This window comes from Micromonospora gifhornensis, from assembly GCF_016863515.1.
Classification (GTDB): Bacteria; Actinomycetota; Actinomycetes; order Mycobacteriales; family Micromonosporaceae; genus Micromonospora; species Micromonospora gifhornensis.
The window spans coordinates 1-99260 of the sequence record NZ_BOPA01000024.1; the positions used below are offsets into that span (position 1 = coordinate 1).

86 protein-coding genes are annotated in these 99260 nt (G+C 69.4%); 51 read left to right on the forward strand and 35 right to left on the reverse strand.

Annotated elements, in window-relative coordinates; translation table 11 throughout:
* Positions 1-488: 488 nt before the first annotated feature.
* Positions 489-959, reverse strand: a complete 471-nt coding sequence (locus Vgi01_RS17670; protein WP_204291739.1) for a hypothetical protein — start codon at positions 957-959, stop codon at positions 489-491.
* 1284 nt (positions 960-2243) lie between these two features.
* Here Vgi01_RS17670 and Vgi01_RS17675 point away from each other — a divergent pair.
* The 3 genes from Vgi01_RS17675 to Vgi01_RS17685 all read left to right on the forward strand — a co-directional run bounded on the left by Vgi01_RS17675 (position 2244) and on the right by Vgi01_RS17685 (position 16263).
* Positions 2244-8852 carry an NIDO-like domain-containing protein gene (locus tag Vgi01_RS17675; RefSeq protein ID WP_239089028.1) on the forward strand — a complete coding sequence of 2203 codons (6609 nt, stop codon included), beginning with the start codon at positions 2244-2246 and terminating at the stop codon, positions 8850-8852.
* A 201-nt stretch (positions 8853-9053) separates the two neighbouring features.
* A complete protein-coding gene (locus Vgi01_RS17680; protein WP_204291740.1) occupies positions 9054-15173 on the forward strand; it encodes an RHS repeat-associated core domain-containing protein in 6120 nt (2039 codons plus the stop codon).
* A 406-nt stretch (positions 15174-15579) separates the two neighbouring features.
* Positions 15580-16263 (forward strand): hypothetical protein, encoded by a 684-nt coding sequence (locus Vgi01_RS17685; protein ID WP_204291741.1) that lies wholly within the window; start codon positions 15580-15582, stop codon positions 16261-16263.
* Positions 16264-16370: 107 nt separating this feature from the next.
* Here Vgi01_RS17685 and lepB read toward each other — a convergent pair whose 3' ends face one another.
* Positions 16371-17111, reverse strand: coding sequence for a signal peptidase I (gene lepB / locus Vgi01_RS17690; RefSeq protein WP_204291742.1), 741 nt, complete (start codon positions 17109-17111; stop codon positions 16371-16373).
* A complete protein-coding gene (locus Vgi01_RS17695) occupies positions 17108-17623 on the reverse strand; it encodes a SigE family RNA polymerase sigma factor (RefSeq protein WP_204291743.1) in 516 nt (171 codons plus the stop codon). The genes lepB and Vgi01_RS17695 overlap by 4 nt, the downstream gene beginning before the upstream one ends.
* 101 nt (positions 17624-17724) lie before the next feature.
* Here Vgi01_RS17695 and Vgi01_RS17700 point away from each other — a divergent pair, with 101 nt between their 5' ends.
* On the forward strand, positions 17725-18693 hold the full coding sequence (locus tag Vgi01_RS17700; RefSeq protein ID WP_204291744.1) for an aldo/keto reductase: 969 nt from the start codon (positions 17725-17727) through the stop codon (positions 18691-18693).
* A gap of 283 nt (positions 18694-18976) precedes the next feature.
* Here Vgi01_RS17700 and Vgi01_RS17705 read toward each other — a convergent pair whose 3' ends face one another.
* On the reverse strand, positions 18977-19432 hold the full coding sequence (locus tag Vgi01_RS17705) for a GNAT family N-acetyltransferase (RefSeq protein ID WP_126711672.1): 456 nt from the start codon (positions 19430-19432) through the stop codon (positions 18977-18979).
* An 87-nt stretch (positions 19433-19519) separates the two neighbouring features.
* Here Vgi01_RS17705 and Vgi01_RS17710 point away from each other — a divergent pair, with 87 nt between their 5' ends.
* The 3 genes from Vgi01_RS17710 to Vgi01_RS17720 all read left to right on the forward strand — a co-directional run bounded on the left by Vgi01_RS17710 (position 19520) and on the right by Vgi01_RS17720 (position 23733).
* The gene (locus Vgi01_RS17710) at positions 19520-20110 is read left to right on the forward strand and encodes a TetR/AcrR family transcriptional regulator (RefSeq protein WP_204291745.1); all 591 of its coding nucleotides are present in this window, start codon (positions 19520-19522) and stop codon (positions 20108-20110) included.
* Between the two features lie 156 nt (positions 20111-20266).
* Positions 20267-21778, forward strand: a complete 1512-nt coding sequence (locus Vgi01_RS17715; RefSeq protein WP_204291746.1) for a magnesium chelatase ATPase subunit I — start codon at positions 20267-20269, stop codon at positions 21776-21778.
* 2 nt (positions 21779-21780) lie between these two features.
* The gene (locus Vgi01_RS17720; RefSeq protein WP_204291747.1) at positions 21781-23733 is read left to right on the forward strand and encodes a vWA domain-containing protein; all 1953 of its coding nucleotides are present in this window, start codon (positions 21781-21783) and stop codon (positions 23731-23733) included.
* A gap of 40 nt (positions 23734-23773) precedes the next feature.
* On the opposite strand, the gene Vgi01_RS17725 is transcribed toward Vgi01_RS17720, so the two are convergent.
* Positions 23774-24748 carry a GlxA family transcriptional regulator gene (locus Vgi01_RS17725; protein WP_204291748.1) on the reverse strand — a complete coding sequence of 325 codons (975 nt, stop codon included), beginning with the start codon at positions 24746-24748 and terminating at the stop codon, positions 23774-23776.
* A 19-nt stretch (positions 24749-24767) separates the two neighbouring features.
* Here Vgi01_RS17725 and Vgi01_RS17730 point away from each other — a divergent pair, with 19 nt between their 5' ends.
* On the forward strand, positions 24768-26120 hold the full coding sequence (locus Vgi01_RS17730) for an MFS transporter (RefSeq protein WP_373306987.1): 1353 nt from the start codon (positions 24768-24770) through the stop codon (positions 26118-26120).
* Positions 26121-26130: 10 nt separating this feature from the next.
* On the opposite strand, the gene Vgi01_RS17735 is transcribed toward Vgi01_RS17730, so the two are convergent.
* The gene (locus tag Vgi01_RS17735; RefSeq protein ID WP_204291750.1) at positions 26131-26829 is read right to left on the reverse strand and encodes an RICIN domain-containing protein; all 699 of its coding nucleotides are present in this window, start codon (positions 26827-26829) and stop codon (positions 26131-26133) included.
* 57 nt (positions 26830-26886) lie between these two features.
* Complete coding sequence (locus Vgi01_RS17740) at positions 26887-27171, reverse strand: DUF427 domain-containing protein (RefSeq protein ID WP_043719772.1); 285 nt, start codon at positions 27169-27171, stop codon at positions 26887-26889.
* A 107-nt stretch (positions 27172-27278) separates the two neighbouring features.
* On the opposite strand from Vgi01_RS17740, the gene Vgi01_RS17745 reads away from it, so the two are divergent.
* From Vgi01_RS17745 to Vgi01_RS17785, 9 genes are all read left to right on the forward strand, one after another.
* Positions 27279-28661, forward strand: coding sequence for an FAD-binding oxidoreductase (locus tag Vgi01_RS17745; RefSeq protein ID WP_204291751.1), 1383 nt, complete (start codon positions 27279-27281; stop codon positions 28659-28661).
* Between the two features lie 156 nt (positions 28662-28817).
* Positions 28818-30161 carry a class I SAM-dependent methyltransferase gene (locus Vgi01_RS17750; RefSeq protein WP_204291752.1) on the forward strand — a complete coding sequence of 448 codons (1344 nt, stop codon included), beginning with the start codon at positions 28818-28820 and terminating at the stop codon, positions 30159-30161.
* A gap of 130 nt (positions 30162-30291) precedes the next feature.
* Positions 30292-30849 carry a winged helix-turn-helix domain-containing protein gene (locus Vgi01_RS17755; protein WP_204291753.1) on the forward strand — a complete coding sequence of 186 codons (558 nt, stop codon included), beginning with the start codon at positions 30292-30294 and terminating at the stop codon, positions 30847-30849.
* A complete protein-coding gene (locus Vgi01_RS17760; protein WP_204291754.1) occupies positions 30842-31681 on the forward strand; it encodes an SRPBCC family protein in 840 nt (279 codons plus the stop codon). Before Vgi01_RS17755 ends, Vgi01_RS17760 begins: the two co-directional genes overlap by 8 nt.
* 320 nt (positions 31682-32001) lie before the next feature.
* On the forward strand, positions 32002-33141 hold the full coding sequence (locus Vgi01_RS17765) for a hypothetical protein (RefSeq protein WP_204291755.1): 1140 nt from the start codon (positions 32002-32004) through the stop codon (positions 33139-33141).
* On the forward strand, positions 33138-34667 hold the full coding sequence (locus Vgi01_RS17770) for a hypothetical protein (RefSeq protein ID WP_204291756.1): 1530 nt from the start codon (positions 33138-33140) through the stop codon (positions 34665-34667). The genes Vgi01_RS17765 and Vgi01_RS17770 overlap by 4 nt, the downstream gene beginning before the upstream one ends.
* A gap of 214 nt (positions 34668-34881) precedes the next feature.
* Positions 34882-37206 (forward strand): putative bifunctional diguanylate cyclase/phosphodiesterase, encoded by a 2325-nt coding sequence (locus tag Vgi01_RS17775; RefSeq protein ID WP_204291757.1) that lies wholly within the window; start codon positions 34882-34884, stop codon positions 37204-37206.
* Between the two features lie 39 nt (positions 37207-37245).
* Entirely contained in the window at positions 37246-38004 is a 759-nt protein-coding gene (locus tag Vgi01_RS17780) for a MerR family transcriptional regulator (protein WP_204291758.1), read from the forward strand.
* Between the two features lie 93 nt (positions 38005-38097).
* On the forward strand, positions 38098-38382 hold the full coding sequence (locus Vgi01_RS17785; RefSeq protein WP_204291759.1) for a putative quinol monooxygenase: 285 nt from the start codon (positions 38098-38100) through the stop codon (positions 38380-38382).
* Positions 38383-38445: 63 nt separating this feature from the next.
* On the opposite strand, the gene Vgi01_RS17790 is transcribed toward Vgi01_RS17785, so the two are convergent.
* Positions 38446-38643 carry a hypothetical protein gene (locus Vgi01_RS17790; RefSeq protein WP_102657826.1) on the reverse strand — a complete coding sequence of 66 codons (198 nt, stop codon included), beginning with the start codon at positions 38641-38643 and terminating at the stop codon, positions 38446-38448.
* A gap of 299 nt (positions 38644-38942) precedes the next feature.
* Here Vgi01_RS17790 and Vgi01_RS17795 point away from each other — a divergent pair, with 299 nt between their 5' ends.
* The 3 genes from Vgi01_RS17795 (at position 38943) to Vgi01_RS17805 (ending at position 41945) form a co-directional block, all read left to right on the forward strand.
* Complete coding sequence (locus Vgi01_RS17795) at positions 38943-40100, forward strand: hypothetical protein (protein ID WP_204291760.1); 1158 nt, start codon at positions 38943-38945, stop codon at positions 40098-40100.
* Between the two features lie 79 nt (positions 40101-40179).
* Positions 40180-41454 (forward strand): RNA polymerase sigma factor, encoded by a 1275-nt coding sequence (locus Vgi01_RS17800; protein ID WP_204291761.1) that lies wholly within the window; start codon positions 40180-40182, stop codon positions 41452-41454.
* Positions 41455-41564: 110 nt separating this feature from the next.
* Positions 41565-41945 carry a YciI family protein gene (locus Vgi01_RS17805; RefSeq protein WP_102657823.1) on the forward strand — a complete coding sequence of 127 codons (381 nt, stop codon included), beginning with the start codon at positions 41565-41567 and terminating at the stop codon, positions 41943-41945.
* A gap of 84 nt (positions 41946-42029) precedes the next feature.
* On the opposite strand, the gene Vgi01_RS17810 is transcribed toward Vgi01_RS17805, so the two are convergent.
* Positions 42030-42473 (reverse strand): MarR family winged helix-turn-helix transcriptional regulator, encoded by a 444-nt coding sequence (locus Vgi01_RS17810; RefSeq protein ID WP_204291762.1) that lies wholly within the window; start codon positions 42471-42473, stop codon positions 42030-42032.
* A gap of 54 nt (positions 42474-42527) precedes the next feature.
* Here Vgi01_RS17810 and Vgi01_RS17815 point away from each other — a divergent pair, with 54 nt between their 5' ends.
* The gene (locus tag Vgi01_RS17815; RefSeq protein WP_204291763.1) at positions 42528-43751 is read left to right on the forward strand and encodes a multidrug effflux MFS transporter; all 1224 of its coding nucleotides are present in this window, start codon (positions 42528-42530) and stop codon (positions 43749-43751) included.
* Between the two features lie 45 nt (positions 43752-43796).
* On the opposite strand, the gene Vgi01_RS17820 is transcribed toward Vgi01_RS17815, so the two are convergent.
* The 5 genes from Vgi01_RS17820 to Vgi01_RS17840 form a co-directional block, all read right to left on the reverse strand.
* Positions 43797-44531 (reverse strand): DivIVA domain-containing protein, encoded by a 735-nt coding sequence (locus tag Vgi01_RS17820; protein ID WP_204291764.1) that lies wholly within the window; start codon positions 44529-44531, stop codon positions 43797-43799.
* 52 nt (positions 44532-44583) lie between these two features.
* Positions 44584-44937 carry a nitroreductase/quinone reductase family protein gene (locus Vgi01_RS17825; RefSeq protein ID WP_204291765.1) on the reverse strand — a complete coding sequence of 118 codons (354 nt, stop codon included), beginning with the start codon at positions 44935-44937 and terminating at the stop codon, positions 44584-44586.
* A 151-nt stretch (positions 44938-45088) separates the two neighbouring features.
* A complete protein-coding gene (locus tag Vgi01_RS17830) occupies positions 45089-47305 on the reverse strand; it encodes a choice-of-anchor J domain-containing protein (RefSeq protein WP_239089030.1) in 2217 nt (738 codons plus the stop codon).
* 230 nt (positions 47306-47535) lie between these two features.
* Positions 47536-48216 carry a lytic polysaccharide monooxygenase auxiliary activity family 9 protein gene (locus Vgi01_RS17835; RefSeq protein WP_013731785.1) on the reverse strand — a complete coding sequence of 227 codons (681 nt, stop codon included), beginning with the start codon at positions 48214-48216 and terminating at the stop codon, positions 47536-47538.
* 509 nt (positions 48217-48725) lie between these two features.
* Positions 48726-49181 carry a very short patch repair endonuclease gene (locus tag Vgi01_RS17840; RefSeq protein ID WP_204291766.1) on the reverse strand — a complete coding sequence of 152 codons (456 nt, stop codon included), beginning with the start codon at positions 49179-49181 and terminating at the stop codon, positions 48726-48728.
* A gap of 143 nt (positions 49182-49324) precedes the next feature.
* On the opposite strand from Vgi01_RS17840, the gene Vgi01_RS17845 reads away from it, so the two are divergent.
* The 5 genes from Vgi01_RS17845 (at position 49325) to Vgi01_RS17865 (ending at position 56360) form a co-directional block, all read left to right on the forward strand.
* Positions 49325-51886: a Z1 domain-containing protein gene (locus tag Vgi01_RS17845; protein WP_204291767.1), complete on the forward strand. Its 2562-nt coding sequence runs from the start codon at positions 49325-49327 to the stop codon at positions 51884-51886.
* Positions 51883-52869, forward strand: a complete 987-nt coding sequence (locus Vgi01_RS17850) for a PD-(D/E)XK motif protein (RefSeq protein ID WP_204291768.1) — start codon at positions 51883-51885, stop codon at positions 52867-52869. Before Vgi01_RS17845 ends, Vgi01_RS17850 begins: the two co-directional genes overlap by 4 nt.
* Positions 52866-54728 (forward strand): hypothetical protein, encoded by a 1863-nt coding sequence (locus tag Vgi01_RS17855; RefSeq protein WP_204291769.1) that lies wholly within the window; start codon positions 52866-52868, stop codon positions 54726-54728. Before Vgi01_RS17850 ends, Vgi01_RS17855 begins: the two co-directional genes overlap by 4 nt.
* Before the next feature lie 139 nt (positions 54729-54867).
* Positions 54868-55605 (forward strand): hypothetical protein, encoded by a 738-nt coding sequence (locus tag Vgi01_RS17860; protein ID WP_204291770.1) that lies wholly within the window; start codon positions 54868-54870, stop codon positions 55603-55605.
* 17 nt (positions 55606-55622) lie between these two features.
* Positions 55623-56360: a DUF6339 family protein gene (locus Vgi01_RS17865; RefSeq protein ID WP_505843646.1), complete on the forward strand. Its 738-nt coding sequence runs from the start codon at positions 55623-55625 to the stop codon at positions 56358-56360.
* Here Vgi01_RS17865 and Vgi01_RS17870 read toward each other — a convergent pair.
* Complete coding sequence (locus Vgi01_RS17870; protein ID WP_204291772.1) at positions 56330-57424, reverse strand: DNA cytosine methyltransferase; 1095 nt, start codon at positions 57422-57424, stop codon at positions 56330-56332. The two genes, Vgi01_RS17865 and Vgi01_RS17870, sit on opposite strands and share 31 nt — an antisense overlap.
* Before the next feature lie 1085 nt (positions 57425-58509).
* Here Vgi01_RS17870 and Vgi01_RS17880 point away from each other — a divergent pair.
* Positions 58510-59751 carry a superantigen-like protein SSL4 gene (locus Vgi01_RS17880; protein WP_204291773.1) on the forward strand — a complete coding sequence of 414 codons (1242 nt, stop codon included), beginning with the start codon at positions 58510-58512 and terminating at the stop codon, positions 59749-59751.
* Positions 59752-59774: 23 nt separating this feature from the next.
* Here Vgi01_RS17880 and Vgi01_RS17885 read toward each other — a convergent pair whose 3' ends face one another.
* Together Vgi01_RS17885 and Vgi01_RS17890 are read right to left on the reverse strand one after the other, a co-directional pair.
* Positions 59775-60263: a flavoprotein gene (locus Vgi01_RS17885; RefSeq protein WP_204291774.1), complete on the reverse strand. Its 489-nt coding sequence runs from the start codon at positions 60261-60263 to the stop codon at positions 59775-59777.
* Positions 60260-61507, reverse strand: a complete 1248-nt coding sequence (locus Vgi01_RS17890) for a helix-turn-helix transcriptional regulator (protein ID WP_204291775.1) — start codon at positions 61505-61507, stop codon at positions 60260-60262. The genes Vgi01_RS17885 and Vgi01_RS17890 overlap by 4 nt, the downstream gene beginning before the upstream one ends.
* Positions 61508-61737: 230 nt before the next feature.
* Here Vgi01_RS17890 and Vgi01_RS17895 point away from each other — a divergent pair, with 230 nt between their 5' ends.
* From Vgi01_RS17895 to Vgi01_RS17910, 4 genes are read left to right on the forward strand one after another with little or no spacing between them, the layout of a single operon-like run.
* Positions 61738-61992 (forward strand): hypothetical protein, encoded by a 255-nt coding sequence (locus tag Vgi01_RS17895; RefSeq protein ID WP_204291776.1) that lies wholly within the window; start codon positions 61738-61740, stop codon positions 61990-61992.
* On the forward strand, positions 61989-62243 hold the full coding sequence (locus tag Vgi01_RS17900; RefSeq protein WP_204291777.1) for a DivIVA domain-containing protein: 255 nt from the start codon (positions 61989-61991) through the stop codon (positions 62241-62243). Before Vgi01_RS17895 ends, Vgi01_RS17900 begins: the two co-directional genes overlap by 4 nt.
* Positions 62243-62494 (forward strand): hypothetical protein, encoded by a 252-nt coding sequence (locus Vgi01_RS17905; protein WP_204291778.1) that lies wholly within the window; start codon positions 62243-62245, stop codon positions 62492-62494. The genes Vgi01_RS17900 and Vgi01_RS17905 overlap by 1 nt, the downstream gene beginning before the upstream one ends.
* Positions 62495-62504: 10 nt before the next feature.
* On the forward strand, positions 62505-62894 hold the full coding sequence (locus Vgi01_RS17910) for a GIY-YIG nuclease family protein (RefSeq protein WP_204291779.1): 390 nt from the start codon (positions 62505-62507) through the stop codon (positions 62892-62894).
* A 120-nt stretch (positions 62895-63014) separates the two neighbouring features.
* On the opposite strand, the gene Vgi01_RS17915 is transcribed toward Vgi01_RS17910, so the two are convergent.
* The 3 genes from Vgi01_RS17915 to Vgi01_RS17925 all read right to left on the reverse strand — a co-directional run bounded on the left by Vgi01_RS17915 (position 63015) and on the right by Vgi01_RS17925 (position 65584).
* Positions 63015-63917, reverse strand: a complete 903-nt coding sequence (locus tag Vgi01_RS17915; protein ID WP_126711646.1) for a cellulose binding domain-containing protein — start codon at positions 63915-63917, stop codon at positions 63015-63017.
* 33 nt (positions 63918-63950) lie between these two features.
* Positions 63951-64607 carry a hypothetical protein gene (locus Vgi01_RS17920; RefSeq protein ID WP_204291780.1) on the reverse strand — a complete coding sequence of 219 codons (657 nt, stop codon included), beginning with the start codon at positions 64605-64607 and terminating at the stop codon, positions 63951-63953.
* Between the two features lie 74 nt (positions 64608-64681).
* The gene (locus Vgi01_RS17925) at positions 64682-65584 is read right to left on the reverse strand and encodes an alpha/beta hydrolase family protein (protein WP_204291781.1); all 903 of its coding nucleotides are present in this window, start codon (positions 65582-65584) and stop codon (positions 64682-64684) included.
* Positions 65585-65645: 61 nt separating this feature from the next.
* On the opposite strand from Vgi01_RS17925, the gene Vgi01_RS17930 reads away from it, so the two are divergent.
* Positions 65646-66257, forward strand: a complete 612-nt coding sequence (locus tag Vgi01_RS17930) for a TetR/AcrR family transcriptional regulator (RefSeq protein ID WP_239089032.1) — start codon at positions 65646-65648, stop codon at positions 66255-66257.
* Between the two features lie 58 nt (positions 66258-66315).
* Here Vgi01_RS17930 and Vgi01_RS17935 read toward each other — a convergent pair whose 3' ends face one another.
* Positions 66316-66636 (reverse strand): GYD domain-containing protein, encoded by a 321-nt coding sequence (locus tag Vgi01_RS17935; protein WP_204291783.1) that lies wholly within the window; start codon positions 66634-66636, stop codon positions 66316-66318.
* A 135-nt stretch (positions 66637-66771) separates the two neighbouring features.
* On the opposite strand from Vgi01_RS17935, the gene Vgi01_RS17940 reads away from it, so the two are divergent.
* Complete coding sequence (locus Vgi01_RS17940; protein WP_204291784.1) at positions 66772-68103, forward strand: AAA domain-containing protein; 1332 nt, start codon at positions 66772-66774, stop codon at positions 68101-68103.
* Between the two features lie 6 nt (positions 68104-68109).
* Here the strand turns inward: Vgi01_RS17940 and Vgi01_RS17945 are convergent, their stop codons facing one another.
* A complete protein-coding gene (locus Vgi01_RS17945) occupies positions 68110-68496 on the reverse strand; it encodes a hypothetical protein (protein ID WP_204291785.1) in 387 nt (128 codons plus the stop codon).
* 127 nt (positions 68497-68623) lie between these two features.
* On the reverse strand, positions 68624-69499 hold the full coding sequence (locus Vgi01_RS17950) for a hypothetical protein (RefSeq protein ID WP_204291786.1): 876 nt from the start codon (positions 69497-69499) through the stop codon (positions 68624-68626).
* A 238-nt stretch (positions 69500-69737) separates the two neighbouring features.
* On the opposite strand from Vgi01_RS17950, the gene Vgi01_RS17955 reads away from it, so the two are divergent.
* Positions 69738-72980: an ATP-binding protein gene (locus tag Vgi01_RS17955; protein WP_204291787.1), complete on the forward strand. Its 3243-nt coding sequence runs from the start codon at positions 69738-69740 to the stop codon at positions 72978-72980.
* Between the two features lie 36 nt (positions 72981-73016).
* On the opposite strand, the gene Vgi01_RS17960 is transcribed toward Vgi01_RS17955, so the two are convergent.
* The 3 genes from Vgi01_RS17960 to Vgi01_RS17970 form a co-directional block, all read right to left on the reverse strand.
* Positions 73017-73874, reverse strand: coding sequence for an ABC transporter permease (locus tag Vgi01_RS17960; protein ID WP_204291788.1), 858 nt, complete (start codon positions 73872-73874; stop codon positions 73017-73019).
* On the reverse strand, positions 73871-74884 hold the full coding sequence (locus Vgi01_RS17965) for an ATP-binding cassette domain-containing protein (protein ID WP_204291789.1): 1014 nt from the start codon (positions 74882-74884) through the stop codon (positions 73871-73873). Before Vgi01_RS17965 ends, Vgi01_RS17960 begins: the two co-directional genes overlap by 4 nt.
* Before the next feature lie 255 nt (positions 74885-75139).
* A complete protein-coding gene (locus Vgi01_RS17970; protein ID WP_204291790.1) occupies positions 75140-75979 on the reverse strand; it encodes an aldo/keto reductase in 840 nt (279 codons plus the stop codon).
* A gap of 147 nt (positions 75980-76126) precedes the next feature.
* On the opposite strand from Vgi01_RS17970, the gene Vgi01_RS17975 reads away from it, so the two are divergent.
* The 6 genes from Vgi01_RS17975 (at position 76127) to Vgi01_RS18000 (ending at position 81982) form a co-directional block, all read left to right on the forward strand.
* Positions 76127-77773 (forward strand): Ycf46 family AAA ATPase, encoded by a 1647-nt coding sequence (locus Vgi01_RS17975; protein ID WP_102657790.1) that lies wholly within the window; start codon positions 76127-76129, stop codon positions 77771-77773.
* Positions 77774-77801: 28 nt separating this feature from the next.
* Entirely contained in the window at positions 77802-78254 is a 453-nt protein-coding gene (locus Vgi01_RS17980) for a hypothetical protein (protein ID WP_013731818.1), read from the forward strand.
* Positions 78254-78466, forward strand: a complete 213-nt coding sequence (locus Vgi01_RS17985) for a DUF2997 domain-containing protein (RefSeq protein ID WP_204291791.1) — start codon at positions 78254-78256, stop codon at positions 78464-78466. Before Vgi01_RS17980 ends, Vgi01_RS17985 begins: the two co-directional genes overlap by 1 nt.
* Entirely contained in the window at positions 78450-79496 is a 1047-nt protein-coding gene (locus Vgi01_RS17990) for a ComEA family DNA-binding protein (protein ID WP_204291792.1), read from the forward strand. The genes Vgi01_RS17985 and Vgi01_RS17990 overlap by 17 nt, the downstream gene beginning before the upstream one ends.
* The gene (locus Vgi01_RS17995) at positions 79489-80139 is read left to right on the forward strand and encodes a 4Fe-4S single cluster domain-containing protein (RefSeq protein WP_204291793.1); all 651 of its coding nucleotides are present in this window, start codon (positions 79489-79491) and stop codon (positions 80137-80139) included. The genes Vgi01_RS17990 and Vgi01_RS17995 overlap by 8 nt, the downstream gene beginning before the upstream one ends.
* A 232-nt stretch (positions 80140-80371) precedes the next feature.
* A complete protein-coding gene (locus tag Vgi01_RS18000; protein WP_204291794.1) occupies positions 80372-81982 on the forward strand; it encodes a M28 family metallopeptidase in 1611 nt (536 codons plus the stop codon).
* Between the two features lie 95 nt (positions 81983-82077).
* Here Vgi01_RS18000 and Vgi01_RS18005 read toward each other — a convergent pair whose 3' ends face one another.
* Genes Vgi01_RS18005 through Vgi01_RS18015 form a run of 3 tightly spaced genes read right to left on the reverse strand, consistent with a single transcriptional unit; the run spans position 82078 to position 84529 of the window.
* Positions 82078-82779 (reverse strand): YqeB family protein, encoded by a 702-nt coding sequence (locus Vgi01_RS18005; protein ID WP_204291795.1) that lies wholly within the window; start codon positions 82777-82779, stop codon positions 82078-82080.
* A complete protein-coding gene (locus Vgi01_RS18010; RefSeq protein WP_204291796.1) occupies positions 82776-83561 on the reverse strand; it encodes an ABC transporter permease subunit in 786 nt (261 codons plus the stop codon). Before Vgi01_RS18010 ends, Vgi01_RS18005 begins: the two co-directional genes overlap by 4 nt.
* A complete protein-coding gene (locus Vgi01_RS18015) occupies positions 83558-84529 on the reverse strand; it encodes an ABC transporter ATP-binding protein (RefSeq protein WP_204291797.1) in 972 nt (323 codons plus the stop codon). The genes Vgi01_RS18010 and Vgi01_RS18015 overlap by 4 nt, the downstream gene beginning before the upstream one ends.
* Positions 84530-84662: 133 nt before the next feature.
* Here Vgi01_RS18015 and Vgi01_RS18020 point away from each other — a divergent pair, with 133 nt between their 5' ends.
* The 3 genes from Vgi01_RS18020 to Vgi01_RS18030 all read left to right on the forward strand — a co-directional run bounded on the left by Vgi01_RS18020 (position 84663) and on the right by Vgi01_RS18030 (position 87275).
* Positions 84663-85904: a sensor histidine kinase gene (locus tag Vgi01_RS18020; protein ID WP_102657783.1), complete on the forward strand. Its 1242-nt coding sequence runs from the start codon at positions 84663-84665 to the stop codon at positions 85902-85904.
* Positions 85880-86614 carry a response regulator gene (locus Vgi01_RS18025; protein WP_373306990.1) on the forward strand — a complete coding sequence of 245 codons (735 nt, stop codon included), beginning with the start codon at positions 85880-85882 and terminating at the stop codon, positions 86612-86614. Before Vgi01_RS18020 ends, Vgi01_RS18025 begins: the two co-directional genes overlap by 25 nt.
* A gap of 115 nt (positions 86615-86729) precedes the next feature.
* A complete protein-coding gene (locus Vgi01_RS18030; RefSeq protein WP_102657782.1) occupies positions 86730-87275 on the forward strand; it encodes a hypothetical protein in 546 nt (181 codons plus the stop codon).
* A gap of 84 nt (positions 87276-87359) precedes the next feature.
* Here the strand turns inward: Vgi01_RS18030 and Vgi01_RS18035 are convergent, their stop codons facing one another.
* Positions 87360-88148, reverse strand: a complete 789-nt coding sequence (locus Vgi01_RS18035) for a M15 family metallopeptidase (RefSeq protein WP_102657781.1) — start codon at positions 88146-88148, stop codon at positions 87360-87362.
* A 301-nt stretch (positions 88149-88449) separates the two neighbouring features.
* On the opposite strand from Vgi01_RS18035, the gene Vgi01_RS18040 reads away from it, so the two are divergent.
* Both Vgi01_RS18040 and Vgi01_RS18045 read left to right on the forward strand, forming a co-directional pair.
* Entirely contained in the window at positions 88450-89079 is a 630-nt protein-coding gene (locus tag Vgi01_RS18040) for a DUF6642 family protein (RefSeq protein WP_204291798.1), read from the forward strand.
* 67 nt (positions 89080-89146) lie between these two features.
* Positions 89147-89611: a PPOX class F420-dependent oxidoreductase gene (locus Vgi01_RS18045; RefSeq protein WP_043719790.1), complete on the forward strand. Its 465-nt coding sequence runs from the start codon at positions 89147-89149 to the stop codon at positions 89609-89611.
* A gap of 98 nt (positions 89612-89709) precedes the next feature.
* Here the strand turns inward: Vgi01_RS18045 and Vgi01_RS18050 are convergent, their stop codons facing one another.
* The 3 genes from Vgi01_RS18050 to Vgi01_RS18060 all read right to left on the reverse strand — a co-directional run bounded on the left by Vgi01_RS18050 (position 89710) and on the right by Vgi01_RS18060 (position 93242).
* On the reverse strand, positions 89710-91161 hold the full coding sequence (locus Vgi01_RS18050; RefSeq protein ID WP_239089033.1) for a M28 family peptidase: 1452 nt from the start codon (positions 91159-91161) through the stop codon (positions 89710-89712).
* Between the two features lie 106 nt (positions 91162-91267).
* Entirely contained in the window at positions 91268-91909 is a 642-nt protein-coding gene (locus tag Vgi01_RS18055; protein ID WP_013731834.1) for an NAD(P)-dependent oxidoreductase, read from the reverse strand.
* A 100-nt stretch (positions 91910-92009) separates the two neighbouring features.
* Entirely contained in the window at positions 92010-93242 is a 1233-nt protein-coding gene (locus Vgi01_RS18060; RefSeq protein ID WP_204291799.1) for a serine hydrolase domain-containing protein, read from the reverse strand.
* A 70-nt stretch (positions 93243-93312) separates the two neighbouring features.
* On the opposite strand from Vgi01_RS18060, the gene Vgi01_RS18065 reads away from it, so the two are divergent.
* The 5 genes from Vgi01_RS18065 (at position 93313) to Vgi01_RS18085 (ending at position 96402) form a co-directional block, all read left to right on the forward strand.
* Positions 93313-93909, forward strand: a complete 597-nt coding sequence (locus tag Vgi01_RS18065; protein ID WP_102657777.1) for a pentapeptide repeat-containing protein — start codon at positions 93313-93315, stop codon at positions 93907-93909.
* A gap of 118 nt (positions 93910-94027) precedes the next feature.
* A complete protein-coding gene (locus Vgi01_RS18070) occupies positions 94028-94894 on the forward strand; it encodes a hypothetical protein (RefSeq protein ID WP_204291800.1) in 867 nt (288 codons plus the stop codon).
* 74 nt (positions 94895-94968) lie between these two features.
* Positions 94969-95406, forward strand: coding sequence for a nitroreductase family deazaflavin-dependent oxidoreductase (locus Vgi01_RS18075; RefSeq protein WP_102657775.1), 438 nt, complete (start codon positions 94969-94971; stop codon positions 95404-95406).
* A gap of 99 nt (positions 95407-95505) precedes the next feature.
* On the forward strand, positions 95506-95820 hold the full coding sequence (locus tag Vgi01_RS18080) for a hypothetical protein (protein ID WP_013731839.1): 315 nt from the start codon (positions 95506-95508) through the stop codon (positions 95818-95820).
* Positions 95821-96120: 300 nt separating this feature from the next.
* Positions 96121-96402 carry an adhesin gene (locus Vgi01_RS18085; RefSeq protein WP_013731840.1) on the forward strand — a complete coding sequence of 94 codons (282 nt, stop codon included), beginning with the start codon at positions 96121-96123 and terminating at the stop codon, positions 96400-96402.
* A 9-nt stretch (positions 96403-96411) separates the two neighbouring features.
* Here the strand turns inward: Vgi01_RS18085 and Vgi01_RS18090 are convergent, their stop codons facing one another.
* A complete protein-coding gene (locus tag Vgi01_RS18090) occupies positions 96412-97476 on the reverse strand; it encodes a beta family protein (protein ID WP_239089034.1) in 1065 nt (354 codons plus the stop codon).
* 115 nt (positions 97477-97591) lie between these two features.
* Between Vgi01_RS18090 and Vgi01_RS18095 the strand changes: the two genes are divergently transcribed.
* Entirely contained in the window at positions 97592-98476 is an 885-nt protein-coding gene (locus tag Vgi01_RS18095) for a sulfotransferase domain-containing protein (protein ID WP_102657772.1), read from the forward strand.
* Positions 98477-98594: 118 nt separating this feature from the next.
* Here the strand turns inward: Vgi01_RS18095 and Vgi01_RS18100 are convergent, their stop codons facing one another.
* Entirely contained in the window at positions 98595-99131 is a 537-nt protein-coding gene (locus Vgi01_RS18100) for a PepSY domain-containing protein (RefSeq protein WP_204291802.1), read from the reverse strand.
* Between the last annotated feature and the right edge of the window lie 129 nt (positions 99132-99260).

The following is a 99260-nucleotide window of genomic DNA, read 5'->3' on the forward strand; positions in this document are numbered from 1 at the left end:
CCGACAGCGCTTCAGCGTGGACCGGATGGTCACCGACTACCTGTCCGTCTACGACCACCTCACCCGTCGACCGCACCGCTGAACCCGGCCACCGCATACGAATCCGTTCCGCCGGCCACACACGCTGGCCTGCGTGCGCCGTCACCGCGTGACGCCGCCCCTGCACCTCAGGAGGCGACCGACAACCGGGCACACACCGAGCAGGTCTCCACCCCAACGGTCACTCCTCAGCCTCCTGCACGTCGCAGTCGACGCGCAGCGCGTCGCAGGCACGCTGCCAGGTGCCGTCCATCGCCCAGCGCCGTTTGCGCTGGTACACCGTCTACGTCGGACCCTCACCCTCTCGCCGACTACACTCCGTCACTTCCGGGGTTGGTCGCGCTCATACCGAATCTGCGGCAGATCCGCGCATTCGCTGTAGGCAGCGTACGGTCGGCGTCGGGTTTGCTAGGTGATCGGGGCGCGGTGGAAGCGGGGGCGGCGGCAGGTCAGTCAGCGGTGTCGTTCATGACGAGACCGGCGTTCTGGAGCGCTTGTCGGCCGGCCCACCCGCCAGCCACTGGAAAGGCCGAACCGTCTCGCAGGGCGTCCTCAAGCGGGCTGGCCCATACGTGCTCGATGAGCAGGACGATGACGTTGGTGCCATCCGGGACGCTGACCCCGATATCAGGGATGGGGGTTCCCTGCACGAGAAACCCGGTGGAATCCGTCGTGTAAGTGTTGAGAACCCGGCTAGCTCCAGCCGACCTCAACATTTTCCGGATGAGTTCCCCGTCCCAATCGTTGATCTCTTCGATCGCATGTTCGGTGATGGTGCGATCCTTGCCCTTGTTGATGGCGTAAATATCAAGCAGTCTGACAGCGTCGCTCGATCGGAGCAGGTTGATTTCATTCACTATCTCCTTTGGCAGCTCCGCCTGCTTGTAACCGAGGGCGAGGACTTGCACGGCACCGATCACGATTAACCCCTTCACCTCTGACAGACGCCGTCGTCCGCCACAGCCGGCGAGTACCCATGCCCGCTGCCACCCAAACGCTCATCGCAGCAAACACCCGTTACACTGGCCAGCAACAAGATCGTGACGTCTACTCCATCGGTCGAACGCGACGCCAGGCCTGCTTCCACCGGCCGCATGGGTGCTCGAAAGAGCGCACGACGGGCCCGTCACACGCTTCCTGACATTCGCCGCCGAACCCGAGAGCGGTCCCATCGAAACCTCACAAACAAGCACGTCTACCGCCAGTGCCGGTGCGGGCTGATTCGACGGCGGGCAATGCCGCCCCGGCCGTATTCCGGGCGGCGGCCCGGACGGGGTGAGACGAAGCCTCCCACACTGAGCGTGGTCACGTCGGTGGTCACACAGCAAGATCAAAGAGCCGTGATGGCGCGATATTCAGTGACAGAAGGCGTCATTTGATCACGGAACGTTGTGCCTGCTCAGCGTAGGTTCCGGCATCCGGCGGTACGTCGTGACAGAATTGTTACCAGACTGGCAGTGTGGGGGTCAGGGGTTCGAGTCCCCTCGGCTCCACCTTGTATTTGTGCAGGAAAATCGGCACCAGTCATCGACTGGTGCCGATTTTCCGTGATCTCGTGGTCGCGGCCATGGTCACCCAGCGCCCGACACTGCACTCCGGTGACGGGCGTGAGCTGGGCGGGCTCGTGCTGGCAGGAGTCCCGTGATCACGTTCGGCGACTTCGAAGCTCAAATGCCCGATTTGTGGTCGCTGCGTGTGACGGCTATTTACACAGATCGTGTCCCCTCCTACAGTTAGCGCATCGATGTGCATGATCACGGGGGCTGGTATCTGCATGGGCGTGTCGCGGCGTGCGTGGACGGCGGAGTTAGCAGCAGAGGGTGACGTAAGGGCTGGCGGTTTGCGCCGTGTCGAGCATCATCGCCGCCGGCACCCCCGGCGGGCTCACCTGGCTTGCCGACGACTCCCAGCGCGCCCCAGAACATCGCCATCGGCGTTGTCTGCCGGATGCCGTCAGACTCCTACGGCGATCGGCGTGGCAACCATCTTGCCTGTCCCGGCCTCACGGGCTTCGTCAATGGCGATAACGAGTTCCTGGGCCTGACCCGCCTCGGCACCTGCCAGCGCGCCTCACCACCGGCTGGCTCACCTCCGCTGACCCCATCTAGGACCTGGCGCAGCCGTAGCAATAGCACGGCCACTCCTATCCCTGTGCCGACGTCAAGGGCACATCTCACCGCTCGAACGCAGACTCGGAGGCATCAATGTCGATCGCGCGGGGAATCCGTGGCCGGAACAATCGGCACAGGTACGTCTGGCGAGCCCGTACAGCCGGGCTGGCCGCGCTCGTGATGGTGGCCAGCTCGCTCGTGGCGACCTCTACCGCCAGTGCCGAGCCCGCAGCGCTGGCTGAACCAGCCTGCGTCGATGAGCAGCCGGACGCGCGCAGCGCCGAGTCGATGGTGACGATCTGTCAGAGTCGGGTGGAGATTCTCTCCGAACGAACCGAGGTGTCGCAGACCTTCCTGAACCCGGACGGGTCGCGGACCTTGGAGGAGAGTCTGGCGCCGGTGCGGGTGCGGCGCGGGTCATCGTGGGTGCCGGTGAACACCACGCTGAAGGCGACATCGCAGGGAGTTTCGCCGAAGGCGTCGGTGCTGCCGGTCTTCCTCTCCGCAGGTGGCGACGGACCGCTGGCGCGGGTCGTGGACGGGAGCCGGGAGTTGTCGGTGTCCTGGCCGGATCCGTTGCCTGCACCGGAGTTGTCGGGGGACACCGCGATCTACCGTGAGGTGCTGCCGGAAACGGATCTTCAGGTCACCGCCAGCGCGTTGGGGTTCTCCCATGTACTCGTGGTCCGGACGCCGAAGGCCGCGAAGAACTCCCGGCTGTCCGAACTCCGGTTCGGGATGTCGACCAAAGGGGTGACCGTCAAGGAAGGCGACGGAGGGACGCTCGTCGCACACGACGACCGGGGATCCGCCGTGTTCACGGCCCCGGCACCGTTGATGTGGGACTCCTCGGTCGACTCGGACCTACCCGGCGGTGAGCTGAGGCTGACCTCTCCGCCGGCTGGAGCTGCTCCGGCACGCCGGAAGGGCCAGGATCCGGCCACGGCCGCGGCGGACAAGGCCGCGGCGGACAAGGCCGCGAAGGCGAAATCGGCGGACGCGGCGGCGCGGGAGCCGGCCGAGGGCGCCCGGCGGGCCGTGATGCCGGTCAAGATCGGTCGGAACAGCCTGACGATCGTGCCGGACAAGGCGCTGCTGAACAGTCCGACGGCGACGTTCCCGATCTACATCGACCCCGCGTGGACGGGAAACATCTCCGGTAGCGCGTGGACGACGGTGTGGAGCAAGTACAAGACCAGTTCGTTCTGGAAGAACGCCAGCGCGCTGAACAACGGCTCCACCAACGGCTCGGCCGGCGCGGGCCGGACCGAGGACTGCGCGGGGTGCGGTGACCACATCATCCGGTCGTTCTTCCGGATGGACGTCTCCGGCGTCAAGGGCAAGATCATCCAGGCCGCCACCTTCCGGATCGAACAACGCCACTCCTGGACGTGCAGCCCGAAGTCGAACGCCAAGCTCTGGCTGACGGGTGACATCTCGTCGACCACGACGTGGAACAAACAGCCGACCTGGAACAGCAGTTACACCGCACAGACCGCCGCGAACCGCAAGAACGGCGCGGTCCACGGCTGCCTGGGCGTCGGCCCGATCGAGTTCAACGTCCTCTCGATGGTCAAGAAGGTGGCGGAGCAGGACAAGAAGTCGACCATGACCGTCGGGCTGCGGGCGGTCGACGAGAGCACCAAGAACCAGTGGAAGCGGTTCAACCACTCCTCGCCGAAACTGGCCATCACCTACAACACCAAGCCGGCCGCGCCGACGGACCGGAAGTCGGACGGTAAGGCCTGCGCGACCGGCTCCGCGCGGCCTTACGTGTTGACCCTGACGCCGACCCTCGCCGCCCGGCAATCGGACCCGGACACCGGTCAGCAGTCGCTGACCACCTGGTTCCACTGGTGGCCGCTCGGCGGCTCACGGAACGACACCGACCGCGTCTCGCAGGCCTCGGGTAACCCCTCCACGGTGTCGCGCGCCATCCCGGCCGGCAAGCTGGTCGACGGTGGTACGTATGTCTGGCAGTCGCGTACCCATGATGGGAGCCACTACAGCGACTGGTCGGGAACCTGTGAGTTCGTTGTCGACGCGACGCCCCCGGAAACCCCCGCCAACGTGACCTCCACCGACTACCCGACCGGGGCCACACCACGCGGCGGTGTCGGCCTCGAGGGCACCTTCGAGGTCACCGCTCCGACGCTGCGCCGTCACGAGGTCAAGGAGTACGCCTGGACGCTGGACTCCGGGACCTACCTGAACGCCGCCACGGTCCCTGCCCGTAGCGGAGACTACGGTGCGACCCTCAAGGTGAAGCCGGTCCGAGACGGGACGCAGACCTTGCGGGTGTGGTCCAAGGACCATGCCGGACGCTACTCGGCGACGCCCAGGACGTACACCTTCGTCGTGCGGGCCGGCGCCGGCCCGGCGGCGCACTGGACATTCGACGAGGCCAGCGGGAGCGCTGGCGACGTGACCGAGCACGGCAACGAGCTTTCCCTGGCCGCTGGCGCGTCGCGAACGGCCGGTCGGTCGGGGGTGGGCAGCGCGTTGTCGGTGAACGGCACGACGGGACACGGAGTGGTGACCGGGGCGATTGGCTACCCGCACCCGGACACGAACGTGTTGACACCGATGCGCACGGATTCCAGCTTCACCATCACGGCGCGGGTTCGGGTCGATTCGACGAGCGGGGTGACCGGCCAGCGGACCATTGTCTCGGCCAACGGGTCGCGGGTGTTCGCCTACACGCTGGGTTACTCGGGCCCGGACAACCGCTGGCGGTTCGCCATGGCCGGTGCTGACATGGACAATCCCGCGTTGTTCTCGGTGTTGTCCAACAGTGCCCCCACCGCGGGCAAGTGGACCCACCTGGCGGCGGTCTACGACGCATCGACGACAACGCTGCGGCTATACGTGAACGGCGTCGCGCAGACGGCGACCGCGACGTTGAGTGGTGGCTTCAACGCGGCCACAGATGTGACCGTCGGTAAGCGAAAGTGGAATGGCGGGGACGACGGATTCTTCGCCGGTGCAATCGACGACGTGCGAATCTACAACTTCGCGGAGAGCGCGACCAAAATCGCCGAACTGGCGGTCCCGCTGCCGGCGGTGATCGCATTCCCCGGCGGCACCGAGGCGAACACGGGTGGTCAGCTTTCCGTCACCTTCAACGCGGGCGGGGATACCAACGTCACGAAGTTCCGCTACAGCGTTGGCAGCACCGCGGTGGACACCGAGGTGTCCGCATCCGCACCCGGTGGCACGGCGACAGTGTCGATCAATGTGGGCAGCGTGGTTGGAGAGCGTTCCCTCTTCGTCGTGGCCGTCGACGACGGCAACCGGCGCAGCGGACTCGCTCAGGCGTACTTCGAGGTGACCGCGGCGACCAGCCTCAGCGGTTCGGTGCTGGACGACGCTGACTTCAGTCCGCTGGTCGGTGCGGTGGTGACGCTGGAGCCGGGCGAATACCAGACGACGAGCGACAACTCCGGGGCCTACGCCTTCACCGGAATGCCACCGGGCACGTACACGCTCACGGCCAATTACGGCGACCGATGTGGTCTGACCGCCAGCGCGACGATCACCATCACCGCTGGTTCGCCACGGTGGCGAGATCTCTACCTCGCGCCGTACACGGACGACTCGGGTTACACCTGCACTAGCCGGACGGCCACGTTCGCCACTGCCAACGAGACGGTGCTGCCGCTGACCGGCGACAATGCGGTGACCGAGGTGTCGCTGCCGTTCGCCTTCCCGTTCTACGGTCAGGCGTACCTGTCCGGGTGGGTGGACACCAACGGCTATCTCACCTTCATCGACCCCGGTGGGTCGCATCCGAAGACCAGTGGTACCTGGCCGCTGCCGGCAGCCCCGAACGCGCTGGTCGCCCCGTTCTGGGACGACCTGGTGGTGGACGGGTCGGCGAGTGTGCGAACGGCGAGCACCGGCAGCGGAGCGGACCAACGGTTCGTGGTCGAGTGGCGCAACGTGCACCGCAAGGGCAACACCGCCCAGCGTCTTTCGTTCGAGGTGGTCCTGGCGCCGGACGGCACGATCACCACGAACTACGACGGTCTCACGAGCGATCCTGTGCGAGGTGCCTTCGCGGCGGTCGGTATCGAGGCGCCGGATGGGGAGATCGGTCTGTCGTACTCGGTGGACGAGCCTGCGCTGGCCAGCGGGCAGGCGGTCACCTTCGTGCACCCGCAGGAGGACGGCACGCTGGAGTTGCATGACCTTTCCGGGGTGTTGCGCGACGAGAACGGCAACCCGGTGGTGGGTGCGACGGTGACGCTCGACCCGCGTGGGTTGTCGACGACAACCGGCCCGGGTGGGGCGTGGGGTTTCGAGGATCTGGTGGCGGACAGCTACACCGTCTCGGCCCAGGTCGGGGCCCGCTGCGGCCGTAGCGCCGAGGACCAGGTGGAGTTGGACGACAACCGCACGGTCGACCTCCAGTTGGGCCCGGACCACGGAACGATGGGGTACGCCTGCGTGATAGGCGCGTCGGGCTACGTGGCGGCGTCGAACGTGGTGGCGCTGACCGGCGACGACGCCTGGGCGAACCTGAACTTGCCGTTCCCGTTCAGCTATCACGGCCGGCCGTACTCGAAAGCATGGCTGCACACCAATGGTTTGATCAACTTTGGGGTCGAGCCGGGCAACGTGCAACAGATCTGGGTGAACCCGACGATGCCGACGGCGGCGATTCCGAACGGGGTCATCGCCCCCTTCTGGGACGACCTGAATGTGGACTCGTCGGCCAGCATCCGTACCGAGCTGCTGGGTTCCGCACCGAATCGGCGGTTCGTTGTGGAGTGGCGCAACGTGCTGATGCAGGGAGTCGCCGCGCCGAACAACCGGGTGACCTTCGAGTTGATGCTGCACGAGGACGGGCGGATCGGGTTCCACTACGGCACCCTGACCACCCCGATCCAGCAGGGTGCGGGAGCCACTGTCGGCTTGGAGAGCACGGAGCGGGCCGAGGTAGCCGCCCTGTACTCCTTCCAGACGGCAGTAGTGCCGAGCAACGGGTCGATCGTCTACAGCCCGAACACGTCGGGCACGGTCCGGGGTACGGTGACCACTGCGGTGACCAGTGAGCCGGTCGCCGGTCGGACGGTGACCCTGACGCCGTCAGGGGCGACCACCACCACCGCTGGGGACGGCAGTTACGAGTTCACCGGAGTGCCGATCGGTGAGCACGTCGTTGCCGCCGCGACCGGTGACGACCGCTGTGCCGGCCAGTACGCCCGGGAGGTGTTCAACTTCGCCGGTGGAACCACCAGCCGGATCGACCTCTCGGTGATGATCGATGGCGACGAGTTCGGCTATGGGTGCGAGACCCGGTCGCAGCCCTTCATCCCGGGCAATGTGACCGAGTCGTGGAGCGGCGACGACACGGTGTGGCAGAAGAACCCGCCATTCCCGATCAAGCTGTATGGCGAGTCGTACACCTCGGCCTGGATCAGCGCCAACGGTGTGATGAGCTTCCGGAACCCGGCTTTCCACGGTTGGATCTACGCCAACTCGACCCCGATCCCGTCGCCGCCGTCGGAGGGTCGACCCAACGCCGCCGTATACGTGCACTGGAACGACTGGATCGTGGACTCGGCGGCCCGGATCGCCACCGCGACCAGTGGCACCGCGCCGAACCGGCGGTGGGTGGTGGAGTGGCGCAACGTGCACCTCTACGGTGACACCTCGGCCCGGGCCTCCTTCTCGGCGGTCTTCGACGAGAACGGCGACGTCACGTTCACCTACGCCGACATCAACCCCGTCCACGCAGGTGAAAGAGGGTCGGCGGCCACGGTCGGCATCGAGAACGGCGCAGGCACCATCGCGTTCCAGTACTCACACAAGGAAGCTGTGCTCGCCACCGGTAAGGGCATCTTCTTCAAGCCCAACCCGCCGGGCAGCGGCGTTGTCAGTGGCACGGTGACCTGCCAGGGAACGCCGGTGGCCGGGGCTACCGTGGCAATGGCTGGCCGGAGCGCCACCACCAGCGCCGGCGGCGGGTACCAGTTCGACGATGTACCCGGCGGGACGTACGCGGTGATCGCCACGCTCGGTTCCGGCCCGTGTGTCGGGTCCGCGGTGACGCCGGTGACGGTCGGCACGAACACCACGAGCGCGGTGAACTTCGACCGCGGCGCCACACCGTCCGGCGCCCGCTACACGATCGCCGAACAACCGGTCAGCTTCGTGCCGGCCGACGGCACGGTGCTGCCGCTGACCGGTGATGACGCCTACACCCCGATCACCCTGCCGTTCCCGGTCACCCACTACGGCCAGACGTACACCACCGCATGGGTCGACACCAACGGCCTGCTCACGTTCGTCGAACCCGCAGCCTCGTCGCCGGACGCCTGGCCAATCCCGTCATCGGCGGAGTCACAACTGCCGAAGGCGGCGATCTACCCCATGTGGCACGACTGGATCGTCGACGCCGACGCCAGCGTCCGGACGGCCACCACCGGCAGCGGGCCGAACCGCCGATTCATCGTCGAGTGGCGCAACGTCCGCTCGTACGAGGATCCGACGACCAGGATCTCCTTCGAGGTGATCATGGACGAGGCGGGAGGCTACACCTTCGCCTACAGCGACAACGACGGCACCAACATCGAGCAGGGCGGTGCCTCGACGATCGGTATCGACAACGCAGACGGCACCAGCGCTCTGCGCTACACCTACCGGCAGCCCGTGCTCCACCCCGGAACCGGACTGCGAATCGAACGCCTTCCGTAGGCCCGTTAGTTGCCTGGGACCGGTCCGATCGGACCGGTCCCGGCGATCCCGTCCATCCGTCCCTGCCCCTGGCTAACCAACTCGGCCTCGGAGGTATCACCGGTGAAGGCAACCCCTCGGTTACATTCGCTGTCGAACTCGGCACGATGGCGGCGACGTCGCCGCTCGACCCTGTCCGGCGTCATCGCGACGGTCCTCGCCGTGACTCTGCTGCAAGCCCCGGCGTCAGCCCGGCCGGAGGACCGGTTGTCGGTCGAGCCCGAGGCTCGTCCTGTGCCGACGGTGCCGGTCACCGATGTGGCGACCACCGCGCCGGCACGAGCCACCGCGATGCGCAGCGCCAGTGCCAAACCGGCGCCGGTCTGGCCGTCGGCCGCGACGGCCGTGGCCGAACTGGACACCAGCGCCACGGTCGTCTCGGCGCGGGTCGGTGGCCTACCGGTCCGGGTCGAGCGAGCCGGGGACGGGTCGACCCCCGCGCAGCGGCTGCGCGCCCAGGGGCTGGACGCGCAGCGGGTGCGGGTGCAGACCTTGGACCGAAAGACCACTGAGCGGGCCGGAATCCGGGGTGTGCTGATGCGTGTCGGTCAGGCCGATACCGCTGCGGCCCGAGCCGACGCCGGGCCGGCCGACCTGCGGATGACAGTCGACTACTCGTCGTTTGCCACCGCCTACGGCGCCGACTGGGCTACCCGGCTGCGGTTGGTGACCCTGCCGGAGTGCGCGCTGACCACGCCGGAGCAGCAGCGCTGTGCCGGAACGCCGCTGAAGTCGCGGAACAACCCGGTTGCCCAGACGGTGTCGGCCCAACTACCGGTAGCGGCGGCAGGCACGCTGGTGGCGGTGGCAGCAGGCGCTTCCGGGCCGGCGGGTGACTACTCGGCGACCCCGTTGCAACCGTCGTCGACCTGGTCGGTCGGAGGCAACACCGGTTCCTTCAACTGGTCGTACCCGATGCGGGTGCCGCCGGCACCGGGCGGGCTGGAGCCCGATCTGGCGTTCGGCTACTCGTCCCAGTCGGTGGACGGCCGGCACGCGGCGTCGAACAACCAGCCGTCCTGGGTCGGCGAGGGGTTCGAGTTCTGGCCGGGCGGCTACATCGAGCGTCGGTACCGCTCGTGCGCCAAGGACACCGGAGGAAACAACACCACCAAGACGTACGACCTGTGCTGGGAAACCGACAACGCGACGCTGCACCTCGACGGTTTCTCTGGCGAACTGCTCTACAACTCGTCCGAGCAGAGGTGGCACCTGCGTACTGACGACGGGGCGCGGATCGTTCGGCACACGGGCGCGGCCAACGGCGACGAGAACGGCCAATTCTGGACGCTCACCACCACCGACGGCACGCAGTACCGGTTCGGCTCGAACCGGCTGCCCGGCTGGACCTCTGGTGACCCGGTGACGAACTCGGCGTGGAACGCGCCGGTGTTCGGCAACGACGTGAACGAGCCCTGCCGGGAGCCTGCGTTCGCCGATTCCTCCTGCGAGCGCACCTGGCGGTGGAACCTTGAACACGTCGTCAACCTGAACGGCGACTCGATGTCGTTCTGGTACACGAAGGAGACGAACAAGTACGGCCGGAACAAGACCGCGAGTGACGCGGTCAGCTACGACCGTGGTGGCTACCTGAAGCGGATCGATTACGGCACCAGGGTGACCGCCGGGCGTGATTCGGCGCTGGACAACGGTGCCAGCGCTCGGGTGGTCTTCACCGAGGCGGATCGGTGCCTGAGCAACTGCACCACCAAGGATGAGGTGCGGTGGCCGGACACCCCGTGGGACTCGGAGTGCACCGGCTCGACCTGCGTCGACAAGTTCAGCCCGACGTTCTGGTCCAGCAAGCGGTTGAGCGCGGTCACCACGCAGATTCGTAGCGGCAGTGGGTTCAGCAACGTCGAGCGATGGAGCCTGACCCACGGGTTCCCCGACCCGGGCGACGGCACCCGGGCTGGTCTCTGGCTGGAAAAGATCTCCCACGAGGGCCTGGTCGGCGGCAGCACCACGCTGCCCGACGTTGAACTCACCGGCATCCAGTTGGCGAACCGGGTCGACACCATCGACTTCGCCGCGGCGATGAACTGGTGGCGCGTCGCCCGGATCCGCAACGAGACCGGCGGAACGATCAACATCACCTACTCCGGGGAGGACTGCGTCGCCGGCAGCACCCCGACCGCGCAAACGAACACCAGACGGTGCTATCCGGTGCGGTGGACCCCGGAGGGTTACCAGTCGGCGGTGACCGACTGGTTCCACAAGTACGTCGTCACCACGATCTACGAGATCGACCACACCGGCGGGTCGCCGCCGTTCGGCAGCCCACGGAAGGCCTACTCGTACAGCTACCTCGACGGTGCCGCCTGGCGTTACACGGATGACGACGGGCTCGTCGACAAGGACGAGAAGACCTGGTCGGTGTTCCGTGGTTACGGGCGGGTCGGGGTGACCGTCGGTGACGCTGGTGAACAGAGCTACACCGAAACTCGCTACTTCCGGGGCATGCACGGCGATCGTGCAGGACCCTCCGGCGGCACGAAGAGCGCCAGCCTGGACGGCATCACCGATCAGGACTGGTTCGCCGGCATGGCCCGCGAGGTCACGGTCCGTAACGGACCGACTGGAGCGGTGGTCTCCCGCGAGGTCAGCGATCCCTGGGCGTCGGGCCCGACCGCCTCTCGGACGGCCAACGGTGACACGGTGACCGCCCGCTTCGTGCGGGTCGGGACCGCCCGCAGCTACGTCGCGCTCGACGGCGGTCGGGGCGAGCGGGTTACCCGGACCACCACCAGCTTTGACAGCCTGGGCATGCCAACGCAGGTGGATGACTTCGGTGTGGAGGGCACCACTGGCGACGAGCGGTGCACCAAAACCGATTACATCCGCCGCGACACCAAGTGGCTGATGGATCGGGTCCAGCGGACTCGGGACTTCGCGGTGTCCTGCTCGGCCAGCAACGGCACCCTGACAGAGGCCGATGTCATCGGAGAGACCCGACTCTCCTACGACGACGCGGCATACGGGACGCTACCGGCGAACAACAACGACGTTCGTGGTCTGCCGACTCGTACCGAGGTGATGGCGGCGTGGAATGCCGGTGCACCGAGCTTCGTCACCAAGGAACGGACCGCGTACGACAGCCACGGCCGACCCACGTCGAGCTGGGACGCGATGAACTTCCTGACCACCACCACCTACACGCCGGCGCTCGGTGGGCCGACCACCCAGGTGGTCGTCAAGAATCCGCGAAACCACGAGACCAGGACGACCCTCATTGCGGCGTGGGGATCTGAGAGCAGCATTCTCGACCCGAACGAGAAACGGACCGAGCTGGCGTACGACGCACTCGGCCGACTCACTTCGGTCTGGCTGCCCAACCGGAGCAGAGCCACTGAGTCGGCGAACATGACCTTCGGATATACGGTCCGCAACAACGCGCCCACCGCCGTACGTACCTCGAAGCTGAACGCCGAGGGCAACTACGTCAGCTCGTACGAACTGTTCGACGGTCTGTTGCGAACGCGGCAGACGCAGGCACCGTCTCCCGCGGGCGGTCGGTTGATCACCGAGACGTTCTACGACACCGCTGGGCGAAAGGTACGTGAGTACGACAAGTACCATGCCAGCGGTACCCCCGGCACGACGTTGGCCACCGCTGTGGACGGCGCGCACATCCACACCCAGAACCGTATCGAGTACGACGGTGCGGGCCGACCGACCGCGGTGATTTTCCAGCCGTACAACGCCGAGCGGTGGCGCACCTCCATCCAGTACGGAGGAGACCGGGAGGACGTGACACCGCCGACCGGCGGTACCGCGACCTCGACGATCACCGACGCCCGGGGCAACCGAGTGGAGCAGCGTCGGTACCACGGCGCGGCCCCGACCCCATGGACGAGTGGCTCCTGGGACACCACCACCTACACCTACAACCGCAAGAACCAGCTGACCGAGCTCACCGACGCTGCCGGCAACTCCTGGACCTACACCTTCGACATCCGAGGCAGGCAGATCCAGGTCGACGATCCGGACAGCGGAACCAGCACCTTCACCTACGACAACGCCGACCGGATGACCAGCAGCACCGATGGTCGGAACCGAAAGCTGGCCTACCGGTACGACCAACTCGGCCGGAAGATCGGGGTGTACGAGAACAGCACCAGCGGAGTGCTCCGGGCCGAGTGGCAGTACGACACGCTGGCCAAGGGCCTCCTGACCCGGAGTATCCGGGAGGTCGACGGTCTCGCCTACCAGGTCGAGTACCTCGGCTACACCGACTTCTACCGGGAGACCGGCGTCAAGTACGACATCCCGACCACCGAGCCGGGAATCGGCGGTGCGTACCTCTACGAGAAGACCTGGAACCTCGACGGCAGCCTGAGCGCCGTCACGCTGCCCAACACCAACAGTGACCTGCCGGCGGAGACCCTGCGCTACGGATACGACGCACTCGGCCAGCCCAAGACGCTCAGCCGAGTGTCGGGAAGCACGACCAGCAACTACGTGCCGGACACCGACTACAACGCGCTGGGGCAGGTCGAGAACATCGAACTGTTCACCGGCAGCGGTGCTCGGGTCTGGCAGGGATTCGACCGGGAACTGGAGACCGGACGGATCACCGACTTTGTGACCAGCCGCGACGCCATCAATCCGGACGTGCTGGCTGACCTGAAGTACAGCTACGACGACGCCGGGAACATCACCCGGATCGCGGATCAAGCGCCAGACCCCGTCGACGACACCCAGTGCTTCGCCTACGACCATCTGCGCCAGCTGACCCAGGCGTGGACGCCGGCCTCCGGCGACTGCGCCGCCCCCCGCTCGGTGAATGCCCTGGGCGGCCCGGCGCCGTACTGGCACTCCTGGACGATCAACGCCATCGGCAACCGGACCAGCCAGACCGTCCACACCGGCTCCGGTGACCAGGTCACCACCTACACCTATCCGAGTGCCGGCGCGGCACGCCCGCACGCCCTGACCGCCACCGCCGGGGCTCAAGTCGGTTCCTACACCTACGACAACTCGGGCAACACCCTGACCCGGCCCACCGCGACCGCCGGTACCCAGACCCTGACCTGGGACCATGAAGGCCGCTTGGAGTCGACCACCGATTCCACCGGCGTCACCAGCTACCTCTACGACGCCGACGGCAACCGGCTCATCCGCCGCGACCCCACCGGCACCACCCTCTACCTACCCGGCCAGGAGATCCGCCACAACACCACCACCAACCAGAGCTCCTGCACCCGCTACTACACACACGCCGGTAAAACGGTCGCCTCCCGCTCGGCCGCCGGCCTGACCTGGCTGGTCGAGGACCACCAGCGCACCGCGCAGGTGGCGGTGGACGCCGCCACCGGTACGGCCACCACCCGCAGGCAGACGCCTTACGGGACGGTCCGCGGCAGCGCGCCTGGATGGCCGAACGACAAGGGCTTCGTCGGCGGCACGGTGGAGAACACCGGACTCGTGTTCATCGGCGTCCGAGCGTACGACCCGACGACTGGCCGGTTCATCAGCATCGACCCGCTCCAGGACCACGATGACCCACTCCAGTGGCACGGCTACGCCTACGCCAACAACTCGCCGATCACCTTCAGTGACCCGGACGGCCTCAAGCCCCTCATCACCGACAGCGTCCAAGGCGACGAGAAGCACTACCGCGAGACCGGCGAGAAGGTCGTCTACCAGAATGGGAAGTGGACGTCGAACAAGCCCGTCTCGGGTAAGAGCGGCGGGGGTGGAAAGCCCGACATCTTCCGCTGTGACAAGCAGACCACCTGCCACATCCGTGGCCAAGACAAAGACACCAAGAACGTCGTCTACGAGTGCAACTCGCCAGGATCATGCATCATCGAAAACCGCGGACGCGGCAGTGGGGCGGTATACAACTGCAATGTGCCCGGTGCGTGCAAGGTTGACGCTGACTGTCGAAATGGCCAGAAATCGTGCTCCGTCGGAAACTCTGCTGTGGATGGCAAACTGGCGTGTCGCGTCAAGGACTCCTGCATTTACTACATCTGGAAGCATTCACCAGCAGCACCCGGCAAGGATGCGCAAGAGTTTCACGCCGTTAAGGATTTCTTTATGATGCCGGCGGCGTACGCTTCGTCGGGCACTGCGGGGGGAGCCGCAATTGGCTGCGCTGCCGGTTTGTTGGGTGCGGGAGTTGCGTGTCCGGTGCTGGCCGCAAAGGGTGCTCTGATCGGTGGCGTGATTGGTTTTGAGGTTGGGCTCTACTACTACTACGAAGCCTATTTCGAGTCGAAGAAGCCCAAGCCGATTTGGATGGTCCCCGAGCGTGTTGAGTTGGCGCGAGAATGAGCGTGCGGCAAGAAAGGGGGCCGATGCGAAGGTGTACACTCCTAAGATGAGGACATGGCGTCGCTTGGTGGTAGCGATTGCTAGTGGCGTGGCAGGAGGACTGCTGTTCGTGTGGCTTGTCCCCGACCGAGGTCACTCAGTGGCAACCTTCTTAGTCTGGTTGGTCGTCTGGACTCCCTCGTTCTACTGGTTCGGGCTCCGTCCAACTATGGGTAACGAGGGGCAGCCAAAGGTCAACCGCCCCGCGCCTCCCAGGGCAGAGGGGAGCGGTGACTCGCGAAAGCCACAGTCCTCGTGAAGGAAGTGACGTGGACCATCGGTTCACCGAAGAGCGCCTTCGTGAGCGATTCGAAGGCGATCATCGATGCGCCGCAGCGCTGGTAAACCACTGACCGCCCTGGCGGCCGTGGTGGGGCTCGTCCTCACCACGGCCTGCGGGCCGAGCGGCGAAACCTCCCCGACCGGCGGCCGGGAGCGGCCGGCCACCACGTCGACCGACCCGCACAGCACCGACCCGGCGGTAACCGGCGTGCAGCCACTCTATGATCTGAGCCCCGAACTCGAGGATCAGATCGGCACAGTGCTGATCGGTTCGGCCCTGGGTATCGACGGCGTTGCGGAGGTGCCGCTCCAGTCGCCATACATGGACGACCTCCTCTCCGGGGCGTGCGGTACCGAGCCGGGAAACGGCGTATACCTGAGTGCTTTCGGGCAGCGCCGTGAGTGGAAGGCGCCGCACGTTCGGATCCAGCAGTTCGCTGGCGGATGGGGGGTCAGCCCGGCGGCCGAGGCGGTTGCCCAGGTTCGTGGCCGGCTCGGGTGCGGCACCTACCAGGATCGAGAAGGGCTGCATCGGGTTCTCGGCGAGCGGGAGCTTTCCCCCCTGAGCGGGCTCGACGACCAGCTGATGTTCTGCGAGGTGATCAACGAGGAGGGGCCAGAGGGCCCGACCCACCTCTGCACCGTGCTGCTGGCTCGGGGTGAGATCGCCTCCAGGATCCAGACCCGGGCCGCCACCGCCGAGCGGGCCGAGCAGGTCGCCCGGGAACTGGCCGTTCCCGCAGCCAGGCGCCTCGCAGCGGTGTCGTGAGGTAGACAACCGTGATGGGTTCCGTGGCGTCCGCTGGTTGAGTCGACCAGCGGACGCCACTGAACGGGGGACCCGAGCCGCTGTGCCCACGCGGCGGCGCGCAGGCGTCAGTCAGGCTCGGAGACCTGTGCGGGCGGGATCGGCCCGGGCGGGTCGACATTGTCGCGATCGCCAGGTCCGTCGCGGTGTGGAGCGCCGGGGACAGGTCGGTCCTGGCCGTCGTTGCCGCGGATGCGTACCGCCACACCGGTGACCGCGTCGAGCGGTTCCGGCCCGACGGCTCGCGAGTCGTACGACACCGGGCGGTTGTCGCCGACCACGAACACCCGGCCCGGCGGTACGTCGACGGTGGGGAACGGATCGGTGGGGCCGGCGACGTACGGCTCGGTGAGCGCGGCACCGTTGACAAGTAGTGCCGGGCAGCGACCGTCGGGGCCGGCCGGGCAGCCGACCGTGTCGCCGGGGAGGCCGAGTACCCGCATCACTGCGTCGAAGTCCCGGCCGTTGTCGGACCGACGTAGCAGGACCACATCACCCCGGCTCGGGGAGAGGGTGCGGTCGAAGACGAGCCGGTCGCCGATGGTGACGGTGGGCGACATGGCATTACTCGGCTGGATCACGGTGAAATGGTCGGCCCGGCCGAGCAGCGTGGTCGCAGCCAGCGTGGTCAGTACGGCGAGCCCGCCGGCTGTGGCGATCGCGGTGCGCCGCAGCCGACGCCGCCGTCGGGCAAGGTTCAGCACCTGCCGGGCCAGCTCCGGCCGAGTGCTGATGGTGGCGGCCGCTGTGGCGGCCAATGCGCGCAGCTGCTCGGCGGTCTCGGCGTGCCGAGGGGGCAGGTCGGTCATTGGGCTGCCTTCTGAGTCGAGGGTGGGGCGGACCTCATCCGGGTCCGAATCTTGTCCAGGCCGCGGGCAAGGTTGCTCTTGACCGTGCCGACCGAGCAGCCGAGCAGATCGGCGGTCTCCGCCTCGCTGCGGCCTTCGAGTACCCGGAGCACCACCGTGATCCGCTGTCGGGGCGGCAGCGCGGCGAGTAGCTCGTCGAGGTGGGCCCGAGCGGCGATCCGGTCGGCATGATCGCCGGCCGGGCAGGGCTGTTGCTGGTCTGTCTCGGCCGGCACGGGCACCAGGTGGCGACGTCGGCCGCGGTCCCGGGCGAGGTTGACAAGTGTGGTTCGAACGTACGCCTCGGGTGTGGTGGGTCGGGGTGACCAGTGTCGGGTCAGTCGCAGCAGGGCGGTTTGCAGCGCGTCCTCGGCCTCGGCGTCGTCGGGCAGCAGCAGGCGGGCGAATCGGAGCAGCCGGTCGCCGTGGGCCTTGACGAAAGCGGTGAAGTCTCGCTCATCCGAGGGTGTCACGTCCCTGAAGACGAGATCGGCCGGCGCGGGGTTGCACGTGTCGTGGACCGGTACGGAATCATCGCGGGCGGATCGAAGGTCGGGACGGTACCGTTCCAGCCATGCGCTACGTGCGGCTCGACACGTCGAAACCCCTGTCCAAGATCGGCCTTGGTACCTGGCAGTTCGGGTCGCGGGAGTGGGGTTACGGCCCGGATTACGAGCGGTTGGCGGCGGACATCGTCCGGCGGGCCGTCGAGTTGGGTGTCACCGTCTTCGACACCGCCGAGGTGTACGGCTTCGGCCGTAGCGAGCGGATTCTCGGCGCGGCGCTGGCCGCCGATCGGGACAAGGTCACCATCGCGACCAAGATATTTCCGGTGTTGCCGGTGGCGTCCGTGGTGCAGCAGCGGGCGGTGGCCTCGGCGGCCCGGCTCGGGGTCACCAGCATCGACCTCTATCAGGTGCACCAGCCCAATCCGGTGGTCAGCGACCAGAGCACCATGCGGGGCATGCGGGCTCTTCAGGACGTCGGCCTGGTGGGCGAGGTGGGGGTCAGCAACTACAGCCTGCGCCGCTGGCAGGTCGCCGAGGCGGCACTGGGCCGTCGGGTGCTGAGCAACCAGGTCCGCTACAGCCTGCTCGACCGCAAGCCCGAGGAGGACCTCCTGCCGTACGCGGAGCAGGCCGGCCGTCTGGTCGTCGCGTACAGCCCACTGGCGCAGGGGTTCCTGTCCGGGCGGTACGACGCGAATCATCCCCCGGTCGGCGCGGTACGCCGGGCGAATCCGTACTTCCTGCCGGAGAACCTGGTCCGTGGCACGGCCCTGATCGAGACGCTGCGCCAGGTGGCCGCCGCGCACGACGCCACACCGAGCCAGATCGCCCTGGCGTACGTGTTGCGGCACCCGAACGTGGTGGCGATTCCGGGGGCATCCACGGTGGAGCAGTTGGAACGCAACGCCGCCGCTGCCCAGATCGACCTGACCGAGGACGAGTACGCCGCTCTGGTCAACGCGGCGCGGGCGTTCCGCCCGGTCACCGGGCTGGCCGCCGTACCGGGAATGGTGCGGGCCCGCGCCGGACGCTGATCCGGAGCGACCACCCCTACCTGCCCTTTGCTCTGCTTCAACCCACGCAACGGTTACTGTCCGCAAGCGCCGCCGTCCGCCTTCCGCAACTGCTGCCGGATATCGACCCTGCTCGGGCGCTATTGCGTGGGTTGAAGCAGAGCAAAGGGGGAGCAGGTTGGTAGGGGCGGCGCCGACGTGGATCGCGGAGAGTGACAATCCGCTGGTCGACGCGCCGCACACCGCCGCGGTGGTCTGCGAGCGGTGCGCAGGCGCCATCTCCCGGGGGTGCGGGGGCGGTCGGTCAGGGCAGGTCGCGGGCGTAGCAGACGGAGAGGGGCGCGCCCCGGTACGGGCCGAAGTTCTCGATGCGGTGGTAGCCCTCGCGTTCGTAGAAGCGCATCGCCTCGGGCTGGGCGGTGCCGGTCTCCAGCAGCAGGGTGCGTACGCCCGCCTCTCGGGCCTGGTGTTCCAGGGTGCGCAGGATGGCGACGGCGACGCCGGTGCCCCGGGCCGACGGGGTGACGTACATCCGTTTGATCTCGGCGGAGCCGGGGTCGAGCAGACGCAGCCCGCCGCAGCCGATGGCGGTGCCGTCGGCGTCGCGGGCGACGAGGAAGACGCTGACGCTCGCGGCGCTGGGTGGTTCCCCCGGCTCGTGGTTGTCGTTGCCGTAGCGGGCGTCGAGTTCGACGCGTTGCGCCTCGCGCAGCCGGGCCGCGTCGGCCGAGTCCCACGCTTCGTGGTCGATGGAGACCATGCGACGTTCCTTCCCGCCGTGATTCCGTAACGAGCGTTACCGTAACGTACGCTACGGACCGGATCCAGCGCCGGGGAAGAGGTACGGATGGCCAGACGACGTGACCTCGCCGACCAGCAGCAACGCCTGTCGGCGGCGACCTGGTCGGTGCTGGCCGAGCGGGGACTGCCCGGCCTGACCCTGCGGGCGGTCGCCGAGCGGGCCGGCTGCACCACAGGCATGGTGCTGCACACCTTCGCCGACAAGCAGGCCCTCCTGGTGCACGCCCGCGAACTGTTGCATCGGCGTACCGGCCAGCGGGCCGACGCGGCTCAGGCCGCCGCAGACACACCCCGGGCCGCGCTGCGGGCCGTACTGTGGCAGGCCGCGTCACCGACCGAGGAGAAACGGGAGGAGGCGCGGGTGTGGGTGGGGTTCCTCGCCGCCGCGCTGGCCGACCCGGTCCTGGCCGACCTGCACCGGTCGTACAACCGTCGGTTCGTCGACCGGGTCGCCGCCCTGGTCGCCGCGGTCCGTCCCGACCGACCGCCGGCGGACTGTCGCGCCACCGCGACCAGCCTGGTGGCGCTGGTCGAGGGGCTCAACGCGCTCGCGGCCGTCGACCCGGCCACCTACTCCGACCAGGCCCAGCGCAATGCCATCGACACCGCCCTCGCCCGCCTCGACACCCGCCCGTGACGGTCGACGTGCCTCAATGGACAGCGCTGATCAGGCCGGCTCCAGGTCACAGTCGAGTCGGTTCGCCTCGGCCAGGGCGATGGTGTGCGGATGAGCCTCACCGAGCACCCGCCGGAACAACGGCGAGTCGACGGCAGGCGCGCTAGCGTTGGGTGGGTGACCGCTCCGAATCCGGCAACTCCGGTCCCACCGCCCGATCTGCCCGGCACGCTCGGCGCGCTACGCGCCGCGGGATGCCGGTACCGCACAGTCAAGCAGGAGCTGCGCGACAACCTGCTGGCCCGGCTGCGAGACGGCGGGCCGCGGTTCGCCGGCATCGTCGGGTACGACGACACAGTGTTGCCCGAGGTGGAACGGGCGCTGCTCGCCGGGCACGACATGGTGCTGCTCGGTGAGCGTGGCCAGGGCAAGACCCGGCTGATCCGATCCCTGGTGGCCCTGCTGGACGAGTGGACCCCGGTGATCGCCGGGTCGGTGCTCAACGAGCATCCCCTGCACCCGATCACCCCGGCGTCCCGGGCGCTTGTCGCCGAGGTCGGCGACGACCTGCCGGTCGGCTGGCTGCACCGCTCGATGCGCTACGGCGAGAAGCTGGCCACCCCGGACACCAGTGTCGGTGACCTGATCGGCGACGTCGACCCGATCCGGCTTGCGCAGGGGAGGACCCTCGGCGACCCGGAGACGATCCACTTCGGCCTGGTGCCGCGTACCAACCGGGGCATCTTCGCCGTGAACGAGCTGCCCGACCTGGCCGAGCGGATCCAGGTGGCGCTGCTCAACGTGCTGGAGGAACGCGACATCCAGGTACGCGGCTACCAGCTGCGACTGCCGCTGGATCTGTTCCTGGTGGCCAGCGCCAACCCGGAGGACTACACCAACCGGGGGCGGATCATCACCCCGCTCAAGGACCGGTTCGGTGCCGAGATCCGTACCCACTATCCGGCCGACCTGGAGTTGGAGCTGGCGCTGATCCGGCAGGAGGCCGACCTGGTCGCCGAGGTGCCGGAGCACGTGCTGGAGGTGCTAGCCCGCTTCGCCCGCGCGGTGCGCGAGTCGCCGTCGGTGGATCCCCGCTCGGGGGTCTCCGCCCGGTTCGCGATCGCCGCCGCGGAGACGGTCGCCGCCGCCGCGCTGCGTCGCGCCGGCCTGCTCGCCGCCGCCGCCGCGCCGCCCGGCGACGACGAGGTGTTAACAGGGGGCCCTTCCTCTACCGGAGACGTTAATAAGGTGCCCTTCCTTGCACCGGAGGCGGTGGCGCGGGTGGGGGACGCGGTGTCGGTGACCTCCACGCTGCGCGGCAAGGTGGAATTCGAGAGCGGTGAAGAGGGCCGGGAGATCGAGATCCTCGGTCATCTGCTGCGTACCGCCACGGCCGAGACCTTCCGGGCCCGGTTGGCCGGGCTGGACCTGTCCGGATTCACCACGCTGGTCGAGGACGGCAAGGCGATAGAGACCGGCGAGCTGGTCCCGGCGACCGATCTGCTGCGTCAGGTGGGCACTGTACCCGGCCTGGCGAAGGTGCTCGACCGGCTCGGCGTCGGTGACGCGCCGAGCGCCGGACAGGCCGCCGCCGCGATCGAGTTCGTGCTGGAAGGGCTGCACCTGAGCCGTCGGCTGGGCAAGGACGTGACGGATTCGGGGCGCACCCGCTACGCCGGCCGGGACTGAGCATGGCCGGCAATCGGTTCCGGTACGGGCAGTGGCACGGCGGCCCCGACCCGCTGGCCCCGCCGTACGACGTGCAGGCCGCGGTGGACCAGGTCGGCCAGGAGGTGCTGGCCGGCGGCAGTCTGCGCCAGGCCCTACGCGACCTGCTGCGCCGGGGCCTGCAGGGGCGCGGCGGGCTGGACGATCTGACCGCCCGAGCCCGCCGACTGCGTCGGGAGGTGCTGCGCCGGGGCGAGCTGGACGGCGCGGTGACCCGGGCCCGCGCCCAGCTCGACCAGGCCCTCGCCGCCGAGCGCGACGAGTTGGCCGGTCGGCAGGACGAGGCGGCCCGGTTCGCCGAGACGGTGCTCAACAACCTGCCCCGCTCCACCGCCCAGGCGGTACGGGAACTCTCCGGCTACCAGTGGGCCAGCGACGAGGCCCGGCAGCTCTACCAGCGGATCCTCGACGGGCTGCGCGACGACGTGCTCGGCCAGCGGTTCGCCGGACTGCGCGAGTCGGCACAGTTGGCCGCCGACCCGGCCGTGCAGGAACGGCTCGCCGAGATGATGCAGGACCTGAACGCCCTGCTGGCCCGGCATGCTCGCGCCGAGGACACCACCGATGCGTTCGCCGAGTTCATGCGCCGGCACGGCGAGTTCTTCCCGGAACGACCGGGCAACGTCGACGAACTTATCGAGTTGCTGGCCCGCCGGTCGGCGGCCGGGCAGCGGCTGATGAATTCGCTGTCGGAGCGCCAGCGCGCCGAACTCGGCGAGCTGATGCGGCAGTCGCTGGGTGACCGGCTCGCCGGAGAACTGTCGGCGCTGGAGCAGAACCTGCGGTCGCTGCGACCCGACCTGCGGTGGGCGCGCGGCGAGCGGACACAGGGTGGCGAGCCCTTGAGCTACGGCGAGGCGACAGGTGTGCTCGACGAGGTGGCCGAGCTGGACGACCTGCTCGACCAGTTCGGTCAGGCACATCCCGGGGCCACGCTTGACGACATCGACGTGGATGCGGTCGCCCGGACCCTGGGCCGTGACGCTGCCGCCGCCGTACGCCAGTTGCGTGAACTGGAGCGCGAGCTGCGCCGCCAGGGCTGGGTGACCCGCGACGCCGAGGGGTTGACGTTGAGCCCGAAAGCGCTGCGCCGGCTCGGCGGCACCGCGCTGCGTCAGGTCTTCGCCGAACTGACTGCCGGCCCGCGCGGGCATCACGACCTGCGCACGGCGGGGGCGGCCGGTGAGGTCAGTGGGGCTTCCCGCCCCTGGGAGTACGGCGACGAGCAGCCGCTGGACGTGGTGCGTACGCTCACCCGGGCGGTCGCCCGGGCCGGACCGGGCGTGCCGGTGCCGCTCGCGGTGACGGACTTCGAGGTGGTCGAGACCGAGCGGCGGGCCTCGGCGGCGGTGGCGCTCTGCGTGGACCTGTCGTACTCGATGATCTCGCAGGGCCGGTGGGGCCCGATGAAGCAGACGGCGCTCGCGTTGGCCCACCTGATGGCGACCCGGTTCCCGCAGGACGCGTTGCAGATCATCGGATTCGGTCGGGAGGCCGCGCCGCTGCGTCAGCAGGAGTTGGCGGCCGTGGAACCGGACATGGCCCAGGGCACCAACCTGCAACACGCGTTGCGGCTGGCCGGCCGGCACCTGCGTCGTCATCCGGACGCCGAGCCGGTGGTGCTGGTGGTCACCGACGGGGAACCCACCGCCCACCTGGATGCCGAGGACGGGGAGGCGGTGTTCTGCTGGCCGCCACTGCGGGAGACGATCGAGGCGACCATCCGTGAGGTGGACCGGCTCGGCCGGTACGGGGCCACGCTGAACCTGTTCATGCTCGGTGACGACCCCGGGCTGCGCCGTTTCGTCGACGCGGTGGCCCGCCGCAGCGGCGGCCGGGTGTTCACCCCCGACACCGAGGACCTCGGCGAGTACGTGGTCAGCGACTACCTGCGGGCCCGTCGCGGTCGGCGCTAGCGTCGTTTGTTAAAAGGGGGCCCTTCCTCTACCGGAGGCGTTAACAAGGTGCCCTTCCTTTGAAGGTGCGGCGGTAGGCCGACGGCGCGACGCCGACGCGTTGGTGCAGTTGCTGGCGCAGGGCGGCGGCGGTGCCGAAGCCGCTGCGGCGGGCGACCTGGTCGATACTCAGATCGGTGCTCTCCAGCAGCAGCCGGGCATGGTCGGTGCGCTCCCGCAGCAGCCACTGCGCCGGGCTGAGCCCGGTCTCGGCCCGGAACCGTCGGGTGAACGTGCGTACGCTCATCCGCGCCTGCCCGGCGAGGTCCCGCAGGCTGACCGACTCGTGCAGCCGCTGGCGGGCCCACTGGCGGGCCCCGGCGGTGCTGGTGTCCGGTGCCTGCGGTACCGGGCGTTCGATGTACTGGGCCTGTCCACCGTCGCGCCACGGCGGCATCACGCACCGGCGGGCGGACTGGTTGGCGACCTGACTGCCGTGGTCGGTGCGAACCACGTGCAGGCACAGGTCGATTCCGGCGGCCACCCCGGCGGAGGTGAGCACCGGGCCGTCGGCGACGAACAGCACGTCGGGGTCCAGGTCGACCTTCGGGTACAGCTCACGGAACCGGTCGGTGTACGCCCAGTGGGTGGTGGCGCGGCGCTCATCGAGCAGGCCGGCGGCGGCCAGCACGAACGCGCCGGTGCAGATGGACATGACCCGAACACCCCGGTCGTACGCGGCGCGCAACGCCTCGATCACCTCGGGCTCGATCGCGTCGCGTCGCCGGGTCGCGTCACCGTTCACCCCGGGCACGATCACCGTGTCGGCACCCTCCAGCAGTTCCAGGCCGTGGTCGGGCAGCACCTGGAAACCGGCCGTACTGCGCACCGGCCGACCGCCCGGGGTGCACGTGTCGACGGTGTAGAAGTGCTGGTCGTCGGCGTTTCGCGCGGTCCGGAAGACCTGGGAGGGGGTGCCCAGGTCCAGCCCGACCACATGGTCGACGGCGAGGACGGCGATACGGTGCGGCGTCATGGCCCGATTATTGCGGAGGATGGCCTTTCGGCCACTCGTCCGTCCGGCCCGGTGGCCGCAGACTCTCCTGGTGAGTCGACCTGTCCGCCTGCACCCCGCCTGGATCGTCGCCGCCGTCGCCTTCGTCGCGCTTGTCGGTGCCGCCGGCTTCCGGGCCACCCCGTCGGTGCTGCTGCACCCGCTGCACGCCGAGTTCCGCTGGCCGCTGGCCACCATCTCCGCGGCCGTCTCGGTGAACCTGCTGCTCTACGGGCTGACCGCGCCCTTCGCCGCAGCGCTGATGGACCGCTTCGGCATCCGCCGGGTGGTGGCAGCCGCGCTGACGATGGTCGCCGCAGGCAGCGGACTGACCGTGTTCATGACCGCGAGCTGGCAGCTCATCGCCTGTTGGGGCGTACTGGTCGGGCTGGGCACCGGCTCGATGGCGCTGGCCTTCGTGGCCACCGTGACCGGGCGCTGGTTCGTGCACCGCCGGGGCCTGGTCACCGGCGTACTCACCGCCGGCGGGGCCGCCGGTCAACTGGTCTTCCTGCCGCTGCTGGCGATGCTGGTCGGGGCGTACGGCTGGCGCTCGGCGGCACTTGTCGTCGCCGGGGCGGCCCTGCTGGTCGTACCGCTGGTGTGGCGTCTGTTGCGGGAGTACCCGGCGGATCTCGGGCTGCCCCCGTACGGCGCGAGCGAGGTCGTCGAGCCGGTCAGGCCGGCCGGTGGTGCCGCCGCGCGGGCCCTCGGCGCGCTGACCCAGGCGGCCCGGACCCGACCGTTCTGGCTGTTGGCCGCGGGTTTCGCGATCTGCGGTGCGACCACAAACGGTCTGGTCGGGACGCACTTCATCCCGGCCGCCCACGACCACGGCATGCCGCAGACCACGGCGGCCGGGCTGTTGGCGCTCGTCGGTCTCTTCGACATCGTCGGCACGATCGCCTCGGGCTGGCTCACCGACCGGTACGACCCTCGGCTGCTGCTGGGCGCCTACTACGCGCTGCGCGGCGGTTCGCTGCTGGTGCTGCCCGGCCTGTTCGCGGCCACCACCGAACCGAGCATGCTGGTCTTCGTCATCTTCTACGGCCTGGACTGGGTGGCCACCGTTCCGCCGACCGTGGCGCTGTGCCGGGAGTACTTCGGCCTCTCCGGCGCGGTGGTCTTCGGCTGGGTCTTCGCCGCACACCAGTTCGGTGCGGCAGTGGCCGCCATCGGGGCGGGACTGGTCCGCGACGAACTCGGCACGTACACCCTCGCCTGGCACGTGGCGGGAGCCCTGTCGGTGGGCGCGGCGGTGCTGTCGCTGATGCTGCTGCGCCGACGCGGTGCCGTCCTGATGGAACCGGCCCCGGTCGCGGTGGCCCCCAAGGCGTGGAGCTACCGGGACTGACCGGGTCGCCTCATCGCAGCGTCCAGCGCTGGGCCGGGTTGCCGTTGCAGGGGGCCTGGGTGACGTCGTCACCGGCGGCGGTGCCGCCGCCATGGACCTGGGCGCACTTGCCACTGTGCACGGCCACCAGCAGGATCGCGCCGCCGTCGACCGGCTGGAGACGCCACTGCTGGTTGACCTCGCCGTGGCAGCCGTACTGCAACAGCCGGGCGCCGTCGTCGCCGCTGCCCCCCTCGACGTCGAGGCACTGGTTGTACGCGGCGTTGGTCAGCGTCACCGTGTCCGGACCGTACCGGCTGACGATCCACCGCTGCTCCGGACCGCCGGTGCACACGGCCAACTCGGCGATCGCCCGCTCACCGGCACCGTCGAGGCCGAGGCACAGGCCCGAGCCGACGCCGGCGAACACCTTCGGGCCGACGAGCGGGTCAGGGGCGGCGCTGGAGGTGGCCGACGGGGTCGGCTCGGGCGCCTGGGTGGTGGGCGGTGGCTGCTCCTCGGTCGGGCTCGGCTCGGTCGAGGGTGCGCTGCTCACGGCCATGTTCGCCGCCGGTGGCGGGTCACCGTCGTCGAGGGCGCCGGTGGCGAACACCACCCCGGCCAGGATGCCGATCAGCCCGATCGCCAGCGCCGTGCCCAGCAGTGGGTCGCGGAGCAACCCGCCTCGGCGGGTGCCGTAGACGGTGCCCGGTCCATCGGTTTCCGACATGCCGGCATCCTGGTGCACGCCGGCCGGTTCGGGCCAGTCGCCCCCGGCCCGGGTGACTCAGTCGACGACCTGGACGTCCTTCCAGAAGGCGACCCGGTCGCGGACCATCTCCGCCTCCGGGAACGGCTCCGGGTAGTACCAGACCGCGTCGGCGCTGGTCCGGCCCGCGTGTTCGAGGGTGTAGTAGGAGGCGGTGCCCTTCCACGGGCAGACGGTGTGGGTGTCGGAGTCGCGGATCAGGTCCTCGCGGAGGGCGGCCCGGGGGAAGTAGTGGTTGCCCTCCACCACCACGGTGTCGTTGCTCTCGGCGATCACCAGGTCGTTCCAAACGGCTTTCGGCATGACCCCAACGCTATGCCCGCCGGAGGCCGGGCGGTATCGCGGAGACGGAGTATCCGAAATGCCCCTCATGGACATCCCAGGACGGCGTCGGAGCGTACAGTGATCCCATGCACGCCGTCCGTGATCATGACCTGGCGGTGGCCCAGCTGCGGCGGTCGTACGAGGCGGTGCCTCCGGGCCAGCCGGTGCGGCTGGCCAAGCGCACGTCAAACCTGTTCCGCCCGCGCAACGCTCCCCGCACTCCCGGGCTGGACGTCAGCGGGCTCGACGGGGTGCTGGGTGTCGACCCGGTCGCCCGCACCGCCGAGGTGCAGGGCATGTGCACCTACGAACGGCTGGTCGACGCGACCCTCGCGCACGGGCTGATGCCGATGGTGGTGCCGCAGCTGCGCACCATCACCCTCGGCGGGGCGGTCACCGGGCTGGGCATCGAGTCGACCTCGTTCCGCAACGGCCTGCCGCACGAGTCGGTCATCGAGCTGGATGTGCTGACCGGTGCCGGCGAGGTGGTCAGCGCCCGGCGCGAGGGTGAGCACGCCGACCTGTTCGCGGCGTTCCCCAACTCGCTGGGCAGCCTCGGTTACGCCACCCGACTGCGCATCGAGCTGCAACCGGTGCGCCGTCACGTCGCGCTGCGCAACGTGCGGTTCACCGACCTGTCCGAGTTGACCGCCGCGATCGGCCAGATCACCGCCAGCCGCAGTTGGGACGGCGAGCCGGTCGACGCGTTGGACGGGGTGATGTTCAGCCCCGACGAGGCGTACCTGGTGCTGGGGACCTTCACCGACGACGTGCCGGCGGTCTCCGACTACACCGGCCAGGACATCTACTACCGCTCGCTGCGCCGACGTCAGCGCGACGCCCTGACCAGCTACGACTACCTGTGGCGGTGGGACACCGACTGGTTCTGGTGCTCGGCGGCGTTCGGGGTGCAGCATCCGGTGGTGCGGCGGCTGTGGCCGACGCGCTGGCGGCGCAGCGACGTCTACCACCGCATCGTGCGTCTGGAGCACCGGCACCAGGTGGCTGCCCGGATCGACCGCTGGCGCGGTCAGCCGCCCCGGGAGCGGGTCGTGCAGGACGTGGAGATTCCGCTGGAGCGTACGGCGGAATTCCTGCACTGGTTCGCCGACCGGGTGCGGATGAGCCCGGTGTGGTTGTGTCCGCTGCGGTTGCGTGAGCCGACGGGCGCCGGATCGGCCCGGTCCTGGCCGCTGTATCCGCTACGGCCGGCGCAGGACTACGTCAACATCGGGTTCTGGGGAACTGTGCCGATCGCCGAGGGCGCCGCCGACGGCGACGTCAACCGTGAGATCGAGCGCGCGGTGTCGGAGGTGGGCGGGCACAAGTCGCTCTACTCCGACGCGTACTACGACCGGGATTCGTTCGACCGGCTCTACGGCGGCGACACGTGGCGTGCCGTGCGGGACCGGTACGACCCGGAGCATCGCCTCACCGGACTGTACGAAAAGGCGGTAGCACGAGCATGAGCGAGCGGAGTGAGCGAATCATCGGGCTCAGCGCGGATGTGCCTCATGGTGGCGCGGAGCGAAGCGGAGTGCCGGCATGAGCGAGCGGAGTAAGCGAATCATCGGGCTCAGCGCGGATGTGCCTCATGGTGGCGCAGAGCGAAGCGGAGTGCCGGCATGAGCTTGACTGATCGAGAGCAGGGCGCGGCCGGGGCGTCCGCTACGCCGCCCCCGGGGTCCGGGCGGCGTGGGCCGACCGTGGCGGACGTCATCCGGGCGGTGACCGCAGGCCCCCTGCCGGTACGGGTCACCGGCTACGACGGCAGCGCCATCGGGCCGGCCGACTCCGGCATCACCCTGGCGATCCGCACCGAGCGAGGGCTGTCGTACCTGCTCACCGCCCCGGGCGATCTGGGCATGGCGCGGGCGTACGTCAGCGGGGATCTGGCCCTGGAGGGTGTGCACCCGGGTGACCCGTACGAAGCGTTGCGGGTGTTCAAGGACGAGCTGCGGGTGCGCCCACCGGCGCTGGCCGAGGGGCTGGCGCTGGTGCGCGGGCTGGGCTGGGAGCGGCTGCTGCCGCCGCCGGCCCCGCCGCAGGAGGCGCTGCCGCGCTGGAAGCGGGTGGTGGGCGGGTTGCGGCACTCGCGGACCCGCGACAGCAGCGCCATCTCCCACCACTACGACGTGTCGAACGCCTTCTACGAGAAGGTGCTCGGGCCGTCGATGACCTACACCTGCGCGGTGTACCGCAGTCCCGACGACACCCTGGAAGAGGCCCAGGCCAGCAAGTACGACCTGGTGGCGGGCAAGCTGGCGCTGCGTCCGGGGATGCGGCTGCTGGACGTGGGCTGCGGCTGGGGCGGCATGGTCCGGCACGCGGCCCGCGAGTACGGCGTGAAGGCGCTCGGGGTGACGCTGTCCCGGGCACAGGCGCAGTGGGCGCAGGCGGCGATCGAGCGTGAAGGGCTGACCGGGCTGGCCGAGGTGCGCCACATGGACTACCGGGACGCCCCGCACGAACAGTTCGACGCGGTCTCCTCGATCGGTCTGACCGAGCACATCGGGGTGCGCAACTATCCGGCGTACTTCGGGTTCCTCGCCGACCGGCTGCGGCCCGAAGGTCGCCTGCTCAACCACTGCATCACCCGGGCGGACAACCGGGCGCCGCACCGCTCCGGGGCGTTCATCGACAGGTACGTCTTCCCTGACGGTGAGCTGGCCGGGCCGGGTCGGGTGATCAGCGAGATCCACGACGTCGGCCTGGAGGTGCACCACGAGGAGAACCTGCGCCAGCACTACGCGCTGACGTTGGCTGCCTGGTGCCGCAACCTGGTGGAGCACTGGGACTTCTGCGTCGGCGAGGTGGGTTCCGGCACGGCCCGGGTCTGGGGGCTCTACATGGCCGGTTCGCGGTTGGCGTTCGAACGCAACGGCATCCAACTGCACCAGGTGGTGGCGACCCGCAACGGCCCCGACGGGGTGAACGGTTATCCGCTGCGCCCGGACTGGCTGGCCTGACCTCCTCTGGCCTCCTGACCCACTGACCTGCTGACCTGCTGATCGACAAAGGCCGCGCCGGAACTGCCCGGCGCGGCCTTTGTCGGATCGATTGACAAACAGATTTTGTACGTACAAGCTGGTTTTTGCGATGAGAGACGTCCTGTACCTGGAACAGATCGAGCAGGCCGAGGTCCTGCTCAAGCCGCAGCGCGTCGAGGTGCTGCGGCAGTTGGCCGAGCCGCGCACCTGCACCGAGGTGGCCGCCCGACTGGAGCAGACGCCGCAGCGCGTCTACTACCACGTCAAGCAACTGGTCGCGGCCGGGCTGGTCGAGCAGGTCGACCAGCGCAAGGTCCGAGGCATCACCGAGGGCATCTACCAGGCCGCCGCCCGGTCGTACTGGCTCTCACCCCGGGTGGTGGGACGGATCGGCCTGCGTCGCACCCGCGACGAGCTGAGCCTGGGTTACCTGCTGGACCTGATGGAGGAGGTCCAAGCCGATGTCGCCGCCCTCGACCGCAGCGCACCCGAGCTGCCCTCGATCGGCGTCTCCGGCGAGATCCGGGTGCCGGCCGAGCGCCGGCAGGAATTCCTGCACGACCTCCAGTCCGCGTTACAGGAGTTGTTCACCCGCTACGGCGGCACCGAAGGTGACGCCTTCAAGCTCGCCGTTGCCTGCTATCCGAAGGAGACCGACCGTGACTGAACCGATGAACATCGCCATACGCCTCGCCGCACCGATCGCGCGGGTGCGCCAGGCCCTGACCGATCCGGCCGAGCTGCGGATCTGGCTGGCCGAGCACGTTGAGGTCGACCTGCCGAAGCGGTACGAGTTCTGGGGTCGCTACACGCCCGAGGGGGACGCCCCACACCAGCGACTGCTGGACGTCGACGACGACCGGCTGCGCTTCGCCTGGTTACTCGACGGTGAGGAGACCACCACCGAGATCACATTGCGCCCGGACGGGCCGGACGCCACGGTGCTGCACCTGTCGCAGACCCACTTCGACTTCAACGACGTCATCAACGGCACCAGCATCCGGGGTGCGCTCCAGACCTACTGGGCACTGGCCACCGCCAACCTGAACGCCCACCTGGAAGGCAGCCCACTGCTGCCGAAGACGGACTTCACCAGCACCGATTTCCGCGTGGAAATGTTCATCAACGCCCCCGCCGACAAGGTCTGGGAGTCGCTCACCGACTCGGAGCAGGTCACCGCCTGGTTCGGCTACCCGATCGGCATCGAGCCCTGGGTCGGCGGCCGGTACGCCATGGGTGGCCTCGAAGCGGATCACGCCGCCAAGATCGTTGACTTGGAACCGGGTCGGCGGATGTCCGTCGACTGGGAAGGGCCCGGCGTGACGACCTGGGAACTGGCCGAGTCCGACGGGAAGACCAGGCTCACCTTCGTGCAGAGCGGCTTCGACGAGCAGAACCCGCCGTATGCCGCCTGGGCCGGCTTGGTCTCCGGCCTCGCCGAACTACGCCGCTTCCACGAGATCCCCAACTGGCAACCCATCTGGATCCCCACGAACTAACCCCACCCAGACCCACCCCACCCTCCCGTTCCCGCACCGCCCCTCCCTCACCCCGCCGCCCCACCCCGCCCCGCCCGTCTGCGCCCGCGATCTTGCACTTTCGGTCGGGGAATAAGGGGTGAAAGGTGCGGATCGGCGACCACAAGTGCAAGATCGCGGGTGCGGGTGCGGGTGCGGGTGCGGGTGCGGGTGCGGGTGCGGGTGCGGGTGCGGGTGCGGCAGGGCAGGGCAGGGCAGGGTGGGGCAGGGTGGGGTGGGGGTGGGGGTGGGGGGTGTTGGTGGGGTGGTGGGGGTGGGGGTGGGGGCTATGGTGGCGTGTCGTGACGAGTAGCGAGCAGCGGCTGGCGGAGATTCGGGGTGGGCTGCCGCCGCGGCGGCACAACGCGCGGACGATCGCGGCGTTGACCGGTAACCCGGGTTGCACACGCCGAGCCGTCCTGGACGGTGCGGGGGTGGACAAGCCGTCGCTGGCCGAGCGGGTCGGGTTTCCCGCCAGGTTCGGGCAGTCCCGATTCGCGATCACCCGGGGCAACACGTTCGAGGCGCAGGTGAAGGCGGACGGCGGTGCCGAACTGCTGCGCCTGGTTGCCGATCGGCTGGGTGTCCCGGTGCCGGCGGTGGCGAGCTGGACCGACCTGGGTGACGGGGACGAGTTGACCGGCCGGGTGGAACGCTCGGCCGCGCTGCTCACCGCCGCAGTCACGCCCCACGAGCCGACCGACCCCGGCCACGCGGGGAGTCCCCACGAGGTGGATCAGGGTGCGGCGTTGTTCGATCATCCGCTGCTCGGGTTGGAGGTTGCCGGGCGGCGGGTGCATCTGGAGCCGGATCTGGTGACCGCGCGGCTGGGCGGCCGGTTCCACGTGGTCGAGATCAAGTCGTTTCCGGTGGTCGATGGGCAGGCCGATGCGGCCAAGCTGGCCGCCGCGGCGGTCCAGTCGGCGGTGTACGTGTTGGCGCTGCGGGACCTGTTCGCCATGCGAGGACCCGATCCGGATCTGGTGTCGCACGAGGTGGTGCTGATCTGCCCGCGCGATTTCACCAACCGGCCGGTGGCTCACCTGCTGGACGTGCGGAAGCAGTTGCTGGTGGTACGCCGGCAACTGGACCGGATGGCGCAGCTCGACGAGCTGCTGGCCGGCGTACCTGCCGATTTCACCGCCGACCCGGCGGCGGAGCCGGCGACGTTGGTGGCGTCCCTGTCGCAGGTGCCGGCCCGCTACGCCCCGGACTGCCTGGCCAGCTGCGAGTTGGCGTACTTCTGTCGGCAGGAGGCGGGCGGGCACACGGCCGCGTTGGGTCGGCCGGTCCGTGAGGCGCTGGGCGGCATCGACAGTGTGGCCGAGGTGCTGGCGCTCGCCGACGGTGAGCCGGTCGCCGATCCGCAGCGGGCCGAGGCGGCGGCGCTGTTGCGTACCGCTGCCCGCCTGCGCGCCGAGGCCCTCAGCGGGGCGGCGTGAGTACGCTGCGGGCGCTGGCGGCAGCGCAGGCGGTGGCTGCCGGGGTGGCCCAACCGGTGGCCACCGTCCGGCACCTGCATCTGTCCCGGCGGCCGTTGGTGCTGGTGCCGTTGGCCATGGCGGGTGAGGCGAACGCGCCGTTGGCGGCGATGGTCGGCGCGGCACCGGGCGAGGCGCGGCTGCTGATCGTGCCGCAGCCACGTAACCGGGACCAGCGGTTCGCGTTCGTCGCCGAGCTGGCGGCCACCGTGCTGCCCTATGTGGACGCCCATCGTGGGGCGAACGAGGCGGTGCCGGTCGACCGGGGGCGGGACGTGCGGTACCGCTACCTCGATGCCCCGCAGCTGCTGGTGCCGAATCCGGCCGGGGTGACGTTCCTGCGGCTGTTGGGCCGGGCCACCCGGTTCCGGCGGATCGACGGCGATTATCCGGTGCCGCCGCAGGTGCCGTTGCTGGGCCGGTGGCTGACCTTCTTCGCCGAGCGGGCTGAGCATCCGGGCTCGTCGGCGTTGGTGGCGATGACGCAGGCGTTGAGTCTGCACTGGGCGACCGGGCAGAGCGCGGTGGAGGACCTGCATCTGCCGGCACTGCTCGGCTGGATCGCGCCGCCGGCCGGTCGCAGCGGCGCCGAGGCGGCGGCCTGGGCCGAGGACCCGCAGAGGTGTCCGCCGGCCGGCCCGGCGACCGACCCGAGCTTCGACAACGAGCGGCTCGCCCCGGCCATCGAGGCGTACGCTGCCGCCGAGGCGGACGAGGTGGCTCGGGGTGAGGCGTACGCGGAGCTGGAGAAGTTGCTGCGCGATCAGCTGACGCCCACCTGGGAGCTGATGTGGCGCGGCGTGGGGTTGTTGCGGGCGCTGCCGCCCGGCGCCCGGGTGGCCGGCCGCTGGGACGGTGACCGGGACGCCTTCACCGCGTACGCCGATCATGTCGACGCCGACGGTGCGCCCCAGCCGCGCCGCGACGGTGCGGTGGCCGCTGCCGCCCGGCTGCACCGGCTGGAGCGGGCCGCGGACCTGTACGCGGTGCAGCGCGCCTACGACGATCCGCTGGTGATGGCCGAGTACCGGCTGACCGGCGAGGCGTTCGTCGGCGAGGTGGTGCTGGCCGATGCGGCACGTATCGACGACAGTGGCCGGCGGCCGGTGCTGCGTCCACGGATCCAGCTGGTGACCACCGACCCGGTGCTGGTGCCGGTGGGCGCGGTTCTGTCCAGTCCGGCCCGGCCGGCGCAGAAGGCGCGGGTGGTCTTCGTGACGCCGGTGGCCGACGGCAAGACCGAGGTGGTGGTGGAGCTCTCCGGGGGGATGGGTCGGGGGCTGACCGCCGCACCGGGCAGCGTGCCCGAGGTGGGGGAGCGGCTGTGCTACACGACGCTCAGCGAGGCGTACGTGCCGGCGGGAAGCTTCCCGGCGGTCGAGGAGACCCCGTGGACCCACGGCGGTCCGCCCGCCGCCGGCGTGCCCGTCGATCCGTTGCCGGCCGGCGAAGGTGCGGCACCGGTGCCCGACGAGGAGTGGACCTAGACACTGGGTCGTGTGTTCGTCGCGCAGTGTGTCCTTTGTGGCCGGCTGGCCGGCTGCTGATGGATGTGGATGGCTTGGTCTGGCCGTCGGGTTGCGGACTCCGTCCGGCTGGATCTGGCGGTGCGGTCGATTGCGTGGCTAGTCTTTCCGGGTTTGCCGGGATCGGTCTTCGCCGTCGAGGGTGCGCGAACGAGAGAAAGCCAGAGCGATCGCTGTGTCGCGAAAGGACATCGAACAGGCCACCGTGCGGTCGGCCGGGCAGACCCGGGTCGGCCGGGCAGGTGTGTACGCCGCCAGCGCGGTAGTGGCCGTCGAGACCGTCTGGTTGGCCCTCGAACTGCCGCAGTCGGCCCTGGTCAGCGACCTCGGTGCGATCACCGTGGCGGGCTGGGCGGCGGTGGCCTGTGTGGGGGTGGCCCGCCGGCATCCCCGGCCCCTGCGCCGGTTCTGGCTCCTGCTCGCCACCACCATGCTGCTCGCCCTCGCCGGCCGTGCCCTGTGGACGTCGCAGCGGCTCGCGGGTCAGGAACTGCCGCACACCCTGCCGATCGGGTTGATCTTCACGGCGAGTCTGCTCACCGGGACCGGCGCGTTGCTGTGTGCGCTGACCGCGCCCCGCACCTCGCTGGGGCGCGCCCGGGCCGTGCTCGACGGGGTGATCGTCGCGCTGGCGTTGATGCCGATCGGCTGGCTGCTGCTGTTCCGTAACGTCGCGCTGGCGGACCTCAACGAGCCGCTGCGCTATGCCGGCCTGCTCTACCCGCTGCTCGACCTGATGCAGTTGACCGTCCTGATCCTGGTCATCGGGCCGGGCCGGCCGGTGTGGCGTCCGCTGGCGTTGCTCGGCGTGAGCCTGACCATTCGTGTGGTGGCCGACTCGATGTACGTGTCGATGGCGGCTGCCGGCACCTATCAGTCCGGCACCCTGATCGACGTGCTGTGGCCGCTGAGCTACCTGCTGATCGGCGTGGCGACCCGGCTCGCTCCACCGCAGCACTGTCAGCGCGGCGACGACGTCGCTGAGGTGCCGCTGCCGCCGTGGTGGCGGGTGGCGCTGCCGTACCTGCCGGTGGGCGGGGTGATCGCGGCGGCGCTGCTGGCCCGGGACGCCTCCGGGCACAGCCCGCTGCCGGTCTTCCTGGCGTTGCTGGGGTTGTTGGCGGCGCTGGCGTTGCGGCAGATCCTGGCGGCGAACGAGAACCTGCGCCTGGTGGCGCGGCTGCGGCACCTCGCCTACGTCGACCAGCTCACCGGGCTGCCGAACCGGCTGGCGTTCACCCGCCGGCTGCGCAGCGCCCTCGGCGGGGCCCAGCCGGTCGCCGTCCTGCTGCTCGACCTGGACGGCTTCAAACAGGTGAACGACCGGTTCGGGCACAGCACCGGCGACACCCTGCTGACCGGTCTGTCGCGGCGGATGCGTCGCGCGGTCGCCGACGACGGCATGATCGCCCGGATCGGTGGCGACGAGTTCGCCGTACTGGTCACCGGGCGTACCGCCGCGCCGGAGCGGCTGGCGGAGCGGCTGCTGGCGTCGCTGCACCCGTCGGTCGGCGAGGAGGTCGTCGGGGTTCACCCGTCGGCGAGCATCGGCATCGCCGAGTACGGACCACAACACGTCACCTACACGGATCTGCTGCGCGACGCCGACATCGCGATGTACGCGGCGAAGGCGGCCGGCAAGTCGGCGTACCGGCGCTGCACGCCGGCCCTGCGGGAGTCCGCGGTCGGCCGGGCGGAGTTGATCGCCGACCTGCGGCGGGCGGTCGACGAGCAGCAGTTGCACCTGGAGTTCCAGCCGATCGTGGACCTGTCCACCGGCACGGTACGCAGCGCCGAGGCGCTGGTGCGGTGGCGGCATCCCCGGCTGGGCATGCTCAGCCCGGCGCGCTTCCTGCCGCTGGCCGAGGAGACCGGGTTGATCCTGCCGATCGACAGGTGGGTGATCCACGAGGCGTGTCGGGCGGCGGCCACCTGGCAGGCCCAGGTCCCGTCGGCCACGGTCGCGGTGAACATCGCGGCGGCGCACCTGCAGCGGCCGGATCTGATCGCCACGGTCACCGAGGCCACCGCCGGGGCCGGGCTGGCGCCGCGTGCGCTGACCCTTGAGCTCACCGAGTCGGCGTTGATCGAGGGCAGCGACGCGGTGATCGACAGGCTGGGTCAACTCCGTGAGCTGGGCATCCGGATCGCCATCGACGACTTCGGCACCGGCTACTCCTCGCTGAGCTATCTGCACCGGATCCCGGCCACCGAGCTGAAGATCGACCGGTCGTTCGTGGCCCGGCTCTCCGAGGACACCCGGGCGTACGCGACGGTGGAGATGGTGACCCGGCTGGCCGGGGCGTACGGCCTGGGTGTGGTGGCCGAGGGGGTGGAGACCGAGCGGCAGCACGACGCGGTCGCCGCGATCGGCTGCGTGCAGGGGCAGGGCTACCGGTACGGGCGGCCCGCCGCCCTGGACGAGTTGCGTACCGTGCTGGCCGGCTCCGCGCCCGCGACGGTGTCCGATGTCGCAGAATCGGGCTTGACCCTCACGTAACGGCAGGCGGGACCGTGGTTTCCCGGAAGGGAGGGAACCATGGCGTACACCGTCGGCCAGGTGGCCAGGCTCGCCGGGGTGACCGTGCGGGCGCTGCACCACTACGACCAGATCGGGCTGCTGTCGCCCAGCGGGCGCACCGGCGCCGGCTACCGCCGCTACAGCGACGCGGACCTGGAGCGGCTGCAACTGGTCCGGTACTACCGCGAGCTGGGGTTCCCGCTGGAACAGATCGCCGAGATCCTCGACGACCCGGCCGGTGACCGGGATGCGCATCTGCGCCGCCAGCACGAACTGCTGACGGTACGGATCAAGCGGTTGCAGGAGATGGTCACGGCGATCGAGTTTGCGATGGAGGCGAACAAGTTGAACATCCCACTCACCCCGCAGGAGCGCTTCGAGGTGTTCGGTGACTTCGAGCCGGAGGCGTACGCCGAGGAGGCGGAGCAGCGCTGGGGTGGCACCGACGCGTACCGGGAGTCGAATCGGCGCGCGTCGAGCTACTCGAAGGACGACTGGCTGCGGATCAAGGGCGAGACCGAGGACTGGGGACAGCGGATCGTCGCGCTGATGGCCTCGGGTGCCCCGGCGGACGGGCCGGCGGCGATGGAGCTGGCCGAGGAGCACCGGCAGCACATCAGCCGGTGGTTCTACGAGTGCTCGTACGAGATCCACACCGGGCTGGCCGACATGTACCTGGCCGACGAGCGGTTCCTGGCCCACTACGAGGCGATGGCGCCGGGGCTGGGCCAGTACCTGCACGAGGCGATCCACGCCAACGCGATCACCCGGGCGTGACAGGCTCCGCGCGTCGGTGGTTCGACGGGCGGGAACTGTCGGTGCGGGGGAGTATGACTGACGGGGTCATGTCCTGATCTGCGGAGGTCATTCGTGTTGATAGTCGCCGGCACGCTCTATGCGGATCCGGCCGAGCGGGACGACTACCTGGCCACCTGCGCCGAGATCGTCCGGCAGGCCAGGTCGGCGCCCGGCTGTGTGGACTTCGCCATCAGCGCCGACCTGGTCGAGCCGGGCCGGATCAACGTCTACGAGCGGTGGGAGTCCGAGGAGCAGTTGTTGGACTTCCGCGGTTCCGGTCCCGAGCCGGAACAGCAGGTGGCTCTCGTCGGCGCCGAGGTGCACAAGTTCCGGATCAGCGCGGTCGAGTCCCCCTGACCCCGCCCCGGCGGTCGTACGCCGGTCGCGGTCGATCACCCCGATGCCTGCCGTACGACGACGCTACCGCGGGCGTCGGGCCAGGCGGGCCAGGAACGCGGCCACCGCCGCCGGTTCCCCGGCCAGTTCGCCGGGGCGGGCCGGCCCGCGCAGCGCACGCAGCGTGGCGGCGAGCCGTCCGACCCGGTTGAGGGCGACCGGGTCGCCGTCGAGGAGCAGGTCGGCGGTGTCCCGGTCGATCTGGCGGGTCGGGCTGCTCATCTCGTGGCCCCGTTCGTCATCATCCCGTCAGCCTCGATGTCGGTACCGTCAACTCGTCTGAATTGATTGGCGTCAGCGCTGCTGGATGCGTCACACCTGACCGTCGCTGACCGGTCCGGTGAGGTGGTGTCGGCACGCGGGACGGCCGCAGCAAAACCACCAACTCGTCCGCATTGGTCCACCGATCGGGTAGTTCGCCCGGTGTCGGCCGTGTCCATCGTGCCGCCTTGTGCCGTTAATCACTGTGACACCCCTCTGAATGGCCTGCGGTTGGTGGCATGCGCGGCGAAGGAGTCGGCGTGGCGAGGACTGATTCGACGGGTTCGACATGGCGGTACCGGTGGGCGCGCCGGCAGAACGAGCGCCGGCTGCGGCTGTTCCGCAGCGCCGAGGGGGCCTGGCGGCGACGCGACGACGAACTGCGCCGACTGCGTACGCTCGCCGAGCAGTGCCACGGCTCCGCCGCGGCCGGCGAGGGTCTGCTGCTCGAACTGGGCCCCGACGAGATCGTGCTCCGGGTGGTGCCGGCGGCCCAACTGGTGGACGTACGGCACACCGCCGTGCTGCCCGCCCCCGAGTTGACAGTCGGCGTGGAGCACGGCCGACTGCACCGTCGCCTACCCGACGGCGTGCGGGTCACCGACGCCGGCATGGCGGTGATCACCAACCGGCGGCTCGTGCTGCTCGGTGGACGCGGTCGACGGGACTGGGCGTACGGGCGGATCACCGGCCTGGCCCACGACCCGCGGGCGCCCGTCTCCCTGATCCAGGTGCTCGACCGGCGGCGTACCTCCGGGGTGCTGGTGCCCGCCGACGCGGCGGCCGAGTTCCGGTTCCTGCTCACCCTGGCCTTCGCCGACGCCATCGAGCAGCGTGACGCGGTCATCGCCCAACTCGACGAGCTGATCGCCGAGCACACCAGGGCGCGCCCGTCCCGGCCCGGCATCGCCACGCCGGCACAGGCCCGGCTGGTGGCGCTGCTGCCCGGCGGCCGGCGGACCGCGGTCGTCGCGGCTGCCCTGGCCGTACTGGTGCCGCTGGCGTTGGCGAACTCCGGCCCGTCGGATCCGACCGGCCGGGAGACGGCGGTCGCGGCCACCCCGGCACCGGTCGCCGCCACCGTCGCACCCAAGGCACCCCGCGCCACCGGCTCCCCGAAGGCATTGCGGGTCACCGGCCCGAAGACACCCCGCGCCAGCGGCTCGCCGACGGCGGATCGGAGCAGCCCGCAGCGACGGTGCGGCGCCCCGGCCAACCCGATGGGGTACGACTTCTGCTCCGGTGAGCGGATCCGTGAGCCCGACCCGCAGGTGTGCGAGCACTTCGACTGTGTGCCGGGGTTCTGGGAGGGGCGCGGCTACCTGGTGCAGTGCGCGAACGGCAAGATCAGCCTGGCCGGTGGCAGCCCGAGGGCGTGCGGACTGCACGGCGGCGTACGCCGCACGGTGTGGCACTGACGGCCTGACGTGACGCCGGGCGTGGCCCCCGCGGCGGGTGGTTGTTGCCCGGGGCGGACCGGTTTGGTCTGATGCGCCAATGGGAGTTGCCGAGGTCAACCGCAGCATCGACGCGGTGTGGCGGATCGAGTCCGGGCGGGTGATCGCCGCCCTGGCGGGGCTGGTACGCGACGTCTCCTGGGCCGAGGAACTGGCCCAGGACGCGCTGGTCGCCGCACTGGAGCAGTGGCCGCGTGACGGCGTACCGACAAATCCGGGGGCGTGGCTGACCGCGGTGGGCAAGCGGCGGGCCATCGACGGCCTGCGCCACCGGCAGGTACGCGACCGCAAGGTCGCCGAACTCGGCCGTGACCTCGGCGAGGAGGCGTTCACCCCGGATTTCGACGCGGCCTTCGAGGACACCATCGACGACGACCTGCTCCGGTTGATCTTCACTGCCTGCCATCCGGTGCTGACCCCGCAGGCCCGCGCCGCGCTGACCCTGCGGATGGTCGGCGGCCTGAAGACCGAGGAGATCGCCCGGGCGTTCCTGGTGCCGGAGTCCACCATGGCGCAGCGGATCACCCGGGCGAAGAAGACGCTCGCCGAGGCCGGGGTGCCGTTCGAGGTGCCCGGTGCGGCCGACCGCCCGCAGCGGCTGGCCAGCGTCCTGGAGGTCACCTACCTCATCTTCAACGAGGGGTACGCGGCGACGGCCGGGCAGGACTGGATGCGCCCGGCGCTCTGCGAGGACGCGCTGCGGCTGGCCCGGATGTTGCAGACGCTGATGCCGGACGAAGCCGAGGTGCACGGGTTGGCCGCGCTGCTGGAGATCCAGGCGTCCCGGACCGCGGCGCGCACCGACGCGGCCGGGGAACCGGTCCTGCTGTTGGAGCAGGATCGGCGGCGCTGGGACCACCTGCTGATCCGCCGAGGGTTGGCGGCGCTGGAGCGGGCGCGGACCAGCAGTGACCAGGCCGGCCCGTACACCCTCCAGGCGGAGATCGCGGCGTGTCACGCGCGGGCGCGTACCGCTGAGGAGACGGACTGGGCGCGGATCGCGGCCAGCTACACCGAGCTGGCACAGGTCGCGCCGTCGCCGGTGGTGGAGCTGAACCGGGCAGTGGCGGTCTCCTTCGCCGACGGGCCGGCCGCCGGCCTGGCGGTGGCCCGTCCGCTGGCCGACGAACCGGCGTTGGCCCGCTACCACCTGCTGCCCGCGGTGCTCGGCGACCTGCTGGCCAAGCTCGGCCGCTACGACGAGGCCGCCGCCGAGTTCACCCGCGCGGCCGAACTCACCGGCAACGCCCGGGAACAGGCGCTGCTGCGCGACCGGGCCGCCGACTGCGCCGCCGGGGTGCCGCCGAGGCGCTGAGAAAACCTTCTGGAAAAATCCCGCCGCGATGTCGAATCCCGGTCGGGTCGCCCGACGCGTCAGTGACAGCCGGTCTGACCGGCCGGCCCAACAGGAGAGGAACGACATCGATGCGTTTCATGGTCATGCACAAGCTCGACGACACCAGGCCCGAGCTGTGGCAGCCCGACGAGGCCTTCATCGCCCGGATGGGCGCCTTCATGGGCGAAGCGAACCAGGCGGGTGTGCTGCTCGCCGGTGAAGGACTGCGGCCGAGCAGTGTGGACGCCGGCCGGATCACCGTCACCGGGGGCAAGTCGACGGTGACCGACGGGCCGTTCGCCGAGACCAAGGAGCTGATCGCCGGGTTCGCGCTGTTGCAGGTCCGGGACAAGGCCGAGGCGATGCACTGGGCGCAGAAGTTCACCGACATCTTCATCGCCGCCGACATCGACGTCGAGGTCGACGTCCGCCGGGTCGCCGAGTGGGAGGACCTGACTCCGTCGGCCTGACCGCCGTGGGACCGGACCGGCTCGGCCGCGCGTCGGCCGGGCCGGTCCCGCTCGTCACCGGCCGCTCGGCCCTTTGTCGACGGGTCAGCGTTGCTGGGCGAGCTGGTCGGCCAGCCGGGACAGCGCCGGTGCGGCGGCGAGCAGCCGTTCCCGATCTGCGGCGTCCAACTGGGCCAGGGCGGCGGCGAGCAGTTCGCTGCGGTGCTGGCCGTAGGCGGCCGTCCGGTCCCGCGCCGCGGCGGTCAACTCCAACCGGACGGTACGCCGGTCACCCGGGTCCCGCTCCCGGCTCAGCAGGCCCGCCGAGGTCAGCTCACCGACCAGGGTGCTCACCGTGTTCGGTGCGGTGCCGAGGCGCTCGGCGGCCTCCCGGACGCTGATGCCGGGCTGTCGCTGCACCAGACGCAGCACCTCCACCTGAGCGTCGGGCAGGGCCACCCGACCCGTCCGTTGGCTGGCCGTACGCCGCAGCACCCGGTGCAGGTCACCCAGGGCCGCGCCGAGCTCGGCGAGGGTTTCCTCCGTCACAATGCGCCCCCGTCCGGATCAAATGCCTCTGTAGGCAGAGCTATCGTAGCCGCCATGCCGCAGACCGCCACGCCCCCGACCGCGCCGGACCGAGTCGCCGTACCGACCGGCCGGGCCGCCATCGGGCTGCTGGTGCTGCTCGGCTGCCTCACCGCGATCGGGCCGCTGTCGCTGGACACCTACCTGCCGGCGCTGCCCGACATGACCCGCGACCTGTCCGCCAGCCAGGCGCGCATCCAGCTCTCCCTGACCACCTGCCTGATCGGCGTGGCCGTCGGCCAACTCGTCACCGGTCCACTCAGCGACCGCTGGGGACGGCGTCGGCCGGTGATCGTCGGGTTGGCCGCGTACACCCTGTTGTCGCTGCTCTGCACGCTCGCGCCGTCGGCGGAGACCTTCGCCGCGGCCCGCTTCTTCCAGGGTTTCGCGGGCGGCATGGGCACGGTAGTCGCCCGCGCCATCGTGCGTGACCTCTACGCCGGTCGCGCCGCCGCGAAGTACTTCTCCCGACTCACCCTGATCTTCGGCCTCGCCCCGATGATCGCCCCCGCGTTCGGCAGCCTGCTGCTCAACTTCGGCGACTGGCGGGTCATCTTCGTCGCCCTCACCGTCATCGGTGCCCTGCTCGCGACCGTCGTCACCTGGCGGCTGCCCGAGACGTTGCCCGTCGCGCGGCGCAACACCGGCGGCCTGCTCTCGATCGCCCGCATCGCCCGCGTGCTGATCACCGACCGCATCTACCTCGGCTACACGCTGACCCAGGGCCTCGCCTTCGCCGGACTGCTCGGCTACCTCTCCGGCTCCTCGTTCGTCCTGCAGGACGTCTTCGGCCTCTCCGTCGGGATGTACAGCCTCATCTTCGGCGTCAACTCCCTGGCCTTCGTCGCCGTCGGCCAACTCAACGCCCGACTGCTCGACCGGCACGGCCCCCGCCAACTGTTGATCACCGCCCTCGGCCTCGGGCTGCTCGCCGCGCTCGGCCTGATCGCCGGGGCGCTGCTGGAGGCTCTGCCCCTGGTCATCGTCACGATGTTGGTGTTCCTCGGCTCGCTCGGCATGGTGATGCCCAACGGCACCGCCCTGGCCCTGGACCGACACGGTGCCCACGCGGGGACGGCCGCCGCACTGCTCGGCGGCATCCAGGCCGTGGTCGCCGCCGGCGCCGCGCCGTTGGTCGGCATCGGCGGGGAGGGCAGCGCCCTGCCGATGGCCCTGGTGATCGCCGGTGCGGCCGCCGGATCACTGCTGGTGGTGCTCACCCTGGCCCGCCGCCGCTGACTCCGCAGGCGCTGACTCCGCCGCCGCTTACTCCGCAGGTCAGGCTCAGCCGGCTCGCGGCCCCGGCTCGTCGGCCAGGTCGGCCGACAGGCGATCCAGATAGGCGTCGACCTCGGCGATGTCGTACCCGCGCAGACTGACGGCGAGGTCGGTGCGGGCCGAGTCGATCCGCGCCCGGACCGCGGAGCGTTGCGCCGGCACGCCTGAGGCGAACGCCTCCAGGCCCTGCCCGACCAACTCGTCGATCTGACGCCTGTCGTAGCCGCGCAGCGAGGTGGTGAACGACGGCGGCTCGGACGCCGGTCGGCGGTGCTGGCGACCATCGACGAACCGGCCACCGCCGAAGCGGATCAGGGCAGCCGTGACCTCGTCGACCGACTGCCGTACGGTGCCCAGATCGAGCAGGAGCAGGCCCTTGCGACCGTCGACGGGGCTGGGCTCGGTGAGCGGACGATCGAGGACACCGGCCGCCGGCACCAGCAGCAACCACGGTGCCGGGCCGGTGGCCGCCGGCCGGCACAGGACGATCGCGTCGATCTCGTGCCAGGCGAGCGTGCGGCGCAGCCCGGTGACCCGTACGTCCAGCCCGTCGGCGTCGATCCGGAACCGGAACGGCCGGACCACGGCGGTGACCAACCGCCACCCGTTGAACGCCACAAACAACACGCCGCCGACGACGGCGAGCAGGCTCGGCTCATCGGCCAGCACCAGTACCGACAAGCCGAAGAGGAACAACACGCCAGCCAGCAGCAGCGGAGCCCGCTTCTGTCTCACATCCATCGCAGGCCCCCGATCGCCGGCCACCGCCGGCCACCAGTATCCCTGCCCAGCCTCAGCCGAGGGGGACCTGCACCGCCACGTCGTGCTTGGGGTAGTAGGACTCGACCTGGTCGGGGCCGTACTTGTCGCGGAACATGGCCACGATGTTCTCCACCTGCCGGGTGTCGGTGATGGGGGTGGCGCTGGAACTCAACGAGGTGCCGTCGACCGCCAACTGCACCATCGGGGTCTGCTGGACGTTCTTGTACCACTGGGTGTCCGAGCCGGTCACCGGCATCAGGAAGACGTTGTCGTCGTCCTGCACGAACCACACCGGGCGGGCGATCTGCCGTCCGCTCCTGCGGCCGGTCACGGTCAGCTCGACCTCTTCTACGCCCGACAGTGCCTCACCTATCGCGTTGGTCATGGTGTCCTCCGGCAGCTTGCCCTGCGACGATGCCCTCGCCCGTCAGGGTAGGCAGCGCGCGAGGTGCGCGCCGCCGGTTCGGCCCCCGGTCCCCGCAAAGGAAACGCCCGGCACCGCTGGTCGCGGTACCGGGCGTTCCTCGTCGGGTGGATCAGCTCAGCGTGCCGCCGCCGGGCTGGACCACGTTGTTCACCGTCAGCTTGTACGGCGCGTACTGGGTGACCTGCTCGGTCGGCTCGTCGTACGCGACGATCGCGACCACCTTCGGGAAGGTCAGCAGGGCCAGCGTCGGCACCACACCGAGGGTGAAGCTCGACTTGCCGTTCACCTCGTACTGGTAAGCGATCTTGTTCTTCTCGTCGAGGCCGACGAACCGGACGTTCCAGTTCGCCACCGGCGTCGGGAAGACCTCCGACGGCGAGTCGAACGGAGCCAGGCTCGACCCGTCGCTGACCAGCGTGCCACCCACGGTGATGTCGTCGATCAGCAGGCCACCCTCGTTGACCCCGCCGTCGCTGACGTACCGGAAGCTGAGCAGGATCTGCTGACCGGCGTACGCCGACAGGTCGAACGAGTGCGGCTCGAACCCGCTCGTGGTGCCGTTGAGCGCCGGGCCCAGCGGACCACTCACCGTCTTGTCACCGGCGATCGGCGTGTACGACTTGCCGCCGTCGGTGGAGACGCTGACGTAGCCGTAGTCGTAGCCGACCTCGGCGCCGTACTTCGCGAGGAACGTCAGCGTCGGGTTGGCGGCCGGTACGGTCACCGGGGTGACGGCGGCGGCGTCGGTGCTGTTGCCGTTGCCGGACCAGATCACCGAGTTGCCCGGACGATCCGGGTCGTTGCTCACCGTCGTCCAGGCCAGCGGGATCGCCGGCAGCGACTTCGCGCCCTGGAACTTGATCGAGCGCAGGTCGCCCCGACCCAGCGGCTTGCCGTTCGCCTTGCGCAACTGGACGTAGTCGGCGCCGTTGGGAGCCGCTCCCGGAGTCGCGTACGAAGCCGGGTTGTCCAGGTTGACCGTGGCGTTCAGGCTGTCCGTGGTGACCCGCCGTTTGTCGACGCCGAGCATGATGCCCAGCTTCGAGTTGCCCACGACCCGGTCGACCAGGTTCATCGTCTGGTAGTCGTGCAGCACCTTGTACATGTCCTTGACGCCCTCGTCGGCGAGCGCCGCCTTCAGGCTGGCCAACCCCTGCAGGTCACCGTCCTGGTGCAGCCGGGAGATGAAGTCCAGGCCGTAGCGGTCGTAGAGGAAGAGCATCAACGAGTACGCGTTGCCGTAGTCGGCCAGCACCCCACTGCCGCTGCTGCCCTCGTTCCACAGGTTTATCGAGTTCTCAGGGCCACCACAGTCACGTGGGTTGGTGTTGTACGGCGTCTGGACCGTACCGAAGCCCTGGAAGCAGTAGATGTGGCTGTCCGTGCCGGGCTGGTCGATCCGGGCCCGGGCGTCCACATAGCCGGCGAGCGTCTGGGCGAAGTCCGCCAGTCCCTCGTTCAGCCACACCGACTCGAAGGGGTCGGCGTGGTAGTGCGCCAGGTGCTGCCACTCGTGGACGAAGACACCCTCGTAGAGGTTCGGCCGGGCCGGCCGGGAGGTGCACACGTCGTCCGTGGGCTCGTTCGGCGGGTTCTCGCCGGTGCGGTGCGCCCAGTCGAAGGCGTCCACCGTCATGATGTTGCGGTCGAGCAGCTCGTCGAAGAGCGAGAAGTGGAACCCGGCGATGTAGCTGGCGGCGGCCGGGAAGTCGTAGAAGTTGTCGTCCCGGACGTTGTCGACGAGGGTGACCGTACGGTTGCCGGCCCCGGTGAAGTCACCGGCCAGCTCCGCGTTGGTGCCGTCGCGCTCCGGCGGGGTGCTGAACGCCGCGATCGACTTCGGGTACATGTTCGTGTCGAACTCGCTGATCAGGCGGTCGACCTGGGCATCGGTGATCACCGTCGAGTTGGGGATCTGCTGACGGCAGTCGCCCTCCGGGAACTCGGTGTCGTTGGCTACCCACACCTCGATGTTGTCGCCCACCCCACGCAGGGTGTACGGCTTCAGGTAGATGACACCCTGGTAGTCGTCCAGGGCCAGCCAGTTGCGTACGGTCCCGACCGGCGGCGTCTCGGCCGCGGCCTGCGTCCGGCGCGACTGCGCCTTCGGCTGGTACTGGGTCGGCACCTCGACCTTCTTACCGTTGAAGGTGAAGTCCTTGCGGGTCAACTCGCGGATGTCACTGACGAGCCCGCCGGTGTCCGCGGCGCTGGGCGCCACCTGCGGGCCGGGAGCGGCCGACGCGGTCGCCGGTGCGGCGACGACATAGATAAACGGTAGGACAATGGCGCTTGCTGCTATCCCCGCAAAGCGGCGACGTGCCATGGAACCTCCTCATCGATGGAAGATCCGCCCAGGTCCTGTCACAGTCGACCAGGCATTAAGTGGATCTACGCACGCTGATTGAGCATCTCCGTGACCTCAACACATGCACATCGATCAGGCAAGAGGGCCCCGCCCGGGTCCGCCGGAATCGACTACCGCAGAAAACGCCGCCGGCCCAGGAGGCCAAGGTCCTGGGCCGGCGGCGCGCCGAATGTATCGGCATTCGTGGATCAGACGAAGTTCACGTCACTGCACCACATGTACGCCTGGTCGAGGTGCGATGCCTGCCAGATGACGAAGAGAATGTGGTGTCCGGTGTAGCCGGAGGTCGAGACGTTGAACGAGATGTTCTGCGCCGGTGCGTAGCGCCCGGTCTGCGTGATGAAGTCGAGGTTTCCCCACCCGAGTTGCTGGGTAGCGGGGTTGAATCCCTGCTTGCTCACGTAGACCCGGAAGTAGTCAGCACCGTGGCTCGCCTGGTCGTGCAGTTGGACGGTGAAGTTACGGCTGATGTTCGTGGTCTTCCACGCCCCGGGACGATTCAGGCTGTTGTTGCGGGACAGGGCGTTGCTGCACAACTGGCCGTCAGGAGTACGGGCCTGGAACTGCCCGCCGAGGCCGTCGCGCAACGCGCTCATCCAGTTCCACATGGTGTCCGGGTTGGCCTGGAACGCCTGCCAACACATCGGGTCCTGCTGCTGCATCTGCGGGCTCATGTGGTTGTTGCCCCAGGTCTTCCAACACTGGTACGCACGAGAGGCCGGGTTGACGATGGTGCCGTGGGCCTGGGCCGTACCGGCCCAGGGCAGCATCCCCACCACCAAGGCGAGCAGCAGGACGAGCGCTCGTGCGGGCCGGCGGGCAGCGGACCGGGATCGCTGGCCGGACTGTTCGGATTCGAGTGATCGCACTTGCATCCTCCGTTCTAGACATCCATGGACGTCGATGGGAGCGCTTCCGCTGAGTCTGCCACTCATAGCCCGATATGGCAACGATCGTCTATTGATGTTGGGCTGGCGAGGATTTGATCCGGCTAGTCGCCACGGTGCTGATCTGCCCTCATCTGCATGGGAAGCGTGAAGGTTGGGACGTATGCCACCTCCGACGCCATCGCTGGTGTCGGGTTCACGACGGTAGCCCGTATTGGCTCGCGGGAATGACCACCAGGCGGTCGATGACGGCGCGCTTGGACGCGGATCTTCCCGCGGGTAGGCCCCTGACCTGGCGTTGGCAGCTCCTTGCCCTCAAGCAATATCAACTCCCAAGCTTATTGACAACGCAACGAGGTTGGGTGGGATGGGCTGAACGGGGGACTCAGGAGGGTCCCGCTGGTAGAGCTCCTGCCGGTAGTGTCCGCCCAACGCCTTGTGGGGAGGTGAGAGTCAATGCGCTCTGGGCTGAAGCCGGAAGGACCGCTCCGTCAGATGGAACAACCAGCGGCGCGTGTCCTGCTACCCGTTGTTGGCGATGCGACTGATGCCGCAGTGGCGAGGGTCGAGGATACGCGCAAGGTTCGCACCACATCGATGATGCGGGCTACGGCTTGCTCTGCGGGCTCGTGCTCCCAGATTCGAAGCACGATCCAGCCCGTGGCCGCGAGCTGCCGGTTGGTTTCGCGGTCCCGCTCGCGGTTCCTGAGGATTTTGGCTTCCCACCACGCCGCATTGGCCTTTGGCCAGGTCGCATGCAGGGGACAGCCGTGCCAGAAGCAGCCATCGACGAACACCGCCAACTTGATACGGGTGAAGGCGATGTCGATGGTCCGTCGACGGCGGCCAGCGATTGGCAGCGATACCCGATACCTCAGTCCTGCGCGGTGCAGGGCACGGCGGATCGCCAGCTCTGGCTCCGTGTCCTTGCGACGCTGCCGTTGCATGCGGCTACTGACGCTAGTCGAACTGGCTGGGGGACGGTCGGGCACGCCCTCACGATAGAGGCGGCCACGAGGCAGCGATCGCCGGCCCCAACCGCTTCGCGCCTCCCCCTGGCTTCCGTCGAGATCTGGAAAGGTGGTAGACCTTGAGCCTGTACGCCGTCTTCGCGGACTGGGCCAGGCGATATGGTGTTGAGGCGGCCGTCCTGAGCTTCTCCGAATCCCTGCCAGGGGACGTCGTTGAGAAGTTCAGAGGTCAGTTCGAGGCGGACAAAGCGAAGGTGCAGGCGGGCGGACCGCCGATCATCACGGCCGGATCCGACGACTGGTACAGCGGCCCGGGTGACTCCGACCGCTATTGGCAGGCGCTGAAGGCACGGTTCGAGGCGGAGGGATGGCCGTCCGTCCGGATTGATTCCGTAGATCACTCGTCTAGCACTGTCGTTGCTCACACGCCGCGTCCCGACCGTCAGAAGTGGGACGCCAAGGGTCTAGTGGTCGGCTATGTGCAGAGTGGCAAGACGACAAACTTCACGGCCGTCGTGGCGAAACTGGCTGACGTGCAGTATCGGCTGGTCATCGTCCTCTCCGGCATTCATAACGGGCTGCGTCGACAGACACAGGTGCGCCTCGATCAATACCTGAAGGAGCTCAATCCCGATCGCTGGGTGACCCTGACGGAAGAGACACGAGACTTCGTGAAACCCTCCCATGACGCGTCAGCCGCTCTGAGCGCCGAGAAGACTGTCTTGGCGGTGGTTAAGAAGAATGCCGCTGTCCTGGGCAAGCTCATCAAGTGGTTGGACACCTCGAACGGGAGAAAGGCCCTCGAGTCTGCGGCGGTGTTGATCATTGATGACGAGGCCGATCAGGCCTCGGTGGCCACAGGGCGCATCAATCCGCTGATTCGTAGACTGCTGCGCCTCATGCCACGATGCACGTACGTCGGCTACACGGCGACACCTTTTGCGAACGTTTTTGTCGATCCTTCCCAGGATGATCTTTATCCCAAGTCCTTCATTCTCAACCTGCCGCGCCCGGAGGGATACTTCGGCCCAGAGAAGATCTTCGGGCGGAATGCTGTCGAAGGTGAGAGCGTCGACGAGCAAGGGCCGCCGGACGGCTACGACATGGTCCGTCTGGTAGACGAGGGCGACGTTCCTCTATTGCGCCCCGGGAGTAGGGAGCCGGCAGAAGGCTTCACCCCAACGATGATTGATGAGTTGGTTACCGCCGTTCGTTGGTTCTGGCTCGCCACAGCTGCACGCCGGGCCCGCGGTGATACGGGCCATAGCACCATGCTCATCCACACATCGGTCAAGATCGCAGTGCATGAGAGTTACCGAGCGCCCCTCGAGGCTCTCAGGCTGAAGTCCGTGGCTGATCTTGCGTCCGGTCGTCCAGGAGTCGCTGACGAGTGGCGGAACCTGTGGGAGAAGGAGTCGGCACGGGTTCCGGCCGAGGATTTCGGGCGGATACAGAACTTGTTCGACGACCTATTGCCGCACCTCGGCGACGTCGTTTCCTCGACCAGGGTTGTTCTTGACAACTATCGGAGTCAGGACCGGCTCGACTACTCCGATCCGTCCGTGGTGGCGATCGCTGTGGGCGGCAATACGCTTTCTCGGGGGTTGACCTTGGAGGGGCTTGTCGTCAGCTTCTTCGTGCGGGGCGCCACGGCGTACGACACTCTGCTTCAAATGGGTCGCTGGTTCGGTTATCGTATAGGTTTCGAGGATCTGCCCCGAATCTGGATGACGCCCAGTCTCAATGCAGCATTCCGGCATTTGGCAACAGTCGAGCACGAAATGCGAGACGACATCGACCGCTATCAGCGGGAAAATCTCACGCCAACCCAGGTGGCGGTGCGAATTCGCACCCATCCGGCGCTTCGAATAACAGCCAAGATGGGTGCCGCTCAGCCCGCCTTCATCTCGTATGCCGGACGCAGGCTCCAAACAAGGTACTTCCGTCATAGGGACACTGGCTGGCTCGAGAGTAACCGTAATGCTGCGGAAAGTTTCCTTCAAGATGCGGTCCGCCATGGAAATGTGGACGAAGACGTCGACGGGGCCCGGCTCATCCGAGATGTCCCGGTGTCGCTTGTTAAGGCCTTCCTCAAGCGTTACGGGGTGCACGAGGACTCGCCGGATTTGGACACGACTCTCATGGTCAGGTACATCGACCAACAGCTTACGAGTGACCCACCGAGTCTTGCCACATGGTCCGTCGCCGTCGTAATCGGTGAGGGCTCGGCAGAGAAACTGGGCGGCCTTGACATCAAATATTCGATCCGGTCCCGCTTGAACGACGGTCAGAGTGAGCGTGCCGACATCAAGACGCTGATGAGCAAGCAAGACCGAGCGCTCGACCTCGGTCTGACGCTTGCCGAGGCGCGGGCGCAGAGCGAGAGCGAGCTGGTTCAGCTGCGTAACAACCACCCGGTCTGCCGAGACCGTGGTCTTGTCGTCCTGTACTTAATCGATCCAATTAGCGAACCGGCAAAACAAACGAAAACTGAGGAGCAGGCTCATTCGTTGCGTATCCCGCTTCAGGCGTTGCAACCCGTGGTCGGAATGGGCATCACCTTCCCTGGAGACGTCCGGACGAAGAGCGTTCAGGCCACCCATGTCGCTGTGGACCTCACGGATGTCGAGAGTGAAAACGTCGATGAGGCGCTTGACGTGGATACCGAGGGGATGGCGTGAGGGAGTCCGAGCCGACCATGCTGGAGCGTGCGTGGGCGGTGCTGGTGCCGCCACGCGGCAAAGGGCTGACCTCCTTTCCTCTCGAGGTCCTGTCCGGAGAGGAGCCGTGCCGCGTTGCGCTCGATGCCGCTGGCGCCAGGCACCTTCTCGTGCCGGCGGGCCATCAAACCGAATCTGTCGACCCCAAGCCGGCGGTGCTCGGGCTGGCGATCCGCCAGCTCAGCTTCGGACGTGGCGCGATTACCTACGTCGACGTCTCATGCGCTGAGCCCGACCTGTTCCCTGAGTTCGACGGGGTTGTGACCGATGTCCTGGAGGCGGTATCGGATGCCCCGCGACCGGCATCGGCTGCCGTCGAAGCTGTTCTGCGTTGGCGCAGGCTCTTCCGGAGCTCACTCCTCCGAGGTATGTCCCGCCAGGCCAAGATCGGGCTGTTCGCCGAGCTGGTGATGCTCTCAGCCTTCGTCGAAGCAGACCGCGGGTTCCCAGTTCAGGCATGGCGGGGACCATTCAACGACCCACACGATTTCGAGGCGATCACTCGGTGTGTTGAGGTCAAGGCCCTGGGCGCCGCGGGTGACGGCATCATTGTCCACGGACTGGAGCAGCTGGACACACATGACGACCGCCCTCTGGATCTTGTTCTCATGAGAGTGCTGGAAGATCCTGATGGGTGCAGCGTGAGCGACCTCGTACACCGGCTACGCGGTGTTGTCGCGTCGCGATCCGACCTCCGGGCTCGTCTCTCTGCGGTGGGCTGGTCCGAACAGCCCGATCGACCCGACCTCGACATGTTCGTCGTCGACGAGGTGCTCCGGGTGGCCGTGGATGGAGAAACGCCTCGCATCGTACCGGCATCCCTCGCCCTGGGTGGGCTCCCAGATGGCATCGACAACCTGAGTTACCGGGTGGAACTCGGTGCGCTGCTTCCGCTCGCCGTCGGTGCCTCGCTCTCCGAGATCGCCGAGGAGTCGGTTCGATGAAGGCCCAATGGTGGTCGCAGCCATTTGCGCCGGAAGGGTCGGCCGCTGCAGAAGGCATCGTCAAGCAGTTGGGGAGACCGTCGCTCGATCCGCTCACCGTTCTAGTGCGAGAGGCGGCGCAGAACAGCTGGGACGCGCGCCTGCCGGATGGCGTAGTGGAATTCGGGGTTGACCTCCGCGTGCTGGGCGAAAAGGTAGGGGCCTGGCGGAACCTACTGCTGCCGGGACCACTCACGGAGTCGAACCTCAACCTTGACGAAGCTCTGAGGCCCGAAACCGTCGTGCTGGTGATCTCGGACCGAAACACGGTAGGCCTAGGCGGCCCTCTCCGTGCCGGGGAACGGGCGAGCGACGACGAGACACCGGACTTCGTGCAGTTTCTCCGGAACGTCGGGGAACCGAGCGACCACCAGTTCGGGGGTGGCACGTACGGTTTCGGCAAGGGGATCTTCTACCGACTCAGTCGAGTCGGGACTATTCTGGTGGACACAAATACGGCAGCAGGCGGCCCGGCTGGACGCCGGGTGATGGGCGCTGCTCTCGGCCACAGCTGGTACCACAAAGACCGACGTTTCACTGGCCGACACTGGTGGGGGCAGGTGGCGGCTGACGATGTACCAGATCCGCTCTTGACGGGAGAGGCCGACGCGGTGGCGGAGGCCCTGGGCCTACCGGGCTTCGCCGACGGCCGCACAGGGACCGACATCGTGGTTCTCGCAGCCGGGTTGGGGGCCGCTGGGTCGGAGCCGGACTCCCGCGAGAGGACGCCGGCCGAGGCCGCGACATTCATTACTTCGTCGATCCTGTGGAACTTGTGGCCGAAGATGATTCCGGACGAGCGTGGCCGCCAGATGCGCTTCGTGGTGGGAGTCGACGGCTCGTCGGTCGCGGTCCCGGCACCCGACACCGTCGACGACCTGGCACCCTTCGTCGAGGCGTTGCGCGATGTTCGCGCCGGTAGGGGAACTGGCTACTCGCGGACCGTCCCACCGAAGTACGCGGGCTCCTTTGCAATGGCAGTCGGGGCGGCCGCCGACAGCAGTCGTCGGCTGTCGGTCACAGCGGCACGGCCGTTCGAGGGACCCTCTCACCACGTCGCCCGGATGCGTATCGCTGAACTTGTGGTGGACTACATGCCGGGACCGGTGCACCCTGACGCGCGCCTTTCCTACGGCGCGGTGTTCAAGGCTTCCGAGGAGGCGGATGCGCTGTTCGCGCACGCCGAGCCGCCCACGCACGACGACTGGATCTCCAAAGGGCTGAGTGGTTCTGCTCGAGGCGTCGTGTTGGGGGCGCGCACGTTCGTGCAGAAGCAGCTGGACGAGAAACTCGGCCTCGGACCTCAGGCCGGCGGCTCGGGTGGCCTGGGTGAGCTCTCGGCACTGCTCGCAAGCATCGTGCCTGCTCGCCTCGATTTCGGCCACGAAAGCGAAGAATCCGACCGCGGAGGTAGCTCCAGCAGTGGCGAGGGCACGGGTCGTAGCGGAGGTTCGTTCGGCGGGGTGCCGTCTCGACCTGGGGGAAAAGCGCGCCTTACTGGTACCCCGTCTCTGCGAATCCATCAAGGAAACCCCTACCTCGTCGCACCGGTCAGGGTTCCTGCTGATTCGAGGGTGAGGGTGGTGTCGGCGGATGTAGAGGTGGTAGTAGAGGGCGGCGGTCGCGAGAGCGAGCCGCCTCTGGGTGCCGTCGTGCCGCAGGTCATGCAATGGCAGTCCGCCAACGGAGATGTCGTCGTACAGGGAAGGAGCATCCAGGTGCCGCCGGGTGAGGACTCGGACTGGTATGTGTATGCCACCTACCTCCCGGACGCCGTGGTGCGTTTTCGCGTGAGTCAGGTGGTCCACAGTGCCGGCTGAAGTACGCCCCTATCTTGTACCCCAGGCCAACACGGTGGTCTGGCAACCATGGTTGTTACTCGATGGGCATGAGTGGCGTCCCCTCCCGCACGAACTCGAAGGCTGGGACCCTGCCACAGATCTCCATATCGCGCGGCGGGTGCAAATCGATGCCCCCAGATTCTTTCACGAGACGGGAGTCGAGCTCGAAAACCTAGCTTTGACCGCCTCGTGGACCAGTTCGACGACAGACATGACGGACGCGTCTCCTCCGGTGCGGTTCGATTCGGGTGGCTGGGCCGTCGTGGACACCATCCTCGTCGGGGAGCGTCTGTCAGGGGTGCTGACCCTTCGAACCACGGTCAGCCTCGTTCATCCACCGGCTGGCCGAGCGATCGGAGTTGCGACGGTGCCCGGATCCGTACTGGCTGATCAGGTCCAACGGGTGGTGTTGGAGAACGTCTCCTCCATGTTCCCGGTCAGCGAGATCGACTTCTCGCGGACCCGGCTCTCACCAACGGCGAGCTGGCACCTCGAGACCAGCACTGACCTGGTCGCGCCGTTCTACGGAACATTTCGTGTGCTAATCAACAGTCGTGACAGGGAGCTGAGCGCGGCTGTCGCGCGCGGTGCCAGGGACAAGAGGCAACAAGCTTTGCTCGACGAATTGCAGGCTGGGGTTGCCGGCTTGCTTCTCGAGCTTGCGCTGTATCTCCGTGAGGACCTCGGCGATCGTGACGAGTGGCCACCCGACAGTGTCGGAGATATCCTTTCCAGAACGCTGGCGAGTTCACCATTGTCGACTTCAACACCGCCATCGGCGGCAGATCTAGCCGAATTCAGGACGCAGGTCTCAGGCGCAATTAGAAATCTCGGAAGAGGGCGTGTGTTCCGTTGAGTGAACTATGGCCGCATTTGCCGGCGGTCGTCGGTGCAAAGATATATGCAGAGCTCAAGAACGGCAGAACACCTGCTCCGTGTCCAAGCCACCCGGAGCAGATTTGGGCGCCTGTCGGTGGTCGCGTGTCCGCCAACCGCGTCCGTGATCTCATTGATTCCGTCTCGTTGCTCGGCCAGAAGTATGGCTTCCCAGGATCGGCTGGCCCTGAGGCACGAGTCGCCTTCGATAGGAGTGCGGCCGCTCTGTTGCGTAGCCGTATGGATCTGTCATGGGCCGAAGCCGGCAACCGAGATCTCTGGTCTTTCATCTCACTGGTCGCCCTTCCGCACCTGACGATGTGGCGCTTCGGCGCGGAGAACCGGGAAAGATGGGTGGCCACTGACCTGACGAGACACACGTGGGCACGACTGTGGTGGCAGGCAGTCGTCTTCGCTGGCCACGAGGGGATTCTCGCCGCCCTCACCGAGAGTGACCTCAACCAGTTGCTCGAGCGCCGCAGCATCGGCGGTGACCCGCGCCTGGTGCGGGAAATTGCTCGCGCGGTCACACAGCTGTCCGGGAGCACTCCCCGTAGGAAGGTCATTCGTGACGTCACACTGAGGCTGATGCGGTATTTGGCGTTTGTCGATGTAAGGGCTCTCGCCGATCAGCAGGTTCGAGACCTTTGTTCAGCGTTGACGGCCGAGACGCTCAGACGTCTGGCTGCAGAGGAGCTTCCTCGTCAGCGTGGCGTCAACCTGTCGGCGATGTGATTCGCCAGTCCCGCCGCTAGCTCGACGGGTACGGCGTTGCCGATCTGCCGGGCGATTTGAACTTTGTTGCCGCACCACTTGAAGTCGTCCTTGAAACCCTGAAGCAGGGCCGCCTCGTGGTGGCTCAATGCCCGGTGCTCCTCGGGGTGCAGGTATCGCCCTTTCTCTGGCTTGAAGAACTCCGTCCTGATGGTGACTGAGGGGCGGTCCCAGCGAAGGCGCGCGAAGACATCCATGCCCTCTGTCCGGTCGACCCAACAGGGAGGAAGGAGTCTGCGGGGGATACTGCGCCGGTCGCCCTCCGGTGGGATATGCATCATCCGCTCGTGAGTTGTCTCCGAATAATTTCGCGCGAAGTCCAGGGCCGACGCCTTGAAGACTCCAGGCACCTTCTTCTCGAAGAACCAGTCAGTGTCGTCGGGAAGTTCGGTGTTTTCGGGGACTACCGAATTGCGCAGGCCCCAGATTGCGTCACGTACGGTACGCCAGGCTTCGCGGGGTACGTCCCCCTCGGGGACGTCAATCGGATGGTAGTCATTTCGGGTGCCGATGACGATGAATCTGCGGCGCAGCTGCGCGGCCCCAAAGTTCGTTGCGACAACGGTTTTGAACTTCAAGGAGTAATTGTTCAGGACTTCGTCGGATTCAGTCAGAGCCTTGAGGCTCTCGAACTGACGAGAGTGCTGGAACTGTGGAACGTTTTCGAGGAGGAACGCCTTGGGTTGAATCTTGACCAGAGCTTCGACGTAATGGCGCCACATCGAGTTTCGCGGGTCGTCGACGTCCTTTTTGCCCAGATTGGAGAAGCCCTGGCAGGGTGGGCCGCCGACTACGACGTCGGCGGACGGCAGTTTTTTCTGGACCCATTCGGCGATGTCGCCGGGGTACATGTTTTCTTCGCCGAAGTTCGCGGCGTACGTCGCTGCCGCGGCGAGGTCGAACTCTACAGCTCCTACGGTCTGGTAACGCTCTGTGCTGTGGAAGCCAGCCGTCAAACCGCCGCAGCCAGCGAAGAGATCGACGACTCGAAGCTTGTTCGACTCACCCTGCAGCGCGTGCGTCACCCGTTCCTCCTGCTGGAAGAAGCTGTCCCGAATGAATGACTGGAAGCAGTGAAGTAATAGTATTTATCGATTTCGTCGATGCTGTAGAGGCGCGCCGAAGGCCTGGTACCAAGAGGGGGAAGCTCTGCCAACAGGTCTCTTCCTCCGTCGAACAAGGCTCATACGCGTTCGCCAACCGTACAGGCCGACTACGACATCCACGCCTCGCGAACTCCCGCAGGCTTGCCCGAGGGAGAGCCGCGAGGCGTGGTCCAGCAGCGTAACCGAAGACCCGGCGCCCATCGACTGGAGGTCATCATCGCGGCTCGCGTCGATGAGGCGGCGCTCGGTCGCGTCCAAGGGGAGTGGTGTATGACTGGCCTGTCAAGGGTGTGTTGCGTAGCTGGGAGACGACCATCGTGTCGACCCTTCGGGGCAGCCAAGTCAGAAAAGGACAGAGAGGACGCAGCCGCACCCCCAACGTCCACACGTTGATTGCTGTGGGCGTCAACGTCGACGAAGGGTGCGAAGTCCTCGGCCTCGACGTCGCCCCAGACGAGGACAGCGCCAGCTGGCGGGCAGCGGGCGTCGGAGATGACTAGCCGGACGCCAGCCAGGCCGCGGGCGGTCAAGGATCGCAGGAACAGGTGCAGGACCTCAGGCGGATTGGCTGCGTCGAGCCGTCTGTGCTGCACCAGCGCCGGATCAACGTCCGCGAGCTGGCCGGCGAGCTGCCGAGTGAGTAGGTGCTCGTAAATGCCATGGTCAAGAGCCGCCACATGGTGAGTCAACCAGTAGCCGATCAAGGCTGCTGCATCTGGCTGGCTCGCGTCTTTGCACCGACCGGCCCACGACCTTATCCGTCCGATCGATGAGACCTCACCCATTGTCGATGAGGCTCTGAACCTTCAGCTGTCATCGGGCCCATTCAGCGGTACCTGTGACCAGCTCAGTTAGGGCAGTGTGCCAAGGGTCGTCACGATCGCGGGACATCCAGCGGGGTTGATCGGAGAGGGCTGGTAATGGCAGAGCTGCCGAAGACAGCATCAGATTGGCCTACGCGCTGGGCAGACCGAGAGAACGCTCGGCGGCACAACGCGTACCGTATGACGGCTGACGCATGGGCACAACGTGACAACGACCTCGTGAACATGCGTGCGGCAGCCACGAACTATCGGCCGTTGCCCCATGCGCCTGCGGGTGTGCTGATCGACCTTCGTCGAGGCGAGTTGGTGTACCACACCGTACCTGCCGCACAAATGATCGAGGCACCGCAGTTCGCCAGCCTACCGGCGGTGACGCCCGAGTTGGCGGCAAGCCCGGCTGTCGCTCTTGGCCGGCCCTTGCCCGAGGGCTTCAGAACGATGGATGCCGGCACGGTAGTGGTCACCGATCGTAGAGTCGTCTTTCTCGGCTCCCGAGGCAAGCGTGAATGGTCGTACGCCAAACTGGTCGGGTTGCTGCATGACGGCAACTCGCCCTACACGCTGATGCACGTCGTCAACCGGCAGCGAATATCGGGCCTTTATCTTCCTTCGGCCAGTGCGCCCGGTTTCCGCTTCAACTTGGCGCTGGCGCTGGCCGATGCCCGTCAGCAACGCCCCGCCCTGATCGCCCAACTGGACGGCATGTTGGCCCAGCACCGGCACGCGCGGCCTCCGCAACCCGCCCTCGTTACTGCCGCTAACGCGCCAGTGACTGCGCGGGTGCCCGGCGGGGTGTTCAGTATCGCGGTCGTCCTGCTCTTCGCGCTCTGTGCCTTCGGCGGGTTGATCCAGGCCGTCTCCGACAGCACTGCCCGACGGGTGGCGGATGTAAGCGCACTGCCTGACATCTCTACCGCACCCGGTCCATCGTCGTCTGCTGGAGGCGTCGGCGAGAATCCCACACCACCGACCGCCGGCCCCACGGTCCTGGCGACTTCCGCGGTGCCGACGGGAGAAGTGGAATCCACCGCCGCAGGGACGAACAAGGCGTCGGTAAGCCCGACGTCGCCGCGGATCCCATCGCCCAAGCCGACCACGGCGCGACCCGCTCCGACCAGCTCGGCACCACGGCCGGCGCCGACCTCGGCATCGCCGAAACCCAAGCCGACCACGAAGGCACCCACGCCGAAAAAGGTGGACCTCTGCGGCGCTCCGCAGAATCCGTACGGCTACAACTTCTGTGGTGGCTCTCGCATCTACTCACCCGCTGCGGGAGTTTGTTCGTACTTCTCGTGCATCAACAACTTCAGCAACGGCAAGGGGTACATGATCGAGTGCAACGACGGCATGGTCAGCATGTCCGGAGGCCGCCCCGGATCCTGCTCGTACCACGGTGGCAACCGACGGACGGTGTACCGGTAATCCGCCGGGTTCTTGCCCGGTCGTCACGCAGCGATTCGGTCGGTGACTGTTCGCCAGTCCTGACTCCCGCGCATCGGTGTCACGGCCACGCCGGCGTCCTGAAGCAGCCGCACGTGCCGGTCGTAGCTTGGGTGGGCGGCCAACTGCTCCTTGACGTTCGGGAAGGCGTAGACCGGAATTCCGGCACCGAGTGTCTCATTGAGGATGCCCAGGGCGAGGGTGTCGTTGATGCCCTGGGCCCACTTGTTGATGACGTTGAACGTCGCTGGGACCACGGCGACGGCATCGGCCGGAGGGTGCGGCTCGGGCTCGCCCGGCTTGCGCCACTGCACCCGAACGGGATATCCAGTCTGCGTTTCAAGGGCGTTCAAATCTATCCATGTGGCCGCAGTCGGTGTGGCGGTCAGGCAGATTGTCCAGCCGTCCTTTTGCAGCAAAGCGATCAGCTCGCTGATCCGCAGTACGGGTGGCGCGGCGCAAACGATCAGAGCCAGCACACCGCGTCTGGTCATGGCAGCAGTCCGGCTCGCTCCGCCAAAGGTCGGAGCCCCGGTGTCGCCGTACGTCGTTCCTGCGCCAGTAAATCGAGGAGCAGCGTTCGGGACTGCACGTTGGTGTGGACGCATTCGGCAGCGACCCGTTCCGCTTCGAGGAGGTGAAGCACCGAGATGGCCCGGTCGCCAGCGGAGCGCAGCACGGCCTCGGCCATGTCGACGTGCACCTGGGCGCGTCGCCCGATCAACACGGTTGGCAGTCGGGATGTGTCGAGCCGGGTTCCGATATCCATGGCCTTGTTCACTTCCCCGGCTCGCACCGCCGCTGACACCGTGTGTATGACGACGTTCGTCGGACCGAATCCGGTCCAGAGCCGGTTGCGGTCCGATCCGAGGGCGTTCGCCAACGCCTCGGCCCTGCTCAGGAACTGCACTGACTCCTTTGAGTTGCCCTGCCCGGAGGTCAAAACCGCAGCAAGGAGGAGTAGGGAACCGTGGGCAGAGACGCAATCCGGGTCGGCCGCCTGGCTACCGGTATCCAACTCGTCAATACTGGTTCGCACGATCTGCTCGGCTTCCGTGCTCTGTGGTGTCAGCCGTATCAACCCGCAGGCGGCCTGATAGGCAGCGATTGCGGCCAGCGGCCGGTCGTTTGCGATTCGAGCGGCGGTGGCAGCCCGATCTGCGGTAAGGAGGGCGGTGTTGCCGTCGCCTACCTTGACGGCCAGCTTCGAGGCAGCGATGTAAGCGGCGGCCAGCAGCCGGAAGGCGGTAGTGCGGTGCATACCCGTGCCGGCCTCGGCGAAGGCTGTCGCTTGAGTGAGTACATTCGGCAGTATCTGTGCGGCGGATGTATAGCTCGCCCGCTGGTAGTGGTTGTGCACCTTGCCTACCGCCCGTCGTACCTCCAGGACTGACAGCTGTGCAGGTCCGGCTGCGGTGAGGTACCCGGTCAGGAAGGCCCGTAGACCGTGCAGCAGGTCGAAACGGATGGCGCTTGAAGCTGGGTCATGGGAGTCGTTTCGCATGGCCGTTCCCCGATGCCTAGCCACCGATACGTCGGTGAGCATGCCGTCGAGTTCTTCGAGGGTGACGCCGAGAGCGGAGGCTATTCGGGTGCGGTGCCACGGCTGTGGATCCGTTTCGGCGTTCTCCCAGCGCACCACGGTTGACCGCTCCACACCGAGAATGTCGGCCAAGCGTTCCTGGCTGTGACCGAGTGCCTTACGTCGCTGACAGAGCCGATGCCGTTTGAGCGCCACAATCGACCTCCTATGCCCGTGCCCGTCACTGTAGTAACGCTCCGTCCTCGGGGTGAGTCATCCGATGCCACATTCCTGCGTCATGGCGGCTACGCGAACGCTGTGGTCCGTGGTCGGTGCCCTGTCGAGACTCTGAGTGAGGCCCGGGGCGGGTGCTGGGCTCCGGCGGCGTCGACCCGAGCGGCGTACGTCGTCCCCGCCCGTCTCGGTGCCGCTATTCAGGGAGGGACATGGATTCGATCGACGAGGTGCTCGGCGAGTTGCCGTTGCCGCCGTATGTGACTGCTGAGGATGTCGGCTTCGCTGTGAGGGCGTTGAGTGTGCATGCTGCGGAGCAGTGGCCGGAAGGGCTGCGGTGCCGTAACGACCGCGCACCGCATCCGTGTCGGCTGCACCGGTGGGGGCAGCGGGTGGTGGACCAGCGTGGCCTGACCGAACGGCAGGTGCGGTTGCTGATCGCTGAGCAGGAAGCACCCCGACGATGATCTACGCGAGTGGGGATCGGCTGCATCCGCATCAGGTACGGGCCGCCACGTTCGACCGTCGGTGGCGGGGATGGGACCCGGGGCAGGTCGAGGCACTGCTCGGTCGGGTGGCCGACGAGATGGCGCGGTTGCAGCGGGAGGTGGTCACCGCGAACACCGAGGCCGAACGGATCCGGCAGGCGTTGCGGCAGTGGCAGTCCCGGCACAACGCCTGCCGCCACCCGACAGATCAGCCACAGGGTGGGCGGTGATGAGCGCACCACGCTGGATCATCCACCTGCCCACCACGCTGACCAGCCTGGACGAGGCCGTCGACCTGGCGGTCGCGTTACGGGACTCGCTCGGCCACGTCACCGTCGTCGACTTCGGCGAGACCACCCTGAGTGAAGAGGACAAGCAGTTCCTGCGTACCCGAGTGTGGTGTGACGCCCGGGGCGACGGACCCGGCCGCTGCCAACGCCGCGATCAGCACGACGGACTCTGCGTCACCGTGCCGGAGTAGCCTCCGGCGCATGTCCGCTTCCTCGATCGATGACCTGTTGTCCGGCTTCACCGCACCCCGACCGTACACAAGGGAGGTTGCCGGCAGTGCTCCGTCAGCTCCCGGCGTGCATGTGGTGCTTGACGGCGGCACGGTCATCTACGTCGGTCGCACCGGCAACCTGCGCAACCGGCTTCGGCAGCATCTGACCGGCAACCGGGAGTCGTCCGTGCTGCACCAGCAGGTCGGACAGCACCTCGACCGGCGGGGGCCGGTGGCGACGGCGGACGACATCGCCGCCTGGCTGGGCCGCCGCGAGGTCCGCTGGCTGGAGACCGACAACCCGGAGGGTACGAAGGACGCCCTGGTGCTGGCCCTGACCCCGCGCTTCAACCGGCAGATCCCCAACCGCCGCGTCTGAAGCACAGATCTTGGTACGAAACCGCCCCCGGAAGGGCGATTTCGTACCAAGATCTACGGCGGGCACCCGGCACCATCAGCGCTACGGGCCGTGCGGCCGTACCGCCTTGGGCGGAGCGGTTTAGGCGTTGGTGTCGCCGTATTCGCGGGTGCCGTTGACGTCGAGGGTGATGCGGCTGTTCTCGGTCCAGCCGCCGGTGCTCTGCTGCCAGCTGGGGTCGTCGCGTTCGTCGATGGCCGTCCAGTTCTGGCGGTGGTGGCGTAGCTGGATGGGGCCGGTCGAGGCGCCGGGGGCCAGTGTCCCGCTGGCGAAGGTCAGCTCGATCCAGCCGGGGATCGACGTACCGTGCGGCGGCAGGACCGTCCGAGTCGGAGTCGGGGTCGGAGTGCGGGTCGGCGGCGGTGGCGGTTGGGGCAGCGGGAAGAACTGGACGTGGCGTTGTACGTTGGCGCAGCCGATCGCGGCCCAGTCGCAGTTGGTGACAAGTGAGGTGTTCCCGCCCTCGAACGTCACGTGGTAACGCACCCGCACCTCGGTCAGGTCCAGCGGGGTGGTGCCCGTGTTGACGATCTGGAGGGCGTGCTGGATCTGGTTGTCGGTGGGTGACCAGTCCATGTTGTGGTAGCTCACTCTGGCCTTGCCGTACGCGGTGCGCACCGGGATCTGCGGTGAGTCGAGGGAGTATCCGCCGTTGGTGGAGGCCCAGACGGTGAGCCGGTATTCGGTGCCGGGTGCCAGGTCGGTGAGCGTGAGCTCGGTGCCGGTGGTGGTGCCGAGGCTGCGGTAGGTGTTGGGGCCGAGCCACGCCCGGACCTCGTGCCGGATGGGCGTCGCGCCGGGCTCGCCGATCCAGGTCGATGGTGCCCAGCTCAGGGTGAGCAGGTGCGGCTCGTTGGTCACCACCACCGGTGCACCGGGGGTGGTGAGGATGACCGGGTCGTCGGCCGCGTACGCGATGGCCGTGCCGGTGAGCCCCAGCGTGGCGGCGAGGAACGCGACGAGGGTGAAGCGACGAGCACGCATGGTGAGAATGCTAGAGATTTACATGCATGTTTATCAATGGTTAGGGGTGTCGCGCTCGTTGCGACCGTCCGCGATGGCGGCAGCCGCCCAGGCGAGCAGGATGCCCATGGTCAGGCCGGGCGGCAGGTACCAGAACGTGAGGAAGCCCGCCGGCGGCGTCAGCGGCAGTGCGGCGACGAGCGCCCACGCGACCCGGCGTGGCAGCACCCCGCGACGCAGCCCCTGCACTCCGCACCAGACGGTGCCCACCAGCGCCGTCAACAGGGCCACGAGGTCGAACACCCACCCGTACCCGGGGCTGTTGTATTCGAGGCCGATCGCGATGGTCGCGGCGAGGAGCCCGTACCTGGTGAGGCGTCGAGGTGTCGCGGTGGCGTGGCGGGTCACCGTCCAGACGAGCGGCAGCGTCAGCAGCATCGAGACGAAGAAGGGCCCGCGCCAGATCCACGCCGGCTCCGACCCCGCGAACAACTGGAGGTTCTCGGCCATCCATCGCGCCGGAGCGGGTAGGGACCAGATGTCTCGGCCGCCGCCGACCTCCCATTGGGTGGCCATCGCGGCGCCGAGAACCATCGCGATCAGCGGTGCGGGAACCGCCAGGGCGCGCCGCCAGCGGGCGACCTGCCACCTGCCCTCGACGCCGGACGGGCCGACGCGATCGGGTACGTGCTGCGGGTGCTCTGGTCGCATCGGTTGATCGTCGCCGCGTCGCTGGGGAATCTCATCGGCGGAACAGCCGAGATCACCAGCGACGCGGCGACGGGTCAGCGGGATTCGATCTGGCCCAGCGGGCCGGGATCGACTGTCGACCAGGCCGGGTCCTGCGGGTTGAAGGCGCTGTGCAGGTACGCCGTGGTGGCCCGCTGGATCAGGGCGACCCGTTCCGGGCTCTCGTCGGTGGTCTCGGTGACGCCGTAGCCGGAGACGCCACCCAGCGAGTGTTCGCCGCCGACCACGGTGAGCAGGCTCTTCGGTGCCGGGCTGAGGTGGTACGGGTCGGTGAACCAGTCGGGTCCGCGTACCGACAGCGGTGAGTCGTCCTGGTCGCCGGCGACGATCAGGGCGGGCGTGGTCATGCCCGCGAAGTCGGGGCTCATGAAGGGGAAGTGTTCGGCGGCGAACGGGGACAGGTCGGTGCCGCCGGTGCCGGTGGTGGCGAGCAGGACGCCGACGGTGACCCGTGGGTCGGTCATGTCCTCGCCGGGTAGGCCGTCGGCGTCGACAACCCGGGCGCCCAGCAGCATGCTTGCGGTCTGGCCGCCCCAGGAATGGCCGGCGACCGCGATGCGCTGGTGATCGAGTCGTCCGTCCAGGCCGGGGACGGCTGCCTCGATCGTTTTCAGCGAGTCGATGACCTGCGTGAGGTCGGTGACCCGGATGCGCCAGATCTCCGGGTACCGCGGGTCGTCCGGGCCGATGGCGAGGGTCCGCGCGTCGAGGTGGGTGGGTTGGATGACGGCGAAGCCGTGGCCCGCCCAGTGATCGACGAGCGGTGCGTACCTGTCCATGTCGGCGCCGAAGCCGTGGGCGAAGAGGATGATCGGCAGCCCGCTCCCGGAGATCGGGGCGGTGATGCGGACCTGAAGGTCGGTGCCCCGGGCCGGTGCCGGCAGCACCACGGGGCGTACCGAGACCACCGGGCTGGGCAGGTGCTGGGGGATGCTCATTACTGTTACTCCTCAGCAGAGAGGTAAGCGGATCATCGTTCCGTTTAGACGATACGGAACCATGTTCCGTTTGCTCAGTCATCGTGACGGAGGCCACAGGACCGTGCCGGCCCGCAACACCGACTCATCGCCCCCGCGCAAACGGGCGGACGCCGAGCGCAACAAGCAGGCGCTCCTGGAGGCTGCCGCCGCCGCCTTCGTCGACGCCGGGGTCAATGCCCCGGTCCGTGACATCGCCGCCCGGGCAGGTGTCGGCGTGGGTACGATCTACCGCCACTTCCCGGCCCGTGCCGATCTGATCGTGGCCGTCTACCGGCACCAGGTGCAGGCCTGCGCCGAGGCCGCCCCGACCCTGCTGGCGACCGGCCCGACCCCGCACGACGCGCTCGCCGCCTGGGTCGACCTGTTCGTCGACTTCCTGATCACCAAGCACGGCCTCGCCGAGGCGATGCGCTCCGACGCCGCCGCCTTCGAGCCCCTGCACGCCTACTTCCTGGAGCACCTGATCCCCGCGGTGACGCTGCTGCTGGACGCCGCCGTCGACGCCGGTCAGATCACCCCGATCGAGCCGTTCGCCCTGCTACGCGGCATCGGCAACCTCTGCATCGGCGCCGACCCCCGATACGACCCCCGCCCCCTGGTCGCCATCCTGATCAGAGGGCTGCACACCTGACGCGCAGATCCTGGTACGACCGCCCTCGCAGGGCCTCGTACCAGGATCTGCAGCGGGTTCAATGTCCGGGTTGTCGGTATGCGACGGGCAGGTTGACGACGGCGTCGACCTGTTCCGGGGTGAGCAGCGGGATGAGGCGCGCGTTCACCAGGCCGCCCGCCCGCACCGCGATCGCCACGGCGGTGGCGGTGACCTCGTCGGGCAGGTCGCAGATGACGTACGTGTCGTACTGGCCGAACGAGAAGTACAGGGCCTCCAGGCGGCCACCGGCGTTCTCGACGAGCGCCCGGACGACCTCGACGCGTACCGTCCCGCCGTCTGCGGTCAGCCCTTCCAGCCCGCCGCCCGTGTAGGTCGTCGTGAGCAGGAACTTCGCCATCCCGGCACCGCCTTCCGCCTGGTTCGGCGACGCGCCTACCCGCTGCGTCGGCGGTTATGCAGGCGCTGGTGGACCCGGTCATGTCGGTGCCGCTGACTATGGTGCGGGCAGGAGTCGGTCGGAAGGTGGGCGAGGATGCGGGCCGAGTGGGACGTGCCGCCGGGTGTCGAGGCGGAGCGGGTGATCACCGCCGTGCTGGCCGACCTGCGCTCCGGGGAGCATCGGGGTGTGGTGGTCGACTCGCCGCCCGGGGCGGGCAAGTCGACGCTTGTGGTGCGGGCCGCCGTGGAGCTGGCCGGCACCGGCGAGCCGCTCATGGTCATCGCACAGACCAACGAGCAGGTGGACGACCTGATCGACCGGCTCGCCCGCAAGGCACCCGAGCTGCGGGTCGGGCGGCTCTCCGCGGGTGACTACCGACCGTCGGCCCGGGTGCGGGCGCACGAGCAGGTCCGGGTCGCCGCGAAGGTCACCGACCTGGTTGCCTCGGCCGTCATCATCGGTACGGCCGCCAAGTGGGCCACGGTCACCGAGGGTCGCTGGCCGTGGGCGATCGTGGACGAGGCGTACCAGATGCGCTCGGACGCCCTGCTGCGAGTGGCCGGCAGGTTCGAACGGGCCCTGTTCGTGGGGGATCCGGGGCAGCTCGACCCGTTCTCCACAGTGGAGGTCGGCCGGTGGGCGGGGCTGACCTGGGATCCGATGCAGTCGGCGGTGGCGGTGCTGCTGCGGCACAACCCGCACCTGCCGGTGCACCGGCTGCCGGTTTCCTGGCGGCTGCCCGCCTCGGCGGCCCCGGTGGTGTCGACGGCGTTCTACCCGTTCAGCGGCTTCCGGGCCGGCACCGCCTCCGCCGACCGGGCCCTGCGGCTCACCAGGGCCGGGCGCGGTGACGCCGTGGACCGGGCGGTGGAGCTGGCGACCGACACCGGCTGGGCGCTCTACGAGCTGCCGGCGCGGCACACGCTGCGTACCGACGGCGAGGCCGCCGCCGCGTGCGCCGCGCTCGCGCTGCGGGTGCTGGCGCGTGGCGCGGTCGCGGTCTGTGAGCAGGCACCCGACGGCGCGCCGGTCACCGCGGACCGGATCGCCGTGGGGGCCGCGCACCGCGACCAGGTCGCGGCCATCCGGGCCCAGCTGGGCGAGGCGGGAGCGGGCATCACCGTCGACACCGCCAACCGCCTCCAGGGCCGGGAGTACGACATGACAATCGTGCTGCACCCGCTCTCCGGCCGACGCGACGCGACCGCCTTCCACCTGGAGTCGGGGCGGCTCTGCGTGCTCGCCTCCCGGCACCGGCAGGCCTGCGTGGTGGTGGCCCGGGCCGGCATCGGTGAACTGCTCGACGCCCACCCGTCGACCGACGTGCCGCAACTGGACGTGCCGGTGAAGTTCCCCGACGGCTGGGAGGCCAACCAGGCCATCCTGGCCCACCTGGCCGACGTGACCCATCCCGCCGGGCGGTGAGGGGGGCTACTTCCGCCAGGCCGGGATCATCCGCTCGGACATGTCCCGCCAGAAGATGCGCAGCTCCTCCCCGTCCACCTTCTGCCACCAGGCCCAGTAGGACGGCCGCTGCCACTGCCCGACGAGATCGGCCTGGTTCGCGCAGAATGCCTCGTCCATCTGGTACGACAGCTCCTCGCCCCGGGGCGGCAGCGGGCAGAGCCGGAACGGGCAGTCGTCGATGCAGGTCGCACCCGGCTGGACGTCACGGGACTGCCGGCGGGTGAGATTGACGCGCATGGCGGTGCGGTCGATGGTGAGGCACGGCGGCAGGTCCGAGCGGCTGGACCGGCCGAGCCGGCGGGTGCGTTCGGCGTCGTCCGTACCCCGGTCGGCGAGGTTGAGCAGCAGCATGACGTCGGCGAGCAGGCGTTGGGCTCGCGGCTTCAGTACCGCCCAACCGTGCGACGGCGGCAGCCACGACGCCTGCTGACGACGGATCGCCGGCTGCGGGCTGGCCGAGCCGACCCGGCCGACGATCTCATGCTCGTCGACCCAGCAGTGCAGTTCCGGGTGCCGGTCGACCAGCGCGGCGACACACTCGTCCGCGACCGTCCGTACCAGCGGGTGCGTCGATCCGCTGCCCGGCTGTGGGGCAGCAGTCCCACCGCCGGCGATGGCGAGCCAGTAGTCGACCAGGCCACGCGGATCGGACCCGTGCCGGCCGACCTCGCCCAGCGGCTCGGCGGGGTTCTCGGGCAGGGCCAGCAGGGTGAGCGCCGACCGGGACCACCCCGACGTCCATCAGCATCTCGGCGAGCTTGACGAGCGTCGTGGTCTTGCCGGTGCCGATGCTGCCCACCAGCAGCAGCGGCCGACGGTTGTGCGGATCGCGTACCCGCCGGACCATCAGTTGGCACAGGTCCTCCCGGCCCACCACCTCGATGTCGCGGACGTCCTGCTCAGCGCTCGGCACCGCGAGCTGCTGGTTGTGGCGGGCCTGCTTCCGATACGACCCCAGCACCCGGCGATATCGCCAGAACAGGAACACCGCCACGGCGAGGGCCGCGGTGAGCAGACCCTTGACGAAATCGTGCACCTGCCCGCAGTAGTAGGGCCTGGCGCCCGAGCCGGTACACCAGTTCGAGGGCCCGTAGTCACCGAGCGGATCGTGTTTGATCACCGCCCCGGTCAGCGAGAACAGCAACCACAGGACCAGCAGGGTGGCACCGCCGACGGTCACCCACCACAGGCCCCGGTGATCGCGTCGCCAGCGCGGCGCACGGGCGGTCCGTTCGTCGACGCGCCGTCGGGTGCGGCGCTCGTCGGCGCGTTCCCTGCGGGTCCGCCATCGACGCCGACGTTGCCGTAGCCACAGCTCGGTCTCGAAGACCGGGCCGCGCTTCGGTCGCCGCATGGACACCCCCGTGTCGCCTGAACGGTTACCGGACGCGTGGGACGCGCCGCCCACCACCACGGTAGGTCCCGACCGTTGCGGCGGTGGCGCGTTTGAGGTGATGTCGCAGCTCGCACCGGATCGGCGGACGACGCCCACCCGCCGCCTTCGCAGGCCGGCAGACACCGGGTCGGTACATGACGCAGGACGGCCGAACGGAGCGCCGCGATGTCGGCCCGGTCGGATACCGTCGGTTTCCATGGGGACGCAGTCCGGCGCAATGCTGATCGGGCGGGAACATCCGGCCGGCCTGCTCCGGGCGGAGCTGGACCGCGCCACCGCCAGTCACGGCGGTCTCGTGCTGGTCGGCGGTGAACCGGGCATCGGCAAGACGACGCTGGTGACCGCCGTCGCCGAGGAGGCTCGCCGGCAGGGCGCGCTTGTCCTCGGTGCCGCCTGCTGGGATTCGGCGAGCGCCCCCGGTTACTGGCCCTGGTTGCAGGTGCTGCGGGGGTTGCGTCGGTCGGCCGCCGACTGGCCGGTGGCCCGGGAGTCCGCCGAGCCGGCCCTGGCCCTGCTGCACGGCGAGCCGGCCGGCCACCGCATGGTGAGCGGGTCGCGCGAGGGGGACACGGTCGAGCAGGAGGCGTTCGCGCTCTACGACGCGGTCACCACCGCCCTGGTCGCCGTCTCCCAACGTCGGCCGGTCGTGGTGGTCCTGGACGACCTGCACTGGGCCGATGCGGCGTCCATGCGGTTGTTGCAGTTCGCCGCCCAGCACACCTGGTTCGAGCGGCTGCTGTTCGTCGGCACGTACCGGGACGCCGAGGTCGAGGCGGGTCAGCATCCGCTGCGCCCGCTGCTGATGTCGCTGACCGCCAAGGCCACCACGATCACCCTCACCGGCCTGTCCCGGGACGAGGTCGGGGTGTTGATCGCCCGCATCACCGGGCAGGAACCCACCTCCGACTGCGTCGACGACGTCTACCGGCGCACCGGGGGCAACCCGTTCTTCGTCGAGCAGACCGCTCGGCTCTGGCACGTCGACGGCGCGTCGAGCGGCATCGCGCCCGGTGTCCGGGAGGTGGTGCGCAGACGGTTGGATCATCTGCCGGACGCCGTGGTCCACGCGCTCGTGGTCGCCGCGGTGCTGGGCCGGGAGTTCCACCGCGCGGTCCTCGCCGCCGGCGCCGGGCTGCCGCCGACCCGACTCGACCAGCTGCTCGACGTCGCGGTGAGCGCCCGACTCGTGCTCGCCCAGCCCGACGGTGGGTACGCCTTCGCCCACGACCTGGTCCGGGAGGCGCTCTACGAGGGTCTCGCCGACGACGATCGCAAGGAGCACCACGCGGCCGTGGTCCGCGCCGTCGACGAGCACGCCGCGCTCGCCGAGCGGCTGGTTCCCGCCGACCTGGCCCGGCACGCCTGGCTGGCCGGTGACCGGCTCGATCCGTACCGCTGCGCCGACCTGCTGATCGCCGCCGCCCGCGACGCCAGTTGCCGGCTCGCGTTGGACGAGTCGGCCGTGCACCTGCGCCGGGCGCTGGTGGTCAGCCGGGACGAGGTGCAGCGGGTACGCATCATGATCGAATTGGCCGACCGCCTCTACCACACCGGCGACCGGGCCGAGGCGAGTCGACTGCTCGCCGAGACCACCGTGCAGGCGTTGGCGGTCGACGAACCGGCGCTGCTGGCCCGCTTCGCGCTCAGCGTCCACCGGCACTGTCAACTCAACGGGCGGTCGGAGACCGACACGGAGGCGCTGGTGCGGGAGGCGTACCGGCGGCTCGTCGGGGAGCCGGTGGCCGACGTGCCGGTCGCGGCCCTGGAAGCCGGCCTGATCAGTGCCACCGAGGAGCTTGCCCGACGCACCCAGGACGACGACGCGCTCAGCGTCAGCCTCTGGGCCCGCCACGACGCCGCCTGGGGGCCGGGGACGGCGGCCCGACGCGCCGCGCTCACCGCCGAGATCCGCGAGGTGGCCCGCCGCTCCGGTGACCAGGAAGGTCCGCTCTGGGCCACCTCGCTGCGCTGGGTCGCGCTACTGGAACTCGGTGATCCGCGTTATCTGGACGAGCTCGCCGCCTTCGTGACCGCCGGCCGGCGGATCGGCACGGTCCGGCACCGGATGGCAACCAACATCGACAGCGGGATCGTCAGCGCCTTCCGGGGCGACTTCGCGGGCGCCGAGTCCTGCTACGCCGAACTGCGCAGCCTCGACGACTCCGATCACGAGGAGCACCTGTTCATCGGTCATCACCTGCTCTGGTCGCTGGCGCTGCTGCGTGGTCGCCTCGACGAGGCGCAGGCGGTGCTCGACGGGCTCGATCCGACCGAGCACCGGTTCCTCGACCTGCTCCAGGCGGTCACCGCAGCCGAACGCGGCGATCACCGCACCGCCGCCCGGATCGCCGCGCGGCGGGCAGGCGCGGGTGGCGTCCCGGACGGCCAGACCGGCGACGCCGGTTACCCGTCGGTGATCCTGCCGTTGTGGCTGCGACTGCAGGCTCAGGTCACCGTGGCTGACCCGAGTCGCTGCGAGGCTGCCCGTCAGGCCCTGCTGCCGTACAAGGGGCAGTGGCTGGTCGCCGTGTACGGCTGCGACATCAGCGGCCCGGTCGACCACTGGCTGGCCGTGGTCGACGCCGCCGACAAGCGCTGGGACGACGCCGTGGCCGGCTTCACCGCCGCCCGCGACAACGCCGACCGGATGGGTTCCCGGCCCTGGTCGCTGATCGCCCGCACCGCACTGGCCGACGCGCTTGTCGCCCGGGACGGCCCCGGCGACTCGGCGGTCGCCGTCGGCCTACGCCGCGAAGCCGAGCGCGAGGCCCGCAGCCTCGACATGCGGCAGGTGCTCGCCCGACTGGCCGACCCCACACCGGTCGGCTCAGCTCCGGCGCCGGCCGGTGGATCCCTGCCCGAGCCTGAGTCGGGTGGGGCGACAACCGCCCCGGCGTACGAGTTCTGTCGTGACGGGGCGGTCTGGCGACTCACGTACGGCGGCACCACCGCGTACCTGCCGGACACCAAAGGGCTCAACGACCTGCATCTGCTGCTCGGCTGCCCCGGTGTCGACGTGCCGGCGGTCGGGCTGCTCGACCCGGCCGCCGGGCCGGAACTCGTCGCCGCTCGCCGGCTCGGCGGTGACGAGATCCTCGACGAGGAGGCCAGGAACCGGTACCGGCGGCACCTGGCGCTGCTCGACGACGAGATCGACCGGGCGGCGATGCGGGACGACACGGCGCGCGTGGCGACCCTCGACGACGAGCGGCGGGCCCTGATCGGCCAACTGCGTTCGGCTGCCGGTCTGGCCGGACGCAACCGCCGTCTCGGCGACGAGGCGGAACGGGCCCGCAAGACCGTCACCGCCCGGATCCGGGACACGCTGCGCCGGCTCGACCAGCAACACCCGCCGCTCGCCGCGCACCTGCGTCAGACCGTCTCCACAGGTGCCGCCTGCCGCTACCAGCCCACCGAACCCGTGCCGTGGCGACGGTGACCGGTCTGCCGGTCCCCGCCACGGCACGGGTGCTGCTCAGCGGCGGTTGTAGCGGTACATGGTCAGGGTGCCGAAGACCACGATGAACAGGGCGCTCCACACCACCATCCAGGTCATGCTCGACGCGTCCGTCGTACCGCCCATCGCGGCGCGCACCGACGACACCAGGTGCGTGATCGGGTTGGCCTTGACGAACGCCTGGAGCCAGCCCGGCATGGTCGACGGGTCGACGAAGACGTTGCTGAGGAAGGTCAGCGGGAACAGCACCATCATGCTGACCCCCATCACGGACTTCTCGCTGCGCAGGATGAGCCCGAAGAACGTCCACACCCAGGAGAACGCGAACGAGAAGACCACGAGCAGGCCGATCCCGGCGAGTACGCCGAGCACCCCACCGTCGGGGCGGAAGCCGAGCACCAGCCCGACGCTCAGGATCACCACCGCCGCCAGGATGTAGCGCAGCACGTCCCCGACGATCATGCCGACCAGCGCGGCGGGTCGCCACACCGGCAGCGTCCGGAACCGGTCGAAGACGCCCTTCTCGATGTCGGTGTTCAGCCCGACCCCGGTGTACATGGTGATCATCACGACGCTTGTCACCATGATGCCCGGCAGGAAGAACTGCAGGTAGTCACGCGGGCTGTCGGCGAGCGCCCCGCCGAACAGGTACGTGAACATCAGCACCATGATGATCGGGAACGCCGTCACGTCGAACAGCTGCTCCGGCACGTGCTTGATCTTGAGTAGGGCGCGCCAGCTGAACGCCAGCGACGCCGCCAGCGGGCTGGGTCGGGGCGGTCGCTGCCCCGGCGCGAGGATCGTCGCCAACGCCTCGGTCGACGGCACGTAGACCGACGGCGCCCGGCCGCTCGAGGTGGCGGTGTCGCTGCTCATCGGGCTGCCTCCAGGGCTTCCGGCTCGGCTTCGGCCGGCACGGCGGGACGGTCGGTCAGGGCCAGGAAGACCTCGTCCAGGCTCGGCTGGCCGAGGGAGAAGTCGTCCACCACGATCCCGGCGCGGGACAGCTCGCCCAGCGCCCGGGCCGCCTGGGCACCGGCGTCGAGGTCGCTGCCGTCCCCGCCGACCCGGGCGGTGATCGCCACCGGATCCGGATCCAGCTGCACGGGCACACCGAGGGTGGTCCGCAGCAGCTGCTCGGCGTCCGGCCGCTTCGCCGCGTCCCGCAGGCGTAGGTGGATGGTGCCGGAGCCGACCGACGACTTCAACTCGCCCGGGGTGCCCTCCGCGATCACCCGGCCGTGGTCGACCACCGCGATCCGGCTGGCCAGCTTGTCGGCTTCGTCGAGGTACTGGGTGGTCAGCAGGACGGTGGTGCCGTGGGCCACCACCGCCCGGACGATCTCCCACACCTGGTTGCGGCTGCGCGGGTCGAGCCCGGTCGTCGGTTCGTCGAGGAACAGCAGGTCGGGTGTGCTGAGGATGCTCGCCGCGATGTCGATGCGCCGCCGCATGCCGCCTGAGTACTTCTTGACCTGCCGACCGGCGGCCTCGGTCAGCCCGAACGCCTCCAGCAGCTGCTCGGCCCGCGCCCGGGCGGCCGCCCTGTTCAGACCGAGCAGACGACCCAGCAGAACCAGGTTCTCCGTGCCGGTCAGGTCCTCGTCGACGGAGGCGTACTGGCCGGTCAGGCTGACCCGGGCGCGGACCGCGTCGGCCTCGCCGACAACGTCGTGGCCGAAGACCCGGGCCTGCCCGCCGTCCGGGCGCAGCAGCGTGGCCAGCACCCGCACCGCAGTGGTCTTGCCGGCACCGTTCGGGCCGAGCAGCCCGTACACGGCACCGGCGGGCACCGCCAGGTCCAGTCCGGCGAGCGCATGGGTCTCGCCGAACGACTTGGTCAGCCCCGCGGCCTCGATGGCGAGGCCGGTGGCGCGTCTACTCATGATCTTGTTCTTCCTTCCGTCCGGGACTTCTGCGGGTCGCCAGAGCACCGGCGGTACGCCCGTACGCGCGACTCGCATGCTGCCCCACCACAGCGCACGCGTACGACAGTTCGCAGCGTGGCCGACCACTGCTACAACGATGGCGGCCGGCGGTGGTTGTAGCCAGCTTCGCCCTACTGGCGCGAGACGGCGACCGGCCGCCGCTAGATCCGATCTAGCGGCGGCCGGCGAACAACCTCGAGGTCAGCTCGGCATCTACCCGAAGGTGTCCGGGTGCGGGCCGGTCCGTCCGTCCTCACCCCGGTCCAGCCGGGTGATCCGTTCCATGGTCGCCTCGTCCAGCGCGAAGTCGAAGATCTGGAAGTTCTCCGCCATCCGCGTCGGCGTGACCGACTTCGGGAAGACCACGTCGCCGCGCTGGATGTGCCAGCGCAGCACCACCTGGGCCGGCGTGCGGCCGAGCTGCGCGGCGATGTCGGTGATGGTCGGGTCGTCGAGCACCGCACCCTGGGCGATGGGCGACCACGCCTCGGTGACGATGCCGTTCTTCGCGCCGTACGCCCGCACCTCGTCGTTGCTGAGATAGGGGTGCGCCTCGATCTGGTTGACCGCGGGCACCACCTCCGTCTCGGCGGCCAGCCGCTCCAGGTGCGGCACCTGGAAGTTGGACACCCCGATGGACCGGGCCCGGCCGTCGGCCTTGAACTCCTCCAGCACCTTCCAGGTGGAGACGAAGTCACCGTCGTGGCGGGTCGGCAGCGGCCAGTGGATCAGGAACAGGTCGAGGTAGTCGGTGCGCAGCGCGTCCAGCGACGCCTGGAACGCCGCGCGGGCGTCCGCCGGACGGTGGGCGTTGTTGTTGAGCTTGCTGGTGAGGTAGACCTCCTCGCGGGCCAGCCCCGCGGCGCGTACGCCCTGACCGACCTCGGCCTCGTTGCCGTAACCCTGCGCGGTGTCGATGTGCCGGTAGCCGATGTCCAGCGCGCGGCGTACCGCCTCGGTGGTGTCGGCCGGGGAGATCTGGAACACCCCGAAGCCGAGCTGCGGGATGGTGTTGCCGTCGTTCAGCGTGACGGTCGGAATGGTGTTCGCCATCGCATCGGCTTACCCGTTGACGTCGAACTTCGCACGTCGACCCGCCGCTGTCGATGCCGCTGGCGGAGTTACTTCCGAGTATCGGCACAGGTGAGAGCTGTTATGGTTTGCCCTCGTCGGCGGTGCTCTGCGGGGAGGAAATGCGGCGTGGTAATTGCGTTCCGCGATGCGCTGGCCCAGATGTTCAAGGCCCGGTTTCCGATTCTCTACGTCGAGTCCTCCGAGGAACAGCGGGTCGTCGCCGAGGTCTGCGCCATCGCCGGGGACGCCAGGGCGGTGCGTACGCCCCGCGCTGTCTGGACCTGGTCGCTGACCACCGGGCTGGTGACGCCCGACGGCACGCCTCGCCAGGGCACCACCGATCCCGAGGCCGCGCTCGACGCCGCGTTGCGGGTCGACCAGCCGAGCGTACTGATCTTCAAGGACCTGCATCCGGCGCTCGGCGCCGACGGCCGACCCGGCAGTCCCGGCCTGATCCGGCGGCTGCGGGATCTGGTCGCCGCGTTCAAGTCCGGCCCGGTGCCGCGCACCCTCGTGCTGGTCTCGCCGGTGCTGCACATCCCGGCCGAGCTGGACAAGGAAGTGACGATCGTCGACTTCCCGCTGCCCACTGAGGCGGAGATCCGGCAGGTGCTGGACGCGATGATCGCCGCCAACGCCGCCAACGGACGCATCCAGATGGTGCTGGACGAGCCCGGTCGGGAACGGTTCGCCAAGGCGGCCCTGGGGCTCACCCTGCACGAGGCGGAGAACGCCTTCGCCCGGGCGATGGTCAACGACGGGATGCTCGACGCTCACGACCTCGAGGTGGTGCACGAGGAGAAGCGGCAGACCGTCCGCAAGTCGGGGCTGCTGGAGTTCGTCGAAGCCGACGTCGACCTCGACGACGTCGGTGGGTTGGAGAACCTCAAGCGGTGGCTGGCCAAGCGGGACGGGTCCTGGCTGGCGGAGGCGGCCGCGTACGGGCTGCCCGCGCCGCGGGGCGTGCTGATCACCGGGGTGCCCGGCTGCGGCAAGTCGCTGACCGCGAAGGCGATCGCCGCCGCCTGGGGGTTGCCGCTGCTGCGGCTGGACATCGGTCGGGTCTTCGCCGGGCTCGTCGGCTCCAGCGAGCAGAACATGCGCACCGCCATCCGTACGGCCGAGGCCAGCGCCCCCTGCGTGCTCTGGATCGACGAGATCGAGAAGGGCTTCGCCGGTGGCACCGGCGATTCCGGCACCTCCACCCGGGTCTTCGGGTCCTTCCTGACCTGGATGCAGGAGAAGAAGCAGTCAGTCTTCGTCATCGCCACCGCCAACAACATCGAGGCGCTGCCTCCGGAGCTGCTCCGCAAGGGGCGCTTCGACGAGATCTTCTTCGTCGACCTGCCGACCCGCGCCGAACGGGCCTCGATCTGGCGGGTTCACCTCGCCCGACGGCTGCGCAATCCGGCCGTCGCCGGTGGGCTGACCCTCGACGAACCGCTGCTCGCCGAACTCGCCGCCCTGAGCGAGGGCTACTCGGGGGCGGAGATCGAGCAGGCGGTGGTCGGCGGGCTCTTCGACGCCTTCTCCGAGCGTCGCCCGTTGCGCCGCGACGACCTGGCCCAGTCGGTGGTGAGCATGGTGCCGCTGAGCGTCACCCAGGCCGAGCGGATCGACGCCCTGCGTACCTGGGCCGACACCCGGGCCGTCGCCGCCACCGCCGCCGAGGACTGGGACGGTGGCGCCCGGTCCGGCCCCCGCGACGAGGTCCCCCCGCCCGTCGCCCCGCCCGCTGCGCGCGGGCAGGGTGGACGAGCGGTGGAATTCTGAGTGCCATGCCGAGTACGGGAGACCGATCATGAGCATCTCGCTGGTACTGCTGCCGCTGGCCGTGGCGGCCGTGGCGGCGGCGCAGGGCGTTTCAGCCGGACGCGACGGGCAGGGCCGGGTGGTCTGCCAGGTGCAGACCCGGATGCGCGACGAGACACTGCTCGCCGCCGCGCTGCACGACACCGCCGCGGTGGTCGGCGTCGACCAGGACGCCATCACCGCGGAGTGGACGGGCGTACGGGCCAGGTTCCAGCGCGGTGCCGACGGCATCTGGACGGCGCACTTCGCCGGCGAGGTCGACGAGCAGCGGGCCGTCGAGGTGGTCCGGGCCATCGATGTCGCGTACGGGCGGCAGGTCCAGCGGGCGGTGCTGGAGCGGCTGCGCCAGCAGGCCCCCGCCGCCGGGCTGCGGCTGGAGTCCGAACAGGTGGTCGAGGACGACAGCGTACGGCTGGTGTTCGCCGTCGAGGGGCGGTCCTGATGGCCGAGCGACCGCGAATCGTGATCACCGTGAGCAGTTCGGGTGAGGTGAGCGCCGAGACGCACGACATCTTCGGCGACAAGTGCCTGGACTATGTCGACGTGCTGGAGGATCTGCTGGCGGCCCGTACGCTGCACAGCGCCTTCACCGCCGACCACGCCCGTACCGCCACGGTCCTGCGCCAGGAGAAGCACGATGTCGAGCGGGCATGACCCGCGAGGGTGGCCGCCCTCCGAGGGGTACGCGCCTTCCACCGGTCACCCGCCGGCCGGGCCGGGAGGAGTCGGCCACCCGGCGGCGCGGCTCATGCCGGTCGGGGAGCCGTTGCCGGCAGCGAAGTTCAGCTGGCGGCTGCGGCACAGCTGGTGGCTGCTGCTGCCGATCTTCGGCCTCAGTTGTCTCGGCGGGTTCGGCTTCCTCTACGTGGGTCTGCGGGCCCGTCGGCCGGCCTGGTGGCTCGCGGGCTGCTGCTATCTGGTGGTCGGCTGGGCGGCGTTCGTCCTGACCGGCGCGTCCGGCTCGGAGAGTTCCTTGTCCGACTGGATGGTGGGTCTCATGCTGGCCGTCTGGATCGCCGGCATCGTGCACGCCTGCCTGATCAACTCCGCTTGGCTGAGCCACCGGGCCGGCTACCGTCCCTGGTACGAACAGCGAATCGGCGGCTACCCGCCCGGCACCCTCGCGCCACCACCGAGGGTGAACTCGGTCGCGCCGCCCACCCACCCGACCTCGCCGGCCTACCCGCCCTCCTCTCCGGCCTATCCGTCGGCCGCGCCGACCTACCCGCCCGCCAGCCCGACCGCTGCGTGGTATCCGCCGAGTCAGCCGACCGCCCCGACATATCCCACGGGGTTGCCGACCGCCCCGGCGTATTCGGCCGGGGACCCGACCTTCGCGGCCTATCCGCCGCCGCTGCCGTCGACGGACCACTTCGGCGCCGGACCGGTGCCGGGCCAGCCGGTGGACGCCGCCGGACCGCAGGTGGCGCACACCGGGCCGGTGGAGGTGAACACCGCCGGGTTGGACGACCTCGCCGGGCTGCCCGGCTTCGATCCGCAGCGTGCCCGGCAGGTGCTCGCCGAGCGGGACCGGCGCGGGGGATTCGGCAGCCTGTCGGAGTTCGTCGCCGCCGCCGGACTTGCCCCGCACGAGTACGCCCGACTGCGGGACCGTCTGGTGTGCGCACCACCGGCACCACCCACGCCAGGACAACCGCCGCAGGGGCGCGTACTGGATGTCTGAGCCCCCTGCGATCCCGCGCGGCCCGGCGGAGACGGTTGCCCTGGCCCGGTTCCTCGCCGCCACCCGAGCCGAGGGACCGGGCGAGCGGACCGCCATCTGGGTGCAGGGCTGCGCCATCCGCTGCCCCGGCTGTTTCAACCCGCACCTGTGGGGATTCCGGGGCGGCGAGCAGGTCGCGCCGCACGAGTTGGCCCGCCGGGTGCTCGACGCCGGCACCGACGGGCTGACGCTGTTGGGCGGCGAACCCTTCGACCAGGCGGCCGCCCTGGCCCGGGTGGCCGCCGAGGTGGGGGCGGCCGGACGCTCGGTGATGACCTTCACCGGCTACACCCGGTCGCAGTTGGATGCGGCGGTGGACGCCGGACGTACCGACGTCGCCGCGCTGCTCGCGGCGACCGACCTGCTGGTGGCCGGCCCGTTCCAGGCGGACCGGATCGACATCCGCCGCCCGTGGGTGGGCTCCACGAATCAGGAGTTCGTGGTGCTCAGCGACCGGTTCCCGGATCTGTTGGACGAGCTGCCGGCGAACCCCGACCGGGTCGAGATCACCGTGGACCCGGCCGGGCGGGTCGCGGTGAACGGGTGGGCCGACCCGGACGCCCTCGACGAACTGCTGGCGGGTCTGCGGGCCTCACACCGGTGAACCGGCGCTGACCTGCGCCGATCGGTGACATCGGATACCGTCACTCCGGAGCAGTCATCGGGGCAGATGAGTGCCTGGGACGAACGTCTATGTGACTCGGCTGAACAGGTGCTTTGCGGTGCCGCCCCGGTGCAGCAGGATTGACGAACAATCCGGCGCACGGGGGTGCGGGGAGCCGGATATCCACAGAGGAAGGACGTGGCACATCGTGGTGCCTTTCTCAGGTAGGCGGGTGGTCGCCGCTATCGCGGCCAGCACTCTCCTCGGCACGATGGCGCTGGCCGGCCCGGCGCAGGCCAGCCCGAACAACAACACCGTCGACAAGCTGACCAAGGCGGTGACGGTCAAGGGGGTGCTCAAGCACCTCGACAAGTTCCAGGACATCGCCAACGCCAACAACAACACCCGCGCCTCCGGGACCCCGGGTTACGACGCGAGCGCCGACTATGTGGTCGGGCTGCTGAAGAAGGCCGGCTACCAGGTCAGCCGGCAGCAGTTCGACTTCGCGTTCTACGAGGAGTTCGGCTCGTCGTTCGCGCAGGTGGCGCCGACCGCCACCACGTACGTCGACGGGGTCGACTACACGCTGATGGACTACTCCGGCGCCGGCGTCGCCCAGGGCCTCGTCGTCCCGGTGGACCTCGCCCTCGACCCGCCGCGCGCGTCGACGTCGGGCTGTGAGGCAAGCGACTTCGCCGGCGTGGACGTCGCCGGCAAGATCGCTCTGCTGCAGCGTGGCACCTGCGCCTTCGGCGACAAGGTCGTCAACGCGGAGGCCGCCGGCGCGATTGGCGCCATCGTGATGAACCAGGGCAACGGTACGCCGGAGGCCAACGCCGACCGCTACGACCTGTTCGCCGGCACCCTCGGCGCCCCGGTCGGCATCCCGACGGTCTCGGTGTCCTACGACACCGGTGCGCAGTTCGCGACGACACCGGGCCTCACCCTGCGGATCGAGGCCGACACCACCTCGGAGATCCGCAGCACCGAGAACGTCATCGCCCAGAGCAAGCACGGCCGCACCGACAACGTCGTCATGGCCGGGGCGCACCTCGACTCGGACCCGGCCGGCCCGGGCTTCAACGACAACGCCACCGGCAGCGCCGCGCTGCTGGAGGTCGCGCTCCAGATGGCGAAGGTCAAGCCGTACAACGCGGTCCGTTTCGCCTGGTGGGGCGCGGAGGAGGCGGGTCTGATCGGCTCGCAGTACTACGTGGACAGCCTGAGCGAGCAGCAGGTCGCCGACATCGCCCTCTACCTCAACTTCGACATGATCGGCTCGCCGAACTACGTGTTCGGGGTGTACGACGGTGACGACTCGGCGCAGGAGGGTTCCGGCCCGGGGCCGGAGGGTTCGGCGCAGATCGAGAAGGTCTTCGAGAAGTTCTTCGCCTCCCGGAAGCTGCCCACGGTGGCCTCCGACTTCACCGGTCGCTCGGACTACGGCGCGTTCATCGACGTCAACATCCCCGCCGGTGGTCTGTTCACCGGGGCGGAAGGCGTCAAGACGGCCGAGGAAGCCGCCCTCTTCGGCGGTGTGGCGGGAGTCGCCTACGACCCCTGCTACCACCTGGCCTGCGACAGCCGTACGCCGGTCGCCGACGGGGCCGACGCGGCGGTGTACAAGTCGCTGGGCAAGAAGTACAAGCTCCACGGCAACGTCAACGTGTTCGCGCTCGACGTCAACTCCGACGCGGTCGCCGCCTCGGTGATCACCTTTGCCTTCGACACCTCGGCCGTGAACGGCGTGCCGGGCAAGGCGCCTGGAAAGGGCAAGGGTAAGGGCAAGGGCAAGGGGCACAAGCACCACCACAAGCACGGCCACAAGCACCACTGGAAGTAGGCCGGCTCAGCTCGAAAGGAGGGGCCCCTTCTTAACGCCTGCGGCAGAGGAGGGGCCCCTTTTTAACGCGTTCGGGTAACGCTAGGCGCAGACCGTCACTGTGGTGACCGGTCCGAGCGGGTCAACCGCCAGTACTGGCGCTTGGCGTCGTCGCGGACCACCACGCCGTAGCGGCCGAGTTCCGCGCGCAACTCCCGAGCCTCGTCGCGCCGGTCCCGCTCCAACGCCTCCTGCCGGGCCCGCAGCAGCGCGTCCGCGCCGGTCGGCAGGCCGGGCAGGTCGGGCACCCAGCGCCGGTACTCGTCCCGGTGCGGATCGGCGTCCGCCCAGGGCCAGCCGTGCTCCTTCAACGCCGCGGCCAGCCGGTCGGCCGGCAGGTCGGACCGTTGCCGGACCAGCTCACCGGCGTCGCCGTCGAGCAGCACCAGATCCTTGCCGTCGACGAACGCCACCCGGGTACGCGACCGCGTGACCTCCTGCTCGGTGCCACCGTGACGCAGCCGGATCCGGGCACTGTCTACTGTGACCAGTACCCGGTCGGCGGTGCCCATGGCGGCGACCACCAGTCCGGCCAGCACTCCCAGCCCCACGCCGCCGCCCAGGGCGTACCCGTCGGGCAGGCCGTCGACCAGGCGGAACAGGCCCTGGGCGGGTGCCCAGGCCAGGCCCGCCACCCAGCCCGCCCCGGCGGCCAGCAGTCCACCTGCCGCGCCGCCGACGATCGGGAATCCGCCCCAGAGCACCACCAGTTCCCCGACACCGTCGCCGACCACCGTCGGTTCCTCGTACGCCGTCACGTCACCTCCTGGCGCATCGTGCGGACCAGCCCGGCGGCCAAGGGTACGACCAGCCACAGCAGCAACGACACCGCGAGTCGCTGCCACTGGCCGCTGGTCATCTCGGCAGTGAACAACGGCTCCATGGTCCGGTTGGTGTCCAGCCACTCCCCGGCGCGGTACAGCGGCTGGACCAGAGCGCCCAGGATGGACCACGCGATCGGCAGCACCAGGTAGGCCACGATGGCCAGGGGAGTGTGCAGCAACAGCAGGCCGAAGCCCGCCCCGATCAGGGCGGTGCAGACCTGGAGCACGACGGCGTGCGCGATCAGCATCCCGTCGAAACGCCAGGTGCCCGCCCCGCCGGTCGCCTCGGCGATAAGTGTCGCGACGGCCGCGACTGCCAGGCTGACCAGCACCGAGGCCAACGCCGCCAGCACCACCGCGAGGAGCTTGGCGATGATCACCCGCTCCCGGCGGGGGACCAACGCGAACGTGGTCAGCGCGGTGCGTTGCGACCACTCGGTGGTGATCGACAGGATGCCCAGCACCGGCAGCAGGACCCCGACCGGGAACAGCGACGGGACGAAGAAGTTGGCGAAGGTCTGCTCGTCGTCCGGCGCGTACGCCAGTTGCAGGGCGATGATGCCGGCGGCGACCAGCCCGATGGCGACCAGCAGCCAGCGTCCGGCCCGGGTGTCGACGAGCTTGCGCAGCTCGACCACGGTCAGTCGGCTCATCGGCGGTCGGGGCTGCCCGGCGGCGGCATCCCGGCCCACGGCGGGGGCGATGGTGGCGGTCATCGGACGATCTCCTCGGTGGGCGGGACGGCGGCGGACCGGGCCGAGGCCGGGCCGGTGGCGGCCTCGGTGGGCCGGGTCGAGGCCGGGCCGGTGGCGGTCTCGGCGGTGAGGGTGAGGAAGAGTTGCTCCAGGCCACCGGTGCCGGTCGGGCGCAACTCGGTCAACGCGACCCCGGCCGCGGCGGCGGCCAGCCCGACCGCCTCGCTGTCCGCGTTCACCAGCAGCCCGTCGGTGCTGTCGTCGACCGGCAGACCGGCTCGCTCCAGCGCGCCGCGCAGCGCCGCACGGTCGCGGGCGCGCACCAGTGTGCCGCTGCCGGCGAGCAGTTCCTCCTTGCTGCCCTGCGCCACGACCCGGCCACCCCCGATGACCACCAGCCGGTCCGCGACCGCCTCCACCTCGCGTAGCAGGTGGGAGGAGAGCATCACGGTGCCACCCCGGTCGGCGAAGTCGCGCAGCAGCCCGCGCATCCAGAAGATGCCCTCCGGGTCCAGCCCGTTGGCGGGCTCGTCCAGCACCAGCACCTGAGGATCGCCGAGCAGCGCGTGCGCCAGGCCGAGCCGCTGACGCATGCCCAGGGAGTACGCCCGCACCCGGCGCCTGGCCGCCGCCCCGTTGAGGCCGACCCGGTCGAGCAACTCGCCGACGGCCCGCCGGTCCACGCCCATGGTGGCGGCGGACAGGGCCAGCGCCTCCCGCCCGGTCCGTCCGGCGTGCTGCGCGGAGGCGTCCAGCAGTACGCCGACCGTACGGCCGGGGTTGGGCAGGTGGCGGTACGGGTGCCCGGCGATCGTGGCGGTGCCGGAGGTCGGCGGGGTGAGCCCGCAGATCATCCGCATCGTGGTGGACTTGCCGGCGCCGTTGGGGCCGAGGAAGCCGGTCACCGTGCCCGGCTCGCAGTGGAACGACACGTCGTCGACGGCGGTGTGCCGTCCGTACCGTTTGGTGAGCTGCTGTACCGCGATCATGCCGGTCAGCCTGCCCGGGCCATCCGGTCGAGCGCAGCGGCCGAGGGTCTGCCGTCGCCTCGACCAAGGTCGACGCCGAGGTCTCGACTTTGGTAGCTGGTCGGCCCTGCGGCGGCTGCCTACCATTGCGCCTGTGACCAGCGCCGCCGTCCTCGAACACCCTGGGTTGCTGCCCGGGGCGCTCGACCCGACGGGCCCGCACTCCCGGCGTACGGCCCGGGACTGGCTGGTCGACAGCCTCTGCTTCGTGGCGGCCCTCGGCTGGGTGGTGGCGGCGACCCTGGATGCCGCCTCCCCGCAACCGAGCTACGCCGAGCGGCTGCCGTACCCGTGGATGATCACCGCGGACGCGGTGATCGGGGTGGCCTTCGCGGTGGCGCTCTGGTTCCGCCGCCGCTGGCCGGTCGGGCTGGCCGTGGCCACCCTGCCACTGTCAGTGTTCTCGATAACCGCCGTGGTCTCGCTGCTGGTCATCTACTTCACGGTCGTGGTGCACAGGCGTACCGCGGTGGCGCTGGCGGTCACCGCGGGTGGCCTGGTGGCGAACATGTTCTTCGCGCTGGTGCGTCCCGACCCCGAGCTGGCGTACTGGCCGACCACCACCTGGGGGGTGGTGATCACGCTGCTGGTGCTGGCCTGGGGGATGTTCGTGCGGGCCCGCCGGCAGTTGGTGCTGTCGCTGCGGGAGCGCGCCGAGCGGGCCGAGGCCGAGCAGCAACTGCGGGTGGCCCAGGCCCAGCAGGTGGAGCGCACCCGCATCGCCCGGGAGATGCACGACGTGCTGGCGCACCGCATCTCGTTGCTCAGCCTGCACGCCGGTGCGCTGGAGTTCCGTCCCGATGCGCCCGCCGAGGAGGTGGCGCGGGCGGCCGGGGTGATCCGCAGCAGCGCCCACGCCGCGTTGCAGGACCTGCGCGAGGTGATCGGCGTGCTGCGGGCCGAGGGTTCGCTCGCCACGGAACCGGAACGCCCCCAGCCCACCATCGCGGACCTGCCCACCCTGGTCGCCGAATCCCGAGCCGCCGGGGTCCGGGTCGATCTGCGCGACGAGGTGTCCGCCGCCGACGAGCTGCCCGCCGCGACCGGCCGGACCGCCTACCGGATCGTGCAGGAAGGGCTGACGAACGCCCGCAAACACGCCCGTGGCGCGGCGGTCACGGTGGGGCTGCGCGGCGCACCGGCCGACGGGTTGAGCGTGGAGATCCGTAACCGGTGGCCGGTGGGCGAGCCGGACGCCGACGGCATCCCCGGTGCCGGCACCGGCCTGATCGGCATCGCCGAGCGGGTGCATCTCGCCGGCGGGCGGCTGGAACACGGCCGTGACGGCAGCGGCGATTTCCGCCTGGCCGCCTGGCTGCCCTGGCCGGCGACGTGACCGGCGGAGGCGTGGGCGAGCAGGCCCGGTCGGAGCCGCCGGACACCGCGCTGCGGCCGGTGCGGATCCTGATCGTGGACGACGACGCCCTGGTCCGGGCCGGGCTGTCGATGATCCTCGGCGGTACGCCCGACCTGACGGTCGTCGGGGAGGCGGCCGACGGCAGCGAGGTGATGGCCGTGACCGCGGCCTGCCGGCCCGACGTGGTGCTGATGGACATCCGGATGCCCCGGCTGGACGGGTTGGCCGCCACCGAGCTGCTGCGGGCACTGCCCAGGCCGCCCGAGGTGCTCGTGCTGACCACCTTCGACGCGGACGAGCACGTGCTGCGGGCACTGCGGGCCGGTGCCGGTGGCTTCCTGCTCAAGGACACGCCGCCCGCGGAGATCGTCCGGGCGGTACGCCGGGTGGCGGCGGGGGAGGCGACCCTGTCCCCGACGGTCACCCGCACCCTGATCGCGCATGTCACGGCGGGTACCGCCGCCGATCCGCGCCGGGACCGGGCGGCCCAGTTGCTCGCCGGGCTCACCGAACGGGAGCGGGCCGTCGCGGTGGCCCTCGGGCGAGGGCGTACCAACGCCGAGATCGCCGCCGAGCTGTTCATGAGCGTCGCCACCGTCAAGGCGTACGTCTCCCGGCTGTTGACCCGCCTCGACCTGAACAACCGGGTGCAGGTCGCGCTGCTCGTGCACGACGCCGGACTGGTCTGAGTCGAAATCGGCCAAGGCCGGTGAACGGCGTTGAACTATCCCGCCCCGGGGGCCGTACCAATGGTTGAGGTGCGCTGCTCAAGCGCACCGCCACCTCAGTTGCGGGAGGCCTGCCGTGCGAGTTGATGAGCAGTCGACGGATCCCATCGATCAGATTCTGGGTGAGTTGCCGGTGCCGACGCCGCTGACCCCCGAGGATGTCCGGCTGGCGGTCCGGGCGGTGGTGGTACACGCGGCCGAGGAGTGGCCCTCCGGGGCGCTGTGCCGCAACGACGGATCCCGGTTCCCCTGCCGCCTGCACCGCTGGGGTCGACAGGTGCTGCTGAACCACGGGCTCAACGAGCGACAGCTCGACGCCCTCATCCGGCACGGCAACCCGTTCGTACACGTGCCGTTCCCGTTTCTGGTGAACGGACCCAACCCGGGACGTACCCCGGCGGCGCGTCCGCCGGGCGGCGACCGGACCGCTTCCCACCCAGGGCGGACCGCCGACCGGGCCGCCGGGTATCCGCCACGCCAGGGCCTCGCCGCCGGCCATCCGGCGCGTGTCCCGGTTCCCCGGGTGGCGGCTCCCCCGGTTCGGGCCGGCGCCCGCACCGCCGGTACCGGCCGGCCGGTGGCACCCCCCGCCACCGCGCCGCGCTGGCCACGGGCGAGTTGAGAGGGCTCGCCCGCCGGCGGTACGACGCCGGCCCGGGGTGCGGGTTGGTTCCCCCCGCCTGACCCCGGGCCGGCGTCGCTCCCCTCAGCGGTTACCGGCGGGAATGCCGCAGTTGGGGGCGGCCCAGTAGGTGTTGTTCGTGACCCCGTCGCGGTTGTTCTCCCGCCGCGAGTCGACGTGGACATGGGTGTTGTGACCCGACACGCCGGGCCCGATGATGCCGCTGAACCCGTGGTTGCGGGCGGCGCGGGCGACGTCGCACAGCGACCGGTCCCGTGAGATCAGGTCGGCGGCGTTGCCGTAGAGGTGCTGGCTGTTCGACGCGCCGCCCACCTGGCTGTTGCAGGTACGGCTGCGGAAGCCGCTGGTGACGATCAGCGGCTTGTCGCCGAGGCTCTTTCGCAGCGCCTCCAGCTTCCACATCGTGCGCAACGCGTTCTGCCGGGTCTGCGCCGTCGTCAGTGGGCCACCCGTCCAGCCGCCCCGGCCGCAGCCGTCGTCCATCTCGGCCCAGTTGAAGTGCCGGGGCGTGCAGTTGTTGTCCTGGATCTGGTACAGCTTCGCGAAGGTCTGCGGGCCGGCGATCCCGTCGGCGGTGAGGCCGTACGCGGACTGGAAGCGGCGTACCGCGGCGGCGGTCTTCGGGCCGTACCGGCCGTCGAGCTCCACGATGTCGCGGTTGCCCGCCCAGCCGGCCACCCGCAGTTGCAGCTCACGCACGTCGCTGCCGGAACGCCCCTGGGAGAGGGTGCGGTCCCAGGTGTAACAGGCGTCGGCATGGGCCGCTGGCGCGGCGACCACGGAGGCGATCGCGGCGCCCGGCACGGCCAGGGCGAGGGCGACCAGAACCCGTTTCAAGCTGTGTACGCGCACAGAAGTCCTCCCGATAAGAGCGATTGGGGTGGCGTGCGGGCCTTTGGTCAGGGTGGTCCCGCAGATCCACCCTGACACCCGACGGGAGGGTTCGCGGCTATTAACAAGAATTGTCCTCATGATTCGCTGTACCTCGGGACTTGCTGAGAATTGGTCGCTTTTTCGCAACCGGACATCGACCCCGGTACGGCCCGATGCGGCTCTTCCGGTGCGGAACATCGCAGCTGGTCACCGGGTTTGTGCGGTTCCCTGACCGCAGTGATCCCGGTAACGTCAGCGCGGGTTACGACGGGGAGGCGGCGTGGCGCGCGGTGGCATCTTCTGTGTCGAGGGTCAGTGGCACCGGGATCTCAACGAACGTGGCTCGGTGCTGCCCACCCTCGAACTGCTCGAACGACTCGGCAAGATCCGCTTCATCCACAAGGACGCCGCCACCCGCGACGAGTTGTTCTACTTCGTCGATCGCTGGTTGCTCAAGCAGTACGCCGACCACCGGTTGGGCTTCTTCGCCATGCATGGCGAGCCGAACCGGCTCTGCCTGACCGACTGGCACTCCGTCGAGCTCACCGAGGTGGCCGAGCGGATGGCCGGGCGCTGCGAGGGGCGGCGGCTCTACTTCGGCAGCTGCTCGGTGCTGCGCGCCCCCGAGTCGGCGCTGCGCGAGTTCCTCGCCGTCACCGGCGCGGCGTTGATCTGCGGCTTCACCCGCGAGGTGGACTGGGTCGAGTCCGCCGCGTTCGAGACCGTCCTGCTCGACGTGCTCGCCAACGGCCAGCGACACAATGCCGCCGAGCTGCGGATGGGCTCGGCGCACTGGGCGCCGCTGGCGTCGTACCTCGGCTTCCGGATCATCTACGCCAACGGCCGGGCCTGGCGGCCGTCGGTGCGGCCGAGGGTGCCCAGCCAGTCGTCGGCCGGCCGGGCCGGCTGATCACCACGCGACCGCGCTGCGTACGCCGTACCGCCGGTCCGCCGGCCCAGGCTGGTAGAAACGAGCGATGGCACGCATGATCGCACGCAACACCCGGGTCGACCGGGACGGCCTCGTCGAGTTTCTCCGCCCCCGGCACCGGGTGCTGCTGATGACCACCCGCGCCGACGGCCGACCACAGTCCTCGCCGGTCGCCGCCGGGGTGGACGACGCCGGACGCCTGGTCATCTCCACCTATCCGGAACGCGCCAAGGTGGCAAACATCCGTCGTGACCCGCGGGTGTCGGCGTGCGTGCTGTCCGACGACTGGAACGGCCCCTGGGTGCAGGTCGACGGCACCGCCGAGGTGCTCGACCTGCCGGATGCCCTCGAACCGCTCGTGGAGTACTTCCGCAGCATCTCCGGTGAGCATCCCGACTGGGACGAGTACCGGCAGGCCATGATCCGGCAGGGCAAGTCGCTGATCCGGGTCACCATCACCTCGTGGGGGCCGGTGGCCACCGGCGGGTTCCCGGCACGGCTGGCCGACTGAGGACGGCGTCCTCGCGGCGGGTGTCTCGCGGCCGGTGCCTTGCGGCAGACGCGAAGCGGGGGTGCGGCCGACCGGCCGCACCCCCGCTCACGAACAGATCAGGCCCGCGCGGTCGCGTACGCGGCGGTGCCGATCAGCTCCATCGACACCTGGAGACGCTCCAGGCTGATGTTGTTGGCGATGGTGTCCTCCGGGGTGTGGTACGGAGGCTCCAGCAGCGCCGGGGACTCCTCGCCACGCCAGGAGAAGTTGGCGCTGGCGATGCCGACCTCCTGGAAGGACTGGTGGTCGCTGGAGCCGCGCTGGGTCACCGGGGAGATCTGCGGCTCGTAGCCGAGGCGGCGGGCCGATGCGGCGACCTCGGCGGTGGCCCGGTTGTCCTGGCCGTCGAAGGAGAGCAGCCAGTACCTCGTGGCCGGGTCCCAGCTGGTCGCGACCATGTCGTTCTGGTAGACGGCGAGGATCCGGTCCCGCTCGGCCTGCGGCAGCTGGCGGACGTAGTAGCGCGAGCCGATCAGGCCCTGCTCCTCCGAGCCCCACAGGCCGAACCGGATGGTGGCGTTGGTCGGGATCGCCTTCAGCACCCGGCCCAGCTCCATGCAGAGCGCGGTGCCGGAACCGTCGTCGTTGGCGCCCGGGGCGCCGATGACGGTGTCGTAGTGCGCGCTGATCATGACGATCGGGCCGTTCGCACCCGACTTCCCGCGCCGCTCGGCCAGCACGTTGTTGGAGGTCAGGTTGCGGTGCGCGGTGGTGGCGACGGTGAGGGTGAGCGGACCGGTGGCCAGCAGCTCACGCAGCCGGTTCTTCTGGGACTGCGCGACGCCGAGCACCGGGATCGGCACCGGGTTGTTGGCCGAGCCGGGCAGGGTGGGCGAGAAGGTCCCGGCCAGCCGCGGCGCCGCGGCGTCGGCGGCGAGGAGGATCACGCCTGCGGCACCGGCCGCGACGGCGGTGGCGACGACCTGCTCGCGCCGGTTGGCGACGTAGTCCACCAGCACGATCTTGCCGCGCACGTCGGCCGGGTAGTCGCTGGCCGCGCCGGCGCGGACGTCGACCACGTCACCGGTGACCTTGGTGTCCAACGCCGCGTGGGCGCTGGCCCCGGTCTGCCAGTTCAGGTCCTTCGGCAGCTTGCGGCCACGGGCCGGCGTGCTGATCTGGCCGGTGAACTTGTCGGCGACCGTGAACGGCTGAAGGGTGGTGTCGTAGCCCAGCTTGTCGAAGTGGCGGGCGATGTAGTCGGCGGCACGCCGCTCGGACTCGGTGCCACCGATGCGCGGCCCGATGTTCTCCGACAGCTTGACCAGGTGCTCCAGGGCCCGGCGCGAGGAGATCTGCGCGATGACCTTCCGGTCGTCCGGCGTGAGCTTCGGCGGCTTGTGCGAACCCGGCCGCTTGTCGTTGGCGGCCCACGCCGGCACGGGCAGCGCCACGGTAGCGGCACCACCGAGGGCGACGGTCAGCACCCGGCGACGATTGAGGAACCCGGACCCGATGGAGTTGGACGATTCGTGCGAGGGTGTCACGGTGTCGTCGAATGAAGACAAGACTGCGCCTCCTGAATTGAGGTCGGAACCGGGCGCAGGGGGTTTGCGACCCGGACCAAGGAGGCTTGAATCTAACTCGCGAGCTGCCGTTACTCAAGATCAGGGGTCAGTAGGCAACGGTGAAACGAGAATTCGGGAATTGCGAATTTTCGATTTCGTCAATGACGGCGACAGCGAGATCCTCATAGCTGAGTGCGCATCGTCCGGAAGTGTCGGTAACCGGGTGGTCGGTTCCGATGCGATATCGCCCGGTACGTTCACCCGGATGGAACTCCAGCGGCGGTGGCGAGACGTAAGTCCAGCTCACGCCGTCGGCATCTGAGCGGTAGACATCCAGCGCCTCCGCCTGGCCGAGCGCCGAGTCACGGTACTGGGCGGGGAAATCGGGCTCGTCCAGCAGCCGGCGTCCCGACGGGGACAGCAGGGTCGCCCCGCCACCAACATGGATGATCCGGGGTGCGGCCGGCATCTGCCGCAGCCCGGCGATCAGAGCGCGGGCGGCGTCCGGCCAGAGCGTACGGTCGCCGCCGCCGATCGCCACCACGAGCGCGTCCGCTGCCGGTGCCAACTCCCGTACGCTGCGTTCGCTCGTGGCGTCGCCGGTGACCACCCGCACCCCGGCCGGCAGGTAGGTGGTGGCCTCCGGCCGCCGTACCGCGGCCACCACCCGGTGACCCCGGTTGAACGCCTCGGTGACGATCCGCGAACCCGCGGTGCCACCCGCCCCGAACACGACGATGTCGCTCACGATCCCAGGCTAGGGAGCGGGCCGGGTCACCGTCGGCGGAACGCCCGATCCGGTGCCGCACCGGCCGCTGCCCGGCGGCAGATGCGGCACCGACCGTTGCTCAGCCCACCAGCGCCGAGTAGACCAGTTGCCGCAGCTGGGGACGGATCGGCCAGGTGCTCGACGGCATCAGCTGGGTGAAGAACATGGCGGTGATCTGCTCCACCGGGTCGACCCAGAACGCCGTGCTGGCCACGCCGCCCCAGTAGTACTCACCGACGCTGCTCGGCACCCGGCTGGGGATCGGGTCCTCCACCACCGCGAAGCCGAGACCGAAGCCGATCCCGTCCAGGGTCGTCTCGGCGAACCCGCCGGTGGACAGGGCGCCCAGATCGCGCCCGCCGGGCAGGTGGTTGCGGGTCATGAAGCGCACCGTGCGGGGCGCGAGCAGCCGGGCGCCGTCCAGCTCGCCGCCGCGCAGCAGCAACTGGGTGAAGCGGTGGTAGTCGGCGGCCGACGAGATCAGGCCACCACCGCCGGAGAGCAGCGTGGGCTTCTCGTACGCCAGCGCGCCGAGCGCGTCGTGGCGTACCGCCCGGCCGGTCTTCGGATCCGCGGCGTACAGCGCGGCGAGGCGGGCGGCGTCGGCGCCGTCGACGTACCACCGAGTGTCCTCCATGCCCAGCGGGCGCAGGATGCGCTCGGTGAGGAAGGAGTCGAGACTCTGCCCGGAGACCACCTCGATCAGTCGGCCCAGCACGTCGGTGGCGACCGAGTAACCCCAGGCGGTGCCGGGCTGGAACAGCAACGGCAGCTCGCCGAAGACCCGGCAGGCCTGCGCCAGGTCGACGTCCGACGGCGGGTACAGGTCGTAGCCGGCGGCGCGGTACAGGCCGTCGACCACCGAGGTCTGCATGAAGCCGTACGTCAGGCCGGCGGTGTGGGTGAGCAGGTGCCAGACCCGGATCGGCTCGACCGCCGGGACGGTGTACGGCTTGAGCGTCGACCCCTTCGAGTAGACCCGCATGTCGGCGAACTCGGGCAGCCACCGCCCGATCTCGTCGGTCAGCTCGAACCGACCCTCTTCCCAGAGGATCATCGCGGCCACCGAGGTGATCGGTTTGGTCATCGAGTAGATCCGCCACAGGGTGTCGGCCTGCACCGCCGCACCCGATTCCCGATCGCGTAGCCCGTACGTCGAGCAGTGCGCGACCTCGCCGCGGCGGGTGACCACCACCTGCCAGCCGGCCAACCGGCCGTCGTCGACGTACCTGCCGAAGTGTTCGTCGATCCGGGCCAACCGTGCCGGGTCGAAGCCGACCTGTGCCGGGTCGATGCTGCGCGCGATACTCACCCGGTCGAACCTACCGACCGGCCCTGGCGTCGGGAAGGTGCCTGTCGGTGGGTTTGGTTAGCCTGCGGAAATGCCGGAGCCGATCGAGGGTGTCACCTTCCACGACGAGGACTGGTACGCCGAGGACCTGGGCGACCGCCACTACGTCGACTGCGACTTCCACCGGGTCGACCTGACCGAGGCGACCAGTCGGGGTGCGTCCTTCTCCGGCTGCACCTTCGGCGACGTGCGGTTCAACGTGTCCCGGCACACCGACTCGGCCTTCACCCGCTGCACGTTCGTCCGGTGCAACCTCTTCGAGGCCGAGTTCACCGGCTGCAAGTTCATCGGCAGCACCTTCGACCGCTGCGACATGCGTCCCCTGACCGTGACCGGCGGAGACTGGTCCTTCGTCACGCTCGCCGGGGCCGACCTGCGCGGCACCCGCTTCACAGGCGTCCGGATGCGCGAGACGGATCTGTCCGGTGCCGACCTGACCGGAGCGACGGTCAGTGGCAGTGACCTGTCCGGCGCGCAGTGGCGTGGCACCCGGTTGACCCGGGCGGATCTTCGCGGCAGCGACCTGACCGGGCTCGATCCGACGGCCGTGCAGCGCGTTGGCACCATCGTGGACGTCGGGCAGGCCATGGCTCTGGCGCAGGAGCTCGGGTTCGACGTGCGGGCCTGACGTATCGGGCGCTTCCTATCGACTGGCGTGAAAGGTGTCCGTAATGTCTACGTGAGTCGGCCCCGCATCCGGGTCGCGGATGCCGGTGGGATTCCGGTCCGGCAGAAGTGGAGAGTCGGTGGCCGAGGAACCCAGGCCGGACGGTGCCACCCGGGTCGCTCGCCGGATGGCGCGGGCCCGCCGACGCCGCCGGTACGCGGTGGAGGTCCTTGCCGCCTTCGCCGGGCTGCTGGCCCTTGTCGCGTTCGTCGACAGGTGGTCGGAGCCCGCCGTGGAGGATCCGGCGGAGCCCGACGGCCTGCCGGCGGTGGTCGGTCGACCGACCCTGCCCAGCCCGGTGCCCACCGCCATGGCGGTGCCCGGCCTGCAACCCCGCGAACGGTCACCGAGCCCGAGTCCGAGTTCGAGTCCGAGCGACAGCCCGACCCCGGTGGCCGCGCCGATGACCCTGGCGGTGAGCCGGGCGGACATCCCCGACACGGTGGACCTGACCCGGTCCGGCCGGCGCGACTGGCTGCACTGGGGGCGGGGCGGTGCCGACGTCGCGGTACGCAAGCGCGACGGTTCCGGCGAGCTACGCGACCTGGGTGGCAAGGGTGAACGCAGCGGCTGGGACGGCAATCAGGAACTGTTCCGGTGGCACGACGGCGCGCCGGTGAGGTCCGCCGACCCCACACCCGACGGGGTCTACGTCTGCGGCCGGGGCAACGGCTTCCAGTTGGCCGTCGTCGCCGACGGTCAGCCGCGTACCGTCACCGCCTATCTCGGTGTGTGGATGGCCCGGGGTCGGCTGGACGTGCGGATGTCCGGTGGCGGGCCGGGTCGGACGGTGCGGCTGGAGGAACGACACACCAGCATCTCCACCCAGGTCACGGTCCGCTACCAGGCGCCGAAGGGGACCCGGCTGGTGTTCACCTGGACGGTGGAGGAGACGTTCACCCCACACTGCGGCAACGTCGGGCTCCAGGCGATGGCGCTGCGGTGATCGCCGGTCCGCCGGTCGACGTGTCGAATCCCCAGTAGCGTGTGCGGGATGACGACAATCATCCAGGGGGACCGATGAGCACGAGTGAGCAGGTGCTGGACAGCCCGTCGGGCTGGGTTGCCGAGCACATCAACCGGTACGTCGCCACCGACGGCGAGGAGGGGCACGAGTGGCAGCCGGGCGTCTTCACGCTGCTGCTGACCACGCGGGGCCGACGCAGCGGGAAGCTGCGCCGTACCGCGTTGATCTACGGGCGCGACGGTGAGGCGTACGTGATCGTCGCCTCGCAGGGCGGCGACCCTCGGCATCCGGCGTGGTATCTCAACCTGGAGGCCGACCCGACCGCCCAGGTGCAGGTGGGCGCGGACCGGTTCACCGCGCGGGCTCGGACCGCCACGCCGCAGGAGAAGGCCCGGCTCTGGCCGATGATGACCGACATCTGGCCCGCGTACGACGAGTACCAGGCGAAGACGGAGCGGGACATTCCGGTGGTGGTGCTGGAGCGTGTCTGAGTTGATCGGCTACCGGGACAGTTTGTCCGTCGCGCAACGGTGAACGGCTCGTACCGTGCTGCTGTCCGGGTTACACCGTCCTGAGTGGAGGTTTGGCCGATGCCAAGCAGCAGTACCCTCCGTCCGACCGCGCCTACCGGCGAGCCGGCCGGAGCGGCCATGCGGGAGATCCCGCTGCCGCCGTACGTGACCGCCGAGGATGCACAGTTCGCCGTACGGGCCGTGGTGGTGCATGCCCCCAGGAGGTGGTCCGGGGGGACGGTCTGCCGCAACGATGCCAGCCCGCACCCGTGCCGCCTGCACCGGTGGGGCACCCGGGTGCTGGCGCTGCGCGGCCTGCACGACGCCGACATCGCCGCGCTGATCGAGCGTGGCGACCCCGCTGCGCCGCTGCCGCCCTCGACACCGGCCTGAACTCGACTCCGGCCTGAAGCGAACCCGTTGTGGTACCCGTTCACGGCGGGTTCAAACTCGGCGATTCTATCGGCGACTGCCTATTTGACGGATGTCCCTTGGAGGGGCAACGTGGGCAGTGGAAGGGGCCCTGAGCTGCCCCGATGCGACGGTGGCTGGTCGCTGTCCGGCGACCGTTCGGCAGTGGTCAGCGCCGGCCGCCGACGTAACTCCGGGGCGGGTGGTGGTGTGATCCGCCCGCGAGGCGACGCAGCCCGCGTTCGCGCCGGAGCCGAGTGAAAGCCAACGAGGAGTCCCACCATGCTCACGATGACCGACAACGCAGTCCTGGTGATCCGTGACCTCGCCGCCCAGCAGGACGTGAGTGAGGGCGGTGGGGTGCGCATCGCCGCCGACACCCAGGCCGGATCGCTCACCGTCGAGCTGGTCGCCGAGCCCGTCGAGGGCGACCAGGTGGTCGACACGCAGGGCGCCCGGATCTTCCTCGACTCCGACGCCGCCGACCTGCTCGGCGACGCCTCCGTCGACGCCTCGGTCGACGACGAGGGCATCGTGCAGTTCGGGTTCACCGAGAAGCAGTAGGGCCGCAGCTCAACCGACGCGGCGGGGGCGGGGCTGACCGCCGCGCGGTGCTCGACTGCGCGGTGGCGGTGGGCCGGATCGTGGCTCCCCGCCCCGGGCCGGCCGATGCAGCGCCGTCAGCACCTGAGCGAGATGGTGCGAGGTGCTCCAGGCCAGCCAGTTCGCCGTCGACCCGGCCCCGGCCACCCGTCGGGCCCGCCGGAAGATCTCGTGGTCGCCCCAGGAGAAGTTCGCCCCGGCCGGCGGCCAGTGCGGCGCCGACACCAGCGCCCGGCACAGGTCAGCCACCCGCTGGTCGCCCCGCCCACCTCGCCGCGACCAGCGGTAGATCCACCAGGCGTCGTCGCCGGTGTAGCGGACCGTCGGCAGCCGATCGGCGGAGGGCTCCACGTCGGGAGCCGCCGACGCCACGCCGTAGTCGCCGAAGCCGACGCCGAGGTCGGCCAGCCGCTGCCAGAGCAGCCAGTCCCAGCGGCACAACCGCACCGGCTCGTCGATGGGCAGCCGGGACAGCGCCGGTGGCATGCCCCCGGCCACCACGCTCACCGAGCACCAGGCGTGCCGACGCGCCCACTCCAGCGCCCGGCGGGCCCGGGGCTCGACCGCCCGCACGTCGGCGGGGCAGCCCACCTCCCCGCAGTCGACAAGCAGATCGCACTGCTCGGGGGCCAGGCGCGCGTACCGCCAGATCCGTTCCACGACCGCGTTCGTAGCGTGCGGGCCGGCCCGGTCCTGACCGATGCGGAGCCGTACCACGGCCCGTCCGGCGTACGCCCTGGCCGTGATCCCGTGTGCGACAAGCCGTCGCTCACCGTCGGTCAGGCAGATCACCGGCATCAGTGGCACACCCCAGTGGGCGAGTTCGGCTTCGGCCCCGTCGGGCAGGGCGCTGACGTCGACGGCCGGCAGCAAACCCGCCGGCAGTCGACCGAGCGAGTCCACCGTTGACACATCTGTTGTGGACAATTGAAAAATCGGAGCGACGAGCGGGACGTGGACGCCGTCGAGGTGACCGAGTGCCTCCAACTCACCGCGCCGGGCGGCGAGCACCGGACGGTAGACCGGCTCTGTCACCCGGCCTCCGCGGGCGGGCATCATAATTCAATGTAGCCAGCCAATTTCCCAGCTCACAGGGTAAACGGCGGGGAAATACCCGGACTGCTGTCAGCTGCCGGACTATCGTCACCGCGTGCCCGATCCGTTGACCCGCTACCGGTCCGCCGACGAGGACAGCATCCGCTGGCGCGACTTCCCGCTGCGCCCCGGCGACATCGTGATCAGCACTCGGTCCAAGAGCGGTACGACCTGGATGCAGATGATCTGCGCCCTGCTGGTGTTGCGTACCCCCGATCTGCCGGCACCCTTGACCACGCTCTCACCCTGGCTGGACTGGCTTGTCGAGCCGGCGGAACAGGTGTACGCACGGCTGGCCGCCCAGCGGCACCGCCGGTTCATCAAGACCCACACTCCACTCGACGGCGTACCGGCCGATCCGTCGGTGCACTATCTCGTGGTGGCCCGCCATCCGTTGGACATGGCCGTCTCCCTGCACCACCAGAGCGGAAACCTCGATCGGACCCGCCTGGCCGAACTCACCGGCCACCCCGGGCCACCGGATCCGGACCGGCGTCGCCCGTCGGTCGAGGAGGCGCTCGTACGCTGGATCGACGCGGACCCCGACCCGCGCGAGGAGTTGGACTCGCTGCCCGGCGTCCTGTGGCACCTGCGCGACGCCTGGGCGCGACGCGACAAGCCCAACGTCCACCTCGTCCACTACGACGACCTCCGTGCTGACCTGGCCGGGCAGATGCGTCGCCTCGCCGGGGCGCTGGATCTCGAACCGCCCGGCCCGGATCTGGTGGAGGCCGCCACGTTCGACCGGATGCGCAGTCACGCCGACCTGCTCGCCCCGGACCCGGCCGGCGTGTTGAAGGACCGGCAGGCGTTCTTCCGCACCGGCCGCTCCGGCCAGGGCAGCGCCCTGCTCAGCGCGGCCGACCGCGCCCGCTACCACGCGAGGGCCGCCGCGCTGGCCCCACCCGACCTCCTCGCCTGGCTGCACCGAGGTCGCTGACCGGGCCGGTGCCACCCGCGCGTGGGACGGACCGTAAGACGCCCCGGCACGGCGGGTGCCGTGCCGGGGCGTCAGCGATTCAGAGGGCCCGATCAGAGGGCCGGATCAGACGGTCCGGTCAGTCGTCGTCCCGGTCGTCATCGTCATCGTCGTCGTCCTGGTCGTCATCGTCGTCGACCGGCTCCTGCTCGGCCTTGAGCACGGCACCGGTCTCCCGGTCGATGTCGATCTCGTGTTCGACGTCGCCGTTGACGATCTCGACCTCCCAGACCGGTCGGCCGTCCTCCCGGTCCCGGTCGATCTCGGTGATCCGACCGCCGCCCGCCTTGGCCAGCGCGAGTTCACCGGCCCGCTCGGCGCTCACCGCGTCCTGGCTGCCCGACGTCGCGCCCTCGGTCGGCGTCGCCGGGGACTGCGGCGCCACGGGGGTGCCGGTGGCAGTCGGGTCGCTCGGCGTGGCCGGCGGGGCGGGCGCGGCGCTGCTGGCGTCGTCGTCCGGAACCCCTGCGGTCGTCGGGGCGCTGGTCGCGGCGGTCAGCGTCGTCCGCTGGGTCCGGTCGCCGTCGGCGGCGGTGACACCCAGGAACACTCCGGTCGCGGCGAGCACTGCCGCCGCGCCGCCGACCGACGCCAACATCAGGGGGTTGCGCTTCATCGTCTTCACCCTTCCTCGGTTCTTGCATAGAGGATCGGTGCCGACGGGATAGCCGCGCGCTGTCCGAACGCTAAGGCCGGGTTAAGGGCCACCGTCGGTGAGTCTGCGCGCGCCGTATCGCCGAAACGG

What these genes read in the sequence shown, in the direction of transcription:
- Vgi01_RS17995 (WP_204291793.1), top strand. Translation starts at nt 79,489, where the DNA reads ATGTCTGAGCCCCCTGCGATCCCGCGCGGCCCGGCGGAGACGGTTGCC.
- Vgi01_RS17700 (WP_204291744.1), top strand. Translation starts at nt 17,725, where the DNA reads ATGCGCTACGTGCGGCTCGACACGTCGAAACCCCTGTCCAAGATCGGC.
- Vgi01_RS17750 (WP_204291752.1), top strand. Translation starts at nt 28,818, where the DNA reads ATGAGCTTGACTGATCGAGAGCAGGGCGCGGCCGGGGCGTCCGCTACG.
- Vgi01_RS17960 (WP_204291788.1), bottom strand. Translation starts at nt 73,874, where the DNA reads ATGAGCAGCGACACCGCCACCTCGAGCGGCCGGGCGCCGTCGGTCTAC.
- Vgi01_RS17985 (WP_204291791.1), top strand. Translation starts at nt 78,254, where the DNA reads ATGGCCGAGCGACCGCGAATCGTGATCACCGTGAGCAGTTCGGGTGAG.
- Vgi01_RS17720 (WP_204291747.1), top strand. Translation starts at nt 21,781, where the DNA reads ATGGCCGGCAATCGGTTCCGGTACGGGCAGTGGCACGGCGGCCCCGAC.
- Vgi01_RS17970 (WP_204291790.1), bottom strand. Translation starts at nt 75,979, where the DNA reads ATGGCGAACACCATTCCGACCGTCACGCTGAACGACGGCAACACCATC.
- Vgi01_RS18100 (WP_204291802.1), bottom strand. Translation starts at nt 99,131, where the DNA reads ATGAAGCGCAACCCCCTGATGTTGGCGTCGGTCGGCGGCGCGGCGGCA.
- Vgi01_RS18010 (WP_204291796.1), bottom strand. Translation starts at nt 83,561, where the DNA reads ATGACCGCCACCATCGCCCCCGCCGTGGGCCGGGATGCCGCCGCCGGG.
- Vgi01_RS17935 (WP_204291783.1), bottom strand. Translation starts at nt 66,636, where the DNA reads ATGGCGAAGTTCCTGCTCACGACGACCTACACGGGCGGCGGGCTGGAA.
- Vgi01_RS17805 (WP_102657823.1), top strand. Translation starts at nt 41,565, where the DNA reads ATGCGTTTCATGGTCATGCACAAGCTCGACGACACCAGGCCCGAGCTG.
- Vgi01_RS18045 (WP_043719790.1), top strand. Translation starts at nt 89,147, where the DNA reads ATGGCACGCATGATCGCACGCAACACCCGGGTCGACCGGGACGGCCTC.
- Vgi01_RS17980 (WP_013731818.1), top strand. Translation starts at nt 77,802, where the DNA reads ATGAGCATCTCGCTGGTACTGCTGCCGCTGGCCGTGGCGGCCGTGGCG.
- Vgi01_RS17900 (WP_204291777.1), top strand. Translation starts at nt 61,989, where the DNA reads ATGATCTACGCGAGTGGGGATCGGCTGCATCCGCATCAGGTACGGGCC.
- Vgi01_RS17930 (WP_239089032.1), top strand. Translation starts at nt 65,646, where the DNA reads ATGTTCCGTTTGCTCAGTCATCGTGACGGAGGCCACAGGACCGTGCCG.
- Vgi01_RS17915 (WP_126711646.1), bottom strand. Translation starts at nt 63,917, where the DNA reads ATGCGTGCTCGTCGCTTCACCCTCGTCGCGTTCCTCGCCGCCACGCTG.
- Vgi01_RS17740 (WP_043719772.1), bottom strand. Translation starts at nt 27,171, where the DNA reads ATGCCGAAAGCCGTTTGGAACGACCTGGTGATCGCCGAGAGCAACGAC.
- Vgi01_RS17855 (WP_204291769.1), top strand. Translation starts at nt 52,866, where the DNA reads ATGAAGGCCCAATGGTGGTCGCAGCCATTTGCGCCGGAAGGGTCGGCC.
- Vgi01_RS17885 (WP_204291774.1), bottom strand. Translation starts at nt 60,263, where the DNA reads ATGACCAGACGCGGTGTGCTGGCTCTGATCGTTTGCGCCGCGCCACCC.
- Vgi01_RS17735 (WP_204291750.1), bottom strand. Translation starts at nt 26,829, where the DNA reads ATGTCGGAAACCGATGGACCGGGCACCGTCTACGGCACCCGCCGAGGC.
- Vgi01_RS18015 (WP_204291797.1), bottom strand. Translation starts at nt 84,529, where the DNA reads ATGATCGCGGTACAGCAGCTCACCAAACGGTACGGACGGCACACCGCC.
- Vgi01_RS17920 (WP_204291780.1), bottom strand. Translation starts at nt 64,607, where the DNA reads ATGCGACCAGAGCACCCGCAGCACGTACCCGATCGCGTCGGCCCGTCC.
- Vgi01_RS17755 (WP_204291753.1), top strand. Translation starts at nt 30,292, where the DNA reads ATGAGAGACGTCCTGTACCTGGAACAGATCGAGCAGGCCGAGGTCCTG.
- Vgi01_RS18075 (WP_102657775.1), top strand. Translation starts at nt 94,969, where the DNA reads ATGAGCACGAGTGAGCAGGTGCTGGACAGCCCGTCGGGCTGGGTTGCC.
- lepB (WP_204291742.1), bottom strand. Translation starts at nt 17,111, where the DNA reads ATGACCGACCTGCCCCCTCGGCACGCCGAGACCGCCGAGCAGCTGCGC.
- Vgi01_RS17815 (WP_204291763.1), top strand. Translation starts at nt 42,528, where the DNA reads ATGCCGCAGACCGCCACGCCCCCGACCGCGCCGGACCGAGTCGCCGTA.
- Vgi01_RS17840 (WP_204291766.1), bottom strand. Translation starts at nt 49,181, where the DNA reads ATGCAACGGCAGCGTCGCAAGGACACGGAGCCAGAGCTGGCGATCCGC.
- Vgi01_RS17945 (WP_204291785.1), bottom strand. Translation starts at nt 68,496, where the DNA reads ATGCTGCTGCTCAACCTCGCCGACCGGGGTACGGACGACGCCGAACGC.
- Vgi01_RS17705 (WP_126711672.1), bottom strand. Translation starts at nt 19,432, where the DNA reads ATGGTCTCCATCGACCACGAAGCGTGGGACTCGGCCGACGCGGCCCGG.
- Vgi01_RS17730 (WP_373306987.1), top strand. Translation starts at nt 24,768, where the DNA reads ATGGCCTTTCGGCCACTCGTCCGTCCGGCCCGGTGGCCGCAGACTCTC.
- Vgi01_RS17725 (WP_204291748.1), bottom strand. Translation starts at nt 24,748, where the DNA reads ATGACGCCGCACCGTATCGCCGTCCTCGCCGTCGACCATGTGGTCGGG.
- Vgi01_RS17950 (WP_204291786.1), bottom strand. Translation starts at nt 69,499, where the DNA reads ATGCGGCGACCGAAGCGCGGCCCGGTCTTCGAGACCGAGCTGTGGCTA.
- Vgi01_RS18085 (WP_013731840.1), top strand. Translation starts at nt 96,121, where the DNA reads ATGCTCACGATGACCGACAACGCAGTCCTGGTGATCCGTGACCTCGCC.
- Vgi01_RS17990 (WP_204291792.1), top strand. Translation starts at nt 78,450, where the DNA reads ATGTCGAGCGGGCATGACCCGCGAGGGTGGCCGCCCTCCGAGGGGTAC.
- Vgi01_RS17925 (WP_204291781.1), bottom strand. Translation starts at nt 65,584, where the DNA reads ATGAGCATCCCCCAGCACCTGCCCAGCCCGGTGGTCTCGGTACGCCCC.
- Vgi01_RS17800 (WP_204291761.1), top strand. Translation starts at nt 40,180, where the DNA reads ATGGGAGTTGCCGAGGTCAACCGCAGCATCGACGCGGTGTGGCGGATC.
- Vgi01_RS17825 (WP_204291765.1), bottom strand. Translation starts at nt 44,937, where the DNA reads ATGACCAACGCGATAGGTGAGGCACTGTCGGGCGTAGAAGAGGTCGAG.
- Vgi01_RS17675 (WP_239089028.1), top strand. Translation starts at nt 2,244, where the DNA reads ATGTCGATCGCGCGGGGAATCCGTGGCCGGAACAATCGGCACAGGTAC.
- Vgi01_RS17710 (WP_204291745.1), top strand. Translation starts at nt 19,520, where the DNA reads ATGGCCAGACGACGTGACCTCGCCGACCAGCAGCAACGCCTGTCGGCG.
- Vgi01_RS18080 (WP_013731839.1), top strand. Translation starts at nt 95,506, where the DNA reads ATGCCAAGCAGCAGTACCCTCCGTCCGACCGCGCCTACCGGCGAGCCG.
- Vgi01_RS18065 (WP_102657777.1), top strand. Translation starts at nt 93,313, where the DNA reads ATGCCGGAGCCGATCGAGGGTGTCACCTTCCACGACGAGGACTGGTAC.
- Vgi01_RS17940 (WP_204291784.1), top strand. Translation starts at nt 66,772, where the DNA reads ATGCGGGCCGAGTGGGACGTGCCGCCGGGTGTCGAGGCGGAGCGGGTG.
- Vgi01_RS17820 (WP_204291764.1), bottom strand. Translation starts at nt 44,531, where the DNA reads ATGGATGTGAGACAGAAGCGGGCTCCGCTGCTGCTGGCTGGCGTGTTG.
- Vgi01_RS17895 (WP_204291776.1), top strand. Translation starts at nt 61,738, where the DNA reads ATGGATTCGATCGACGAGGTGCTCGGCGAGTTGCCGTTGCCGCCGTAT.
- Vgi01_RS17880 (WP_204291773.1), top strand. Translation starts at nt 58,510, where the DNA reads ATGACGGCTGACGCATGGGCACAACGTGACAACGACCTCGTGAACATG.
- Vgi01_RS17905 (WP_204291778.1), top strand. Translation starts at nt 62,243, where the DNA reads ATGAGCGCACCACGCTGGATCATCCACCTGCCCACCACGCTGACCAGC.
- Vgi01_RS17955 (WP_204291787.1), top strand. Translation starts at nt 69,738, where the DNA reads ATGGGGACGCAGTCCGGCGCAATGCTGATCGGGCGGGAACATCCGGCC.
- Vgi01_RS17745 (WP_204291751.1), top strand. Translation starts at nt 27,279, where the DNA reads ATGCACGCCGTCCGTGATCATGACCTGGCGGTGGCCCAGCTGCGGCGG.
- Vgi01_RS17780 (WP_204291758.1), top strand. Translation starts at nt 37,246, where the DNA reads ATGGCGTACACCGTCGGCCAGGTGGCCAGGCTCGCCGGGGTGACCGTG.
- Vgi01_RS17910 (WP_204291779.1), top strand. Translation starts at nt 62,505, where the DNA reads ATGTCCGCTTCCTCGATCGATGACCTGTTGTCCGGCTTCACCGCACCC.
- Vgi01_RS17790 (WP_102657826.1), bottom strand. Translation starts at nt 38,643, where the DNA reads ATGAGCAGCCCGACCCGCCAGATCGACCGGGACACCGCCGACCTGCTC.
- Vgi01_RS17965 (WP_204291789.1), bottom strand. Translation starts at nt 74,884, where the DNA reads ATGAGTAGACGCGCCACCGGCCTCGCCATCGAGGCCGCGGGGCTGACC.
- Vgi01_RS17830 (WP_239089030.1), bottom strand. Translation starts at nt 47,305, where the DNA reads ATGGCACGTCGCCGCTTTGCGGGGATAGCAGCAAGCGCCATTGTCCTA.